112 protein-coding genes, 3 pseudogenes, 1 riboswitch and 1 other annotated feature (1 of these 117 running past the window's edge) are annotated in these 115,343 nt (G+C 35.0%); of the genes and pseudogenes, 82 read left to right on the top strand and 33 right to left on the bottom strand.

Translation table 11 applies throughout. From position 1 onward, the window contains the following. Positions 1 to 1,558: the 5' portion of an S-layer homology domain-containing protein gene (locus tag AC2CGR_RS10440; RefSeq protein ID WP_087964572.1), read on the bottom strand. Its footprint begins 257 nt before the window's first position; the window shows 1,558 of its 1,815 coding nt (coding positions 1–1,558); it begins with the start codon at positions 1,556 to 1,558; the stop codon falls past the left edge of the window. Positions 1,559 to 1,800: 242 nt separating this feature from the next. Between AC2CGR_RS10440 and AC2CGR_RS10435 the strand changes: the two genes are divergently transcribed. From AC2CGR_RS10435 to AC2CGR_RS10360, 16 genes are all read left to right on the top strand, one after another. Continuing rightward, complete coding sequence (locus AC2CGR_RS10435; RefSeq protein ID WP_087964571.1) at positions 1,801 to 3,129, top strand: YjiH family protein; 1,329 nt, start codon at positions 1,801 to 1,803, stop codon at positions 3,127 to 3,129. A 648-nt stretch (positions 3,130 to 3,777) separates the two neighbouring features. Beyond that, the gene (locus AC2CGR_RS10430; RefSeq protein WP_017561739.1) at positions 3,778 to 4,365 is read left to right on the top strand and encodes a GNAT family N-acetyltransferase; all 588 of its coding nucleotides are present in this window, start codon (positions 3,778 to 3,780) and stop codon (positions 4,363 to 4,365) included. Between the two features lie 331 nt (positions 4,366 to 4,696). Next, positions 4,697 to 5,329 (top strand): YdcF family protein, encoded by a 633-nt coding sequence (locus AC2CGR_RS10425; protein ID WP_000662223.1) that lies wholly within the window; start codon positions 4,697 to 4,699, stop codon positions 5,327 to 5,329. A gap of 152 nt (positions 5,330 to 5,481) precedes the next feature. Next, a complete protein-coding gene (locus tag AC2CGR_RS10420) occupies positions 5,482 to 6,630 on the top strand; it encodes an acyl-CoA dehydrogenase family protein (protein WP_017561740.1) in 1,149 nt (382 codons plus the stop codon). Positions 6,631 to 6,762: 132 nt separating this feature from the next. After that, a complete protein-coding gene (gene spoIIP / locus AC2CGR_RS10415; protein WP_074563047.1) occupies positions 6,763 to 7,893 on the top strand; it encodes a stage II sporulation protein P in 1,131 nt (376 codons plus the stop codon). A gap of 234 nt (positions 7,894 to 8,127) precedes the next feature. Then, positions 8,128 to 8,805 carry a copper homeostasis protein CutC gene (locus tag AC2CGR_RS10410; RefSeq protein WP_087964567.1) on the top strand — a complete coding sequence of 226 codons (678 nt, stop codon included), beginning with the start codon at positions 8,128 to 8,130 and terminating at the stop codon, positions 8,803 to 8,805. Between the two features lie 172 nt (positions 8,806 to 8,977). Continuing rightward, positions 8,978 to 9,529, top strand: coding sequence for a signal peptidase I (gene lepB / locus AC2CGR_RS10405; protein ID WP_000662493.1), 552 nt, complete (start codon positions 8,978 to 8,980; stop codon positions 9,527 to 9,529). Between the two features lie 257 nt (positions 9,530 to 9,786). Next, positions 9,787 to 10,539 carry an IclR family transcriptional regulator gene (locus AC2CGR_RS10400; protein WP_000026387.1) on the top strand — a complete coding sequence of 251 codons (753 nt, stop codon included), beginning with the start codon at positions 9,787 to 9,789 and terminating at the stop codon, positions 10,537 to 10,539. A gap of 14 nt (positions 10,540 to 10,553) precedes the next feature. After that, a complete protein-coding gene (gene pxpB / locus AC2CGR_RS10395; protein WP_131102501.1) occupies positions 10,554 to 11,267 on the top strand; it encodes a 5-oxoprolinase subunit PxpB in 714 nt (237 codons plus the stop codon). Next, a complete protein-coding gene (locus AC2CGR_RS10390) occupies positions 11,258 to 12,247 on the top strand; it encodes a 5-oxoprolinase subunit C family protein (RefSeq protein WP_270185009.1) in 990 nt (329 codons plus the stop codon). Before pxpB ends, AC2CGR_RS10390 begins: the two co-directional genes overlap by 10 nt. Before the next feature lie 18 nt (positions 12,248 to 12,265). Next, the gene (gene pxpA / locus AC2CGR_RS10385) at positions 12,266 to 13,027 is read left to right on the top strand and encodes a 5-oxoprolinase subunit PxpA (RefSeq protein WP_270185010.1); all 762 of its coding nucleotides are present in this window, start codon (positions 12,266 to 12,268) and stop codon (positions 13,025 to 13,027) included. A gap of 23 nt (positions 13,028 to 13,050) precedes the next feature. Next, positions 13,051 to 13,746, top strand: a complete 696-nt coding sequence (locus AC2CGR_RS10380) for a DUF969 domain-containing protein (protein ID WP_131102753.1) — start codon at positions 13,051 to 13,053, stop codon at positions 13,744 to 13,746. A gap of 1 nt (position 13,747) precedes the next feature. Further along, the gene (locus tag AC2CGR_RS10375) at positions 13,748 to 14,710 is read left to right on the top strand and encodes a DUF979 domain-containing protein (RefSeq protein ID WP_087964563.1); all 963 of its coding nucleotides are present in this window, start codon (positions 13,748 to 13,750) and stop codon (positions 14,708 to 14,710) included. Positions 14,711 to 14,726: 16 nt separating this feature from the next. Then, the gene (gene pcp, locus AC2CGR_RS10370) at positions 14,727 to 15,374 is read left to right on the top strand and encodes a pyroglutamyl-peptidase I (protein ID WP_087964562.1); all 648 of its coding nucleotides are present in this window, start codon (positions 14,727 to 14,729) and stop codon (positions 15,372 to 15,374) included. 168 nt (positions 15,375 to 15,542) lie between these two features. Next, a complete protein-coding gene (locus tag AC2CGR_RS10365) occupies positions 15,543 to 15,737 on the top strand; it encodes a hypothetical protein (RefSeq protein WP_087964561.1) in 195 nt (64 codons plus the stop codon). Positions 15,738 to 15,826: 89 nt separating this feature from the next. After that, positions 15,827 to 16,555, top strand: coding sequence for an NAD-dependent protein deacylase (locus AC2CGR_RS10360; protein ID WP_131102495.1), 729 nt, complete (start codon positions 15,827 to 15,829; stop codon positions 16,553 to 16,555). 55 nt (positions 16,556 to 16,610) lie between these two features. On the opposite strand, the gene AC2CGR_RS10355 is transcribed toward AC2CGR_RS10360, so the two are convergent. Beyond that, positions 16,611 to 17,192: a hypothetical protein gene (locus AC2CGR_RS10355; RefSeq protein ID WP_087964559.1), complete on the bottom strand. Its 582-nt coding sequence runs from the start codon at positions 17,190 to 17,192 to the stop codon at positions 16,611 to 16,613. Between the two features lie 279 nt (positions 17,193 to 17,471). On the opposite strand from AC2CGR_RS10355, the gene AC2CGR_RS10350 reads away from it, so the two are divergent. Both AC2CGR_RS10350 and lepB (AC2CGR_RS10345) read left to right on the top strand, forming a co-directional pair. Then, the gene (locus AC2CGR_RS10350) at positions 17,472 to 19,625 is read left to right on the top strand and encodes a peptidoglycan D,D-transpeptidase FtsI family protein (protein WP_131102493.1); all 2,154 of its coding nucleotides are present in this window, start codon (positions 17,472 to 17,474) and stop codon (positions 19,623 to 19,625) included. Between the two features lie 82 nt (positions 19,626 to 19,707). Next, complete coding sequence (gene lepB, locus AC2CGR_RS10345; protein WP_087964557.1) at positions 19,708 to 20,229, top strand: signal peptidase I; 522 nt, start codon at positions 19,708 to 19,710, stop codon at positions 20,227 to 20,229. A 33-nt stretch (positions 20,230 to 20,262) separates the two neighbouring features. On the opposite strand, the gene AC2CGR_RS10340 is transcribed toward lepB (AC2CGR_RS10345), so the two are convergent. Continuing rightward, on the bottom strand, positions 20,263 to 20,895 hold the full coding sequence (locus tag AC2CGR_RS10340; RefSeq protein WP_087964556.1) for a cephalosporin hydroxylase family protein: 633 nt from the start codon (positions 20,893 to 20,895) through the stop codon (positions 20,263 to 20,265). A 194-nt stretch (positions 20,896 to 21,089) separates the two neighbouring features. On the opposite strand from AC2CGR_RS10340, the gene AC2CGR_RS10335 reads away from it, so the two are divergent. Together AC2CGR_RS10335 and AC2CGR_RS10330 are read left to right on the top strand one after the other, a co-directional pair. Further along, on the top strand, positions 21,090 to 21,620 hold the full coding sequence (locus AC2CGR_RS10335) for an NUDIX hydrolase (protein WP_074571055.1): 531 nt from the start codon (positions 21,090 to 21,092) through the stop codon (positions 21,618 to 21,620). Between the two features lie 68 nt (positions 21,621 to 21,688). Then, positions 21,689 to 22,816 (top strand): hypothetical protein, encoded by a 1,128-nt coding sequence (locus AC2CGR_RS10330; RefSeq protein WP_484480796.1) that lies wholly within the window; start codon positions 21,689 to 21,691, stop codon positions 22,814 to 22,816. Between the two features lie 53 nt (positions 22,817 to 22,869). Here AC2CGR_RS10330 and AC2CGR_RS10325 read toward each other — a convergent pair whose 3' ends face one another. Continuing rightward, positions 22,870 to 23,631: a class I SAM-dependent methyltransferase gene (locus AC2CGR_RS10325; RefSeq protein ID WP_270185013.1), complete on the bottom strand. Its 762-nt coding sequence runs from the start codon at positions 23,629 to 23,631 to the stop codon at positions 22,870 to 22,872. Between the two features lie 196 nt (positions 23,632 to 23,827). Between AC2CGR_RS10325 and AC2CGR_RS10320 the strand changes: the two genes are divergently transcribed. Further along, positions 23,828 to 24,319 (top strand): DUF2716 domain-containing protein, encoded by a 492-nt coding sequence (locus AC2CGR_RS10320; protein ID WP_270185014.1) that lies wholly within the window; start codon positions 23,828 to 23,830, stop codon positions 24,317 to 24,319. A gap of 64 nt (positions 24,320 to 24,383) precedes the next feature. Here the strand turns inward: AC2CGR_RS10320 and AC2CGR_RS10315 are convergent, their stop codons facing one another. The 3 genes from AC2CGR_RS10315 to AC2CGR_RS10305 all read right to left on the bottom strand — a co-directional run bounded on the left by AC2CGR_RS10315 (position 24,384) and on the right by AC2CGR_RS10305 (position 27,073). Continuing rightward, the gene (locus tag AC2CGR_RS10315; RefSeq protein WP_484480795.1) at positions 24,384 to 25,154 is read right to left on the bottom strand and encodes a DNA alkylation repair protein; all 771 of its coding nucleotides are present in this window, start codon (positions 25,152 to 25,154) and stop codon (positions 24,384 to 24,386) included. Positions 25,155 to 25,187: 33 nt separating this feature from the next. Further along, positions 25,188 to 25,493 (bottom strand): iron-sulfur cluster biosynthesis family protein, encoded by a 306-nt coding sequence (locus AC2CGR_RS10310; protein WP_484480794.1) that lies wholly within the window; start codon positions 25,491 to 25,493, stop codon positions 25,188 to 25,190. Between the two features lie 113 nt (positions 25,494 to 25,606). Continuing rightward, positions 25,607 to 27,073 (bottom strand): amino acid permease, encoded by a 1,467-nt coding sequence (locus tag AC2CGR_RS10305; RefSeq protein WP_139865997.1) that lies wholly within the window; start codon positions 27,071 to 27,073, stop codon positions 25,607 to 25,609. A 112-nt stretch (positions 27,074 to 27,185) separates the two neighbouring features. Further along, positions 27,186 to 27,378: riboswitch (Lysine riboswitch) on the bottom strand. Positions 27,379 to 27,702: 324 nt separating this feature from the next. On the opposite strand from AC2CGR_RS10305, the gene AC2CGR_RS10300 reads away from it, so the two are divergent. Next, positions 27,703 to 28,152: a GNAT family N-acetyltransferase gene (locus AC2CGR_RS10300; protein ID WP_088309415.1), complete on the top strand. Its 450-nt coding sequence runs from the start codon at positions 27,703 to 27,705 to the stop codon at positions 28,150 to 28,152. Positions 28,153 to 28,191: 39 nt separating this feature from the next. On the opposite strand, the gene AC2CGR_RS10295 is transcribed toward AC2CGR_RS10300, so the two are convergent. After that, positions 28,192 to 29,202, bottom strand: coding sequence for a sulfite exporter TauE/SafE family protein (locus tag AC2CGR_RS10295; protein WP_131102487.1), 1,011 nt, complete (start codon positions 29,200 to 29,202; stop codon positions 28,192 to 28,194). 98 nt (positions 29,203 to 29,300) lie between these two features. Here AC2CGR_RS10295 and AC2CGR_RS10290 point away from each other — a divergent pair, with 98 nt between their 5' ends. From AC2CGR_RS10290 to AC2CGR_RS10265, 6 genes are all read left to right on the top strand, one after another. Then, positions 29,301 to 30,098, top strand: coding sequence for a VOC family protein (locus tag AC2CGR_RS10290; RefSeq protein WP_270185017.1), 798 nt, complete (start codon positions 29,301 to 29,303; stop codon positions 30,096 to 30,098). A gap of 14 nt (positions 30,099 to 30,112) precedes the next feature. After that, positions 30,113 to 31,039 carry an aminoglycoside phosphotransferase family protein gene (locus tag AC2CGR_RS10285; protein WP_087964546.1) on the top strand — a complete coding sequence of 309 codons (927 nt, stop codon included), beginning with the start codon at positions 30,113 to 30,115 and terminating at the stop codon, positions 31,037 to 31,039. A gap of 13 nt (positions 31,040 to 31,052) precedes the next feature. Continuing rightward, the gene (locus AC2CGR_RS10280; protein ID WP_087964545.1) at positions 31,053 to 31,796 is read left to right on the top strand and encodes a metallophosphoesterase family protein; all 744 of its coding nucleotides are present in this window, start codon (positions 31,053 to 31,055) and stop codon (positions 31,794 to 31,796) included. 174 nt (positions 31,797 to 31,970) lie between these two features. Beyond that, positions 31,971 to 32,642: a nucleoside/nucleotide kinase family protein gene (locus AC2CGR_RS10275; protein WP_029438803.1), complete on the top strand. Its 672-nt coding sequence runs from the start codon at positions 31,971 to 31,973 to the stop codon at positions 32,640 to 32,642. Between the two features lie 128 nt (positions 32,643 to 32,770). After that, positions 32,771 to 33,595 carry a DUF2785 domain-containing protein gene (locus AC2CGR_RS10270; protein ID WP_087964543.1) on the top strand — a complete coding sequence of 275 codons (825 nt, stop codon included), beginning with the start codon at positions 32,771 to 32,773 and terminating at the stop codon, positions 33,593 to 33,595. An 80-nt stretch (positions 33,596 to 33,675) separates the two neighbouring features. Further along, positions 33,676 to 33,990, top strand: coding sequence for a DUF3892 domain-containing protein (locus AC2CGR_RS10265; RefSeq protein WP_087964542.1), 315 nt, complete (start codon positions 33,676 to 33,678; stop codon positions 33,988 to 33,990). Between the two features lie 86 nt (positions 33,991 to 34,076). Here the strand turns inward: AC2CGR_RS10265 and AC2CGR_RS10260 are convergent, their stop codons facing one another. Further along, positions 34,077 to 34,517: a YaiI/YqxD family protein gene (locus AC2CGR_RS10260; protein ID WP_087964541.1), complete on the bottom strand. Its 441-nt coding sequence runs from the start codon at positions 34,515 to 34,517 to the stop codon at positions 34,077 to 34,079. An 80-nt stretch (positions 34,518 to 34,597) separates the two neighbouring features. After that, the gene (pdxR, locus tag AC2CGR_RS10255; protein ID WP_087964540.1) at positions 34,598 to 36,040 is read right to left on the bottom strand and encodes a MocR-like pyridoxine biosynthesis transcription factor PdxR; all 1,443 of its coding nucleotides are present in this window, start codon (positions 36,038 to 36,040) and stop codon (positions 34,598 to 34,600) included. A 125-nt stretch (positions 36,041 to 36,165) separates the two neighbouring features. Here pdxR and AC2CGR_RS10250 point away from each other — a divergent pair, with 125 nt between their 5' ends. Next, the gene (locus AC2CGR_RS10250) at positions 36,166 to 37,077 is read left to right on the top strand and encodes a DMT family transporter (protein ID WP_087964539.1); all 912 of its coding nucleotides are present in this window, start codon (positions 36,166 to 36,168) and stop codon (positions 37,075 to 37,077) included. 18 nt (positions 37,078 to 37,095) lie between these two features. Here AC2CGR_RS10250 and AC2CGR_RS10245 read toward each other — a convergent pair whose 3' ends face one another. After that, positions 37,096 to 37,563 carry an NUDIX hydrolase gene (locus AC2CGR_RS10245; protein WP_087964538.1) on the bottom strand — a complete coding sequence of 156 codons (468 nt, stop codon included), beginning with the start codon at positions 37,561 to 37,563 and terminating at the stop codon, positions 37,096 to 37,098. A 96-nt stretch (positions 37,564 to 37,659) separates the two neighbouring features. Here AC2CGR_RS10245 and AC2CGR_RS10240 point away from each other — a divergent pair, with 96 nt between their 5' ends. Genes AC2CGR_RS10240 through AC2CGR_RS10225 form a run of 4 tightly spaced genes read left to right on the top strand, consistent with a single transcriptional unit; the run spans position 37,660 to position 40,460 of the window. After that, entirely contained in the window at positions 37,660 to 38,067 is a 408-nt protein-coding gene (locus AC2CGR_RS10240; protein ID WP_131102480.1) for a DUF3980 domain-containing protein, read from the top strand. Positions 38,068 to 38,084: 17 nt separating this feature from the next. Continuing rightward, positions 38,085 to 38,555 (top strand): GNAT family N-acetyltransferase, encoded by a 471-nt coding sequence (locus tag AC2CGR_RS10235; RefSeq protein ID WP_131102478.1) that lies wholly within the window; start codon positions 38,085 to 38,087, stop codon positions 38,553 to 38,555. A 48-nt stretch (positions 38,556 to 38,603) separates the two neighbouring features. Continuing rightward, positions 38,604 to 39,494, top strand: coding sequence for an AraC family transcriptional regulator (locus tag AC2CGR_RS10230; protein WP_270185020.1), 891 nt, complete (start codon positions 38,604 to 38,606; stop codon positions 39,492 to 39,494). Between the two features lie 24 nt (positions 39,495 to 39,518). Next, positions 39,519 to 40,460: a serine hydrolase domain-containing protein gene (locus tag AC2CGR_RS10225; protein ID WP_087964533.1), complete on the top strand. Its 942-nt coding sequence runs from the start codon at positions 39,519 to 39,521 to the stop codon at positions 40,458 to 40,460. 219 nt (positions 40,461 to 40,679) lie between these two features. Here AC2CGR_RS10225 and AC2CGR_RS10220 read toward each other — a convergent pair whose 3' ends face one another. After that, positions 40,680 to 41,435: a CPBP family intramembrane glutamic endopeptidase gene (locus AC2CGR_RS10220; protein ID WP_081102024.1), complete on the bottom strand. Its 756-nt coding sequence runs from the start codon at positions 41,433 to 41,435 to the stop codon at positions 40,680 to 40,682. 227 nt (positions 41,436 to 41,662) lie between these two features. Here AC2CGR_RS10220 and AC2CGR_RS10215 point away from each other — a divergent pair, with 227 nt between their 5' ends. Then, on the top strand, positions 41,663 to 42,700 hold the full coding sequence (locus AC2CGR_RS10215) for an SDR family oxidoreductase (protein ID WP_270185021.1): 1,038 nt from the start codon (positions 41,663 to 41,665) through the stop codon (positions 42,698 to 42,700). Between the two features lie 59 nt (positions 42,701 to 42,759). Here AC2CGR_RS10215 and AC2CGR_RS10210 read toward each other — a convergent pair whose 3' ends face one another. Continuing rightward, positions 42,760 to 43,551, bottom strand: a complete 792-nt coding sequence (locus tag AC2CGR_RS10210) for a DUF4240 domain-containing protein (protein WP_046199299.1) — start codon at positions 43,549 to 43,551, stop codon at positions 42,760 to 42,762. 194 nt (positions 43,552 to 43,745) lie between these two features. On the opposite strand from AC2CGR_RS10210, the gene AC2CGR_RS10205 reads away from it, so the two are divergent. Continuing rightward, positions 43,746 to 44,213 (top strand): NUDIX hydrolase, encoded by a 468-nt coding sequence (locus tag AC2CGR_RS10205; protein ID WP_484480793.1) that lies wholly within the window; start codon positions 43,746 to 43,748, stop codon positions 44,211 to 44,213. A 21-nt stretch (positions 44,214 to 44,234) separates the two neighbouring features. Next, the gene (locus AC2CGR_RS10200) at positions 44,235 to 44,879 is read left to right on the top strand and encodes an alpha/beta hydrolase (protein WP_270185023.1); all 645 of its coding nucleotides are present in this window, start codon (positions 44,235 to 44,237) and stop codon (positions 44,877 to 44,879) included. Positions 44,880 to 44,925: 46 nt separating this feature from the next. On the opposite strand, the gene tet is transcribed toward AC2CGR_RS10200, so the two are convergent. Then, a complete protein-coding gene (gene tet, locus AC2CGR_RS10195; protein ID WP_484480792.1) occupies positions 44,926 to 46,869 on the bottom strand; it encodes a tetracycline resistance ribosomal protection protein in 1,944 nt (647 codons plus the stop codon). Positions 46,870 to 47,133: 264 nt separating this feature from the next. Between tet and AC2CGR_RS10190 the strand changes: the two genes are divergently transcribed. The 11 genes from AC2CGR_RS10190 (at position 47,134) to colA (ending at position 59,559) form a co-directional block, all read left to right on the top strand. Further along, on the top strand, positions 47,134 to 47,562 hold the full coding sequence (locus AC2CGR_RS10190) for a MarR family winged helix-turn-helix transcriptional regulator (protein ID WP_000204172.1): 429 nt from the start codon (positions 47,134 to 47,136) through the stop codon (positions 47,560 to 47,562). Positions 47,563 to 47,579: 17 nt separating this feature from the next. Continuing rightward, positions 47,580 to 48,218: a nitroreductase family protein gene (locus AC2CGR_RS10185; RefSeq protein WP_029438787.1), complete on the top strand. Its 639-nt coding sequence runs from the start codon at positions 47,580 to 47,582 to the stop codon at positions 48,216 to 48,218. A 38-nt stretch (positions 48,219 to 48,256) separates the two neighbouring features. Beyond that, entirely contained in the window at positions 48,257 to 48,550 is a 294-nt protein-coding gene (locus AC2CGR_RS10180) for a putative quinol monooxygenase (protein ID WP_087964528.1), read from the top strand. A gap of 148 nt (positions 48,551 to 48,698) precedes the next feature. After that, complete coding sequence (locus AC2CGR_RS10175; RefSeq protein WP_087964527.1) at positions 48,699 to 49,631, top strand: AAA family ATPase; 933 nt, start codon at positions 48,699 to 48,701, stop codon at positions 49,629 to 49,631. Further along, positions 49,628 to 50,737, top strand: a complete 1,110-nt coding sequence (locus AC2CGR_RS10170; protein ID WP_087964526.1) for a DUF58 domain-containing protein — start codon at positions 49,628 to 49,630, stop codon at positions 50,735 to 50,737. Before AC2CGR_RS10175 ends, AC2CGR_RS10170 begins: the two co-directional genes overlap by 4 nt. A 15-nt stretch (positions 50,738 to 50,752) precedes the next feature. Further along, positions 50,753 to 51,484 carry a signal peptidase II gene (locus tag AC2CGR_RS10165; protein ID WP_484480791.1) on the top strand — a complete coding sequence of 244 codons (732 nt, stop codon included), beginning with the start codon at positions 50,753 to 50,755 and terminating at the stop codon, positions 51,482 to 51,484. Between the two features lie 184 nt (positions 51,485 to 51,668). Further along, on the top strand, positions 51,669 to 52,175 hold the full coding sequence (locus AC2CGR_RS10160; protein ID WP_484480790.1) for a DUF3902 family protein: 507 nt from the start codon (positions 51,669 to 51,671) through the stop codon (positions 52,173 to 52,175). 327 nt (positions 52,176 to 52,502) lie between these two features. Beyond that, entirely contained in the window at positions 52,503 to 53,669 is a 1,167-nt protein-coding gene (locus AC2CGR_RS10155; RefSeq protein ID WP_270185025.1) for a serine hydrolase domain-containing protein, read from the top strand. A 369-nt stretch (positions 53,670 to 54,038) separates the two neighbouring features. Continuing rightward, positions 54,039 to 55,793: an adenine deaminase C-terminal domain-containing protein gene (locus tag AC2CGR_RS10150; RefSeq protein ID WP_000531413.1), complete on the top strand. Its 1,755-nt coding sequence runs from the start codon at positions 54,039 to 54,041 to the stop codon at positions 55,791 to 55,793. A gap of 113 nt (positions 55,794 to 55,906) precedes the next feature. Then, positions 55,907 to 56,419, top strand: a complete 513-nt coding sequence (locus tag AC2CGR_RS10145; RefSeq protein WP_484480789.1) for a hypothetical protein — start codon at positions 55,907 to 55,909, stop codon at positions 56,417 to 56,419. Positions 56,420 to 56,922: 503 nt separating this feature from the next. Beyond that, entirely contained in the window at positions 56,923 to 59,559 is a 2,637-nt protein-coding gene (gene colA, locus AC2CGR_RS10140) for a collagenase ColA (RefSeq protein ID WP_061403011.1), read from the top strand. Between the two features lie 218 nt (positions 59,560 to 59,777). Here the strand turns inward: colA and AC2CGR_RS10135 are convergent, their stop codons facing one another. Beyond that, entirely contained in the window at positions 59,778 to 61,169 is a 1,392-nt protein-coding gene (locus tag AC2CGR_RS10135; RefSeq protein ID WP_484480788.1) for a catalase, read from the bottom strand. Between the two features lie 272 nt (positions 61,170 to 61,441). Here AC2CGR_RS10135 and AC2CGR_RS10130 point away from each other — a divergent pair, with 272 nt between their 5' ends. Both AC2CGR_RS10130 and AC2CGR_RS10125 read left to right on the top strand, forming a co-directional pair. After that, positions 61,442 to 62,659 (top strand): aspartate aminotransferase family protein, encoded by a 1,218-nt coding sequence (locus tag AC2CGR_RS10130; RefSeq protein ID WP_484480787.1) that lies wholly within the window; start codon positions 61,442 to 61,444, stop codon positions 62,657 to 62,659. Between the two features lie 228 nt (positions 62,660 to 62,887). Continuing rightward, the gene (locus AC2CGR_RS10125) at positions 62,888 to 64,345 is read left to right on the top strand and encodes an MFS transporter (RefSeq protein WP_001977358.1); all 1,458 of its coding nucleotides are present in this window, start codon (positions 62,888 to 62,890) and stop codon (positions 64,343 to 64,345) included. Positions 64,346 to 64,401: 56 nt separating this feature from the next. Here AC2CGR_RS10125 and AC2CGR_RS10120 read toward each other — a convergent pair whose 3' ends face one another. From AC2CGR_RS10120 to AC2CGR_RS10110, 3 genes are read right to left on the bottom strand one after another with little or no spacing between them, the layout of a single operon-like run. Then, on the bottom strand, positions 64,402 to 65,511 hold the full coding sequence (locus AC2CGR_RS10120; protein WP_484480786.1) for a DUF4018 domain-containing protein: 1,110 nt from the start codon (positions 65,509 to 65,511) through the stop codon (positions 64,402 to 64,404). Further along, positions 65,486 to 66,649: a DUF58 domain-containing protein gene (locus AC2CGR_RS10115; protein WP_087964518.1), complete on the bottom strand. Its 1,164-nt coding sequence runs from the start codon at positions 66,647 to 66,649 to the stop codon at positions 65,486 to 65,488. The genes AC2CGR_RS10120 and AC2CGR_RS10115 overlap by 26 nt, the downstream gene beginning before the upstream one ends. Continuing rightward, complete coding sequence (locus AC2CGR_RS10110) at positions 66,646 to 67,575, bottom strand: AAA family ATPase (RefSeq protein WP_131102460.1); 930 nt, start codon at positions 67,573 to 67,575, stop codon at positions 66,646 to 66,648. Before AC2CGR_RS10110 ends, AC2CGR_RS10115 begins: the two co-directional genes overlap by 4 nt. Positions 67,576 to 67,781: 206 nt before the next feature. Here AC2CGR_RS10110 and AC2CGR_RS10105 point away from each other — a divergent pair, with 206 nt between their 5' ends. Then, positions 67,782 to 68,099 carry a PadR family transcriptional regulator gene (locus tag AC2CGR_RS10105; RefSeq protein ID WP_087964515.1) on the top strand — a complete coding sequence of 106 codons (318 nt, stop codon included), beginning with the start codon at positions 67,782 to 67,784 and terminating at the stop codon, positions 68,097 to 68,099. A 7-nt stretch (positions 68,100 to 68,106) separates the two neighbouring features. Continuing rightward, entirely contained in the window at positions 68,107 to 68,643 is a 537-nt protein-coding gene (locus tag AC2CGR_RS10100) for a DUF2812 domain-containing protein (protein ID WP_270185030.1), read from the top strand. Positions 68,644 to 69,030: 387 nt separating this feature from the next. Here the strand turns inward: AC2CGR_RS10100 and AC2CGR_RS10095 are convergent, their stop codons facing one another. Then, the gene (locus tag AC2CGR_RS10095; protein WP_000433609.1) at positions 69,031 to 69,276 is read right to left on the bottom strand and encodes a hypothetical protein; all 246 of its coding nucleotides are present in this window, start codon (positions 69,274 to 69,276) and stop codon (positions 69,031 to 69,033) included. 283 nt (positions 69,277 to 69,559) lie between these two features. Between AC2CGR_RS10095 and AC2CGR_RS10090 the strand changes: the two genes are divergently transcribed. From AC2CGR_RS10090 to AC2CGR_RS10050, 9 genes are all read left to right on the top strand, one after another. Then, positions 69,560 to 69,943: a VOC family protein gene (locus AC2CGR_RS10090; protein WP_131102458.1), complete on the top strand. Its 384-nt coding sequence runs from the start codon at positions 69,560 to 69,562 to the stop codon at positions 69,941 to 69,943. A gap of 14 nt (positions 69,944 to 69,957) precedes the next feature. Beyond that, the gene (locus AC2CGR_RS10085; RefSeq protein WP_087964512.1) at positions 69,958 to 70,500 is read left to right on the top strand and encodes a GNAT family N-acetyltransferase; all 543 of its coding nucleotides are present in this window, start codon (positions 69,958 to 69,960) and stop codon (positions 70,498 to 70,500) included. Beyond that, entirely contained in the window at positions 70,500 to 71,081 is a 582-nt protein-coding gene (locus tag AC2CGR_RS10080) for a kinase (RefSeq protein WP_270185032.1), read from the top strand. The genes AC2CGR_RS10085 and AC2CGR_RS10080 overlap by 1 nt, the downstream gene beginning before the upstream one ends. Positions 71,082 to 71,104: 23 nt before the next feature. Then, a complete protein-coding gene (locus AC2CGR_RS10075) occupies positions 71,105 to 71,686 on the top strand; it encodes an HAD-IA family hydrolase (protein ID WP_087964510.1) in 582 nt (193 codons plus the stop codon). A 162-nt stretch (positions 71,687 to 71,848) separates the two neighbouring features. After that, entirely contained in the window at positions 71,849 to 72,583 is a 735-nt protein-coding gene (locus AC2CGR_RS10070) for a response regulator transcription factor (RefSeq protein ID WP_484480785.1), read from the top strand. Beyond that, positions 72,583 to 73,899 (top strand): GHKL domain-containing protein, encoded by a 1,317-nt coding sequence (locus AC2CGR_RS10065; protein WP_131102452.1) that lies wholly within the window; start codon positions 72,583 to 72,585, stop codon positions 73,897 to 73,899. Before AC2CGR_RS10070 ends, AC2CGR_RS10065 begins: the two co-directional genes overlap by 1 nt. 89 nt (positions 73,900 to 73,988) lie before the next feature. After that, positions 73,989 to 74,666, top strand: coding sequence for a YhfC family intramembrane metalloprotease (locus AC2CGR_RS10060; protein ID WP_087964507.1), 678 nt, complete (start codon positions 73,989 to 73,991; stop codon positions 74,664 to 74,666). Between the two features lie 2 nt (positions 74,667 to 74,668). Then, the gene (locus AC2CGR_RS10055; RefSeq protein ID WP_087964506.1) at positions 74,669 to 75,055 is read left to right on the top strand and encodes a DUF3887 domain-containing protein; all 387 of its coding nucleotides are present in this window, start codon (positions 74,669 to 74,671) and stop codon (positions 75,053 to 75,055) included. A 104-nt stretch (positions 75,056 to 75,159) separates the two neighbouring features. Continuing rightward, entirely contained in the window at positions 75,160 to 75,471 is a 312-nt protein-coding gene (locus tag AC2CGR_RS10050; protein WP_087964505.1) for a hypothetical protein, read from the top strand. Positions 75,472 to 75,511: 40 nt separating this feature from the next. On the opposite strand, the gene AC2CGR_RS10045 is transcribed toward AC2CGR_RS10050, so the two are convergent. Further along, the gene (locus AC2CGR_RS10045) at positions 75,512 to 75,727 is read right to left on the bottom strand and encodes a helix-turn-helix domain-containing protein (RefSeq protein WP_000974625.1); all 216 of its coding nucleotides are present in this window, start codon (positions 75,725 to 75,727) and stop codon (positions 75,512 to 75,514) included. 10 nt (positions 75,728 to 75,737) lie between these two features. Next, a complete protein-coding gene (locus AC2CGR_RS10040) occupies positions 75,738 to 76,220 on the bottom strand; it encodes a DUF2975 domain-containing protein (RefSeq protein ID WP_029438765.1) in 483 nt (160 codons plus the stop codon). Positions 76,221 to 76,538: 318 nt separating this feature from the next. Between AC2CGR_RS10040 and AC2CGR_RS10035 the strand changes: the two genes are divergently transcribed. The 4 genes from AC2CGR_RS10035 to AC2CGR_RS10020 all read left to right on the top strand — a co-directional run bounded on the left by AC2CGR_RS10035 (position 76,539) and on the right by AC2CGR_RS10020 (position 83,640). Beyond that, positions 76,539 to 78,212, top strand: coding sequence for an alkaline phosphatase (locus AC2CGR_RS10035; RefSeq protein ID WP_131102449.1), 1,674 nt, complete (start codon positions 76,539 to 76,541; stop codon positions 78,210 to 78,212). 259 nt (positions 78,213 to 78,471) lie between these two features. After that, entirely contained in the window at positions 78,472 to 80,856 is a 2,385-nt protein-coding gene (locus AC2CGR_RS10030) for an immune inhibitor A domain-containing protein (RefSeq protein WP_131102447.1), read from the top strand. A 282-nt stretch (positions 80,857 to 81,138) separates the two neighbouring features. Next, a complete protein-coding gene (gene desA / locus AC2CGR_RS10025; protein ID WP_131102445.1) occupies positions 81,139 to 82,170 on the top strand; it encodes a Delta(5) desaturase DesA in 1,032 nt (343 codons plus the stop codon). Between the two features lie 282 nt (positions 82,171 to 82,452). After that, complete coding sequence (locus tag AC2CGR_RS10020; protein WP_087964502.1) at positions 82,453 to 83,640, top strand: RtcB family protein; 1,188 nt, start codon at positions 82,453 to 82,455, stop codon at positions 83,638 to 83,640. Between the two features lie 58 nt (positions 83,641 to 83,698). Here AC2CGR_RS10020 and AC2CGR_RS10015 read toward each other — a convergent pair whose 3' ends face one another. After that, the gene (locus AC2CGR_RS10015) at positions 83,699 to 85,123 is read right to left on the bottom strand and encodes an amino acid permease (protein WP_087964501.1); all 1,425 of its coding nucleotides are present in this window, start codon (positions 85,121 to 85,123) and stop codon (positions 83,699 to 83,701) included. A gap of 267 nt (positions 85,124 to 85,390) precedes the next feature. Between AC2CGR_RS10015 and AC2CGR_RS10010 the strand changes: the two genes are divergently transcribed. Then, on the top strand, positions 85,391 to 86,140 hold the full coding sequence (locus AC2CGR_RS10010) for an IclR family transcriptional regulator (RefSeq protein WP_029438759.1): 750 nt from the start codon (positions 85,391 to 85,393) through the stop codon (positions 86,138 to 86,140). A gap of 75 nt (positions 86,141 to 86,215) precedes the next feature. Further along, positions 86,216 to 87,856, top strand: a complete 1,641-nt coding sequence (locus AC2CGR_RS10005; protein WP_484480784.1) for a M20/M25/M40 family metallo-hydrolase — start codon at positions 86,216 to 86,218, stop codon at positions 87,854 to 87,856. 137 nt (positions 87,857 to 87,993) lie between these two features. On the opposite strand, the gene proC is transcribed toward AC2CGR_RS10005, so the two are convergent. After that, positions 87,994 to 88,812 carry a pyrroline-5-carboxylate reductase gene (proC, locus tag AC2CGR_RS10000; protein WP_087964499.1) on the bottom strand — a complete coding sequence of 273 codons (819 nt, stop codon included), beginning with the start codon at positions 88,810 to 88,812 and terminating at the stop codon, positions 87,994 to 87,996. Positions 88,813 to 89,149: 337 nt separating this feature from the next. Beyond that, positions 89,150 to 89,360: a binding site (T-box leader), on the top strand. A 144-nt stretch (positions 89,361 to 89,504) separates the two neighbouring features. Between proC and proB the strand changes: the two genes are divergently transcribed. Further along, positions 89,505 to 90,608: a glutamate 5-kinase gene (proB, locus tag AC2CGR_RS09995; protein WP_087964498.1), complete on the top strand. Its 1,104-nt coding sequence runs from the start codon at positions 89,505 to 89,507 to the stop codon at positions 90,606 to 90,608. 39 nt (positions 90,609 to 90,647) lie between these two features. Beyond that, the gene (locus AC2CGR_RS09990; RefSeq protein WP_087964497.1) at positions 90,648 to 91,895 is read left to right on the top strand and encodes a glutamate-5-semialdehyde dehydrogenase; all 1,248 of its coding nucleotides are present in this window, start codon (positions 90,648 to 90,650) and stop codon (positions 91,893 to 91,895) included. Positions 91,896 to 91,946: 51 nt separating this feature from the next. Here AC2CGR_RS09990 and AC2CGR_RS09985 read toward each other — a convergent pair whose 3' ends face one another. Both AC2CGR_RS09985 and AC2CGR_RS09980 read right to left on the bottom strand, forming a co-directional pair. Continuing rightward, positions 91,947 to 93,140: a NupC/NupG family nucleoside CNT transporter gene (locus AC2CGR_RS09985; RefSeq protein ID WP_087964496.1), complete on the bottom strand. Its 1,194-nt coding sequence runs from the start codon at positions 93,138 to 93,140 to the stop codon at positions 91,947 to 91,949. Between the two features lie 213 nt (positions 93,141 to 93,353). Then, positions 93,354 to 93,845, bottom strand: a pseudogene (locus AC2CGR_RS09980) (DinB family protein). A 290-nt stretch (positions 93,846 to 94,135) separates the two neighbouring features. Here AC2CGR_RS09980 and AC2CGR_RS09975 point away from each other — a divergent pair. The 5 genes from AC2CGR_RS09975 (at position 94,136) to AC2CGR_RS09955 (ending at position 98,234) form a co-directional block, all read left to right on the top strand. Beyond that, on the top strand, positions 94,136 to 95,179 hold the full coding sequence (locus tag AC2CGR_RS09975; protein ID WP_484480783.1) for an ArsR/SmtB family transcription factor: 1,044 nt from the start codon (positions 94,136 to 94,138) through the stop codon (positions 95,177 to 95,179). A 51-nt stretch (positions 95,180 to 95,230) separates the two neighbouring features. After that, on the top strand, positions 95,231 to 96,451 hold the full coding sequence (locus AC2CGR_RS09970) for an MFS transporter (protein ID WP_087964494.1): 1,221 nt from the start codon (positions 95,231 to 95,233) through the stop codon (positions 96,449 to 96,451). 88 nt (positions 96,452 to 96,539) lie between these two features. After that, a complete protein-coding gene (gene hmoA / locus AC2CGR_RS09965; RefSeq protein WP_000469503.1) occupies positions 96,540 to 96,866 on the top strand; it encodes a heme-degrading monooxygenase HmoA in 327 nt (108 codons plus the stop codon). A gap of 69 nt (positions 96,867 to 96,935) precedes the next feature. Beyond that, positions 96,936 to 97,640, top strand: a complete 705-nt coding sequence (locus tag AC2CGR_RS09960; RefSeq protein WP_087964493.1) for a nucleotidyltransferase domain-containing protein — start codon at positions 96,936 to 96,938, stop codon at positions 97,638 to 97,640. Positions 97,641 to 97,838: 198 nt separating this feature from the next. Beyond that, entirely contained in the window at positions 97,839 to 98,234 is a 396-nt protein-coding gene (locus tag AC2CGR_RS09955) for a VOC family protein (protein WP_087964492.1), read from the top strand. A gap of 158 nt (positions 98,235 to 98,392) precedes the next feature. Here AC2CGR_RS09955 and AC2CGR_RS09950 read toward each other — a convergent pair whose 3' ends face one another. Continuing rightward, complete coding sequence (locus AC2CGR_RS09950; RefSeq protein ID WP_131102443.1) at positions 98,393 to 98,983, bottom strand: hypothetical protein; 591 nt, start codon at positions 98,981 to 98,983, stop codon at positions 98,393 to 98,395. Between the two features lie 278 nt (positions 98,984 to 99,261). Between AC2CGR_RS09950 and AC2CGR_RS09945 the strand changes: the two genes are divergently transcribed. Then, positions 99,262 to 99,765 (top strand): GNAT family N-acetyltransferase, encoded by a 504-nt coding sequence (locus tag AC2CGR_RS09945; RefSeq protein ID WP_029438749.1) that lies wholly within the window; start codon positions 99,262 to 99,264, stop codon positions 99,763 to 99,765. Positions 99,766 to 99,886: 121 nt separating this feature from the next. Here the strand turns inward: AC2CGR_RS09945 and lsrF are convergent, their stop codons facing one another. The 4 genes from lsrF to AC2CGR_RS09925 are packed head-to-tail and all read right to left on the bottom strand — an operon-like array spanning position 99,887 to position 103,558. Beyond that, entirely contained in the window at positions 99,887 to 100,669 is a 783-nt protein-coding gene (gene lsrF / locus AC2CGR_RS09940) for a 3-hydroxy-5-phosphonooxypentane-2,4-dione thiolase (protein ID WP_000219782.1), read from the bottom strand. A gap of 6 nt (positions 100,670 to 100,675) precedes the next feature. Then, entirely contained in the window at positions 100,676 to 101,038 is a 363-nt protein-coding gene (locus tag AC2CGR_RS09935; protein ID WP_087964490.1) for a cupin domain-containing protein, read from the bottom strand. Positions 101,039 to 101,063: 25 nt separating this feature from the next. Continuing rightward, a complete protein-coding gene (gene lsrK / locus AC2CGR_RS09930; RefSeq protein ID WP_131102441.1) occupies positions 101,064 to 102,626 on the bottom strand; it encodes an autoinducer-2 kinase in 1,563 nt (520 codons plus the stop codon). Continuing rightward, positions 102,626 to 103,558 (bottom strand): sugar-binding transcriptional regulator, encoded by a 933-nt coding sequence (locus AC2CGR_RS09925; protein ID WP_087964488.1) that lies wholly within the window; start codon positions 103,556 to 103,558, stop codon positions 102,626 to 102,628. Before AC2CGR_RS09925 ends, lsrK begins: the two co-directional genes overlap by 1 nt. A 197-nt stretch (positions 103,559 to 103,755) precedes the next feature. Between AC2CGR_RS09925 and AC2CGR_RS09920 the strand changes: the two genes are divergently transcribed. Genes AC2CGR_RS09920 through lsrB form a run of 4 tightly spaced genes read left to right on the top strand, consistent with a single transcriptional unit; the run spans position 103,756 to position 108,213 of the window. Next, positions 103,756 to 105,237, top strand: coding sequence for a sugar ABC transporter ATP-binding protein (locus AC2CGR_RS09920; RefSeq protein WP_102990381.1), 1,482 nt, complete (start codon positions 103,756 to 103,758; stop codon positions 105,235 to 105,237). After that, on the top strand, positions 105,234 to 106,187 hold the full coding sequence (locus AC2CGR_RS09915) for an ABC transporter permease subunit (RefSeq protein ID WP_484480782.1): 954 nt from the start codon (positions 105,234 to 105,236) through the stop codon (positions 106,185 to 106,187). Before AC2CGR_RS09920 ends, AC2CGR_RS09915 begins: the two co-directional genes overlap by 4 nt. Further along, positions 106,184 to 107,173 (top strand): ABC transporter permease, encoded by a 990-nt coding sequence (locus tag AC2CGR_RS09910; protein ID WP_087964486.1) that lies wholly within the window; start codon positions 106,184 to 106,186, stop codon positions 107,171 to 107,173. Before AC2CGR_RS09915 ends, AC2CGR_RS09910 begins: the two co-directional genes overlap by 4 nt. Continuing rightward, on the top strand, positions 107,170 to 108,213 hold the full coding sequence (lsrB, locus tag AC2CGR_RS09905; protein WP_131102436.1) for an autoinducer 2 ABC transporter substrate-binding protein LsrB: 1,044 nt from the start codon (positions 107,170 to 107,172) through the stop codon (positions 108,211 to 108,213). Before AC2CGR_RS09910 ends, lsrB begins: the two co-directional genes overlap by 4 nt. Positions 108,214 to 108,259: 46 nt before the next feature. Here the strand turns inward: lsrB and AC2CGR_RS09900 are convergent, their stop codons facing one another. Then, positions 108,260 to 109,762 (bottom strand): malate:quinone oxidoreductase, encoded by a 1,503-nt coding sequence (locus AC2CGR_RS09900; RefSeq protein WP_087964484.1) that lies wholly within the window; start codon positions 109,760 to 109,762, stop codon positions 108,260 to 108,262. 380 nt (positions 109,763 to 110,142) lie between these two features. Between AC2CGR_RS09900 and AC2CGR_RS09895 the strand changes: the two genes are divergently transcribed. Next, on the top strand, positions 110,143 to 111,189 hold the full coding sequence (locus AC2CGR_RS09895) for a DUF2332 domain-containing protein (protein WP_087964483.1): 1,047 nt from the start codon (positions 110,143 to 110,145) through the stop codon (positions 111,187 to 111,189). Positions 111,190 to 111,225: 36 nt separating this feature from the next. Next, positions 111,226 to 111,951, top strand: a pseudogene (locus tag AC2CGR_RS09890) (MFS transporter); the annotation flags it as partial. 97 nt (positions 111,952 to 112,048) lie between these two features. Here the strand turns inward: AC2CGR_RS09890 and AC2CGR_RS09885 are convergent. Then, positions 112,049 to 113,386 carry an FAD-binding oxidoreductase gene (locus tag AC2CGR_RS09885; RefSeq protein ID WP_131102434.1) on the bottom strand — a complete coding sequence of 446 codons (1,338 nt, stop codon included), beginning with the start codon at positions 113,384 to 113,386 and terminating at the stop codon, positions 112,049 to 112,051. A gap of 152 nt (positions 113,387 to 113,538) precedes the next feature. Beyond that, positions 113,539 to 113,703 (bottom strand): annotated as a pseudogene (locus AC2CGR_RS09880) (GNAT family N-acetyltransferase); the annotation flags it as partial. A gap of 85 nt (positions 113,704 to 113,788) precedes the next feature. Between AC2CGR_RS09880 and AC2CGR_RS09875 the strand changes: the two are divergent. Both AC2CGR_RS09875 and AC2CGR_RS09870 read left to right on the top strand, forming a co-directional pair. Further along, complete coding sequence (locus tag AC2CGR_RS09875; RefSeq protein WP_131102432.1) at positions 113,789 to 114,280, top strand: nitroreductase; 492 nt, start codon at positions 113,789 to 113,791, stop codon at positions 114,278 to 114,280. 214 nt (positions 114,281 to 114,494) lie between these two features. Beyond that, a partial coding sequence (locus tag AC2CGR_RS09870; protein ID WP_484480781.1) for an SH3 domain-containing protein occupies positions 114,495 to 115,343 on the top strand: 849 nt, incomplete at its 3' end.

Raw genomic sequence — 115,343 nt, 5'->3', positions numbered from 1 at the left:
CATAGCTTTCTAATACAGAGAAATCCTGTCCTGTTAAATCTGTACCTCTTGCATGTTTATCAAGTAATTGTTTCAATGGTGCCGGGTTAATAGAGTAACCATAATTTATTCCTCTTACATCACCAACGAATCCGATGTCTGGATCACCCCAAACTGAAATTTTTCCATCTCCTGTAGTCTGGCGTCGAGTTGTATCAAATGGCATTTGATTAGCAAAGTCTACTTTATTTAATGAACGTCCTGTATAGTATTCTAAAAGCATTTGGAGTGAAACAACTGCACTTCCTTTTTGTAGTTCCGGCAATTGATTAATGGCAGGAACATTTAAGAGGAGCTTTGGACGTAAGAGATAAGACATGTTTATCCATTTTGGTCCTTTATCTGTACGAATTTGTACCCATCCGTCATCTCCCATAGCTAATTCTTCGACACCGCCTTGTGGAGCATACTTTCCAGATATTTTAGAAGAAAAATTAGGGCTATCGTAAGCGAAAAATGTTCTTGGTATGTATGTTAGTTCTTTTCCTTCACCCTCTTTTAAATATGGATTCATCCATTGAAGCCCTTCGCTAGTGCGAATTTTTAACCAGATGCTATTTTCTTCAACGACTGTTACAGTTTGAGGGGGATATTTACCAACCACGTATCCTGTTCTTGACGGTCTATCAAAGGTAACAAAGTTTTTATCAATGTATACTTGTTTCTCTTTTAATGGTGTCCACTTTAACCCATGATCCGTCGCAATTTTAATCCATCCGTTTTCGGATTCATCGAATACAGTAACGGTTTGTGGTGCATATTCAGCAAGTATACCTGAATGAAGAGAGGTTTCAGGATAAATAAAATAATGTTGTTTCATAGTAACTTGCTTTAATTTAATTTCTTTATCTTTCGATTGGTCTGTGCGAGCAACTAAATTTGCAGCTTCTGCACGGGTAATCGTGTTATCTGGATACCAATGACTACCACCATAGCCCAGTGAAATACCAAGGGCAACAAGAAGATTAGCCGATTTTTCACTCCAATGTCCTTTTAAATCTCGGAATACAGTAGGTAGTTTTTCAGTGGCTTTTTTGTCTAAGTTATATGCATGAACAAGCATAGAGGCCATAGCAGCTCTTGTTAGCTTTCCAGAAGGTTCGAAATTTCCATTCCCGACGCCTTTAATAATCCCAGCTTTTTCAACTGCAGCAATATAAGGAGTAGCCCAATGTTCTTGAGAATCTTTAAATGATGGCTTTGCTGAAGCGTCTATTTGTAAGTTTAATATTTTTGCCATGATAATTGCGGCAGAAGCTCTATCAATTTCAAGATTAGGTCCAAATGTACCGTCTGGTAAGCCAGTTAAGACTTTTTTCTTTACTAAATAATCAACGGACGGCTTTGCCCAGCCAATAACATCAGGAAACTGATAGTAGTAATCGTCTTCGTCTTCGTAATTCCCCAATTGCGCATTATTTTTTTGTGTTACAGTTTCACTCACAGCGAAAGAACTAGATGGAGCGATGATAGCACCAAATAGCAACGCACTTGCCATAGTTATTTTTATTGTTTTCAAATTTCCATTCTCCTTCTATTTTTATGTAGGTTAATTTAAAGAGTAAATTGAAAAAACAAATAATTTAGTTACAAAATATATGTTTTAAATGAGTATATGTAACATATACGAAAGATATTATATGATAATTTTTGGAGACTGACAATAAAAATGTAAGATTATTGCTTGTGTCATTTTCAAATGAAAAGAAGGGATTTAATATAATTATACAGAATATTTAGATATATAGGAGGTGTCGAATTTTGAGTGAAATTGAATTAAAAAGGAATGTAATTAAGACAGGGAGTGAGAAGAGCATCATTCTTCGGTTTATACTCGCTAGTCTCGTTGGGGTGTTTATGTTTTTCGTACCGGTTACGATAAACGGTGCTTCTTCCATAATGATTGATCATATCGTGTCGTGGATTAGAGCTTCGGTTCCGAGCGTCGTACCTTATTACGCACTACTCGTTATGGTAATGGGTGCAATTTATCCGTTTTATACGAAAACATGGAATACATCTATCGTAGATATTTGCTTTTCGATTTTAAAAGTAGTTGGCGTCGTTTTCGGTGTATTATATTGTTTGAAAGTAGGGCCAGCTTGGTTCTTTGCGCCAGATGTAGGACCGTTTTTGTATGAGAAACTAGTCATATCGGTAAGTTTACTCGTTCCTATTGGTTCGGCTTTTTTAGCATTATTAGTCGGATATGGATTGCTTGAATTTATCGGTACGTTTTGCCGTCCAATTATGAGACCGTTATGGAAAACACCAGGACGATCAGCAATTGATGCGGTTGCTTCCTTTGTGGGGAGTTATTCTTTGGCTTTATTAATTACGAATCGCGTGTATAAAGAAGGAAAATATACGACAAAAGAAGCAGCCATTATCGCTACAGGCTTTTCTACAGTATCCGCAACATTTATGATCATCATCGCAAAAACATTAGACATTATGCATTTATGGAATGTTTATTTTTGGACGACTCTCGTTGTAACATTCATCGTAACTGCTATCACCGTAAGACTCCCGCCCCTTAGTAGAAAACCAGATACATATGTAACGGAAGAAGGGTTCCCAGAGCCTGTTTATAAAGAGAAAATGTTAGAACGCGCTTGGGAAGATGCATTAGAAGTATCAAAAACTGCACCGAGCGTTATGAAAAATATCGCAGTGAACTTAAAAGACGGTTTTATCATGACGATGGGAATTTTACCATCTATTATGTCTGTAGGGTTAATCGGTATTGTCTTAGCGAAGTTCACACCAATATTTGATTGGATCAGCTATATTTTTTATCCTTTTACATGGGCTTTACAACTGCCAGAAGCAGACTTAGCTGCTAAAGCGGCATCCGTCGGTATTGCGGAAATGTTTTTACCTTCTCTTTTAGTTGTAAGTGCACCACTTGTGACAAAGTTTGTCATTGCGGTTGTTTCGGTCTCATCTATATTGTTTTTCTCAGCATCCATCCCTTGTATTTTATCGACAGATATTCCGTTAAAAGTATCAGAACTTATTATTCTGTACGTACAAAGAACGATATTAACTTTGCTTATCATTACGCCGATTGCTTATTTGTTGCTTTAAAAAGGGGGAAAGTAAACAAAAGAATCCTTCTATAAAAGGAAGGATTCTTTTGTTTAGTGTTTTTATCAAGTAAATACCTTAAAATGTACACTGTTTTGATGTTTTATTTGTTTTTCGAATATGACGTAATACTTCTTAAGAAAATTCCTAATCCTGCAAAAAAGAATCCTAAACATAATAAGCTGCCTGGCGTTCCCCAAGTAATTTGATCTAGCATTTTTATATCCTCCCATTTACCCCATATTAATTAACTGTAAAACTTTCACTGATTAAAGTTTCAATTTATTATTATATAGTATTTTTTGGGTTTCATCCAGAATTATCCATGCAATCAAACTGAAAAATTGATTCATAAATGAAAAAATAATCTTTTTGTAGAAATAATAGCGTTTTTGTTGTGCGAATTTTTAAAGAACGTATATAGACCTTTAGAAAAAGAAAAGCCTTACATGAAATGAAACCAATATAAATGTAGCTTGATATAATGGGATGTACACGGTATTTATTAGAGGTTTTTTGCGGATTATTATGTAAGAAGGTATTGAAACTTGAATTTTAAGTACATTTAAAAGTTAGTCTTTACACTTTAACATCTATATAATTAAATGTTTATTTCTGTGATATAGTAAGAAAAAAGGGGGCTTACAAATGGAAATCATTCACGAAAGAGCAAAGCTACGGTTAATGGATGGTAATGATGTCGAAACTTTGTTTTCGATTGTAGAAGGAAATCGGGAAATTTGGGCGTATTTAATTTCTAAAATGGATAGTGTGCAAGATATGCAGCAATATGTGCAAAAAGCGATACAAGGTTATGGAAAGGGTGCACAAATCCCTTTCGTTGTAGTAGATCAACAGACGAATAAGATTGTAGGAAGTACACGTCTATATCATATTTCAGTAGAAGATAAAACAGTCGAGTTAGGACAAACGTGGTATCATCCAAGTGTCCAGCGTACGAGTATAAATACAGAGTGTAAGTATATGCTTCTCCAGTATGCTTTTGAAAAACTGCATATGCTCAGGGTACAAATTAAGACGGATGCAAGAAATGAAAAAGCACAACGAGCAATTGAAAGGTTAGGCGCAGTAAAAGAGGGCGTGCTTAGAAATGAAAGAAAATTACCGAATGGTTATGTGAGAGATGCAGTTGTGTACAGTATTATCTCGAGTGAATGGCCAGACGTGAAAGAACAATTGTTAGAAAAATTAGAGTTGTATAAAGAAAAGCTATAATTCGTGTTTTGAAAGGTATATTGTTTGTAATACATGAAAAATATACCTTTTTTCTTACAAAATGCTACTTTATTTTAATTCCTTTTGTTTCATCGTTCCCTTCTGAGAAAAAATTCGTTACAATGTAGTTGTATGGTAATAAACTTATGAATTTAAAACATGTAATGAAAACCGCAAATGAAAATGAATTGATAATCCTCAATTTTAAATGAAAACCCTTTTATACATAAATAACAAGTAAAGTTCCTTCTTTTAAATAAACTCAAACAAAACGATTTTGATATAAATGTTTTTTTATAGAAGTATGGATGATGTACGGAGGCAATTACAAATGAAAGAAAATAAGAAGAGTAAGAAAAGACGAATCTTTCAAGTGTTTTTACTAATGATTTGTTCTGCTATTTTATATGTAAGTTATGCAGCTTACGATATTTGGAGTTATCGTTTTAAAACAGATGATAGCGTGAAAACGGATGCTGGTATCGTACTAGGAGCAGCTTCTTGGAACGGAAAACCATCTCCTGTATTTAAAGAAAGAATTAATCATGCGATTTCTTTATATAAGAACGGAAATATTAAAAAGATTATTTTTACAGGTGGCACAAAGTTCGAGGCAGAGCTCGAGGAAGCACGTACTGCAAGAGTATATGCAATGAAACAAGGTGTAAAAGAGGAAGATATTTTAATTGAAACAAAATCCCTTTTCACTGAAGAAAATTTAAAGAATGCGAAGGAAGTTGGAATAGAGAACGGAATACGCACATACACGATTGTAAGTGATCCACTTCATATGAAACGCGCAATGAGAATCGCAAAACATATTAATATTGAAGCGTATGCTTCACCAACGCCAACATCAGCATATAAAACGTTAGATACAGAAATACCATTCTTCTTTAAAGAATTATTCTCGTATATTGGATATGTAACCTCGTTGCCATTAAAGGCATTGAAGGGAGACTAATAAGAAAAGAACCTATCTTTAAATAGGAACTTTTCTTATTAGTCAAAAACATTGTATTTTTATCGGAATAGTGAAACAATAGAGAGGTAGCTTCATATAATCATAATGACAAAATGAACGGTTCATGAATCGAACATAAAGGAGATTATAGTATGGCACTCTCATTTGTTGAAACAGAAAAACAATCTTTCATTATTGAACAAATAAATAAATTGATTCCGAAGTTCATGGAAAGGGAGCATCAACTAAGTGAATTAGGATCATTTCCGTATGAAAATATAAATGATTTAAAAGATATCGGATATACGAAATTAACGTTACCGAAGGAATTTGGTGGTAGTGCGATTTCTTTATATGACTTCGTTTTATTTCAAGAGAAAATTGCGGAAGGCTGCGGAGCTACTGCATTATCGATTGGCTGGCATCTTGGTATTGTGAAAGAGCTGGCGGAAAATCGTTCTTGGAATGATGAGATGTTCAAATGGTTTTGCGAAGAAGTTCGTAATGGGGCGCTCTTTAACAGGGCAGCAACAGAACCGAAAACAGGGAGCCCGACGCGTGGCGGTAAACCAGAAACAATAGCGGTTCAACAAGGCGAGAAGTGGGTTATAAATGGAAGGAAAACTTTTACAACGATGGCGCCAGTACTTGATTATTTTATTATTTCAGCAAGTATGGAAGGCCAAGAAGAAGTTGGTGAGTTTGTCATTCCAAGAAATACACGCGGTGTATCCATTGAAGAAACGTGGGATAGCGTTGCAATGCGAGGGACTGCTAGCCACGACCTTGTCTTACAAAATGTAGAGATAGACAACCGCTTTTTTACGGATGTAAAAGGCGGGAAAGTGAAACAAAAGGGTATTGGCTGGTTGCTACATATACCAGCATGTTATTTAGGAATTGCACAATCAGCAAGAAATTATGCAGTTCAGTTTGCGGGCTCATACAAACCAAATAGTTTAAACCATTCTATTAGTTTATTACCGAATGTTAGAAGATTAGTTGGAGAATTAGAACTCGAGCTTATGCAAGCTCGCGTCTTTTTATATCAAATTGCGAAAAAATACGATGAGGCAGAAGATAAACTGTCACTGCAAGCAGAATTAGCGGCAGTGAAATACGCCGTAACAAATGCGGCGATATCCATAGTGGATAAATCAATGCGCATCGTAGGAGCAAAAAGTTTATCAGAAAAAAATCCGCTTCATCGTTATTATTTAAACGTTAGGGCAGGACTACACAATCCGCCGATGGATGATGCAACACTATCTATGTTGGCGGATGCGGCGTTTCGGTCGTAGATAAAAAAAGAAGATCCTATTATAGGATCTTCTTTTTTTATAAAAATTAATAGAACGAGAACTCTATCAAATTATTAATCATATTACTTAAAAATGATGCGTAAGAATATAGTAAATGAAGGGAGATATAAAATGAATAAAGTGAAACTGAAAGTATTTAATATAAAGTATGTAATGATATGTATTTTATTCACGATTATATGTATTCTCACTTCATTCTTCATTTCTAGTAATTCAAACGTATTTAAATCTTATTATATTAATCAATTATTAGGAACGAATTCTACTAAAGGCCTTATGTATATGATAGGCAGTGAAAATCGTTATTTTGCAGAAGAATTTCATAAAGAAAAAGGACGAGCGTCTTTGGAATCTTTTTTACTTTCACTTTCTACAAATATTAATGTAAATGACCTCCGAAGCTTATTAACTCGAGAACTTCCAAATATGAATCAATTTTATTCGGAAATATTAATTGCTGGGGAAGGAACAGATTATACGAACATTCCTGAAGAATCTAGTATTCCTTTAGAGAATATTAAGAATGAAGGTACTGCTGTTAAACACCCAAAGAGTGAGAAGGAAAACAATTCAAATATACAAAATAACGGTGAAAATAAAGTTTTTATTTATCATACACATAGTTGGGAGTCGTTTATTCCTCTCATTCCAGGTGCTACTATACCTGATGATGCCTCTAGTACAAATAATGAAGTGAATATTACGTTTGTTGGAAATTATTTAAAACAAAAGTTAGAAGAAAAAGGGATAGGTGTTTCACATGATACGACAAATATGAGGGATTTTCTGCGAAATAAAAATTTAAACTGGGCCCAATCCTATAAAGGGTCCCGTCAAATATTACAAGATAAATTAGCACAAGATAAAAATATTATGTTTCCCATTGATCTTCATAGGGACGATGCCCGAAAAAATATTACAAAGAAAACGATTAATGGAAAGGATTATGCACGACTCTATTTTATTTTAGGCCGAGAAAATCCTAACTATGAAAAAAATAAAAAAATAGTAACGGCAATAAATTCATATTTAGACGAGAAGTATTACGGTTTAAGCCGAGGCATTTTTATTAAAGATCGTAAAAGCGGCAATGGAGTATATAATCAAGACCTGTCCCCAAATGCATTACTTATTGAAATGGGAGGCGTAGATAATACACCAGAAGAATTATATGCTTCCGTTGATGCATTAGTAGAAGCATTTAGCCATTATTATAATGAAGTAACAAAGAAAAATAACTAAATGTATAGGGAAAACTATTATTTTTGTAAAATAAAAAGGAGTGACACCTAGTCAGGCGTTCTAGGGGGTTACTCCTTTTTTGCAGAATATGAACAATATAAGATTACCAATAAACGTTATCAATTGAAAAAAATCTTTCTTTTCATTCTTCTTTTTATCGTTTTATAGGAGAATGCTATGCTTCTTATTTCACCTACGGTATAATAGGAAAAAAGCACGAAAAGAGGTCATCTCATGCTAGAGGTTATTGCAACATGTTTAGAAGATGTGAAACGAATTGAACGAGCTGGCGGGAAGCGAATTGAATTAATTTCATCTTATACAGAAGGCGGTTTAACGCCGAGTTATGCATTCATTAAAAAAGCGGTAGAAGCAGTACATATACCGATTCATGTTATGATTCGTCCGCATGCGAAGTCTTTTACATATACGGAAGAAGAAATTGAAATGATGAAAGAAGATATTGTAGTTGCACAGAAATTAGGAGTAGCTGGTGTTGTATTAGGTGTATTAAATGAAAAAAATGATGTGGATGAAGAGAAACTAGCGGATTTATTATCTGTGGTAGATGGGATAAATGTCACATATCACCGTGCCATAGACGACACAGAAAATCCAGTAGAAGCGATAAAAACTTTAAAGAAGTTTCATAAAGTAACTCACGTCTTAACTTCAGGTGGACAAGGAAATATAGTAGAGAATATTCCAGTGCTTACAGAAATGCAAAAGGTAAGCGATGGTCAAATTCAGCTTGTAGCTGGAGCTGGCGTGACGAAAGAGAATATAAAGCGATTGCTAGATGAAACAGGAATTTCGCAAGCTCATGTCGGTACAGCGGTGAGAGAAGGGAAATCATGTTTTGCTGAAATTGATCCTAATTTAGTAAAAGAATTAGTTCAAATCATAAAGTGAAACTTTAATCAGTGGGAGGGGGCTTCCCCCACTGATTATTAGCCTTCACCAATCGGGCTTTTATGGGCAGTTGATCCACATCTAGCTTCTTTGCTTTCGCTGAATTTTGAGGTTAGGGTCTTACTGCCCGTTAAAGCGGGATAAAATAAATGCGTAAGAAAGAGGAGAAACGATGAAGGAAAATACGAAGAAAGAATTATTCTCATGGGCTAAAACGATAGGATTTACCCTTGTATTAATCGCAATTATTCGCGGTGTTTTATTTACACCGTCATTAGTACAAGGCGAATCGATGATGCCGACTTTAGAAAATAACGAACGAGTTCTCGTGAATAAGATTGGTTATAGTATAAGTGGATTAGAACGTTTTGATATTATCGTCTTTCACGGAAAAGAAGGATACGATTTAGTAAAACGAGTAATTGGTTTACCAGGCGATACAGTTGAGTATAAAAATGATGTTTTATATGTAAACGGAAAAGCGATGGAAGAACCATATTTAAAAGAGTTTAAAGAAAAAGCAGCAGGTCGTGTACTAACTCCAGACTTTACGTTAGAACAAATCACAGGAAAAACGAAAGTGCCAGAAGGCCAAGTATTTGTTTTAGGGGATAATCGTGAAGTTTCTAAAGACGGTCGTATGTTTGGATTTATTTCAGAAGATGAAATTGTCGGAAAAGGACAAGCTGTTTTCTGGCCGTTGAAACAAGTAAGAGCGTTATAAAGAAAAAGTATGGGAGAAATATTCTTCCATACTTTTTTTATGCCTATTTATTTAAACGTTTGGTTTTGTTATAACTTGAGCTTTTGAAAGAGAACCATCATTATTTCTAAATCTTATTTTGTGTTCACCTTACATAAAGGTTAAGTAGCTGAAAAATATATTGATAGAATTGAAAGAATATTTTATAATTTTAAATTATATGTTTGTTTCGAAAAACGGAATTTAAGTTCCGAAATTCGGAACAAGAGGGAGATAGAATGAGTATAAATAAAACGGCAGTTAAGACAATGGATATTTTAGAGTTGTTTTATGAGCATGAAGAGCTAAGTTTAACAGAGATGGTTCAGCTTACAAGTATGCCGAAAACATCTGTTTATCGTTTAATTGGCTCGTTAGAAGAAATGGAGTTTTTACAAAAAAACGAAAAGGGGAAATATCGTCTAGGAGTCGTTTTTTTACGGTTCGGTCAACTTGTTTCGCAAAGATTATCAGTAAGAAATATTGCGATTCCATATATGAAAGAGCTTAGAGATAGTTTAGGGCAGGCAGTTAATTTAATTATTCAAGATGGTAACGACGCGATTTATGTGGAAAAAATGGAAGGCGTTCAGCCTGTACGCGTGTATACGGCGGTTGGAAGAAGAGCGCCACTTTATGCTGGCGCATGTCCGAGAATTTTACTATCGTATTTTTCTGAGGAAAAGAAACGGAAATACATAGAGGAAACGAATTTAAAACAGTTTGCAGATGGAACAATCGTAGATAAGAAACAATTGCTAGAAGTGTTACAAATGGCGAAAAAGGAAGGACACACCATTAGCTATTCTGAGTTAGAAAATCATACAGCGGCTATAGCAGCGCCCATTTTCGCAAATGATGGAACGGTTGTAGCAGGCATTAGTATTTCGGGATTAGCAATTGAGTACAGCGAAAGTAACATTTCATATTTTATTGCGAAGGTAAAAGAAACAGCGAATCGCATTTCGAAAGAACTCGGCTTTTTGGCATAGAAAGAGGGAGTAGGATGAAATTTTCTGCGTTAGGGGATCAAGCAATTATTGTTACATTCGGTGAAGAAATCGGGATGGATACATATGAAAAAGTACAACGATTATTTCAAGCGTTGCAGCAACATCCGTTTGTAGGGATGGTTGAATGTGTTCCGTCGTTTACTTCATTAGCCGTTTACTACAATTTGTATGAAGTATGGAAGGGAAATGATAGAAAGATAAGACCATATGATTACGTATGCCAATATATAACTGGAATGTTAGATACGTATAAGGAAGAGCTGAAACGAGATGTGAAACATATTTCTATACCTGTTTGTTACGGGGGAGAATATGGACCTGATTTGGAAGAGGTCGCACATTATCACGGTTTACAAGTAGAAGATGTCATTCGCATACATAGTGAAACAACGTACTTTGTGTATATGTTAGGTTTTACACCAGGATTCCCGTATTTAGGAGGACTATCAAAAGAACTAGAAACACCTAGAAAAAAAACACCACGGTTACAAATCTCTCCTGGTTCAGTAGGAATCGGCGGGAATCAGACAGGTATTTATCCACTTGAAACACCGGGTGGATGGAATATTATTGGACGAACACCAATCTCCTTATTTAATCCGGAAGAAGAAACACCAACCTTTATTCAAAGTGGCATGTATTTACGATTTATCCCAATAACGAAGGAAGAGTACGTATCACTTGAGGGGGCTAAAGAATGGATGTAGAGGTTTTGCATGCGGGAATGTTTACAACAGTCCAAGATTTAGGACGATCTCATTATCAACAATACGGTGTGCCAGTTGGCGGGGCGATGGATCAAAGTGCACTTCGGATGATCAATATGTTAGTTGGTAATGAAGAGAATGAAGCGGCACTTGAAATGACGATTATGGGACCGAAATTGTTAATAAAGAAAACGACGTTACTTGCGATTGGCGGTGCGGATATGGAACCGTTACTAAATGGGGAGCGTATACCATTATGGCGTCCCATTTTAGCGGAAGAAGGTAGTATGCTTTGCTTTGGAAAAGTGAAAAGTGGTTGCAGAGCGTATGTGACTTTTGCAGGTGGTATCCATATTGATCGTACGATGGGAAGCAAAAGTACTTACATACGTGCTGCGATTGGCGGTATAGAAGGAAGAATGTTGAAAAAGGGTGACTACTTCCAAATTGGTGTACAACCAGAAATGGCGAATCGTTTCATTCAAGACTTACAAAAAGATGAGAGAATAAAAACGAAATGGGCGATTAGCAGCAGCGTACGACCAAAGTATAAGAAACATCCTAAGCTTCGCATCATAACTGATTTTGAATATGATCAATTTACAGAAGAAAGCAAAAAGGCATTTTTTATGAAAGAGTATAAAGTATCTAATTATGCTGATCGTATGGGCTATAGGGTTGAAGGAGAAATTTTAAATAGAGCCGTTGAAAAAGAGATTTTATCGAGTCCAGTTACATATGGGACCATTCAAATTCCAAATGGTGGACAGCCAATTATATTAATGGCAGATAGGCAAACGACAGGTGGTTATCCGAGAATAGGAAATATTAGTTCAGTAGATTTACCTCTTCTTGCTCAGCTAAAACCAGGGGACTATGTATCATTTGAGAATATTACGCTTGAAGAAGCGGAACGATTGTACATAGAACAAGAAGTAAATATGAATCTATTAAAGAAATTCATTGCTTTACGAAGCTGAAATTAGGAGGAAAATAATGTGAAGGCAATCGATTTAAACTGTGATTTAGGAGAAAGTTTTGGCGCTTATAAAATGGGGAATGATGATGAAATTCTTCCATTCGTATCCTCTATAAATGTTGCTTGTGGTTTTCATGCAGGTGATCCGTCTGTTATGCGGCAAACGATTGAAAAGGCAATGCAGCATAACGTAGCGATAGGGGCACACCCAGGTTTTCCAGATTTAATTGGATTTGGTAGAAGGAACATGAACATTTCAGCAAGTGAAGTATACGATTATGTTCTATATCAAATTGGTGCATTAGACGGTTTTGTAAAAGCAGCTGGCGGGAAGATGCATCATGTGAAACCGCACGGTGCTCTATATAATATGGCGGCAACTAATCCGGAAATTGCAGATGCAATTGCAAAGGCAATATATCATATGAATCCAAGTCTATTACTTTATGGATTAGCAAATAGCGAGTCATTTATACAGGCTGCGGAAAAATACAATATAACTCTCGTACAAGAAGCTTTTGCAGATCGTACGTATAAGCAAGATGGAACATTAACGAGCCGTACGGAAGAAAATGCACTTATAGAAAATGAAGACGAAGCGATAAAGCAAGTGCTTCAAATGGTGAAAGAAGGCTACGTAAACGCGGTGAACGGAGAGAAAGTAGCAGTTGACGCGAAAACAATTTGTTTACACGGTGATGGAGAAAAAGCAGTACAATTTGCGGGAGTAATATACAGAACATTCGAACATAACGGTATTGCTATTTGTGCACCGGAATAAAAAAATGAGGGGAAGTGTTGGAATTGGTGAAATTAATCGGGATATTATTAGTTGCAGTGGGCTTTTTGTTTAGATTAAATACACTGTTAGTAGTTATGGTTGCAGGTATTGTTACGGGGATGGTTTCAGGATTAAGTTTTTATGATGTGATCAGCATGTTCGGTAAATTTTTCATAGAAAATAGATATATGTCTATGCCTATTATACTAACTTTACCGGTAATCGGAATTTTAGAGCGTTACGGTTTGAAAGAAAGAGCAGAAGCACTTATAACGAAATCAAAAGGTGCAACAACTGGAAGAGTATTAATGTCATATTTTACGATAAGAGAATCATCAGCAGCACTTGGACTGAATATTGGTGGTCATGCGCAAACGGTAAGACCACTCGTTGCACCGATGGCAGAAGGGGCTGCGCAAGGTAAATACGGTAAGCTCCCTGAAAAGTTAAGAGAAAAGATTAAAGCAAATGCAGCGGCTGCGGAAAATACAGCTTGGTTTTTCGGAGAAGATATTTTTATCGCAACTGGTGCGATTCTATTAATGAAAGGGTTCTTCGATTCAGTAGGTATGCATGTCGGAGTATGGGATATGGCGCTTTGGGGTATTCCAACTGCAATATCTGCACTTATCGTGAGCTGGATCAGATTTAGAAGGTTTGATAAATATATAGCAAAAACGATGGAATCAAAAGAAAAAGAAGAGAAGGAGGCAATATAAAATGAACATCATCACAATGGATACAATCTACTATGTATTAGGTATAATCGTTGCCTTTATCGCTGTTCGTATTGCGTTTGATCGTGAGCATCCAAACCGATTTGGTTCTAGTTTATTTTGGGCGTTGTTTGCAGTTACATTTTTATTTGGAAATGTAATCCCTTCATTTTACGTTGGCTGTATTGTACTCGCTATGGTTGTGTTAGCTTCGCTAAATAAAGTAACAAAATCAGAGGAGAAAGAAGTTCCAGTACAACAACGTGTAAAACATGCGGAGAAATTAAAAAATAAAATCTTTATGCCTGCACTATTAATTCCTATTTTTACAATTATCGGTACGTTAACGTTAGGAAAAATCAAATGGGAAAATGTCTCCCTTGTTGATCCGGATAAAGTAACGCTAGTAGCATTAGCGTTAGGAGCATTACTTGCATTCGTTGCGGCGATGCGTATTACAAAATCGAAGATAACAACTCCTGTGCAAGAAGGAAGTAGACTATTACAAGCTGTCGGCTGGGCTGTTATTTTACCACAAATGTTAGCGGCACTTGGCGGTATTTTCGCAAAATCTGGCGTTGGACAAGTCGTTTCTGATTTAGTCGGCCAAGTGTTACCGACAGAGTATCCGTTCGTTGCTGTTATGGCGTACTGTTTAGGAATGATGCTTTTCACAGTCGTAATGGGAAATGCCTTCGCAGCGTTTGCCGTTATTACTGGCGGAATTGGTTTACCTTTAATCGTGCAAATGCACGGCGGAAACCCAGCGATTATGGCAGCGCTCGGTATGTTTGCTGGATATTGCGGAACGCTGCTTACGCCAATGGCAGCAAACTTTAATATCGTTCCGGCAATGCTTTTAGAACTAAAAGATAAAAATGCCGTTATTAAAGCGCAGGTACCAATTGCTCTTTCCATTTTCATTATTAATATGTTTATTATGTACGGCCTTGTATATCGTTTCTAATTAGGAGGATAAAACTATGAAAACAGTATTGTTAACAGGATTCGATCCGTTCGGCGGAGAAAGCATCAATCCAGCTTGGGAAGTCGCAAAAAGTTTGCATGAAAAAACAATCGGAGAATACAAGATTATTAGTAAACAAGTCCCAACTGTATTTCATAAATCAATCAGCACATTAAAAGAGTATATAGAACAACTAAACCCTGAAATAATTATATGTATTGGACAAGCAGGGGGCAGACCAGACATTACGATAGAGCGTGTCGCAATTAATATTGATGATGCAAGAATAGCTGACAACGAAGGGAATCAGCCGGTAGATGTACCGGTTGTAGAAGAAGGACCTGCTGCCTATTGGTCTATGCTTCCGATGAAAGCAATCGTAAAAAGACTACAAGCAGAGGGCATACCGGCTTCCGTTTCACAATCAGCAGGTACATTCGTTTGTAATCATTTATTCTATGGTCTCATGCATGAACTAGAGAAACAGGATCAGAAAATAAAAGGCGGATTTGTTCATATACCGTTTTTACCAGAGCAAGCGAGCAATTATCCAGGGCAATCGAGTATGTCTCTTTCTACTATTCGTAAAGGCATAGAACTGGCAGTTGAGGTAACGACGACAGTTGAGGTGGATATTGTGGAAGTTGGGGGTACGACGCATTAAGTAAGATTCTGAAGTAGTACCGAATTGCGTATGTAGTTGTTATTTTTGTTTGGAAGAAGAGGATATCGTTAACTTGATAATGATAGGGTACATTGCATATTTTAAATTCGCCCATTTTCATGTATAATTATTGTAAAAATTGGAATTTTTTAAATTGGGGTGGATATCTTGAAAAGTTTTGGTATGTTAGTATTCTCTACTGTGCTTTCAGCAGGGCTATTCTATTATAATGCTCAATCCTTTTATAATAGATTTACTTCTGGAAATACATATTACTGGGTAAACGGTATCCTAGCAGTTATCTTCCTTGTATTCCTGTACAATAATGCAAAAGATATCATCAAGAAAAACTATATAAAATAAGGAAGTTTAAAGAGTTCTTTATACAAAGACAACACCTCCTGTAAACAACTGGTATAATAAGTATAGGAAAATACATAGAGGTGATTTTTGTGCAACAATTTGAAGAAGTACGTTCAATTTTAGAAAAAGCAAAGAAAATTACAGTATTAACAGGTGCTGGTGCAAGTACGGAAAGTGGTATCCCAGATTTTCGTTCAGCAAATGGATTGTATGCTGATGCGAATGTGGAGATGTATTTATCAAGAGGGTACTATAACCGAAGCCCGAAAGAATTTTGGAAGCATTATAAAGAAATATTTCAAATTAATACGTTTCATCAATATAAGCCAAATCGTGGCCATCGCTTTTTAGCTGAATTAGAAGAACAAGGGAAAGATATTACGATTTTAACGCAAAATATTGACGGTTTACATCAAGTAGGTGGTAGTAAACATGTCATTGATTTACACGGTACACTGCAAACAGCCCATTGCCCGAAGTGTAAAACGGGATATGATTTGCAGTACATGATTGATCAAGAAGTGCCGCGCTGCGAGAAGTGTAATTTCATTTTAAATCCAGACGTTGTTTTATACGGAGATACATTGCCGCAATATCAAAATGCGGTCAAACGTTTATATGAAACAGATGTGCTTATCGTTATGGGAACGTCACTAAAAGTACAGCCTGTCGCTTCATTCCCGCAAATTGCAAAGAGGGAAGTAGGAGCAACAACGATTTTAGTAAATGAAGAGTTAACAGGACAAGAATATAACTTTGACTTTGTTTTTCAAAATAAGATTGGTGAGTTTGTTGAAGGGTTATCTTCAATAAAATAAATTATCGAAAAAACTGAGGTATCCACCTCAGTTTTTTATTTGGGTAATCGCTGTATTAAGCAACATGAAAACAGGTCGATAATGTAGTAACCACATCCCTATAACTCATAAAAAAGTGTTTCGTAGGTAAAATGGCAGAGTAAGAAGTAATATTATCTTTAGTGAATACACAATCGTCATACAGTAAGCTAATATGTAGCTGTTGTAAAGGCTCTATTTGATTTTGTTTTAAGTATAAAACTAAATCGTTAAAAAGTTGTTGCCCATATTCATCTACAGAACGTTCTAATGAAAGTTGACCTGCTATGCTAGTCCACCAAACTTTAAAACTACATATTAATTTTTTAAAAGAGTCTTCATTACATAATTGGGTGTTAAAAAGCTTCTCATAGAAGATATGGTTTTCTTCATGAAAAATTTGTAAATCATATCGGTCGTTAGCAATTTGTTTGCGAAGTGAATGCCATAATTCTTTGAAATTTGTTTCAAAGTCACTTGAGAAATGTAATGTTTTTGCTATGTAAGGAAATCTTAAATTTTCTTTTTTCTCTTTTTGGTTGAGATACATATTTTGAATGTAAATCATAAAGTTTAAACAATGTGACGTATTAGTATGAATTGTGAATGCATCTGTCATTTCATGTTCTCCTTAGTAATGTCTTTTATTATTGGTATACAAATAAATGTAAATGAATGGTATGAAAAAACAAGGGAATACAATCTTTATTTTGGAATAACATTCATTTTATTCCTTAATAAGGGAATGGTAATAAATAGGATATAAAATTAAAAAACTGAAAATTAAATCTTTTATTTCTTTTGTAATTAATATAAAATTCTATATATATCATATAAATAAATTTGATACATAATGGTTTCATGTAGAAATGTTAATAGAATGAAGCGAGGGAGCGAAATGAGACAGAAAAAGGAGCAGAAGAAACAATCGAAAAAGAAAAAGACTCATATTCCTTTTCGGTTAAATGTACTATTTTTTATCGTCTTTCTTTTATTTTCAGCTATTATAATTCAATTAGGTAAAGTACAAATCATTGATGGAGAAACGTATAGAAATGAAGTAAACAAAAAGGAAGATGTAACGGTAAGTACACCTGTTCCTAGAGGGAAAATGTTTGATCGACAAGGTCAGGTGATTGTAAATAACAAACCACTACGAACCGTTACATATACGAAAATGAAAGGAGTAGATTCGAAAGAAGTTTTACAAGTAGCAAGACAATTAGCACAGTTAATTGAAATGTCGCCAGAGGATATAGACAAGTTAACAGAAACAGATAAAAAGGATTTTTGGATGCAGTTAAATGAAAAGCGGGCAGCAGAAAAAGTAACGAAAGAAGATGAGAGTAAATTTAGGAAGCAGGAGATAGAAGGGAAAGAATTAGATAAAAAAGTTGAAGAGTTACGTAGGGAAAGAATTACACAAGAAGAATTAAGCGAACTTTCAAAAGAAGACCTAGAAGTACTAGCTATTAAAAGCAAAATGAATGCGGGATATAAAATGACGCCGCAAATCGTTAAAAAAGATGTAAGTCAAAATGAATATGCAGTCGTAAGTGAAAGATTGGCAAGTTTGCCTGGAGTAGATACGACAGTAGACTGGGAACGTGAATACCCAAATGATAAAATACTTCGTTCTATCCTTGGTAGCGTTTCTACTGAAAATGAAGGATTGCCAAGGGAACAATTAGATTATTATTTAGTGCGTGATTATAACCGAAATGATCGTATTGGTAAGAGTTACATTGAAAAACAATACGAAGATGCACTTCATGGAACGAAAGAACAGATTAGAAATATTACAGATAAAACAGGAAATGTTATTCGAACTGAAAAAGTGACCGAAGGAAAAAGTGGAAATAATTTAATGTTAACAGTGGATATGGAGTTACAGAAAAAAGTAGAGGAAAGTCTTGAAAAGAATTTGCGAGCATTTCATTCTGCAGAGCCGATGATGGATCGTGCATTCGTTGTAATGATGAACCCGAAAAACGGTCAAATTTTATCGATGGCAGGAAAGAAAATTGTAAATAAAGATGGCGGGATGCAAATAGAAGACTACGCTTTAGGAACGATGACAAGTTCTTATGAGTTAGGGTCCACTGTGAAAGGGGCTACATTATTAGCTGGTTATCAAACTGACACAATTAAGCCGTATACGCATTTCTTTGATGCACCTATGTATTTTAAAGGAAGTTCTAAGCCAAAGAAATCGTGGAAAGACTTTGGTGATATTGATGATTTAAGAGCTTTACAAGTTTCATCGAATGTTTACATGTTTAATACAGCATTAAAAATGGCAGGTATAAATTATGTACCAAACAATCCATTAGACATTAAACGAGAGACATTTAATACAATGCGCTACTATTTTAGACAATTTGGCTTAGGTGTACCAACTGGTATTGACTTGCCGAATGAATCGATTGGTCAAATGGGTAGAACTGATAACATACCTGGTTTTTTACTTGATTATGCAATTGGACAGTACGATACATATACGCCGCTTCAACTCGCTCAATATATGTCAACCATTGCAAACGGCGGTTATCGAATGAAACCGCAAATTGTACAAGAAGTGAGAGAGCAACCACATAGACCAGAGGATGTTGGAAAAGTTATACGGTCTATTGAACCAGTTATTTTAAATCGAGTGGATATGAACACCTCATACATTAATCATGTAAAAGAAGGATTTAGAAGAGTTTTTCAAGAAAATGACGGAACAGGTACTGCAACGTTTAAAGGTTTACCATATAAACCAGCTGGAAAAACAGGAACAGCTGAAACCGTATATGGTGGAGAAAGTGATATTGGAAGAGATGAAAACAATAACCGAAAAAAATGTTATAATTTAACTCTTGCCGGTTATGCACCATATGATGCTGATCCGGAAGTAGCTTTTTCAGTTGTTGTACCATGGGTAAATGATGACAAATCAGGAATTAATTCCGCGATTGGTAAAGAGATTTTGGATGCGTATTTTGAATTGAAAACGAAAAGATCGGGTGGAAATCCAGTCCCAATAGAGCAGCCGAACAAGGGCCAGTAAAAATAATATCACTGCATTGAGACATATGGTGCAGTGATATATTTTTTGATTTAAAAAGCGTTTGAATAAGGTGGGAATGGATATGAAACAGGAGATTAAGAGAGGTTGGGGGAAATACATACTCTTCGTGTTTGTTTTGGTAATAGCCTATCATTCTTTTACTTTATGTAAAGTGGAAGGGAAATCGATGCAACCGACTTTATATGAAGAAGACTACGTATTTGTAAATAAAGTAGCTGTACACTTTTCCGATTTAGAGCATGGAGAAATTGTCATTATAAAGGAAGAGGATGAGTCAAAATATTATGTAAAACGAGTAATAGGACTTCCTGGTGACGTAATTAACATAACGAGTGGATCTGTATATGTGAATGATAAAAAACAAGAAGAACCGTATACAAATAAAGATTTATTCAATAATACACAAGTGTTTTATAACTTTCAAAAGACAAAAATCCCACCAAATAAGTTATTTGTAATGGGAGATAATCGTGAACTTAGTAGAGATAGTCGAAACGGTTTAGGATATATTGAAGAAGATAATATAATAGGCAAAGTGGAATTTGTATATTATCCTTTTTCAAAAATGAAGATCATCAAATAAGTGGGGAGTTAGAAAACCCCACTTATTAAAGTTTCACTTTATCTTCTTTAAAAAACCTTTTGGGTTAAATGATATGAAAAACTTATGTTTAGATTCATCGATTATGAAATTGTTGTTTGTAGCTAAAAACTCTTCAACAGCTTCCATTGGGCCAGGTCCCCAATCGGGAGAAACAGGATTTCCATTAATAGATGTATCCTCTACAATCATATAGCTACCAGTAGTTACTATAGATTTATAAAGCAACAGTTCTTTTGCTACATGCTCTTTACTATGATCTGAATCTAAAATAACTAAAATCACATCATCAGGTTTACGCATACTTAATATTGTTTGCACAGCGGTTACTGAAACAGAAGAAGCTGTTACATACGTAATGCGATCATGGGATGGACGATTTGGTTGTGGAAATATATCGATAGTCAGAACGTGTCCTTTTCCAATTAAATCTAATATAGAAGCTAAATACAGTGCACTACCACCGTAAAAGGTCCCACATTCAATAATTAAATCGGGTTTTAATTCGTGAATAATTTCTTGATACAAAAAAAGGTCAGAGGGAAGTTTGGAAATGGGAACCCCGAGCCAATGTGTATCATATAACCAGACTCGACTATCGTAATATTGTTTTAAAAATTCGCTGCTTATGTTATCGATTTTGAACACTCCTTTCTGAAACGAAAGTTGTACAGTATATTATGTGAAATATAACTATAAGGAGAATGTTTTTTAATAAAAATGAGCAAAATACCTCATTAAAAAAACAGTTGTTTGTATAATAAGTATTTTTTTATGCAGCAAGTCTAATCAAAATGCTGTTTAAATTTTTTGATGAGAGGAAAAAGAAAGGAAAGAAACGTATGTATAAGTACACAATTTGTTTCATTAGAAAAGGAAATAAAATACTCTTATTGAATAGAAATAAAAAGCCGAATATGGGAATGTGGAATGGTGTTGGCGGAAAAATTGAAGACAATGAAACGCCATATGAAGGAATAATTAGAGAAACACTTGAGGAAACAGGCATAGATCTTCCATGTGTAACGTATAAAGGGAATGTCGTTTTTAAAAGTAAGGACGAGCCTCGGGGTAGTGAAGGAATGTATGTATTCCTTGCTGACCTGCCAGATGGAGTACATATGGACACGCCATTAAGTACGGCGGAAGGATTATTAGAATGGAAAGAAATTGATTGGATATTAAATAAGGATAATAGAGGTGTAGTTAGCAATTTACCAAAATACTTACCAATAGTATTAACAGAAGAAAATAAGTTAGAGCATATATTCACATATGATAACGGGAATATTATTAATTACACAACTTCATGTTTGACAGAAGATGATGCGAACAAACGGCATGTAAAAAAAACTCTCTCATACTCAAGTTAATAAAATATTTCAAAGAGCAATCAGCATTTTTATGTTGATTGCTCTCATTATATATAAGGGGGAAAGATATGTTTCAGAAATACAATTCATTGACCATAATCGTCATATGTACGATGTTCCTTTTTGTAGCCTGTTCTAAAAGTGATACAGAACTTAAAGACATTCAAAAAGCAGATTACCTCGTATCCTATTCAAATGCCATGAAAGCCGGTAGTTACATATATGCATATGATAAGAAAGGAAATGAGGTTAGTAAAATAGAAGTGGATGGCCAAAGTATAATGAGTAATGCAAAAGATGAAAAGGGATACTACTTTTCATCAAATAGAAATAACAATCATTATGCAATTGATAAGACTGGTAAGATGCAAGAAATCAGTAGACCGAAACAATTACAAGATGTAAACGCAGGGGCATATTTTATACATGCAGAGCAAGGTTATAAATTTTATGATGTGAACATTGGGCTGGTAGACGAAAAGAAGGGATATACAAGTGAACTCATATATTGGAAAGAGAATGATAAAAGGCAAGAAAGTCTAGAACTAAAGGGAACGATTCAAGGTGCGCATATTATTGAGAATCATATATACGCATTTTCACAAACGCTAGACAAAGTATATATTTCAGAAATAGATTTGGTTACAAATAAAAAAACAAACGAATTTGAAATTTCTAATGAAAATGTGTATTTTGCACCAACTGCTCAAAAAATAATTTTTCAAAAGTATAAAGATAAATTATTGTTCGTACTAAGTGATAATGTAAATCAAAAGTTACCACCTAAATTAATTATGGTAAATACAAAGACTAGAGTAGTAGAAAAAGAAACAATATTAGACGAAAAGCAATTCATACCTGTTCTAGTGCAGGTGATTGATAATAAGGTGTATATTTTAAATAACGATGAAAAAGTGAAAGAGCTAGATGAGAACTTGAACATCGTACGTACATATTCATTACAAAGTGATAAAAATACAAAAATCACTAGAGAGAATAAAGGGATTTCGGATATACAAGTACATGGTAATAAGTTATACATTTTATACAAAGATATGAATCCAAAGAGTAAAACGAAACAATTGGTAGCTGAAATTGAAGGATATGATCTGTTAACAGGGGCTAGCGTTGACAAGACTACTTTACAATTAGATAGGAAATGGGATGATATAACTTTTCTTATGGTGAAAGAGTAGAGAATATATGTAAACGGAACAAAAAAGGAGGTGGCTTTGCCACCTCTTTTCCGTTAGTCACGAATCGCCTTAATGATAAACCGATGTTGCTTCACATCAAAATATCTTTTTTGCAAGATGATTTCATGTATACGATATAATTCCTCATAATACCTTTCGACAGTAAAATCAGAAATTTGCCACGGAATTGCTTTTAAATAATAGACAATAGCGCCAATATCATAAAAGCGTTGGAAAGGGAATTCTTCTTTTGCTTCTAAGATAGTAAATCCATTTTCCTGTAGTTCATTACATGCCGCTTCAAGCGACCAACTTGCAAATTCACTATTTAGTGGTGTGTCAAACTGTTCATTAAGTTCAGCGCAATCGAGACCACCAACTTGTTGTGTAAGGAACATTCCATTAGGAGAAAGAATTCTGTTTACCTCAGAAGCGGCATAGGATTCATGTTGATTCACAATTAAATCAAACTGTTCATCTTGAAATGGTAATACAGTATCGTCAGTCACCTCTACAACAGTAACCCCTAAAGGCTCTAATTTCTTTCGAGCAATTGGCACGTTTGGAGCGTAGCCCTCAGTAGCATAAATAGTTGACGGGAACGGTTGTAACATAGATAAAAACTCTCCGCCGCCAGTCCCCATATCGAGCATTGATTCTGCATGCTGCATAAGCTGGAAAGCAGTACTGCCGTACGACCATGATAAAGGCTCGCTCTTCATTCGGCCAGTTTCTGAAATAAAAGAAAAATCCCAGCCACTAAAGTTTGTATTTGCACTCTCTAATAAAGTTAATAATAATGGATCACGTTTCATACATTTGTCCTCCTATTTCGTAAATGAATGATATGATGAGAAAGGAAAAAGGGAGGACCTCTTATGAAAGAGAAGCGGTTTTACGTTTCGTGTTCGAATAGATTCATATAGATTCGCTCCTTGTGAGAATGGTTATTTATATATTCGGCATTATAGAGTGAAAATCCTTTGAACTTACATGGGAAGGTGTTGTTTAATGAAGAACTGGATGGAGTTTACAGACAAAGAGGATGATCGAATTTGGAACAAGTTATATAGTGAACTTGAGTTTTCGCCAAGTGTTTCTACATTTCCATCATTTAAGGTGCCAAGTCCTTTTATTACATATAATATTTCTCATTACTTTGGAGAATCGGTAGATTTAGATGTGTATGACGATTTGGAAGATAAAGCGTTACAAGTGTTTAAGGAAAATACAGCATCGAATGAATATATAATGGCACTAGATTGGCAACATGAGTGTTATTGGGTGAATCCTCACTTAGAGTTTGAAAGAAATGAATTTGATGAGTGGATTATACCAATATTTCCGAATGGAGATTACTACTTTTTTATTCAGAAGGACTTTAAGTGGGGGTATTTAGGTCATCCTTGGGAGAAGAGTATAACGATATTTGGAAAAGGATTAATAGAAAGTTTTGAAAGAAATAAGCCGAAAATGTTTCAAAATATTTTAAGGCAAGGATAATGTTTGAGAGAGAAAAAGTCCTTATACTTCATTTTTGAAGTATAAGGACTTTTGTTTAAAATACTCAAAAACAAAAATCTTTTGGTAAAGTACCATTTTTAATAACTGTTCTTAACCCATGTTTTATAATCCAAGGATTAACTGGATGCTGTTTATCACGCAATTGCTGCAACCATTGAAAAACAAGTTCTTTATCTTCTTTCGTAATATCATTAATATGATTGGCTATAGATTTTTGAACATATTTAGAAGGATCATTCATTAAAGGTTCAAGAAGCTGTAAATTGTACTTAAAGTCACCTTTTAGAGCACCTATTTTTTTAGCCCAAGGAAGTCTTGGTCTTGTACCTTCAGAAACTAATCTTCTAATGTGGCTGTTTTCGTCATGAATCCACTGTTGCAATATGTTTAGTGTGTCTTCTTGGTATGTTTGAAGAAAAGGCCGAATGGCATATTCAGCAGTATTCCTTTTCGTTATTTCATACATGGCGTTGAATGAGGTTTCAAAATCGTTAAGCCCATATTTTTCAACGTATTTTGCAATAGGCATGTACATATATCCATTTGTAAATGTGCCTACTTCTGTTGTATTTTCTGGTCCTAATGTTTTCAGTAATATATGTATAGCTGCATTAAAATCTTTTTGTAAAGCATTGTGTAATTCATCTGCCATTACTTCAATACGATGCTTTAACTCTAAGTTTTCAACTTTACATGTTACGGAAGATACAAAGTTTCTTTTAGAGAAAGTAGGATCGTGTTTACAAATGGAATCAGCTATTTTTTCTGCTAATTCTTCGTTAAATAAAAATTTTAATGGAACATAATTACCCATTTTTTCACCTCGGTGGTCAAATAAAAACAATTTTTATTTTTTAATCGACAATCCATAAACTAAAGTTTCATTCGGAGTCGTAATACTAAAACCAGTCGTTTTATAATCAAGTTTCACCGTATCACCAGTGTAGTCTTTCGTGAATGAATCCATTTGTACAATAAAATCAGCATCTTCATATACAACATCATCTGCAACATATGTATCCCAAATTAAATCGACATCAACGAATATACTACAAGAGTTTGTCATTGTCCCTCTAATGCGAATGATCTTTTTGTCTTCACGTTCTAATCTATGTATAGCTGCTTTTGCTTCATCAGTAATGCGAATGTTCATGGTATCCCAACCTTTATTTATATTTTCTTTATTATTGCAAAAACAGAAGAAATAGGGAAGCAAAGAGGTTTGTAATAAAAAACGAGCAAACAAATTTGTTTGCTCGTTTCACTTTATTTTAGTTCACATTTATCAAGCGGAATCACTTTCGTTTTTTTCGTAAATTTATATCCTAACCATAGTACTAAGAAGAGTGGTAAACCGATGTAAGAAACGAGTACGCCGTTCCAATCGATTGATTCACCCATAAATGCGCCGTAGTTTTGTCCTAAAATTACGATAATACAAAGTGTAAATGCGAAGATTGGTCCGAACGGGAACCATTTTGCTCTATAAGGTAAGTCATTTAAATCTTTTCCTTGTGCAATATATGCTTTACGGAAACGGTAATGACTAATTGCGATTCCAACCCAAGCGATAAAGCCAGACATTCCAGATGCGTTTAATAACCAAATGTATACAACACCGTCACCGAATAAAGAAGCAATGAAAGCAATACTACCAACAATTGACGTTACGATTAACGCGTTAACAGGTACACCGCGGCTATCTAATTTACCAAGAAACTTTGGTGCTTTACCTTGGCGAGCTAAATCCCAAAGCATACGAGTTGATGCATACATACCAGAGTTACCAGCAGATAGTACAGCAGTTAAAATAACAGCGTTCATAACAGAAGCAGCAAAGGCAACGCCCGCTTTTTCAAAAATAAGTGTAAATGGACTTACAGTAACATCACTTGCGGCAAGGCTTTCAGTTGTATAAGGAATTAATAAACCGATAACGAGAATCGCAAGGATATAGAATAAAAGAATACGCCAAAAGATAGAACGAATCGCTTTCGGAATATTACGCTCTGGATCAGACGTTTCACCAGCAGCTACCCCAAGTAATTCAGTTCCTTGGAAGGAGAAACCAGCAGCCATAAATACACCGATAATTGCCATGATACCACCGTTAAATGGTGCATCAGCAACAGTGAAGTTTTTGAAGCCAACCGTTTCGCCACCCATAATTCCGAAAATCATCATAAAGCCGACAATTAAAAAGATAATAATGGTAACTACTTTAATAAGTGCGAACCAATATTCAGATTCACCAAACCCTTTAACAGATAAGTAGTTTAAAAGGAAAATAATAGCTAAACATAATCCGCTCCAAATAAGAGAAGGGGTATCTGGGAACCAGAATTTCATAATTAATGTTACAGCTGCGAGTTCAGCAGCAATTGTAATGGCCCAGTTATACCAATAGTTCCAGCCAAGTGCAAAGCCAAGTGATGGATCAACAAATTTTGTTGCGTACGTGCTAAAAGAGCCAGTAACAGGCATGTAAGCTGCGAGTTCAGCTAAGCTTGTCATTAAGAAGTAAACCATAATTCCGATTGCGGCGTATGCAATTAATGCACCGCCAGGTCCAGCTGAATGGATGACACCACCGCTGGCAAGAAATAGTCCGGTACCAATTGTACCGCCGAGAGAAATCATCGTAAGGTGCCTTGATTTTAGACCGCGTCTTAATTCACCTTTTCCTTTTGTAGTTTCTGTTTTAGAGGTAGCTTGATTCGTTGCGCTATTCATGTTCAACACTCCTTTTCTTGTAAGATAGGAAGGAGCGGGGGAGAAAAATACAAAAAACCGCCAAAGGAATTTGGCGGAACGTTTCACAAATAACCACCCCATCATACCCTTCCGTTAAGATAGCACCCCACGTTTACACGGTAATTTTGTAAACGTGACAGTTCTGTTCCTTTCGGAGACAGCCCCAGCTCATATTTCTAGAGAAGAAATATAAACTTCGGCAACTTTTCCTTTCAAACGGAGTCAGTGACATTCTCTGTGTCTCGTCCGTTGTACTCTTAAAAGTCGCAACCTCTACCTCATCGGATTGATGAGGATTTGATATATTGCTAAGATTTTTAATATATGGCAATTGTAATGAGTTTCTAAATATATTGCAAGATATTTTGTTAGGAAAAGTCAAAAAATATCGGTTATTGTATAGGAAACGCTTGCAAAACTCCACCCGAACCTACTATTATGTAACAATAAGTAAAGAAAAAAATTGTTATACAAATGTTTCGCAAAAAATATTGAAAAACCCTTCAAAAATTAAAAGAAAATTCAGAAAATATAATTCGACATTCATAATAAGGTCATATTTTTTGTTATAATTAGAGTAACGTTTAAGCAAAAAAGGGGAAATCAAAATGAAATTAGAAACAGAAAGGCTTTATATAGTGCCTTGTACAGAAGAGAGTATACACGTTGCTAATGAGCAAGGATATAATAGTGGCCCGCATATTGTAGGACATGTAGAAAATGTAAAACAGGATAAGGATTTATTACCTTGGGGCGCCTGGTATGTCATTCGAAAAGAAGATGACATCGTTCTAGGTGATATAGGGTTTAAAGGGAAACCAAATGAGGAGCATACAGTAGAAATTGGTTACGGATTTATTGAGAAATATTGGAATAAAGGGTATGCGACAGAAGCTGTAAGAAAATTAATAAATTGGGCTTTTCAAACAGGAGAGGTAGAAACGATTATTGCAGAGACACTTCTTGAAAATAATAGCTCGATTCGTGTATTAGAGAAATTACATATGAAGAGAATGGGCACCACAGAAACGATGATTAATTGGAAAATAGAAAAATAAAAAATACCGCTCGAAGTATATCGGGCGGTATTTTTATCGTTATGGTAGCATTTGTTTTTGATCATTCGGATATCCGGCTGTCGGTGTGTTAGAATGCTTGGAATGATTACGAACAGCAATGAAAATAGAAATAATAACGACAAGACCAATTGCCACGTAAGAAAGTGAAATAATAGTTGGATCCACTTTAAATGTAGTAAGCAGTGTACGAATGTTTGTAAAGATTATAAGGCCACCAACTAATACGCCAAGTAAATGAGAAGGAACGATGCGTACTAACCATGCAGCAATTGGAGCCGCAACGATACCACCAAGCATGAGAGAAAATACCCAAACCCAACTTACTTGTTCCCAGCCGAGTGAGATGAAGAAACCAATTGTTGCAGCGAGTGAAACAGGAAACTCACTCGTATCTACAGATCCGATAACTTTTCTAGCTTCATTTCCTCTTGCTAAAAGTACAGGTGTCGTAATCGGCCCCCAGCCACCACCACCAGTTGAATCAACGAATCCAGCGAATAAGCCAAGCGGAACAAGTTGTTTAGCAGACATACGTTTCTTTGAAGTAACAACTTGTTTTTGAATAATGAATCGTAATAAAATATAAACCCCTAAAGTAAATAAAAATACAGAAATGTACGGTTTAATTACATCTCCAGGTAAATTGCTTAAAAAACATGCTCCAATAAATGCGCCAATTGCGCCTGGTAATGTAAGCCTGGAAACGGTATATTTATCAACGTTTCCAAATTTGATGTGAGATGCACCAGAAGCGGCGGTTGTAACGACTTCGGCTAAATGAACAGAAGCGGAAGCGACTGCTGGTGCGATACCGAACATTAGTAATAGTGAGGTAGATGTTACCCCGTACGCCATTCCAAGTGCTCCATCGATCAATTGAGCGAAAAATCCAATAATAGCAAAGACAATTAATTTCTGCATAAATAATCCCCCTGTAATAGTAAATGAAAAAGGCACTTTTCCCGTATGAGAAAAGTGCCTTTGGTTTTTCCAATCAGCAATAATTAAATTTGTTTCATTATAATACATATTAATCGTATAAATCAACTGGGTTTTGAAGTTTTTTGAATTGAACGAAAGAAAAATAAAATATACAATAAAAGGATGGAGAGAAAGGGGAGAAAGACATGTTATTATTTGATCACCTCGTACATGCAGTGAACTGTACACCGGAGGAAGCGGCAAAACAAATGCAGGCACTTGGATTTCATACTGCACTAGGCGGAGAGCATACTACTTGGGGTACTTGGAATAGTTTATGTTATTTTGATTTATCATATATAGAATTTTTAGCAGTTCAACATGAAGAAAAAGCGAAGAAAGCAGATAATCCATTAGTACAAGAAACGGTAGTGAAATTACAAGACGGAGAGGGTATGCTTCAAATCGCAATTCGAACAGATGAAATTGAAGAGCTAGCAGTAAAGTTTAGTAAGCACGGTTTACATACGATAGGACCGTTTGAAGGGAAACGTATGAGAAAAGATGGCCGCCTTTTAGAATGGAAAATGTTATTTGTAAAGCAAGAAGAGAACGGACCGAAATTACCTTTCTTTATACAGTGGAATGAAACGGACGAAGAAAGAAGAAATGATTTACGCAACGCTAGGACAATCGCGGAACATAAAAACAAAGTACAACAAATTGAAACGATTCATTACGCAGTGAAAAATGTTCGAGAAACAGTGCGAAAATGGAAAGAAGTAATGGAGCTAACTGCAAGCTCAGTCGTGAAAAATGATGAATGGAATGCTGATTGTCAAAGTGTATCATTTGGAGATATTCAAGTACAGTTTTGTGAACCGATTGGAGAAGGCCTAGTGCAAGAAAACATAAAGAATTATGGTGAATATCCATTTGCAGTGGAATGTAAAGGAGAAAATAAACGAGAGCATGAAGTATTAGGTAGTTTGTACATATATTAATAGAGGTGAACGTTGTGAATGAAATACTTAGAGAGATAGAGAGAAAACTAGAATGCCCTCGTATTGTAAAGTGTACAGCTATTTCAAAAGGTTTCTCACATGAAGAGAAACATAAAATAGAATTAGAAAACAAAGTAACATATTTTGTAAAAGTATGTGATGCAGTTCATTTTGAACGTAAACAAGAAGAATATACGTATATGAAACAATTAGAGTCATTACATATTCCAACGCCTAAGTTAATTCATTTCATAAAACTTGAGGAATTAAATAAATGTGTTCAAGTATTTGAATGGGCCCAAGGTGTAAATGGTGAAGAGGGCTTAAGTAAGCTATCGGCGGAAGAACAGTATCATGCAGGAAGAAAAGCTGGGGAAGTATTAAAGCGAATTCACTCAATTGAAAGAGAAAGTGCAAGTGATAAATGGGAAACATCTAGATGGAATAAATACGAAAAATACATAGAGGCATTAGCAGATTACGAAGTGGATTTTCTAGATTTGAAGCCAGTATTAACCTTTGTAGAAAATCATAAAGACTTATTAAAAAATCGTCCAATCACATTTTTACACGATGACTTCCATCCAGCAAATAGTATGATTCATAATAAGGAATTTATCGTTATCGATTTTGGTGGATATGATTTTGGTGATCCAATTCACGATTTTTATAATGTAGCGATTTTTACTACGAGAATAAGCAAACCATTTGCGGTTGGACAAGTCCATGGTTATTGCGGAGGCGAACCATCGCTTCATTTTTGGAAATTGTACTCCTTATATGCAGCAATGACATTCCCAGCGGATATCGTTTGGACAAATCGAAGCACGCCGCATTTAGTAGATGATATGAAGGAAAGGTTAAACGGAATTTTAGAAGATCATAATCAATTTTCATCCTATATTCCAAAATGGTACCAATCAAGTGAATGTAATAAATAGAGGAGGAATTCATATGGACAAAATAGCGGTAATTTCAGATATACATGGTAATATTCCAGCTTTAGAATCTGTACTACAAGATATTAAATTGAGAGGAGTCGAACGTATTATTTGTCTTGGAGATTTAGTAGGAAAAGGTCCCCATTCTAGCGAAGTGATTGAAATCATTCGTAAAGAATGTGAAGGAGTTGTAATGGGGAACTGGGATGATTTTATAACAAAACCGACTGAATTTGAAGCATTAAAATGGCATCAAAAACAATTATCGGAAGAACAAAATGATTATTTAAGAAGTTTACCATTTTCAATCGAATTTTTTATGAGCGGCAAACTCATTCGTATGTTCCACGCCTCACCGAGAAGTTTATATGAAAGAATTCAACCACACGCTACAAGAGAAGAGCGTATTAGTATGTTCGAAAATAGTGAACTCACAGAGAATATAGATGGGGAAAGAAAACCAGATGTCGTTTGTTACGGTGACGTTCACCAAGCATTCGTTCAAAATTTCAGAGGGAAAACGCTATGTAATGCTGGTAGCGTAGGAAATCCTCTTGAAATTACACAAGCTTCTTATTTAATATTCGAAGGAACTTACAATGAAAAAGAAGCAGCGAGCTTTTCCATCCAACTTGTACGTGTACCGTATGATATTGAACTTGCCATTCGATTAGCAGAAGAACTCGAAATGCCAGAAATTGAAGAGTATAAGCAAGAGTTACGGACTGCCTTATATCGGGGGTTTAAGGGAAAGTAAGCCAATCATAATATATCAACGATTTTTCAAATATATCTATCGTAACTTAAAATATATCAACGATTTTTTCGATATATCGACGATTCGACATAGGATATCGACTTACCGACAAATAGTGACATGAAAAAGTTAATTGTAATTTTGTTATGTAAACTAAGTGAAGGGAGAAATATCATGAATCGAAAACAACGTATGAAAGAAATAGTGGATCATATTTTAAAATTAAATTTAACCCATCCAACAAGAGTTGGAGTAAGCGGTATTACAGCTTCAGGAAAAACGACATTTGCAAACGAATTAGCGGAAGAAATAAAAAAACGAGGGTTACCAGTAATACGCGCTAGCATTGACGATTTTCATAACCCAAGAGTGATTCGTTATGCACAAGGTAAAGAATCTGCAAGAGGGTATTATGAAGATGCACACGATTATACAGCTTTCAAAGAAAGGTTATTAAAGCCTTTAGGACCTAATGGGAATTTACAGTATGAAACGATTTCTCATAACTTAATAACGGATATTCCTGTATATAATACGCCTATATTCGCTCAACCCAATATGGTACTCATAGTAGATGGAACATTTCTATTGAAAAAAGACGTTGCGCATTTATTTGATTACAAAATTTTTGTAGATACAGATTTTGAGATTGCGAGAAAACGTGGTGCAAGACGGGAAACTGAAGCTTTTGGAAGTTATGAAGAAGCTGAAAAAATGTTTTTAAACAGGTATCACGCGGCCTGTAAAATGTATATAGATGAGCATAATCCGAAAGAGTGTGCGGATGTTGTATTTCAGAATACTGATTTAGCAAAACCAGAACTTATATTTCATGAGCGAAAGTAATACACAATCAAAAGTATATGTATAGCCTTTTATTACTAGTTATAATTCTCGTATAATTATATTAGCTTTAGAAAGTGAAAAACGGGGGATAAGGCAATAAGAAACGCAAAAAGGGGAGAAAAAATATAATGAATGAAGTACTAGAATTAAAAGAAGAGCTACTACAAATTAAAAATAATAATTATGCTGTACCAGAGGACGTGGATGCATATCCATATGCGCAGTGGATGTTAGATTATATTGGATCACCTGATGCTGAATTACGTGATGATTTGATTTATAGTACGCTTCACACATGGATTACAAATGATGTGTTTAGACAAAAAGAATTACGAGGATTAATGCTACAAGCAATTAGTCCTGATTATTTATTTTATAAAATTGGTGAAAAGGGCACAGACTCTGTTTTTAAACGTGCATTCTCCGTATTAATTCCACCACTTATTTTATCTGTTCATGAAAGAGAACCGTTGTTATCCGAAGAACAACTGTACAGTGTAGCAGAACAAGTGCTGGAATATGTGTATTTAGAAGAAGACGTAAGAGGCTACGTAGAAGGAAAAGGATGGGCACACTCTACTGCACATGCAGCGGATGCGCTCGATGCATTAGCTCGTACCATACAAAATCGTGAGTTTTCATATGCGATTCTTGCAGCTGTTCGTCAGAAGGTTCGATTGAGTGATTACGTATATGTACACTTTGAGGATGAGAGATTAGTAAAGCCAATTATGTCTTTGCATAACCAAAATCTTTTAACGGAAGAAGAGTGGAGCAACTGGCTACATAGTATAGCAACTGTTGAAGATATCCGACATCCGCAGCATGCTATTTTAGTACAAAATATTAGATCTTTCCTAAGAAGTTTATATTTCAGAGTTTTAGAGACAGAGGGTAGTACAGCCTTTACAGATGATATATTAGAGACTTTGAAGGGGCTGCGTAGGTATTAGAAATACATTTTGTTAAGAGAAAAGCACATAAAACCAATACCTCCCAACCATACTAATAAAATGTGTTGGAGGTGAGTTTTATGGACAAAAAAGACTTTGAAAAAATTTATAATGATTATTTACATCAAGGAGAAGAGCAAGCTCAATTTGAAGTAGGCCATGAAGTCAATTCAGGAGCAGAACAAATTGTTGCCGTTCGTAAAAATGATGACGGGGATTTAATTGCTTTTAAAACAAGTAGCGGGAGAGAGTTAGATTATATGACTGCTCTTAGTGAAGCAAAATCAGGGAAGTTAGCTCATGTGGACGTATTTCATAAGTATGGAAGAGATATTATACGTAGTGAACCTGATGGAATAAAAGAAAATAACTTAGATAATTTACCTTCATTTTAAACGGGTAAACCCCAAGAAGAGAATGTTCATTTGGATATTCTCTTCTTTGTTTTGCGAAGTTTTTCTTGCAAATAGACGGTTCATTTTTAACGTGCGATCAAACTTTTAAAGAGCGCTCTAAATTTTTCTTTATCTTCTGCTGTAAATGGTTTCGGTCCCTTTGTACGTTTACCACTTTTTCGAACCATTGCACTTAAATATCGTGTTTGTAACAATTGTTCAATGTTATCATTCGTATACTTATAGCCTTTATGGTGTAGTACGATACAGCCTTTTGCTAAAGCAAGCGAAGCAAGACCGTAATCTTGGGTTACGATTAAATCTTCTTTTTGGGCTAACTGCATAATTCGGTAATCCGCAGCATCTGCTCCAGAATCAACATAAATTGTTTCTACGCCTTTTGGCTGCTCTGCATTAGAATAATGAGAAAAGCTTGTAACGAGGGTAACAGGAATTTCTGCCTTCGTAGCTTCAAAAATAATTACATCTTTTACAGGGCAAGCATCTGCATCAACATAGATTTTCATTGGTATCACTCCTATAACTAGGTTCGTGTTGATGATAATGGTAGATTTAGGTTTTGTCAAACGAGGGTTTGTATCTAAAGTTACTTTTCACAAACTAAAATAGCCTCCCGCAAACGAGAAATACCTTCCTCAATTTGATCAATATTCACTTTTCCATAAGATAAACGAATATAACCATCTTTCGCCCCGAAAATACTACCTGGCATAAAAGCAATTTCTTGTTTTAAGCTTTGCATAATGAGCTGTTTTTCGTTTATCGGTGCTTTTAATTTCCCCCATATGTATATACCGCCAGTAGGGTTTGAAAAAGAGATTTTATCGTGAAGTTGCTCGTTTAGAGCGCGGACGATAACGTCTCTTTTTTCTGCTAGTTGTTTTCGTAACGGTACGATATGAGACTGAAATGGTACAGTTTCGAAAAACTGCTGCATAAGCCACTGCGGGAAAATGCTCATACCTAATTCCATTTGGTGCCGTGCGTCAGATAACCTTTCTACGACAGACTGCGGAGCGACAAGCCAACCAACTCGTAAACCTGGTGCAATCATTTTTGATAAAGAATGTACATAAATGACAGTTCCATTTTCATCAATTGATTTTAAAGTAGGACAAGGTTGTTTCTTATCTAGCGTAAGTAAACTAGACGGATCATCTTCAACAATCGCAATTCGTAAGTCTGCACAAAGTGATAATAGTTTTTTTCTACGGTTTGGATGCAGCATTGTGCCCGTAGGATTTTGGAAGTTTGGATTTAAAAAGATCATTTTAATACGATGCTTCCGATATAGCTCTTGCACATCATCCGGATTAATACCATGTTCATCAACAGGTAATGGGAAAATACGAATACCTGCTGATTGGAATAACGGTAAGGAATAACAGTGTGAAGGACTTTCAAAAGCAACAGCATCACCTGGATTTAATAAACATTGTACGATAAGGTGCAAGGCTTGCTGTGCGCCAGATGTAATCATAATCGATTGTTCAGTCGCTTCAACTTTTAAATATTCCTTCATATATTTTACGACCGCTTGTCTTAGCGGGAGATAGCCTTGCGGATGATCGTAACTTAATGAATGCGTTAACGGTTGTTCACGTAAAATCGTTTGTAGTTGATCGTGAGGATAAAGATTACAACCGAGTTCTCCATTAGCGAAATCAATCATATTTTCATTTTGTTGTACTTCTGCCCGAATATGACGAAGTAACGGTAGGTTCGGTAAAAAAGTACCACCTTCTACGAAATTTCTCCAGTTCGGCGTTAATGTTGGAGAAACGCCCCACATATGTGTACTCACACGTGTACCTTTACCAGTCGTACTTTCTACAATTCCCATAGCACGAAGTTCATTATAAGCAGTTGTTACTGTACTACGGTTTACATTTAACTGCGTAGCTAATTTCCGCTCGGAAGGTAGGAAGCTACCTGGAGGAAGTTCTCCATATGTAATACGTTTTTCAATAAAGTCAACAACTTGCTGATAAATAGGGATTTTACTGTCACTATCTAGTTTCCATTCCATAAAAAACGCCTCCGTATCTCTTATATAAATCCAGTATAGCAAATTGGCTGGGTAAAAAAACAGCCAATTGGACGGTGTTATATCCAGCCAATTTTACTATGCTAAATATGGAAGGGGAGATTTGGATGAAAAGATGGCAAATGGAATGGCTCCTAGTATCAGTTGCATTAGTATGGGGAGCAAATTATACAATAGGAAAGTATGGCGTGGCATTTATGTCATCCATTCAATTTAATAGTTTACGATTTTTAGTAGCATCACCGGTATTATTACTTATTACTTTTATGATGGAACGCTCATTACGTATTGAAAGAAAAGATTGGTTACGATTAGTAGCAGTCGGCATCGTTGGAACGGCAATGTATCAAACGATGTTTATGCTATCTGTGAAATATACTTCAGCAACGAACGCCTCATTATTAATTGCGATGTCACCTATATTTACAGGGATATTAGCAGTATTACACAAGCAAGAACGTTTTTCGATGAAAGTACAAATTGGTTCAATCGTAGCGTTTATTGGTGCAGCATTCGTTTTATTAACAGGACATACAGGAGGAGCTACTTACGAGTATGCGTGGCTCGGAAATATAATTGGATTAGTCGCAGCAATTGCGTGGGGATGGTATCCAATTTTAGCGCAGCCTCTCATTACAAAATACTCCGCAATGAGAGTCACATCATGGTCAACTTTAATTGGAATTGTACCTCTCGTTGTATATTGTTTATTCAACGTAAATACATTAACGTGGCCAGTAGACATGCCAAGCTGGGGGTCTCTAGCATATTCAATCGTCTTCGCGACAATCTTCGGACTTGCAATGTGGTATGTCGGTATTAGTAAAATCGGCTCAACGAAAGTAATGGTTTATATGTATCTTGTACCATTGTTCGCAGTTATCTTTGCGGCAGTAACTATTGGAGAGCAAATCAATATGATGCAACTCGTTGGCGGACTTATTATCTTTGTGGGTCTATATGTTGTAAAAAAAGGTGGAATCAAAAAGCCAGCTCTCAATTTGAAAAAAGTAAGTTAACAGTAAAAAAGATCTCTTTCATATAGAAGGAGATCCTTTTTGTTTTCGTAATAAAAGCGCTTGTTCAACAGCCCATTTTTGATGATCATGAAGTAAATATTCTATAGCATGTAATGGAGACATCCACCTTAGAACATGATCCTCCTCGCAGCTTTCAGTTTGTTTCTGCACCATGTTCGCAATATAAAAGAAACCATCATTTAAATAATATGTATCTTCCTTTTCCGCATAAAAATATCGAGCTGCATTACCGATATATTGATCAATTTCAATTGCCCATCCTAATTCCTCTAGTATTTCACGATGCACACATTCTTCTTTTGTTTCATTACCTTCCATACCGCCACCAGGTAAAAAGTAGCCTTCTCCTTTTTGGATAATAGCAATCTTTGAAGAAGTAGAGTTAAAAATAATTACATAACAACTAGGTCGTAATACATATTGCTCCGTAGGCTTTTTATAGCCAAAAGTAAGTTTAGATATCATAAAACACGTCACCTCTCTATAAAATGCATAAAAGGGATAATAAGGTAAAAATGGAATTGTATAAGTATAATCTTACGAGATTGGAGTGATAACAAAATGATAAATCGAAAGTGTTCGCGCTGTAAAGAAATTACAGGTGCATTGCATGGTGGTAAAAAAATTAAGGAAGAATTTTTATGTGAAGACTGTTTGCAAAAAGGAATTGCGAGTGGAGAAATCGAATTATCACAAGTGGAGCAAGAACAAACTTCGTATCTTTCTATAAAGATATTAAAAATAATGAGTGTGATTTATTTAATAGAATCTATTTTAATGGCTTTTTCAACTGGTCCATTTATACATAATCTTGGGTTTGATGAAATATCCATTTCAGGATCCGAATTAGGTTTAATAAGTATTGTTATGCTAGGTTCTATATTCCAGTCTGTTCTTGTATTTTGCGGGATATGGGTATTCATCCTTTTAGTAGAAACGGTCATTAAAATTTATGAAAAAATGAAGTGAGTGAGAGGGAGAAACATATGCGAGTAAGAAACATTCAAGGGGAAGATTATGTAAAGATTCATTCTATTTTAAATGATTGGTGGGGCGGTAGAGATATGGCTGACATGTTGCCAAAATTGTTTTTCGTTCATTTTCAAGAAACAAGTTTTATCATTGAAGAAGATGGCGAAACGTTAGGTTTCTTATGCGGATTCTTTTCGCAAACGCATAAAGAGGAAGCGTACGTTCATTTTATCGGGGTAAATCCGAAGTATAGAAGAAGAGGAATCGCATCGACATTGTATTCTTATTTCTTTGATGTCGCTCGTGCAAATAACCGTAAAGTTGTAAAAGCAATCACATCACCAGTTAATAAAAAATCGATACAGTTTCATAGGGAGATTGGCTTTCAAATTGAGGCTGGGGATGATGAAGTAGAGGGTGTATCGGTACATACAAATTACGATGGGAACGGCGGTAGTAGAGTTTTATTTTTGAAACATGTGTAAAAGTAGGCTAGCGAAAAGTTAGCCTTTTTGTTGTGAGGAGCTAGAAGTATGGAGAGTAAACAAAGTAGAAATGAGTATTTACAGTGCATATACAAAGTACAAAATTATATAGAATTACACATAAATGATTCACTTTCAATTGAAGAGTTAGCGGATATAGCAGGATTTTCAAAGTATCATTTTCATAGAATTTTTAAAGGGATAGTAGATGAACCATTATCTCGGTATGTAAACCGATTGAAACTGGAAAGGGCAACAAACCTTCTTACATACCGTTCGGATATGACGATTACTGACATCGCTTACCATTTTGGTTTCACAGATTCAGCAGTTTTCTCCCGTACATTTAAAAATTATTACGGAGTAAGTCCGTCTCAATATCGAAACGACAATAGCAAGAATTGCAAAGACGTAAGAAGAACTTCTCAATACAATGAATGTAAGAAGGTTCGAGGGAATGTTGAAATTGTAACTGTGGATGATATAAACGTCGCATACATAAGACATACAGGTACATATAAAGAGTTAACTATAGCTTTTCCAGAAATGATAGAGAAACTATTTCATTACGCAGTTGAGCAAAACTATCATGTATTTGAGGATACGAAAGTATTAACCATTTACCACGATCATCATGAATTTACTGAGGACTATCATTTAAGAACAAGTTTATGTATAACAATTCCGGATGCGTCCACAGTAGAAATGAGTGATATTGGAATAATGATAATACCTTCAGGCAAGTATGCAGTAGGACATTTTGAAATATTCCAAGATGAATATAAGGGAGCGTGGGACTTTATATATGGTGAGTGGCTGCCAAATAGCGGATATAAACCGAGAGACTCGTATCCTTTTGAAGTATATAGAAATGACCCAAAGCAGCATCCAAAGCATAAACATATAGTTGACATATATGTACCTATCGAACCTTTTTAATTATAGGTTAAAGGGGAAAGAATAATGAAAACTGCTGAAAAGTTAGATCAGATTATAAAAGAAGAATATGAAAATATGAATGGTATGTTAGTAGTGCAGAAAGGTAATGTTATTTTTGAAAAATATTATAACGGTTACGGTCCAGATGATGCATTTCACATAGCGTCAGTCACAAAAACGATAATCTCTGCGCTAATTGGGATATGTATAGATAAGGGCTATATAAAAAGCGTTGATCAAAGAGTAATAGAATTTTTCCCGGAATATAACGTTAATTCATCTGAAGTAACAGTAAGCCATCTTCTAACGATGACAGCTCCACATCCATTCGTAGACTGGCAGGAACCGTTAGAAGAACTATGTACACAACAAGATTGGATACAATATACGTTAAATAGGATAGGAAACGGCGGAGAAATTGGATCTTTTAAATATTCATCTGCAGGAGCTCATTTATTATCAGCAATTATTACGAGCGTAACAGGAAAAAGTGCGCGTGAATTTGCGAATGAACAGCTATTTCAGCCACTCGGCATGAGAGAAATTCCAAACTACAATATGAAAGCGTTTGGATTTGATGACTTATTCGGAAAAGATGTAAAAGGATGGGTTCATGATCCAAATGGTATTTCGACAGGCGGCTGGGGACTAGCGTTAACAGTTAAAGATATGGTTAAGTTTGGACAGCTGTATTTGAATGAAGGTAATCATAATGGAAAACAAATACTATCAAAATCATGGATAAAAGAATCGACAGAAATGAACCAAAATCAATATGGTTACTTATGGTGGTTACGAGAAGAAGATGGAATCTTTTCATACTGTGCAATGGGTGATGGTGGGAATGTGATTTGTTGTATTCCGAAGCAGGATTTGGTTGTAGTAATTGCTTCTGAAGCTATGCCGAATGCACGGGATAGATGGGAATTAATTAAAGGGTGCATACTTCCTTATTTAAAAGATTAATATGGTTATTTTTATAAAAATAAGAATGAAGGTTTAGTTAAACTTGTTTTGTTCTTCATGATAGAAAAAAGTGTGGTGTTAACAAAATTATGTAACTAAGATTATAAAACTTCAACACCTATACGATTATTAAATAATTGCAAGGTGTTGAAGTACTTTATAATCTATTAAAGCTGCTTTCAACTAAAAGAAGAAACATCTTTTTTCTTAGCTGTTTAACTATTTTTTAACTTTGTGAAGTATAAGATACATCGTGCCCAGCACAATTGCTAGTAAGGTAAATTTAATTAATTCTATTAGGCTGGTATCCCACTTGTTTTGTACGACATCTGTTAAATAAAATACATTAAACATACCATGTAAAATTGCGGGTGATATTACAGAACCGCCATATTCTCTCGTGTACGTTAAAATTATAGATAATATAAATAATAAAGAGAGATAACTTAATATTCCTACAAGCTGAAACTCATAATTTTTATAAAAGATTGCTATTGGTAAATGCCATGAAGACCAAAGCAAAGCTATAATAATAGCTGTTTGCATGAATGAATATTTTTTTCGTAAATAGTAATGAAAATTCCCTCGCCATATAATCTCTTCTAATAATGCAGATAAAGATCCAATTGTAAGACCAACGAGCAAGAGAAATCCTAATTCATTCCAATGATGATATAAGAACTTTATATCATAATTATAAAAATAGAAATGGAGACATAGTCCTAGAAGTAGTGGCAATAATATAGAGAAAATTAGTGTTTTTATTTTTGGACGTGAAATTCCAAATGTATGAACTATTTTTTGTTTCTTATATAATGTTTGAAATAAAATAACAGCTAAAAGTGGAACAACCATTGTAAACCCCAAATAATTACGACCATTTTCTATGTTCAGCAAGATGATATATACAAGTGATGTGAGAAAATAAATACATAATGTTGAATGATAAACTATGTGTTTATTCATATTCTTCACCTGCCTAAGTATGTATAAGTGGTTAATCGAATATCCGATATTTTAATTATATATGAAATGGAAATCGACAGAATGAATATTTCCATATTATTGTTTTTAACATAGAAAAAGTGTCGAAATTACATATATTGAACTTGTAGAAAAAATTTAATTATCCCCCGTAACTTTTTACAACAAAAAATCGTTAAACAAAAGAATAGATTTTTTATCACGAATGGGGGAGAACCATGAGAATTCTAATACTAGGCGGTACACGATTTTTAGGCAGAGCTTTCGTAGAAGAGGCTTTACAGAGGGGGCATGAAGTTACATTATTTAACCGCGGAACAAACAAAGAAATTTTTCCTGAAGTGGAGCAGCTTATTGGGGACAGAAATGGTGATGTATTAAGTTTAGAAAATCGAAAATGGGATGTTGTCGTGGATACATGTGGATTTTCTCCGCATCACATTAGAAATGTTGGGGAAGTACTTAAAGATAATATTGAACACTATCTCTTCATCTCAAGCCTTTCCGTATATAAAGATTGGATTCCGTATGACATAAAAGAAGACTATATATTACAACCTGAACCGACGGAAGAGCAAATAAAGGCTGTAGAGAATGGTGAAATATCTCCTTATGAGCATTATGGTACGCTGAAAGTATTATGTGAAAAAGAAGCAGAGAAGTATTGGCCGGGGCGTGTTTTACTCGTAAGAGCAGGACTGCTTTCAGGAATGTTTGATTATACAGATCGACTTCCATACTGGATTCAGCGTGTAGCAAAGGGAGGAGAAGTGTTAGTTCCAGGAAGAAAAGAGCGTCCAGTGCAGATAGTTGATATAAAAGACGTCGCAAACTGGGGACTCAACATGGCAGAAAACAATAAAGCAGGTATATTCAATGTTACAGGTCCGAATGATGAATTGACGATGGAAGAGCTATTAAATACGTGTAAAAAGGTTACGAATAGTGATGCTGAATTCATTTGGGTAGATGAGTCATTTATGAAGGAACAAAAAATAGAGCCTTGGACAGAGATGCCTTTATGGATTCCGGAAACTTTTCCATTAGAAGGGGAAACGAAGCCGTGGAAAGGTGGATTTTCAATTAGTATTGAAAGTGCTGTTAAAGAAGGACTTACTTTTAGAAGGTTAGAACATACAGTTACAGATGTGTATAAGTGGATGAAGAGTGTGGACGAATGGGAATCAAAAGCAGGTATTTCAAGGGAAAGGGAAAAGATGTTATTGGATAAGCGGTATGAAAAAAAGAGAGTTTAAATAAGAATCTTGTGAAAAAAGGACTCTGTTTATTGATTAAACAGAGTCCTAATATGAATCTACCACTCAATCGGTTCTTCTCCGTACATCTCCCATAGTTTAGGAAACATCTTTTTTAAACCTTCTTCATCGTCTTCATCCCAGTCAAATTCAAAATCTACATCGTCGAATTCTTCATTAGATAAGACATGGTAAAGTGTAAAGTAAGTATCATCTTCGTCACCAGTTTTTTCTGCATATACAGTGAAACCGAAATATAAAGAAAGTTCTTCTATTTCTGGAACGTCATACTCACTCAAATTTTCTAATACAGGAATTAATCGTTCTGGATCTTCAATACAAGCTTCGTATGTCTCTTTTCCTTGATATAATAACCATCCACGGAAGTAATCAAAAGTATCATCTGAACAGCCACCCATAATAATATAAGTGGCTGCCCATAAACGGGAGGTATAGGAATCTTTCAAAATACGATGCATATGCGTATCAAAAGCAACAATTTCATGTACTGTACGTTTAGCAAGGTGGGAAGTAAGCCATTCTATTTGTTCTTCTTGGTCCTCACCTTTCGTTTTTGCACGATGAAGTAGTTCCCAAAATTCTTCTTCGGTTATCGTCTTTTCTTTTATGTAATCTTCCCCTTGAATAGGGTCTATATATCCTTTTTTACGTTTGGAAGCAACTAGTTTATTAGCTTCTTTCATACATTCTTCTTCTGTTTCAAACTCTTTCGCTTTCACACTGCCAGCTGTGCCAATTTTTCCGTAAAACACAACATAGTCCTTTTCTTTCACAACGATTTTCCAAAACTTATTTGATTTCTCAGTTTGCTGGATTAATAACGTTTCCATCCGTACCCCCATCATGTTTTTCTAGTGTGCAATGTGATTGTAACATATGTATATGCACTTGTAATGATGAAAAATAAGAGTTTAGAAAATTCGAAAATGATTGAATAAAGTAAATGGATTTAGTAACCTTATTTGTACAGTAATTACATAATTGTTTTGTGATAATTCGATATTTATATAAAGGGGCGTTACGGATGGATCTTACATTTAAAGTAGAGAAAACATGTTTTAACTACCGCGTCGGAGCAATTTGTAAACAGGATAATAAAATACTTATTCTGCAAGGGGACGGTGAAGATTTTTGGTACGTACCGGGCGGTCGAGTGAAAATGCTAGAAAATAGTGAAGACGCGTTAAAACGAGAACTTGCAGAAGAACTAGGCGTTCCTATTAAAGGGAAGAGACTAATATGGTCAGTAGAAAATTTCTTTACACTTTCTGAGCGAAAGTTTCATGAGATTAGTTTTTATTATGAAGTAGAGCTAGATGAATTGCCTGCAAATGGAGCGGATCAATATATTTTGGAAGAAGAGGGTAGAACGTATTTGTTTAAGTGGGTGCCGGTAGAAAAGTTACATGCATATAATTTACAGCCTGCATTTATAAAAGAGAAAGTAAAGGCTGTATCAGTTCATACAGAACATATCGTTTTACAAAAATAAACGTATTCGGAGGGAAAAAGGGTGAAGGGGACTAAAAAAGAGGTACATATAAATGACAAAGTAATTCGTTACACACATATCGAAAAAGGTTCTAGTACGGTTTGCTTTATGTTTTCAGGTTCAGGATACAATTACGATAAGCCGTTATTTTATTACGCGACGATGCTTATGCTTGAACATAAAATTGATGTTGTACATATTCATTACTCTTACGACGAACAGGTAATGAATAAACCAATAGAAGAACTAACGAAAGTAATGATGGATGATATTTATCCTATAATGAATGAAGTATTAAAAGGTGAGCAATACAACGAGACTTTGTTTTTAGGGAAGTCACTCGGAACGATTCCGATTGCAAATGATGTAATGAAGAGAGAAGAGTTTTTACAGTCAAAAATGATACTACTTACACCTTTACTAACATTTGAATCTATTTTCGACTCCATTTTACATAGTCAACACGAAGGGCTTTTAGTTATTGGGGATAAAGATCATCAATATAATGCAGATCAAGTTAAGCAGTTATATAAAACGAATTTAACGATCGATGTTATCAAAAATGCAAATCATTCTGTAAATGTGGGGGAATATGAAACAGAGAATTCAATTGAAGCGATAGCAAATATAATAGAAAAGCTTCAAGAAGTTGTTAGGAAAAAATAACTTATCAATACATGCAAAAAGAGGTGCAATTTGCACCTCTTTTACTTTAATAAGCCTTCAACACATGAAGCAAATAATCTTTCCGGTTCAGCGGATTATAATCAACACGTTTTCGAGTAGGGAAGGGAGCCGAAATTTTTGTGAAACCAGCTGGCTTCGTTGTAAATATTCCTTCTCCTTCAGTGAATGAATGAAGCATTCGCTTAAAATTCTCTGTTTTCGTAACAGGTAATGAGCCTGTTAATTGATAAGAATCATTATTGAATATAGGCTCTGCAAAAGTCGCTGGAATGGCAGCGAGCTTATACATTGCAGTACTAATTGCATGCTCTGGTACAGTTAATTCAAACTTATTTACTGGTTCATATACATATGTTTCAGCTTGCTTTAAAGCATCCATTAAAACGAGCGGCGTTAAGTTTCTAAAGTCACTCGCTGTTGTAACAGGACTAGCATAACCTGTATGCGTTAACGTGACAGAAATGTCCGTAACTTCCCAACCGTATAAACCTTGTTTTAACGTTTGAAATACAGTATCTTCAATCGCTTTATGAAATGCTAAAGGTAGTGAGCCAAGTTCAACGCCTAATGTATATGTTATGCCAGAATTAAGTTCACCACGTTCAACTTTGAATCCGACTGTTGCGTAAAATGGATTCGCTTTTTCATCCATTACTTCGACGGAATTTCCAATGCCAATTGGTTTTTCAATACATACAACTCGCGTATTTGAAAAAGTAACCTGCAAATTATATTTCTCAAAAAGAGTCGTTTCAATTACTTCTTTTTGTACTTCACCGAAAAGGCGAATATATAGTTCATTATGAACATCGTCTTTCCATACTTGAATGAGTGGATCTTCTTCACATAGTTCCATAAGTGCAGCGTATAAATCATGAATTCGTTCTTTAGGTACTGCATCAATGGCTGCTTCCATTTGTGGTTCGGCAAAGTGAATGTCTTTTATATAATCAGTTCGTTCACCGATAATATCACCAATTTTAATATCATTTAGTCCCCACACCTTGCAAAATTCTCCACTAGGAACGGTAGAAATTTGAATGGCATCTCCATTATGAAATAGGCACATTTTTTTAATCTTTTCCTTATGTGGTAGAGACTCATTTCGCTGAATATCCACATATTTTCTAATGTGTAAACTACCTGAAAAAAGTCTTACATAAGCAATCTTTTCTCCAGAAGGTTCACGTTCAATTTTAAAAACAACACCAGATAATTCTTCATCTGGAGACGAATTATTAGCTGGAAGTAAGGCTGAAATATTTTCAAGGAGTTCAGTTACTCCTATACCTGTCATTGCTGAACCGAAAAAGATTGGATACACATTTGCTTGCTGTATTTTTTTCTCTAGTTCTTTTTTTAAAAGTGCGTCTGGTACGATTTCGTTATTTACATATGAGGTGAGTAATGATTCATTATATGGTGCTAACAATTCTACGCAATCGTCATATGATTTATATTCAATAATACGAGCTTCCTTTGTTCCTTCGTTTTGGACAGAGTAGAAGGGGAATGCTTCATTTGACAGAATCTCTTTTATTTGCTTTACAACTTTTTCACTATTTGCGCCACTACGGTCTATTTTATTAACAAATAGTATAGTCGGTATGTTTAGTTTCTGTAATGTCCGCATTAAAATCTTCGTTTGTGCTTGCACACCTTCAACGGCAGAAATAACTAAAATCGCACCGTCTAAAACGCGAAATGATCGCTCCACTTCAGCGATAAAATCGGCGTGTCCAGGTGTATCAATGACATTTACTTTTATATCATCAATAAAGAAAGACACGACAGATGCTTTAATCGTAATGCCACGCTGTCTTTCTAATTCCATTGAGTCAGTTTGCGTGCTTCCACTATCAACTCGACCAACTTCTTTAATCACATTCGTTTCATAAAGAATACGCTCAGTCAAACTCGTCTTGCCAGCGTCTACGTGCGCGACAATCCCTATATTTAATGTTGTCATATATCAATATCCTCATTTCATTTTCCATTTTCATTTCCTCATTTCTATTTGTGTATTGCCGCATTACAATCACTCTCCAGTCATTTAAATTATTACTATTATAATGTAATTTACATTTTTTGTAACGCGACAAAGCGCCTTGATTTGGAAAAATAAAAATGAAAACAAAAAGCTTGCAATCTAAATCGATATAGATTATATTAATTGACATATCAACTATTGATGCATCAAACATTTCCGTTTTGTATGTAAAGGAGGGATAGTTTGACAAGTTCATGCTCAAAAGAAGCGATTATTTTATATAAATTACACTTTCTAAATAAAGAAGTAAGTTCGAAATTTGAAGGGTGTACGGGTATGAGCCAGTCTCGATTAGAGCTTATACTTCAGTTATATGAAGTAGGTGAAATTAGTCAAAAAGCACTTCAACAAGAAGTGAATATTGATAATGCGGCGATTACGAGGCATTTAAAGCAGCTTGAGGCTAATGAAATGATTGTAAGACGTAAAAATCCAGATGATAACAGAATTACGTTAGTTTCTCTAACTGAAGAGGGACGAAATAAAATTCAAGCGTTTCAAGAGGAAAAAGAACGTTTTGCAGCATCTGCATTTAAAGGATTAAGTGAGGAAGAACGCGATAATCTTTTAAATATGTTAAATCACATTCAAGAAAATATAAAAGAATTATAAAAAGGGAGAATACAACTATGACTAACTCAGTAAAAACAAATGATTTTAATGAAATTTTAACAGGACGTCGTTCAATTCGTAAGTATGATTCTTCAGTGAAAATTAGTAAAGAAGAAATGACAGAAATTCTTACAGAAGCAACACTTGCACCATCATCAGTAAACATGCAACCATGGAGATTCCTTGTGATTGAAAGTGACGAAGCAAAAGCAACACTTGCACCACTTGCGAAATTCAATCAATCTCAAGTAGAAACATCTTCAGCAATGATCGCTGTATTCGGTGACTTAAACAACTTTGATAACGCAGAAGAAATTTATGGTACAGCAGTAGAGCGCGGACTTATGCCAGCTGAAGTAAAAGAAGATCAAATGAAAAAACTTTCAGCTTATTTCTCAATGGTTACACCAGAAGTAATGAAAGACACAGTACTAATTGACGGTGGTCTTGTAGCAATGCAATTTATGTTAGCAGCTCGTGCTCACGGCTATGACACTTGTCCAATTGGTGGTTTTGAGAAAGATCAAATCGCAGAAGCTTTCGGACTAGATAAAGACCGTCACGTACCAGTTATGTTAATTTCAATCGGAAAAGCTGCTGACAGTGGTTACCAATCAGTACGTCTTCCAATTGAAAAAGTTGCAGAGTGGAAGTAATTTTAAAGAAATAAGTGGAATATGAAAGGGGAAACACCATGATTATTATTCACGCAATATTTCAAGTAGATCCAGCGAAAGAACAATCATTTTTAGAAGAAATTCAGCCACTACTTCATGGTTCAAGAGAAGAAAGTGGAAATGTATCTTATGATCTTTATAAAGATACGGAAAAAGAAAATGTATATACGATGGTAGAAGTATGGAAAGATGAAGCATCCGTTGCGAGTCATAATAAGAGTGAACACTTCACATCTTTCGTTAGTAAAGCAGCACAGTTTTTAACTGCTCCTCTTGATATAAAAGCTTATAATGGAGAGTTAGTAAAATAATGAGATAAAAAAAGATGACTTTAGCTTATAGTGCTAAGGTCATCTTTTTTATTTTGATAGGAATATATTTACTTTTATCGGTATGTGTTATAATTTGGAAAATTATAATTCTTAATTTTCTCAATAAATGAAGACGGGGGATAAATATATGAATATATTAAAGAAAATCACTAATAATATTTCGAAAGTTATTATAGGAAAAGATGAATCCATAGAACTTGCAGCCATTGCTCTAATAGCAAAAGGACATATTTTATTAGAAGATGTACCGGGGACAGGAAAAACAACACTAGCGAAAAGTTTGGCTAAAAGCGTGGACGCAAAATTTCAAAGAATACAATTTACAGCGGATACTTTGCCCGGAGATGTTATTGGTCTTGAATATTTTAATGTGAAGGAATCGGATTTTAAAACGAGGTTAGGACCTATTTTTGCAAATATAGTATTAGTGGATGAAATTAATCGGGCTGTACCGAGGACGCAATCTTCGTTACTCGAAGTGATGGAAGAGCGTACTGTTACGATTGCGAAACAGACACATTCATTACCGGAACCTTTTTTAGTAATTGCAACGCAAAATCCGCTTGAATCTGCTGGCACATTTCCTTTACCGGATGCTCAATTAGACCGATTTTTACTTACGATTCGCCAAGGTTATCCTACGAGAGAAGCTGAAAAGGAAATGATGAATCGGTTTCAAATGAATGATCCGTTAGAAACATTACACTCTATTATTTCAAGTGAAGAAATTATTATGATGCAAAAACGTGCAAGAGAAGTGTTAGTAGGAAATGATGTGCAAGATTATCTTCTTGAAATTATTGAGGCAACGCGTAAGCATGAGCTAATTGAAATTGGTGTAAGTCCGCGGGGGACGTTGGCACTTATGAGAGCAATTCAAGCACGGGCTATATTAAATGAAAGAGATTACTGTACGCCAGATGATATAAAGATACTTGCTGCATCTATATGCGCTCATCGTTTAACGTTAACGATTGAGGGAGAGATGAAAACGACGAAAGAACAAATCATGAAAGAAATTCTTCATACGATTAGTGTGCCAGTGGAGAATGTACGATGAATCAACAACTTGTGTATACACTTTTAGCGGAGCCTTTCGTAATGGGAGTTATGTCAGTTGTAGCCGTTATTTTATGTGTATTTTCAAGTAATCTACTCATATTATCTCTCGTATTTTTATATGTAATTTTAATAGGTGCTATGCATGTTTATATACGTAAAGTATCTCGTGTTAACTGGGAATACGATCAAGGAAATTCGAATGTTTTTATCGGTGAAACGAACAGGTGCAAAATAAAAATTTCAAACAAATCAATTTTCCCTATTTTTAATGTTGTATTCCGATTTAAATGTGAAAATAAGATAACTTGGAATCATGATGAAATAAATAAAAATCATAGTACAGGTTCAAATTATTATATGAATTTTAATTTAAAAGGAAGAGAGTCAGTTTCATTTGATTTACAAGCTGTGGCATTAAAAAGAGGCATTGTGAAATGGGAAGAGGTTGAAATTGTTATTACTGATCTCTTTGGATTTATAACGAACCATATCACATATAAACAAGTTGATACGCCCTCCTATTTAGTCTTACCAGCTGTTCCAAAAATACAAGTTCCTGAATTACAAGAATGGTCACGAGGATTTCGAAAAGCGATGTCTTCACCGCTATATGATGAAACGAAAGTAGTGGGAGTGAAGTCGTATGAAAACGAAGATTTTCGTTCCATCCACTGGAGTGCAACAGCGAAAACAGGGACGATAACCGCGAAAAAATATGAGCGAACGCAATCAGATAAATACGCAATTTATCTCAACTTACAAAATAAAAGTGGTATTTCTTTGCGAAATGATACAGAAGAACTAATCGAATTAACGGCGGGTATATGTAAACAACTTCTTATGCAAAACTGTTCATTTGAAGTATGGATCAATAGTGTAAAAGATAACGGGTTATTGCATATAAAAAATGGGGATAATCGGAAACATTTGCAAAATGTATTAAAAGTACTTGCCTCAATATCGGATCAGGATACGCCTATATCCTCTTCTTATTTTTACACAGCGGGCTTTCGGCGAAAGGAATTGGATGCGGTTCCTTTAATCCTTGGTACTTCTCCAAAGAAATATAGTAGAACAAACAAATGGATTGTAATGAAAGAATAAGAAGGGGCTTATGTCATGGTGAATAAAGCGCGGCATATGAAAGTGAAGTTGTGGAGTGTAAGAGCTTTAATCATACTTTTCTTTGCGATTGGTGCAATAACGTTATCACAAGGTGTTGTGTATGTGCAAGATATAGTAAAAGAACGTTTTTTTACTGAAAAGAAATCTGAAAAAGTTTATAAGGAAACTATAAACTACGGTGATACTGAAGATTATGGAACACCTATAGAAAAGAAAAAAGTAGGAGATAATGGTGAGAGAACGACAACGGGTAAAAAATTTAAAGATTTTGAAAAGGGGAGTTCATGGGGAGACATATTTTCTATGCTTTCAAATTCATGGATTAGTATAGTTTTTTATGTAATGATTGCAGGGATAATTATATATTTTCTTTATAAATCTGTTAGGGAAAAGCTAACGAAATCTCAAATAGGACAGGATAAACAATCGATAACAAAAGAAAATATGGTAAAAACCGAAAATAACAAGAAAGTCATTCATCAGTTTGAACAGCCGTTACCACCAGATACGATAAGGAAAACGTTAGTTGAATGGGAAAGAACATTACCATTTCATGAACAGAGAAGGTCCTATGAAACGATGCAACAGTGGTTAAAAAGAATTTGTAGAACAAGGGATATTATCCCGTTATATGAGTCTGTTCGTTATGGGGAAAAGACGTATACGGATTTAGATGTGAAAGAAATAATGAAGTGGATAGAGGGAGATGGGAAGGTGGATACATAAATATCCACCTTTTCTTTTTTTATACGGAAATTTGATTAACATGAATTATTTTCTTATATGAAACCGTATTTAAATAGGTAAACAAAATTAACATTATTTACTTATACTTCATTACATGTTAATCTATACTTAATTTTTGTAAATTATAATTAATTTTTAAATTTTTTAAGGGTGTGAAAATGTAATGAAATCAGTATTAAAAAGCATACTTATTTCCTTTGTTTTTTCTGCAGTAAGTATGTGTTGGTTGCTGTTCTTATTATTCAAAGGGGACGGAGACTGGTTATTGTCTTGGATAGGCGTATTAATGGCATATTTATCTTTATTCACTTTAATAGATTTATATTGTAAAACTACATACGACAAAAAAATAAATAAATGGCTTATAAAAACATCGGTGACTAGCTTTAGTTTTGCTGTGTTAGGAATTTCATTTTGTATCATACACGAGCTGTTAACACCATGGAGTCTCAGTTTAATGGTGTGGTATTGGTTGGTAATGTTAGTGTTATTTTTAACGACCATACTATCATTAGTCAGCCTTGTATTTATTAATCGTAAAAATCATAATTTCACCGGTGTATATAGAATACTTATACTTCTAAATCTACTTCTTACGTTAGGACCAGTATTATGGCCACTATTACTTTCTATTATCGGAAATGGTATGAACGCTAGTGCAGGATGGTAAAGGTGAATATAGATTAGTTGTTTAAATAAAAGAGAACGTGTTTACATAAAAAATGAAAACACGTTCTTTTTTATTCATTTTAATACGAACACAATGAATCATCTTAAAATAATTAAGATAAGGTGAAATAAAAACGGGGGAGGTTAAGGGACTTTCCTTATTTTTTATGCCCTTTTTATTTTCATACATAATTCTTTCTCAGCAGATTGTATCAAACTTTAAACGTAAGTATTTCGTAAGGAATGGATAAGAAAAAAGAGAGTTTTATCATATAGGATAAAAGTATAGCTTGAATCAATACGATATGAATAGGGGAGAGAAAACCTTATGAAAAAATGTAATTCAATGAAGTTAGCGAGTTTGACAGTTTTATTAGCGGGTACTACTCTATTTACATCTGGTTTTACTGTGAAAGCAGAGTCTACTCAAAATATTTCTAATTCGTCACAAGAACCTAATCAAAAGAATCGGAATGGATGGAAACAAGTAATGCAGGAAACAATACAAATTGGGGCGCCAGGGGTATTAGCTAAGACGTCTAATAAAGGGAAAGTTAATAGTTATACTGCTGGCGTGGCGGATTTAATTACAAAGAAACCGGTGAAATCAGATTTTCGCTTTCGGATTGGTAGTGTGACGAAAACTTTTACTGCTACGACTGTTCTTCAATTAGTAGGAGAAAATCGCGTACAACTTGACGATCCAATTGAAAAGTGGCTGCCGGGTCTCGTGCAAGGAAATGGGTATGATGGAAATCAAATTACGATACGACAACTTTTGAATCATACGAGTGGTATCGCTGAATATTTAAAGTCAAAAGACGCGGACGTAATGAATTCGAAAAAAACGTATACAGCAGAAGAAATAGTGAAAATAGGCCTTTCTCTGCCTCCAGATTTCTCGCCGGGCAAAGACTGGTTGTATTCAAACACAGGATATGTAATATTGGGAATGCTAATTGAAAAAATAACTGGTAATAGTTATGCGGAAGAAATTGAAAAGCGAATTATTGAACCTCTGGACTTGCCAAATACGTTTTTACCAGGAAATTCACCAGTCATCCCAGGAAAGAATCATGCTCGTGGATATGTGAAAATGGAAGAAACAGGCGAGTTGAAAGACATTACGTATTATAATCCGAGTTTAGCTAATGCAGCTGGAGATATGATTTCTAATGCGGATGATTTAAACAAGTTCTTTTCATCTTTACTCGGTGGTAAGTTACTGAAGGAACGCGAGCTAAAAGAAATGCTTACTACAGTTCCTGTAGAAGGAAAAGGGGTTGGGGATGGATATGGTCTTGGAATCTATGAGACTAAACTTCCAAATGGTGTCTCAGTATGGGGGCACGGAGGATCAATTCCTGGGTTTATGACTTTTGCTGGTGGAGTAATTGGAGGCAAGCATACATTTGCTGTCAATGCTAATTCTTTAGGTCCGATTGAAATTCTTACACAGTTTGATAAAATGATGCAAGTTGAATTTAATAAATAGATGAAGAAAAAGCGAATAGGTTTCTGTAATAGTTGTAAATAAAAGAGATGCTTTTTAAATTTCACAAATAAGGACAGTATTAACATTCATGATATGGTATTAAGTATATGTAGAACATAAATATGATACAAGTGTATTTCAAAGTGCAATTCAATCTTATAGTTTAGTATAAAAAGGATGTCAGTTGCATGACATCCTTTTTGTTGTGGGACAAAGATGTATTGTTTGTTTTGAAAATTGTTATTTTTGAGAGTATTCCATATAATGAGAGGTATAGGGGCTATACAGGGGAGTTATGAATGGATAATACTTTAGTTTGTTAATTATTTTGTTTTAATAGAAAAGTAAATTGATTTGGAGTGAAATACATTGGGACAAAATCAGTTTAGATGGAGTAACAAGCAATTACGAGAACATGTTGAAATAATAGACGGTACAAGAAGTCCACACAAATTATTAAAGAATGCAACATACTTAAATTCCTATATACGTGAATGGATGCAAGCAAATATTTGGATTTATGATGACCGTATTATATATGTAGGAGAAAAGTTGCCAGAGCAACTATATGAATGTGAAGTCATTGATTGTGATGGAAAGTATGTCGTTCCTAGTTACATAGAACCGCATGCACATCCATATCAATTATATAATCCAGAGACGTTAGCGAATCATGCGATGCAATCCGGGACAACAACTTTTATTAATGATAATTTAACTCTATTTTTCACATTAAAGCGTGAAGAATCATTTCATTTATTAGATGAATTTAAAAAGCTTCCAGTTAGTATGTATTGGTGGTGCCGTTTTGATGGACAAACTGAATTGCAAAATGGGGAATCTTTATTTAATAGTGAAGAAATGATAGAGTGGCTACAGCATGAAGCAGTTCTTCAAGGAGGAGAGCTAACAGCATGGCCAAAATTATTACATGGCGATGATGAAATGCTAACTTGGGTGCAGGAAACAAAGCGATTACAGAAAAAAGTAGAAGGACATTTCCCAGGAGCATCTGAAGCAACGTTAGTAAAATTAAAACTGTTAGGTACAGACTGTGATCATGAAGCAATGACGGGTCAAGAAGCGTTAACTCGTCTTATGCAAGGTTACACTGTTTCTCTTAGAAACTCTTCCATCCGACCAGATTTAGAAGTTTTATTAAAAGAATTACTGGAATTAGGTGTGAAGCAATTTGATAGATTCTTTTTCACAACAGATGGTTCTCATCCGTCCTTTTACGAAAACGGAATGACGAATGTAATGATTACTACTGCTATAAAGCAAGGTGTTCCAGTAATAGATGCGTATCATATGGCAAGTTATAATATTGCTCGTTATTATAATATGGAGCATATACATGGTTCGATTGGGACAGGTAGAATTGCAAATATCAATATTTTAGAAAGTAAAGAAAACCCAGTACCAGCGAGCGTTATTGCAAAGGGGAAATGGGTGAAGCGTGACGGTGTAAATACGCATGAAGGATTACATATAGACTGGGGTAAATGTAAAGTAACTCCATTATCATTAGATTGGTTCATAGAAAAAGAGGATATGATTTTCTCTAATAAAACGGGTATACACTTATTAAATAACGTTATTACAAAACCATATATTAGTGAAATCAACATAGAATGTGATGAATTGTCAACAGATCATGATGAATGTTTCCTTATGATGATTGCTCGTAATGGCAGTTGGCGAGTTAATACAGTTGTGAAAGGTTTTGCGAAAGAACTAGGTGGGCTTGCTAGCTCTTATTCTGGTACGGGTGACATCATTCTTATTGGAAAGAGTAAAGGAGATATGCTTACAGCTTTTCATAGGATAAAAGAGCTTGGCGGGGGAATGGTAATAGCTGAAAAGAATGAAGTATTACACGAAATAGCATTGCCATTACTCGGGATTATGTCTAATTTAAAAATGAGTGAATTAATACAGGAAGAGAAACAGATGGTGAAATTACTACAAGAGCGTGGCTACGCGTATGATGATCCAGCATTTACAATTTTATTCTTTTCTGCGACGCACTTGCCATTTATACGGGTAACACCTATAGGGCTATATGACGTAAAAAGTGGAAAGATAATTGCTTCACCGGTAAATTTGATAAAGCAATATTAGACGGAAAGATCCTATAAAAGATTTATTTTATAGGATCTTTCTCATTTCCAGCATAAGAATATTGTAAGCCTCAAATGATACAGTATATAAATCATTTGAGGTGATATGTAAATATGAAAAAAACATTATACATTTTAAGCGTATTTATGTTGTGTGTATCAATACAACACGTTGTACATTCCCAATCAGATGCACCAAGGTTATCTTCGGATTGTCTTGAAGAAAGGAAAATTCGAGATGAAAAGTATGTGAAGAATATAATACAGGACATTAAATCCACATTTAATTTAAATATTGATGAGCATAGTTTTTGGGAAGTAAGTAGAAGAGATCTGGAGGCTGCCCATTTGATGTATGGTGGAAAGGAAAATGATTCTTATTATAATTCGCTAACTAAAATTTATGATAGTGGTGGATTTAGCGAGGAGCCTAGCTTATTTGTGAGAGCGCAAGAAGCATTTTTACTTTATAAAGAAAAAGATAATATTAATGTAATGAAACGCCTAAAACTAGACGTTGAAAAAGGGGAATGGCTCGTTATAAAAACGAAAAAGAAGAAAGGGAAAAAAGTGAAATTTAAGCCGTTACAATGTGAAAAAGATTATATGAAAAAGAGAAATGAATAACAAAATACTTATTCATGCTGTTTTTATTCAACGATATTTTGTTGTTGACATGAAATAACAAAGGTAAACGAACGTATTAGCTTTATGGAATATGTTTGTTTACCTTTTTTTGAGAGATTTAAAAATTTGAGATGTTGTTAGTTGAAAATTATTTACTGGCTAATGAACTTATAACATTTAATGAATTTGTTCTTCATAAACATTAGATTTTGTGTCAAATGATTTATACATTGCTGAACCACCTATGTATATTTTATTCTACAGTATTTATAAAAGAATGTTGGCTATTCATAAGAAATATGATTGGCACAGTTTTTGCTTGTATTAAATGTAAGGGAGGGAGATTGTATGTAAGAAATCTGTACTCGTAATAGTATAAAACAAGCTACTATTGCATTATTGATCATAGTTGTATTTATAGCGGAAATGTAAATACATACAAATAAGAGTTTTTTGATTTTAAAATTCAGAATTTTCTTTTAAATTATTAAGGGGGAAATGGCATGGTTAAATATTCGAAAATTTCTAAGTGGATTCTTGGTGTTGGACTAGTGACAATAACATGTAATGGTTTGCAAATTCAAGCAGAGACAAAAGAGAAAAATGTGAAGAACGTATTACAAATGGAGCCGGTAGGAATACAGAAATCTGTTGATGAATTGGCGCACCCTTCAAAATTACAAGAAAATGCATCTTTTACAAAACGGTTAAAATTAGCGGATTTATCGCAGCGTCCACTAGCACCAACCGATAATATTAAACCGTTAGCTGAAGAAAAAAAGTATTCAATGGCTGAGTTAAATCAATTAAATAATAAACAATTAACTGATCTTCTTGTGACAATTAAATGGTATCAAATTCCGGAATTATTTCAGTTTAATAGTGATAGTCTTAAATTCTATCAAGATGATAGTCGAATGCAAGCAATTATTAATAAACTAGCAGAACAAGGACAAGCTTATACGAAAGATGATTCAAAAGGGATTGAAACATTAGTAGAAGCTCTACGTGCAGCATTTTATTTAGGTTTTTACCATGATGAATTAAGCAAACTAAATGAGCGTAGCTACCATGATAAATGTTTACCAGCTTTAAAAACAATTGCAAAAAATCCAAATTTCAAACTTGGTACATCAGAACAAAATAAAGTAATTGCATCATATGGAAAATTAATTGGAAATGCATCAGCAGATGTTGAAACGGTTTTATATGCAGGTGAAATTTTTAAACAATATAACGATAATCTTGCAACTTTCATTGAAGACCGAACAAAAGGAGACGCTATATATGAGTTGATGAAGGGAATTGACTTTGATATTCAGACGGATATGTACACGACTGGAAAAGAGCCAAAAGATACGATGTGGTATCGAAATATTGATAACTTTATTAATGAAGTAAATCGTTTTGCACTACTTGGTACAGTAACAAATAAAAATGGATGGTTAATTAATAATGGAATTTACTATGCTGGCCGATTGGGCAAGCTTCATAGCACGCCGACAAAAGGACAACAAGTTGTTACAGATGCAATGCGAATTTATCCATATTTAGGAGAGCAATACTTTGTTGCGGCAGAACAAATTACTACAAATTATGGAGGAATAGATGCGAACGGAAAAACTGTAAATTTAGATCAAATTCGAGAAGAGGGTAAAAAGAAATATTTACCGAAAACGTATACGTTTGATGATGGAGCAATTGTCTTTAAAGCTGGGGATAAAGTTAGCGAAGAGAAAATTAAACGTCTATACTGGGCGGCAAAAGAAGTACGCTCTCAATTTTATCGTACAGTTGGTAGCGATAAACCACTTGAAAGTGGACATGCTGATGATGTGTTAACGATGGTTATTTATAATAGCCCAGATGAGTATCAATTTAATCGTCAACTGTACGGATATGAAACGAATAATGGTGGGATTTATATTGAAGGGACAGGGACTTTCTTTACATATGAACGTACACCAGAGCAAAGCATTTATAGTTTGGAAGAATTGTTCCGCCATGAATTTACGCACTACTTACAGGGAAGGTACGAAGTTCAGGGATTATGGGGACAAGGAGAAATGTATCAAAATGAACGTTTAACATGGTTTGAAGAAGGAAACGCAGAGTTCTTTGCAGGTGCAACGCGATTAGATAGTGTAGTACCGCGAAAAAGTATAATTGGTGGGTTATCTAATGATCCTGCAAAACGTTATACAGCATCACAAACATTAAATGCGAAATATGGAACGTGGGATTTTTATAATTATTCGTTTGCACTGCAATCATATATGTATAATAAGCGTCCAGAAATGTTCGATAAAGTACATGATTTAATTCGCGCAAATGATGTTTCAAGTTACGATGCATACCGTGCTACATTAAGCAAAGATAATAAGTTAAATGAAGAATATCAATCTTATATGCAAATGCTTATTGATAATCGCGATAAGTATACAATTCCACAAGTATCAGATGAGTATTTAACTCAGCATGATCCAAAATCGCTTTCGGACGTTACTTCAGATATTACGAATGAAGCGAAATTAAAAGATGTGAAAGTAACAAAGAATAAATCACAATTCTTTAATACATTTACACTACAGGGGACATATACAGGAAGTGCGGCTAAAGGAGAAGTTGAGGACTGGAAAGTGATGAATGAAGCAACAAATGATATGTTGAAACGTCTTTCAGGAAAAGAGTGGACTGGATATAAAACATTGACTGCTTATTTTGTAAATTACCGTGTAAATAATGCTGGACAATATGAATATGATGTTGTGTTTAGCGGAGTGAATACGGAAGAAGGTACGGCGGTAGAAAAAGAACCAAATAATTCATTTGAAACAGCAAACCCACTATCTTTGAATATTTTGTTAAGAGGAACCTTGAGCGATCAAGATCAGGGGGATAAATTTGTTATTGATGTAAAGGATCAAAAAGATTTACAAATTTCTGTTACGAACGAACAAAATCTTGGACTGAACTGGGTATTATATTCTGAATCGGATCTAAATAATTATGTAGCTTATGCAACAATACGTGACGGAAACAAATTGCTTGGAAATTATAATGCAAAGCCAGGGAAATATTACTTAAGTGTATATAAGTATGGTGGTGGAACAGGGAATTATACGGTACAAGTAAAATAGCTTACTAGAATTTGTTTTGAAAGGAAACTTATTGTATTTTTTAGCGAAATAAAGTATGTAATGTTAAAAATTAAACTAAGCCAATATATCCCTGTTCTAATTATAGAACAGGGATATATTGGCTTTATATTTTTAAATTAAATAACTTCATTGGGTTTTGACAAGAACAAAATTAATATAGATTTGAATTCTCATTCGTAAAGCATGTTTTAATCTTCTTAATGCTCTTTCATTTTTGTCTCAATGCTTGTTTTTAAATCAGTTGATACTTGATTGAAATACTCCAAAACTATTTTCCTAATATCATCGGATATAACTTTCAAATCACTAGCTAAGTTTTCAGCAAGATGTTCTTTTTCTATCGGTTTTAACTTCGTATAAAATTCACCAGCCTGCGTAAAGTCATCTTGTTTCGTTATTGAAGTTCTTTCAATTTTACCTTCAACGTATCTTCCGTCACCGCTCGTTATTTGATTAGCAGGTGTCCAATTTTGTTGCTTGTTAATCGTTAATTTCCGAAATTCGGGACCAATTCTTCTTCTTTGAGAATCACTATAAATATTCGCACGTCCTTGCAACATTTTATCATCTGATAATTCAGCACCGTCTAGTAAATTAGAAGGGGAGAAAGCGACTTTTTCTATTTGTTCCATATAATTTTCAGGGTTTTTATTTAATACCATTTTGCCTACTGGTATAAGAGGATACACCTTTTCATCCCATACTTTTGTATCATCTAGAGGGTCATAAGAAAGATGCGCTTCATCTTTCGGGTCCATGAGCTGGACATATAAACCATATTCCACAGGTTTACCATTTGCAATTGCATCATATAAATCTTTCCCGCTATAATCTGGGTTTTCAGCAGCCAGTTTATTTGCTTCCTCACTAGTAATGAATTGTACACCTTCAAATGGGTACCAATGATACTTTACATACTTTCGATTGCCTTCTGCATTTTTCCAAACATATGTATTTACACTATGTCCTGGGATGTGGCGAAGGCTTTTGACCGTACCATTATCAGAGTACAAACGCACAACGAAATGTATGGATTCAGGTGCTCTAGCGACAAAACTCCAAAATCTATTAGGGTCTATTAAATTATTTTTAGGTGAAGGTGACAACGCTTGAATTGTTTCAGGGAAACGCATCGGATCGCGAACAGAAAAGACAGGAATGTGATTACATAATAGATCGAAAATACCTTCTTTTGTATAAAATTTTGTAGAAAAACCGCGTACATTTCTAGCAGTATCAGGAGTTCCTTTCGTGCTAACAGCTAATGAAAATCGCACCATAACGGGAACTTTCTCATTAGCATTTTGTAGGAAATTTAGTTTAGTATGTTCGGGCATTGGATAGATTGTTTGAAAATAACCGAACGCACCAAATCCTTTTACATGAACAGGTCTTTCTAAAATTTTTTCGTGAATAAATTCTTGTAACGTCTCGTGAAGCACACTATCTTGCTCTAGAACAGGTCCACGTGAACCAACTGTTTGAGAGTGAAGTATAGCTTGTTCATTACGTTCTCCATTACGTTCTCCATTATCATTAAAGTCTTTCCCTAGTAAAGATTGCCTCTGTTTATCATAGTTTTCATTCATCAATATAGCCTCCAAATCTTTTTCGTCCATTGTTACTAAATATGATTTTATAGCCTTGATTATGTATAACACGCTAAGTTCAAACTAGTTACAGACCGCTAGATGAGAAAAACGCGTATGTAGTGGACCTGTTGAAATAGAAGAAATTATGGAAAAATGAATATCGGGAAGAACATTACTATTAAAATTTCAATCTTAAAAATGAATTTATACATGACTTTATAGAAAATGAACATAAATAAAACAGGGAAAATAACTAGGAGGAATGTAACATGTCGGATTGGTTTCAATTAGATAAAGAGTATATGATGTCAACGTACTGTCGTACAAAGCTTGCGATAGAAAGAGGAGAAGGGTGTAAGCTGTATGATGTGGATGGTAAAGAGTATATAGATTTATTTTCTGGTGTCGGAGTAAATGTATTAGGATACAATCACCCGAAAATCGTACAAACAACAATGGATCAAGTTACGAAGTCGTTGCATCTACCGTTTCATTTTTTAAATCCAGTTGCGATTGAATATGCAAAGAAATTAGTTGATTGCTCTTTAAAAAACGGAAAGGTCTTTTTTACAAACTCTGGTACGGAAGCGACAGAAACAACGTTGAAATTAATTGATAAATATAGAGCTATTACGCATGAAGAACGTGAAGGAATCGTAGTGCTGAAAAACAGTTTCCACGGGCGTACGTTAGGAGCACTTCATTTTACGAGACAAGAAAGTGTGTATCAAAATTTTCCTAAAACATCGATTCCGGTATATGAAGTTGAGCGCGAGAATATAGAGCGATTAGAAGAAACAATTATTCATGAAAATCCAATTGCAATTATGTTAGAACCTGTATTAGGAAGCGGGGGAATTTATCCATTATCGGGTGAATATTTACATGGTGTTCAAAACTTATGTGAGAAATATAATGTACTACTTATCGTTGATGAAGTTCAAAGTGGTATGGGGAGGACAGGAAAACTATTCGCTTATCAAAATTTCAATATTACACCAGATATTATTCAAATTGGTAAAGGAGCAGGAGGCGGGATACCACTTGGCGGAATTATTGTAGGTGAAAGGTTATGTGGTGTATTTGCGCCAGGAGATCACGGCACAACATTTGCTCATTCATCAATGGGGACGGCTTTAGGATTAACGGTATTAAATACATTACTTGATGATGGGTTAATGCAAGAAGCTTATGAAACGTCACTATATTTGAATGACAAACTGCAAGACATTCAGAAAGAAAATTCTTATTATATTCAGGAAGTGCGTCATGCGGGGATGATGTTTGGGATAAGTGTGAATGACACGAATGAAAATGTGAAGAAATTACAGATTGAGTTAATGAATAAAGGAATGTTAGTCGATGTAACACAAGGGAATATTATTCGATTACTTCCGCCGTATATTATTACGAAAGAGGAAATTGACGCATTCACTTATGAGTTTATTTCTTGTATTCATAACATAGCTGCTACAGCAAGTATTTAAAAAAATATAAAAAGCTGAAGAAGGCGCTATTTTAGCGGCTTCCTCAGCTTTTTAAAATAGTAAATTACTTAACCTGGAGAGCATCTCATTGGACAAATAATTAATTATGTGAAACAATAATAACAGATAAGGAGACGTTAATTTTCCTTAAGTGCTTCGAATTAATTTTATTCAATAAGAGAAGGTGTGCTTAAAGAAGTTAAATTAAATAAGGAGCTGTTTTATTATATGCAACAAAATAATGATTTAAATTTTGAACCTCAAGACGTTAATATTGTCAATCCTAAACAAGCCAGGAAAGCAGTAGTTGCTACTGGTATAGGGAATGCAATGGAGTGGTTTGACTTCGGATTATACGCGTATTTAGCGGTAATTTTAAGTCAATTATTCTTCTCAGGTGTTGATAATAGTGGATTGCAACTTGTACTTACATTCGGTACATTTGCAGCAGCCTTTCTCGTTCGACCAATCGGAGGTGTATTCTTTGGTAGAATAGGAGATAAGTACGGCCGAAAAATCGTGTTAAGTACTACTATTATTTTAATGGCACTTTCTACATTATTCATCGCATTACTACCAACCTATGAACAAATTGGTGTATGGGCACCAATACTACTTTTAGTTGCTCGAATGATTCAAGGCTTCTCTACAGGCGGAGAATATTCAGGAGCAATGGTTTATATCGCAGAATCTTCTCCAGATAAAAAGCGTGGTATACTCGGTAGTGGTCTTGAAATTGGAACACTCTCAGGTTACATTGCTGCTTCGGTAATTGTTACCATTTTGACGTTATTGTTAACAGATGAGCAAATGCTCAGCTGGGGATGGCGTATTCCATTCTTAATAGCTGCACCAATTGGTTTGGTCGGTTTATATTTACGCCGTCATTTAGATGAATCTCCCATTTTTGAAGAGATGGAAAAAGCACAAGAGGAATCTGAAGACAATGAACAATTTTCATTTATGGATATTATGAAATATCACAAAAAAGACTTCTTATTAAGCACAGTAATTGTCGCCTTCTTTAATATCACGAATTATATGATTCTTTCGTATATTCCTTCTTATCTAACTCAAGTACTTAAAGTCAAAGAAACAACTGGCTTATTAATTATTTCGATTACGATGGCACTTATGATTCCGCTAGCACTTTATTTCGGTAAATTAAGTGATAAAATTGGTAATAAACGAGTTGTGCAAATCGGCTTACTTGGTTTAACTGTATTTGCAATTCCAGCATTTTTACTAATAGGTAACGGACATATTGCCGCTATATTTGCAGGTATTTTCGTATTAGGTTTCTTCCTAAGTGTGTATGAAGGAACATTACCGTCATTATTACCATCACTCTTTTTCACCGATGTACGTTATCGAGCACTTTCGATCTCATTTAATATTTCTGTATCAATATTCGGTGGAACAACACCACTTGTATGTTCATACTTAGTTCATGCGACTGGTAACCCGCTCGCACCGGCATTTTATTTAACAGGTGTAAGTATTATTGGATTAGTCGTATTTAGTGTACTATTCGTTACAACATCAGGACGTGCGCTAAAAGGTTCATATCCTACAGTAGAATCGAAAAAAGAAGCACACCAAATTGCTAAAGAAGATCCTGAAGAAACACTTTGGTGGCATGAAGAGTCATTAGAGATTGAAGCAGGGAAAAACGCCTCAATTTAAAAAGTAACGTAGAAGTATAAAAAGACTCCTATGAAAATAGGAGTCTTTTTGTTGTGTTATTTCTTTCTTTTCTTTAAACTCTTCTGATATGCATAGAGTTTATGGATTTCTTCCTTAAATTCATACAAAAGTACGGTGTTTTCCTCATTTGAATAACGCACTGTATTATAAGCATTAATAATAATATGACTCTGAATATTTACATCTTCTTCACTATTTATTCTATCTAACCATGCCTCAATAGTTTCTCCTCGATTTCTATTTAAAGGGGGAGTTAACTTACTTTCAAGCTTAAAAATATCTTTTCGAATTTCGTTATGTGGCGGTTTGTTTCGTTTCAAACGTTTTTGGTTCATTCCTTCTTTATCAGTGATGATAGTAGATTCGAAGATAGGTATATTTGGTAAAATTAATTGTTTTCGCTTTTTAACTATTTTCCAAACAACGTAAATAGCAATGGCTACACAGGCTATTATGGTTATGCTATTTATAAGAGTTGGATCAAAATCAGGAGGTGTTTTTCCATCTTCAATTTGTGGTTTTAAGAGATGACCTTTACTCGCCCAAACTCCTTCAGTATCTTTCAATTCAGCTGCTATGAGAAACGGATTTATAATATAACCGACCCCTAATGCGACTATTTCTATGATAAAACTAAAAATAACTCGAATAAAAGGAAAAACTTGAACAATTAATATACTCATTACACCAATCGTAATAATAGAAGCGAAACGTAATAACTGTTGATTACGATTTGCTCCAGTTAACCAAAATGTAATCATAATGTGTATAACTAATAGTAATAGTTTCCCGAGTGGTGGAAAAGGCGCATAAAATATAGCTGAAACACCAAACCAAACAATACCACCTAACGATTTTTGAACTGGGTATCCTGGTCCAACTACATGTACGATAAAGAAGAAAAGCGGTAACATAATTGTGCCAAATAGAGAGAAAGGGAGAAAAATAGAACAACCGATTATTTGAGTCATTAACAGTATGACAAATCCTGTTGTTTTTTTCTTCATTAATTTATGAATAAGAAATACGGCAATATAGCTCGTTGCTAAAAATATAGTAATAGCTATAAGTTCGTCCCTTTCTGTTAATAACGAAAGGAGGAGCAGCAGAATAAAGTCATTAACGTGATAGAGCCAAGTTTTCAAGCTTTTCCACCATCCCTTCGTTATTTATGAGAAACGTAGGTTGCGATAGAAGAGAGAGGTCATTCTTCTGCAAGCCAATGTAAATCATTGTAGACGATCGTTCTCCTTTTCTATTTGTATAATGGAGAAATCCTTGTTTCGGAATTAGTGTGCTATCGTCTGAAATACGTGCCAATTCCTCTAAAGCTTTTGCGTAATGTGTTTGTCCTTCATTTAATGGTAAGTGCAGAGGGCCACCTTCAGCTAATACACTAATAAATAATTCAAACGGTATTTGATGCTTCGTAGCATATTGACAAATGTATGTTGCAAATGAAATAAGGTCTTCTATATTATCTTTCCAACCAAACCCGCGATCAGCAGCTAATGAAAGACAAATTGTCCAACTATAATTTTTAACAGGTTCATATTGCTTTGCTTGTAATTCCTGCATTTTGGCAGATGCTTTCCAATGAATGGAACGGAAAGACTCACGTTCGTACCGTTTCACACCGATAATAGATGTTTCATCATTGTAAAAAGAAAAATTCGTTCGATAAGATCCATTTAAAAGTTGCTGAAGTTCTTGCAAACCTGCTACTTCTTTAGGTGATGGATACACAATAATTTCAGTTCTTAATTTATCAAATACAGGTAAATGTACAGATAATAAATGAAAAGGATCTTTCAAAGCACATTCGAACTGTTCAATTTGAAACACGCCACGCTTCGTTGCGGTTAATGTTAAATCCCATTTTTGCATGGAATGAGCAGGTTGTGAAAAAGGAAAAGAGAATAACGTTTTCGATATTTGATCAATTCCTTGATCTTTATGCGGCAGTAGGGACGGGTCTAAATGAAAATAACAAATACCATTAACAAGTGGTATGTTTGCTCCATTTTTTAAATGAATGAAAAGCTGTCCAGATTCATCAGGGAAAAGACGAGTTGTTTGTTTCTCGTTTATCACTTGAAACTTTTTCTCTATGTAAGCGACATATTTATAAAGGAAAATCGCAAATAAATAGTAGAAGAAAAAGAAAAACATAATGATTCGTTGCGGCATAAAAAATGTAAATAGTATCGCGCCTGGAACAGATAATTGAATAATATGAAGTTGAAAAAATAAAGGTACAGTTACAACGCGCTGTCCATTCATGCTTGCTCAATCTCCACTGGTACGTCAACCTCTTTTAAAATCTTTTGCATAATTTCATTTTTTGTCGTACGTAATGCGCCTTCCATTGATAAGACGATACGGTGATTCCAAACAGAAGGAACTAACAATTGTATATCTTCTGGTGTGCAATATTTTCTTCCACGTAAAAAGGCTAGTGCTTGAACTGCACGTACTAATGCAAGTGAGGCACGTGGACTTACACCGTTTGCGATATAATCATGATTTCTCGTAGCATGAGCAAGTTTAATAATGTAATGTTCTAACGGTTCTGATACGAAAATCTCTTTTACTCGTTTCTGTGCCTCTAAAATATTATCTAAAGTAATAATAGATGTGACATTTTCTAGTGGTGCATCGTTACGAAAACGTCGCATCATTTGTAGTTCATCTTCAGGATTCGGATAACCTATAGAAATTGTCATTAAAAAGCGATCAAGCTGTGCATCTGGAAGGGGGAACGTTCCTTGTGATTCAATTGGATTTTGCGTCGCAATAACAAAGAACGGTTTTGGAAGAGGAGTTGACTGCTTTTCAAGCGTCACTTGTCGTTCTTCCATCGCTTCTAATAAACTAGACTGTGTTCTCGGCATTGCACGGTTAATTTCATCTGCCAGTAAAATGTTTGCCACGACTGGTCCAAGTCTTAACTCGAATTCGCTCGTTTTCGGATTGAAATATTCAATACCTGTCACATCACTCGGAAGTACATCCGGTGTGAATTGTACGCGAGAAAAATTACCACCAATACTTTTTGAAAGTGTTTTCGCAAGTAACGTTTTCCCTGTACCAGGCACATCCTCAAGAAGCACATGTCCATCAGCAAGCAAGGAAACGATTAATAGATCGATAACATTTTCTTTACCTACAAAAACTGATCCTATATTTTCTTTCAATTTATTTATCATATGTATCATTCCTTTCAAAATATAAACGGATATTTCTATATTTTAACAAATTATTCAGAAAATTTATATGGTTTTTCAATTCAAAGAAATAAATATTCAATTATTAAATTATACTCTTGCATATTTTGGAATGTGAATATATAATATCGTTATACGATATATCGCGAGTCGATATATCAGAAAGCGATGTATCGGAGGTGATTATAATGAATACGAAAGCGAGAAAATATATTCCGTTAACTGAGGCAACATATTACATATTGTTATCACTAGTGAAACCAATGCACGGATATGGAATTATGCAATTGGTAGAAGAGATGACAAATGGAGAAGTAAAGCTCGGTCCTGGAACTTTATACGGGAATACGACGAAGTTATTAAAAGAGAAATTAATTGTTGAAGTTGCCTCAACAGATAGAAAGAAGTGCTATGAGTTAACGCTACTTGGTAAAGAAGTATTAGAGCTAGAGTATAACAGGTTGCAGAGATCTGTAAGGAATGGGAATAGTATATTAGGGGAGTGAATGGAAGATGGAGACAAAAAGGGTATTTAAGTTTTTTACGGCATGGAATTTAGAAAAAGAAGAAGCTTTTTTACGAAAGATGCATCAGCAAGGTTGGGGGTTACAAAAATATAATTTAATGTATACGTTTCAGAAAACGGAGCCAAAAGATGTAATATACAAAGCTGATTTTAGATTGGTTTATAAAGATTCGAAAGAACAACAACAAGAGTATTTCGAAATATACGAAATGTCAGGTTGGAAACGCGTAACAAGTTTCACAAGATGGAATTATTTTTGTAAAGAGGTAGAAGAGGTAAATGAATTACCTGATATATACTCAGAAAAGGAGACGAGGGTACAAAAGCTAAATGAGTTATTGCTATTCCTTGTTATTATATCAGCAAGTATATTACCATCAATGTATAACCTATTTTTAAGCCCGATGGAATCAAGGGTGCCAATGTGGGCGAAAGTTATGACAGGTCTTTCAGGTTGTATGTGGATGTACTTCTTTATAAGACTCTCTTGGAAAATCAAGAAATTAAAAGGTGAAATATTATAATAAAGAGCGGAGTTTAAAAGAAGTTGATGAGAGCAATAAGAAATATTAAAATCAACTTCTTTTGTCTCTATATAAACGTAATTTGTTCACTCTTTTTTATATAATAAAAACTAAACAATAAAGATGTAGAACTACCAGTTAACTATATAATCTAAAGAAAAATCATAAATGAATAAGAAAGGATTATTAATAATAAACAGCTAGTTAAAATAATTCAGAATCCTATATATTAACATTGCTTGATGCATTACTCTTCTATGAAAATTAACAAAAGAGTACGAAGTTTAACATATAATAATAAAGAAGAAATACGTTTTTTATTACCGTATATAACGAAAAAATCCCTTATAGAAAAATCTATTTCTAAAAGGGATAGTAATGACATTATTAGAAAGACTGATTTTGAGCAGGTTTAATAAATTGTTCAGGATTTTCAACAAGTCCACATACAGCACATTGGACTCTGTATGTAGGTCCTTGATAAGCCATATGAAAAGCATTCATCGTTTCATTTGTGTATTCTTCTTCTACTTGACCAGTTTGTGGATTTAACTTGACTGGTTTTACTTGTTGCTCAAGAATATTAAAGCGAGTACGGTTCGTTTTACAACTTGGACATAGCATTGGTTCCATATGTATACACCTCCATTTGTAGCATTTCTTAAACTCATTAATTTTATGCAAGCAAAAAAACTTTCTCAATATAAATAGGTGTTTAATGTATTTAAAATTCAGAAAAAATAAAATATAATAAGAGTACGAACTGGTTATGTCCAAACCAAATCTCCTGTTTTATGCCAATAAGCTGGGAGGCCGAGAAATCGGCCTCATTTTTTTGTGCTCGTTACTATAGGAAACAAGGTTTTTATGAGACTTTTGTCGAAATTTTAGGGATGGATATAAAGGGGGATGTAAAATGAATTTAAAAATGAAGTACATCATTTTATATGTAGAAGAGTTTGAGGAATGTTTAAGATTCTATAAAGATGTATTACAGTTACCGATAAAAGCAGAGCATGGTACATATATTGAATTTAATACGGGGACTACCATATTAGCGATGAATACGCGGCAAGACGTAAAAGAATTAACAGGATTACCACTTACAGAAGGCGAGTTACAATCTTTTCATTTTGAATTGGGATTCGTTGTTGAAAATGTACAAGAAACGATTGAGCAATTCAGAGGGCAAGGTATTAAGATTTTAGTTGAACCAATTGTAAAACCGTGGGGACAAACAATTGCATACATTGCAGATCCGGATGGGAATTATATTGAAATTTGCAGTTCATTAGAATAGAAGGAGAAAAAGAGATGGGGTTTCCAAAACTAGAAACAGAACGTTTAAGATTAAGAGAACTTACACTGTTAGATGCAGAAACGATGTTCCATTATTTTTCAAAAGAATCTGTAATACGTTATTTCGGAATGGATTCTTTCGAAAATATTGATCAAGCGAAAACAACGATTCAAACGTTTAAAAATCGTTATGAAGAGGGAACTGTATTTCGCTGGGGAATTGAGAAAAAGGGCACGGGCCAATTAATCGGAACGTGCGGATTTCATCTAATAAACAATCATCATAAACGAGCTGAAATTGGTTATGAATTAGATGATACATATTGGGGACAGGGGTATGCATCCGAAGCATTACAAGCAATTTTAGCTTACGGGTTTGAAACGTTGCAACTTATAAGAATCGCAGCTGTTGTATATGTAGAAAATAAAGCTTCTAAAAAGTTGTTAACAAAAGCAGGCTTTCAAGAAGAAGGATTACTTCGAAAACATATGATTCAAAATGGTGTCGCTCATGATACCATTTTATACTCGTTATTAAAAGAAGAGTGGAAGAAGTAATGAGTATGAGTGAAATAATAAATGTTATGAAGAAGCATAAAGAAAATAGGTTCATTTTAGGTATAGATGGCTTAAGTCGATCAGGAAAAACAACATTTGTAACAAACTTAAAAGAAAATATGAAACAAGAAAGTATTCCGTTTCATATTTTTCATATTGATGATCTTATAGTAGAGCGTAATAAACGATATCACACTGAATATGAAGAATGGTATGAGTACTATTATTTACAATGGGATATTGAATGGCTTCGGCAGCATTTTTTTCAAAAGTTGCAAAACGAAACAAAACTGAAATTACCGTTCTATAATGATAAGACAGATTCATGCGAAATGAAAAAAGTACAGATCCCCATAGTAGGTGTAATAGTAATTGAAGGTGTTTTTCTACAGCGAAAAGAATGGAGAGATTTCTTTCATTATATGGTGTATTTGGATTGTCCAAGAGAGACAAGGTTTCTGCGCGAGAGTAAGGAAACGCAGAAAAAACTTTCAAAGTTTGAGAATAGGTATTGGAAGGCAGAGGATTATTATTTAGAAACGGAATCGCCGAAGGATAGGGCGGATTTAATCATCAAATGATTTGAAAATAGAAGGTGAATAGAATGAATATTTTATGGGATTTTGATGGTACGTTATTTGATACGTATCCAGTTTATACAAAGGTTCTTTCTCAAGTTTTAGGAGAAGAAATAAGTGAAGAAGAAATCTATACAAATTTAAAAGTTTCATTTTCTCACGCAATTGATTACTATAAAATATCTAAAAAACAATTAAGTGAAATTGATGTATTAGAGAGTCGAATTACTATAGAAGATATAAAGCCATTTGAAAAGGTGGAAGAGGTTTTAAAGTTTGCCGATAAAAATGTAATTATGACTCATAAAGATAGAGCGGGTGTATTATCTATATTAAACCATTACGGCTGGGATAAATACTTCGTAGACATGGTAACAATTGACGATGGCTTCCCCCGAAAACCGAATTCTTTATCTTATGATCATCTACATAAAAAGCACAATATTGATTTAGCTATTGGGGATAGGGAGTTAGATTTAATACCTGCAAAAGAATTAGGTATTTCAACTTGTATGTTTCAAGGGAATTGTGATGTAGCAGATTATTCTTTAGCGCATTACTCGGAATTTTTTAAGGTAGTGAATGATGGGAAATTTCTTTATAAGTAGTTTGAAGAAAACCTCAACTTTTTGCTTAAAAAGTTGAGGTTTTCCAATGTAACAGCAAATTAATTATTTCAATTCTTTAGAAGGAGATTAGTATAACGATTTGAATTATATATCCATAGATAAATCTATAGATGAAAAGATTCCAATAAAGCGAGTGATCACATGAGTATTTTTATTTTAGAAGATGATGTCATACAAGCGCAGCAAATGAAGCGGTTAGTTGAAGAGATTTGTGAGAAATATAGGTTGCCTTTTGATTTTATTGAGGTAACTAGTAAGAGTGAAAACATTATTACTAACATTCCAAAGGCGAAGTATGTCCCAATCTATTTTTTAGATATAGAGATAAAAAGAGAAGAGCGAAAAGGGTTACACGTGGCGCAAGAAATACGAAAGTATGATACGCAAGGAATTATTGTGTTTGTAACGACGCACTCTGAATTTGCACCTATTTCGTATCAATACATGGTAGCAGCTTTAACTTTCATTGATAAAGGGTTGCCATACGAGGAGAGATATAAAGTTTTTGAACAATGTTTACTTCAATATGAAGCAAGAAATAAGCATAGTATACCGTCTGATGACTTTATCGTTGAAAATAGTAATGCCACTGTGCGGGTTCCTTTTCATGAAGTTGAATATGTTATGACTGATGAACCGCACCGGTTAGCATTAGTGACGTTAGATCGAATCGTTTATTTTTATGGAACTTTAAAGGAAATTGAAATAATCGATGAATGTTTATTGCGTTGTCATCAATCATATATCGTGAATACGAAGCAAATGTCTTCTTACGATGCGCAGCAAAAAATGTTAGTTTTAAACAGCGGGAAACGTATTCCGGTATCACGTCGTTTAGTGAGTAAAGTACGTAACATATTAAAGGGTGAGATGTAATGTATATTTATGATTTATTTGCAATACTGCTTACTAGTATGTGTCACACGTTTTTATACATACAATTAATCCGGTACAATAGATTGTCAGTTAAAATGTTAATAGCTTTAAGTGCGGTATTCATTATTTTACTTGCTATTGTCGTAACAGTAACGAGATATCCAGAGTTGAATAGTACGATTGTGTTATTTTTAATAAGTTTAGGATTGATGCAAAATGAATTGAAATTTAAGCATAATGTATATTTTGCACTAGTGAGTATGGTGATTATAACGTTAGTGAAAATGTTGCTTTTCGATTTAGGAATGAAAATTTTTATGTTAACGCCATTCAATTTATATTTATGGACAGGTAGCATGATTCATCTTATCGTATCAATCCTTACTCTTATCGGTATTTTAGTAGCGCGTAAAAGAATTCAAAAAATTGCTCAATATATAGTAGGTAGTCCGTTATATTATATAACTTATATATTATTAATGATCGGGTTTATTATTGAACTAATTTTAACTCAGCCGTCAACTGAGTTTTTAGCAAAAATAAATCAACAATACAGTGAAGTAAGTTATAATTCAGCGATTATTATTTTTTTATTATTACTAATCATTGTACTAATAAGCTCACATTTATCGAAAGAAAAGTTACGAGAAGAGCATGAAAAACGTTTAGATAAAGAGTTATTAGATTATGTGGAGAAATTAGAGGATATGCACGATGAGCTTGCTAGTTTCCGTCATGATTATATGAATGTATTACTATCGTTAGAAGAGGGAATACGTACAAAAAATGTGAAAGAAATCGAGCAAGTGTATTATGATGTTGTCGCACCTACATTAAAATCAATAAATGATCATGAACTTGATATTGCGAAATTATCTCGCATACATATTCCTGAAGTAAGAAGTGTATTAAGAGCGAAAGTCGGCACTGCCCAGCAGCAACAAATAAAAGTAATGCTTGATATACCAGAGAACATTGAACGTGTTTCAATGACGATTATTTCATTTATTCGCATCATTTCAGTTTTAGTAGATAATGCAATTGAAGAAGCAGTACAAAGTGAGGAGAAGATATTGCAAATCGCGTTCTTTGAAATGAATGCAAGGCAATATTTTATCGTGCGTAATAGTTCGAAGGGTGAAGCGATTGATTTGCAAAAAATTTATGAGAAAAATCATTCAAGTAAAGAAGGGGCTAGAGGGTACGGGCTATTTTCGTTAAAACGGATCATAAATAAAACAAATAATGCGACGTTAGAAACAACTTATGTAAGTCCTTATTTCACGCAAACATTTATATTAAAAGAGATGAAATGACCATCTATGATGAAAATGAAACCGAATAAGAAATAACTACATACTTTCTTCGCTCGATTTTATACACTTCAAGTAAGAGGTGAAGCGAGATGAATGGTCTTATTTTTACAACAATGATTAGCTTTGGTTTACCGCTTATTGCACTTTTATATGCTTTTTGGAAGAAACGCTATATTCCATATATGTTAGGGGTATTGGCTTTTGTTGTATCACAAATATTGATTCGCATACCAATACTAAATTATTTAAATGGAACTAGCACAGATTTTCAAATGTTTTCCGTTATGCAGCCTATACTATTTGCAGTTTTACTTAGTATATCAGCTGGAATTTTTGAAGAGACAGCTCGTTTTATCGCAATGCGTTATTTTATGAAGCAACGAGATTGGCAGTCTGGTTTTTTATTTGGAGCAGGGCATGGTGGTATTGAAGCGGTGCTGATAGTTGGTGTCCCGGTCTTGTCCTTATTATTGTCTCAAACAGTCATTCAAAACGGTGACAGCTATTATCTTGGTGGTATTGAGCGAATCTTTGCGATGGTATTGCATATTGGGCTTTCCTTCATTATATTGCAAGCTGTCGTCCAAAAGAAATTTCGTTATGTAGTATATGCAATCCTCATCCATGGGGCTGTAAATGCATTGGCAGGCATTATTTCTCTATATGTACCAGGGAAAAGCGGGATCATTACGTCGGAAGTTTCAATAGCAATTTGTGCTTTACTCACTTTTAGTTATAGTTTCATTTTAAAAAGAAAGGGTGTATGAAAATGAGAAAAATGTTACTTATTATTATAAGTGCTATCGCGGTATTCGCACTTGCAGCATGTACCGGTAATAAAGTAGATGAAAGTACGTCTAAAAAATTTATTCCGAAAGCGGAAGAAATTGTATCATTATTAAATGAGGCAAAGTATAAAGAAGTGCATGAGAAATTTGATAGTAAAATGACAGCTGCATTGCCAGAAGAAAAGATGAAAGATCTCACCCCTATAATCGAGAAAGCTGGTACGTTCGAAAAAATTGAAAAACAATCGATTGAAGAAAACGATGGTTTATATACGGTTATTCTTGTGGCGAAATATAGTAAAGAACAACGTACCTTTATCATAACTTATAATGATAAAGAAGAAATAGCAGGTTTAGTTATTAAATAAAAAGCAGATACAGCGGGAGTTTCCGCTGTATCTGCTTTTTTTAACTAAATTATGGTTATTTGTGCTAATATGAACTCATAGCTATATAGAAGGGATGGGTTAGTATGAAAACTGAACTAGTTCCTAAAAAGAAGTACAGTAAAATAAGCTATATATCTTTACTCATTGGCATTTTATGCTTTCTGTTCGTTTTTATAACACCGACAAGGATAGCAAATGTAGGTAATATAGTGGGAGATTATATTACAGTTGCTCTCACAGTTGTAGGTATCATACTTTCTATCATTACAATGACGAAAAAAACAGAGAAGAAGGGGATTGCTATTCTTTCATTACTACTGTCCTCATCATTCTTTATATTTTGGATCATCGCAATTATCTTATTGTTTACTGGTCAAATTAGTTTTGCGCCGTAATACCAAATAAAAAGAGTCCTTCTCGTATGAAGGACTCTTTTTATTCGGTATCTTCAGGGCGATATTCTAAAATATCTCCAGGTTGGCATTCTAATGCTTTACAAATAGCTTCTAAAGTTGAAAACCGAACTGCTTTTGCTTTTCCGTTTTTCAAAATAGAAAGGTTAGCCATTGTAATTCCAACCTTCTCCGAAAGCTCTGTTACACTCATTTTTCTTTTCGCTAACATTACATCAATATTAATAATAATTGCCATATTATTCACCTCAGACCGTTAAATCATTTTCTGATTTTATATCTATCGCATCTTTTAATAGTCTTTGGAGAACGGCAGCAAAGACCGCGATTACCATTGAAGCAAAGATTAGGATCATGCCAATTATAATAATACCAGGTGCGTCATCTCTCTCTGCTACAAGATAGAAGAGTGGCATGCCTACTATATATAATATACAAATTGTAACAGCGCATTGCTTGATCTTTTTTAAAGCGCTAACAGATAATTTCGAGAAGGCATTACCTTTGTCAATGTAGCTTACAAGTTTAAAGGCTTCGTATAGAGCGAAATAAAAAGGTATCACCGTTGCATATAGATTGATTAAAACAAGATATTTTATATATGCAATATCGGGATACAATTCCGCTGCATAATTCCCGATGTTAGGAATTAAAAATATACAAAAAGCGAAAACAGGAATACCGATAAGGATAATAGCTATCTTTAAAAAGAGTGTTGATCCTTGTTTCATAAAAAGCACCTCATTTTTAAATTATCCTTTTAATTTAACATAAAATTTATTGTTTAACAATAAAACTTTATTTATTTCAATCGGATTTTTATTGATAAATATATGTTAGTGAAGAGAATGATAAGACATTTTTATAAAAGAGGTTTGGCTTCTAATTATTTGAAAATAAAAAGCTATGATATGTACCGTTGCTTTTTAAATAAAAGAAAGTGAAGGTAATGATTGTTAGCTTCATGGAAATTGGGGACTAATAAAACATATATAAGTTGTGGAATGTAAAAGAAAATTATCTTTTTGTATATTTACGGAGGAAGAACAATGTCGAATTTAAGTTTACTTATGAAGAGGTTACTGTTAGTAGGAACAATCACACTAAGTATGTTCTGTACTGTAAGCATGATGAATGATCATTCGGTGGAAGCTAAAGTGAAAAAAGTAGAACGTCAACCGAAAAATGTAATCATAATGGTTATGGACGGAACGAGTTCTTCAGCAACCACATTAGCTCGCTTGTATAAAGGGAAACCACTTGCATTAGATGAAATTGTAACAGGAGGAGTTCGTACATATTCGGCGGAATCAGCTATAACAGACTCAGCCCCAGCAGCTACAGCTTTAGCGACTGGGAATAAATCGAATTCAGGATATGTAGGTGTATTACCTTCTACTGTAAGTACACCTGGTTTAAAACCAATAAAAGAAGAGGACAAGTTACGGCCAGTTGCCAATGTTTTAGAAGGTGCCAAACGTACAGGTCGCGCAACTGGAATTGTTGCTACAGCTGAAATTCAGCATGCTACTCCGGCCGGGTTCTCTGCTCATCATGTCAACCGCAAGCATTTTGACATAATTGCAGAGCAACAAGTGTATCAAAATATAGATATCGTATTAGGCGGGGGAAAAGCGGTGCTTCTACCCGAGACAGATAGTGGGATTCGAAAAGATGGTGAAGATTTAGTAAAAGTGATTCAAAATAAAGGGTACGACTTTGTTGAAACGAAAGAAGCATTATTAGGCTCTAAATCTAATAAAATTTGGGGCTCTTTCTCACATAATGCCTTAGCGTTTGATATGGATCGTGAAGCAACAAATCCAAAGCAACCAACACTTTCTCAAATGACGGAAAAAGCAATTCAAGTGTTATCAAAAGATAAAAATGGTTTCTTTTTGTTTGTAGAGGGAAGTAAGCCAGACTGGGCAGCTCATGTCAATGATCCAATTGGGATAATTAGTGATGTGTTAGCATTTGATAATGCAGTTGCAGAAGCATTAAAATTTGCAAAAAAAGATGGTAATACGATGCTAATCGCCGTAGCTGACCATGGTAACAGCGGTATTTCTATAGGGAATATGAATACGACAAAAGGTTATAATATTACGCCGGTCTCTGCATACATTGATCCATTGAAAAAAGCGAAAATGACTCTTGAAGGGACTATAAATAATTTGAAATCTGATTTATCAAATGTAGAAGATGTAGCTAAGTTATATGGCTTGGATCATTTAACTTATGATGAAAAAGAAAGGTTACAAGCGGCTAAAAAGAAAATAGATGTAGGTCCAATTTTTACTACATTGTTGGCTAACCGTGCGAACATAGGCTTTACAACAGGAGGGCATACAGGTGAGGATGTATTTTTATATTCATATGGTCCTCAAAATCCATCTGGATTAATTCACAACACGGACGTTGCAAAGACGATGGCGAAAGCGATGGGCTTTAACTTAGAAGAAGTAACAAAAAAATTGTTTGTAGAGAGTAAATTAGCTTTTAAGCAGAATGGTGCAACTGTAACAATAGATAAAACTGATGTAGCGAACCCTGTACTCGTAGTAAAACATAATAATGTAACAGCTCAATTATTTGTTAACAAAAATATAATTCGTATTAAGAATAAAGATTATGAATTAGGAAGTGTTGTTGTAGAAAGCAATGGTAAGTTCTATGTACCAGAAGAAGCAAGCCGTTTATTCATAAAGCATTCTCTTTAAAAAAATGCCAATTCCTTAGCTACTACTTAGGAATTGGCATTTTTTGTGTAGATGAGATTTTACTCGAAAAAAAGAGGAAAGAGAATCACAAATTCTAGAGTGAACGTCCTGTAAATTTACCTATTTTATGTTTTTCACCCTAGAAAAAATATTTCTCAACATTTTACCCTTTTAAAAAGATTGAATATTCGTATTATAACGAATATTATGTTGCTATCGGCAAAAAACGATAATTTGCAGACACTGGGGAGGAAATACATTGAAAAAGAAAAAGAAATTAAAACCTTTAGCGGTATTAACAACAGCAGCCGTGCTAAGTAGTACATTTGCTTTTGGAAGTCATGCAGCGTATGCTGATGCGCCACCATCTCTACCAATTGATGAGCATTTAATACCAGAGGAGCGATTGGCAGAAGCGCTGAAGCAAAGGGGAGTAATTGATCAATCTGCATCACAAGCTGAGACATCAAAGGCTGTCGAAAATTATGTTGAGAAAAAGAAAGGGGAAAACCCTGGGAAAGAAATCTTGACAGGAGATAACCTTACGCAAGAAGCTTCAGATTTTATGAAAAAAGTAAAAGATGCAAAAATGAAGGAAAATGAACAAGCGCAGCAGCCCGAAGTAGGACCAGTAGCTGGGCAAGGTGCAGGATTGAACCCAGGAAAATTAAATGGAAAAGTACCGACTACACCAGCGAAGCAAGCTGAGTACAATGGGGCTGTTCGAAAAGATAAAGTACTTGTGTTACTCGTAGAATTTAGCGATTTTAAGCATAATAATATTGATCAAGAACCGGGTTATATGTATTCTAAGGACTTTAATCGTGAACATTATCAAAAAATGTTATTTGGTGATGAACCATTTACATTATTTGATGGATCGAAAATTAATACATTTAAACAGTATTATGAAGAACAATCTGGCGGAAGTTACACAGTTGATGGAACTGTAACGGAATGGCTTACTGTTCCAGGAAAAGCGTCAGATTATGGTGCTGATGCGGGAACTGGTCATGACAATAAAGGTCCTTTAGGCCCAAAAGATTTTGTGAAAGAAGCATTGAAAGCAGCGGTAGCAAAAGGTATTAATTTAGCTGATTATGATCAATTTGATCAATATGATCAAGATGGTGATGGAAATAAAAATGAGCCAGATGGAATCATTGATCATTTAATGGTAGTACATGCAGGCGTGGGTCAAGAAGCTGGCGGTGGTAAATTGAAAGATGATGCGATTTGGTCTCATCGTTCAAAACTAGGATCGAAGCCATATGCGATTGATGGTACAAAATCTTCTGTTTCGAACTGGGGCGGAAAGATGGCTGCATACGATTATACAATTGAGCCTGAAGACGGAGCGGTTGGTGTATTTGCACATGAATATGGTCATGATTTAGGCTTACCAGATGAATATGATACAAAGTATTCAGGACAAGGTGAACCAGTTGAATCATGGTCCCTAATGAGCGGCGGTAGCTGGGCTGGAAAAATTGCAGGTACAGAGCCAACAAGTTTCTCACCGCAAAATAAAGAGTTTTTCCAAAAAAATATGAAGGGGAACTGGGCGAATATTGTTGAGGTAGATTATGATAAACTTCGCACGGGAATCGGTACTGCAACGTATTTAGATCAAAGTGTGACAAAATCAAAACGACCAGGAATCATTCGTGTTAACTTGCCAGACAAAGATATAAAAAATATTGAGTCCGCATTTGGTAAGAAGTTTTATTACAGCACGAAAGGAAATGACATTCATACAACACTTGAGACACCAGTATTTGACTTAACGACTGCAACAGATGCTAAGTTTGATTATAAGGCATTTTATGAACTGGAAGCGAAGTATGACTTCCTTGACGTATATGCGATTGCAGAAGATGGAACGAAGACACGCATTGATAGAATGGGCGAAAAAGATGTAAAAGGCGGCGCGGATACAACTGATGGTAAGTGGGTTGATAAATCATATGATTTAAGCCAATTCAAAGGAAAAAAAGTAAAACTGCAATTTGAGTATGTAACAGATATTGCAGTAGCTTATAAAGGATTTGCGTTAGACAATGCAGCATTAACTGTAGATGGAAAAGTTGTTTTCTCTGATGACGCAGAAGGCCAGCCAGCAATGACACTAAAAGGATTTACTGTGTCTAACGGATTTGAACAGAAAAAACATAATTACTATGTAGAGTGGAGAAATTACGCTGGTTCTGACACTGCATTACAATATGCACGTGGTCCAGTATTTAATACAGGAATGGTTGTATGGTATGCGGATCAAAGCTTTACAGATAACTGGGTAGGCGTTCATCCAGGTGAAGGGTTCCTTGGAGTAGTAGATTCTCATCCAGAGGCAATCGTAGGAACATTAAACGGACAACCTACTGTGAAGAGCAGTACGCGTTATCAAATTGCCGATGCGGCATTCTCATTTGATCAAACGCCAGCATGGAAAGTAAATTCACCAACTCGCGGTATCTTTGACTATAAAGGATTACCAGGCGTTGCAAAATTTGATGATTCTAAGCAATACATCAACAGCGTTATTCCAGATGCCGGACGTAAGTTGCCGAAACTAGGATTGAAGTTTGAAGTAGTAGGTCAAGCTGAAGACAAGTCTGCAGGTGCAGTTTGGATCCATCGATAAAATAAAATAAAATGAAATGAAGAGGAGCTGCTATACATCGGTGAAACCGACGTATAGCAGCTCTTTTCTGCTTATGAAAAAGTTTGTAGCAGTTCATTTGATAAATAAAATGTTCAATCTGTCCAATTATAGCGCTATTTTGAACGTAAGTAATTTGTAAGTATTGAGTAAGAAAAAAGAGATTTTTATAGTATATAATATTTATTACATCTACTTTTAACACCTGCTACTAATAGTATGCTATAATATGAATTAGCAACAAAAAGGAAGGGAATTAGAAAAATGACATTAGAAAAAACTAAAAATTTAAAAAAACAAGTTGCCCCTTATGAAAAATCAACAATTAAAAAAAGTGTGTGGCAACTTATTAACACAGTCGTGCCGTTTATTATTTTATGGTACCTTGCTTATAAAAGTTTGTCCGTTTCTTATCTGTTAGCATTAGTTCCATCTCTGTTAGCTGCTGGTTTTATGACACGAATTTTCATTATTTTTCATGATTGTACCCATTATTCATTCTTTAAAAGTCGACGTGCAAATAGAATAGTAGGGACATGTATGGGTGTGTTAACGTTATTCCCATTTGATCAATGGGGGCATGATCATGCAATTCATCACGCTACAAGTGGTAATTTAGATAAGAGAGGTACAGGAGATATTTGGACGCTTACAGTCGATGAATATGTAGCTGCACCATTTAGACTTCGTTTAGCATATCGTTTATATCGCAATCCATTCGTTATGTTTGGATTAGGTCCGATTTATGTTTTCTTGCTTAAAAATAGATTTAATCGAAAAGGTGCAAGACAGAAAGAACGTATGAATACGTATTTGACGAATATTATAATTGTTGCTGTAGTAGCGATACTTTGCTGGGCAATTGGGTGGCAATCGTTTCTGTTCGTACATGGTACGATATTCTTAATAGCAGGTTCAGTAGGGATTTGGCTGTTTTACGTACAGCACACATTCGAGGACTCTTATTTTGAAGAAGATAAAGATTGGGAATATGTGAAAGCGGCAGTGGAAGGAAGTTCATTTTATAAACTTCCAAAAATATTGCAATTCCTAACGGGTAATATTGGATTCCATCATGTCCATCATTTAAGTCCAAGAGTACCTAACTATAAACTAGAAGAGGCACACAATAACACGCTTCCGTTAAAAAATGTACCAACAATTACACTTGCTACAAGCTTACGATCACTCCGTTTCCGTCTTTGGGATGAGAAAAGTAACAATTTTGTTAGCTTTAAAGAATTTAAAAATATAATTAAAAACAATGTTTCTGTTCGGGTGAAATCTGAACTATAATTTTATCTTATATAAAACTCCCCTTAATCATTTTCGATTTAAGGGGAGTTTTTGTTTTAAAAATAGATGACCGATATTAAGGGTAAATTGAAATAATCATGTGTCGGTACAAATGATAAGAGACGATAAATATGTTATGTAAACGAATTAGACCGTTATAATTTTTTATTATTGTAACGCTATAATACATATATAATGTAAAGTAACAGATGGATGATAGTAATCATAAGAACACATACAACGTAATAAAAAAATTCTTTCAAAAGGAAGGGGACATGAAAGATGTTGAAATTACAAGGGAAGTACAATGAAGCGAAAGTGTTTACTACTAACGTTGATGAAACTGCAACTGGGCAGATTATTGATCTTTGTAACCAAGAATTCGTAAAGGATAGTCAAATTCGTATTATGCCAGATACACATGCAGGAGCAGGTTGTACGATTGGGACAACGATGACAATACAAGATAAAATCGTTCCTAATCTTGTGGGGGTAGACATTGGCTGTGGTATGGAAGTTGTTGTGATTGATAAGAAAAAAGAAGAAATTAATTTTGATTACTTAGACGAAACAATTCGTAAATTTGTTCCAAGCGGTTTTCGTATACGAGATAAAGAACATCGATTCTCAAAAATGATTGATTTTGATGGTGTGAAGGCCCCATATACATTACAACGAGCTCAAAAAAGTATAGGTACTCTTGGAGGAGGAAATCATTTCATTGAATTAAATGAAGATGATAAAGGAAATGTATATATTGTCATTCATAGTGGTTCTCGTAATTTAGGTAAACAAATAGCAGAGTATTATCAGAACTTCGCGTATGAACAACTAATTCATGTTACATCAATGAAGGATGAGATTATAAAGAGATTAACTAAAGAGGGGAGAGAAAAAGAAATACAAGAAACTTTACGTGGAATTAAGAAGCCACAGATTCGTAAAGAACTAGCTTATTTAGAAGGAGAAGGATTCAAAGATTATATGAATGACATGAATATAGCCCAAAAGTATGCTGAGTTTAATCGTAAAGCAATGATTGATGAAATTGTCACTAAAATGGATTGGAAAGTAACTGATCAATTTACTACAATACATAACTATATTGACATGGAAAATATGATTCTACGAAAAGGTGCTATTTCAGCTCAGAAAGATGAACGAGTCATTATTCCAATTAATATGAGAGATGGTTCAATTATTGCATTTGGAAAAGGTAATCCAGACTGGAACTTTTCTGGTCCGCATGGGGCAGGACGTATCATGAGTCGTAAGAAGGCTAAAGAATTATTGAGTCTAGAGGACTTCCAAAATACGATGAAAGAGGTTTGGACTACATCGGTAGTAGAGAGCACAATTGATGAGGCACCAATGGTATATAAGCCAATGGATGAAATTATTGAAAATACGAAAGAAACAATAGATATAAAGCACATTATTAAGCCATTATATAATTTTAAAGCGAATTAGTATGATAAAAGACCGCACATGAAGTGAAAGCCATGTGCGGTCTTTTATATAAAAAGTATTACATAGTCTCGCTAATTTTAGTTTCACTATGAGTGTTAGTAGCAATTCTTTTTTTCACTTTAAAGTGATAGTATGTGTAGCAAAAGATGATAAATGGTACAGTGCAATAGATTCCTAGTCGTTGTTCAGGGATAAAAATAAGACTGATTAATATGATGCCATACAATCCAAAACCAAGAATTGGTACGAGTGGATAAAGTGGAGTTTTAAATTTTAAGTCTTCTAATTTTCCACCGTCTGCTACATAATGTTTACGGAAAAAGAATTGAGAGACACAAATTGACATCCAAACAATGATTGTGATAACTCCAGAAATGGAAATTAGCCATAAGTAAACCGTTTCAGCAGCTACTACGCTTGTCAAAAGAGAAAAAGCAGAAATAGCAATTGTCATAATTAAAGCGTTGAGAGGTATTCCTCGTGATGATAATTTCTTTAAAAAGGCTGGAGCCATTTCATTTTTGGATAATGACCAAAGCATGCGAGTTGCCGCGTACAGTCCTGAGTTTGCGACAGAAAGAACAGCAGTAAGAATAACAAAGTTCATAATATCAGCCGCATATGGAATGCCGATATTATCAAAAACAGCAACGAACGGGCTTTTTGTTAATCCTGCTTCTTCCCAAGGAATTAAAGCAACAAGAACAAAGATTGCTAAGACGAAGAAAAACATCGTACGCCATATAATATTTCTAATAGAACGAGGTAAAGTTTTTGCTGGATCTTCACTTTCACCTGCTGCGATTCCGACAAGTTCTGTGCCTTGGAAGGAATAATTGACAGTAACCATTGTTAAAAGAATAGCGGCAAGTCCATTTGGGAATAAACCACCATGATTTACGAAATTTGAAAATAGTGGAGCTGGTTCGTCGCCTTTTAAATCAATAAAACCGAACATAGCGGCGCCGCCAAGAATAATAAAAGCGATAATGGCAGATACTTTTATACTTGAAAACCAAAATTCTGTTTCTGCATAACTACGAGCAGATAGTGCGTTAATCGTGAAGATTGTAACGCCAAATATTAAACACCAAACCCAAACAGGAATATCAGGAAACCAGCGCTGCATTGTAATGCCGGCAGTTGTAAATTCAAGGCCGGTCGTATTCGCCCAGCTTAACCAATACAACCATCCGATTGTAAAGCCAGTTGCAGGATTGATAAACTTAGTGGCATATTCCTGGAAAGACCCCGAAACGGGCATGGCTACAGCGAGTTCACCAAGACATAGCATAACGAAATACATTAATAATCCACCGGCCATAAAGGCAAGTACGGATCCACCAGGCCCAGCTTGACTTATAATAAAGCCAGATCCGTTAAATAACCCCGTTCCAATCACACCACCGAGTGCAATCATGAATAAGTGTCTACTTTTCATCGTACGTTTTAATTCATTGTTTGTATTATTTACTTGCGCCATTGTTTTCCTCACTTTCGTAGTTGATAGAATAAAGTTTGATGTTTTTCCGTATTATGGAATGTATTCCGTGATGTGAAATCTTGTTATAATTTTCAGATAATTAAAAAGAAAAGTCAATATTTTTTTGTTTACGCTTTCAAATTATTGTTCGCAGCATATTTTTGTTTTTAGAAAATTGAATAAATGGATTGATTTCATTTCGAATTTTTGTTAAATTGATAGGTAATTGAGCGTACTAACATATTACAAGTGAAGTAGAGGTGAGTTATGGTACAGTCCATTGATCGAGCGATAAGTATTATAAAGTTATTAAATTCTACTAATGAAAAAGAGTATTGGGCCATTTCTGATATAGCGGACAGAACACATCTCCCAGTTAGTACAGTACATAGATTACTTAACTCTCTAATCGAGCATGGGCTAGTTACGCAAATTTCAGAGACGAAACAGTACAAAATTGGACCAATGTGGATGGAAATAGGATTACGACAATTGGAGAAGGTAGACTACAGATCAGTCGCAAGAGAAGTAATGAAGCGATTGGCTTCTGAAGTAGAAGAAAGTGTCTATTTGAACATTCCAAATGGAACACATTCTATTATCATTGAAAGAATGGATAGTCCTTTAAAAATTCGAGTTATCGATAACCTAGGGGAACAAATTCCACTTTCAATTGGTGCCGCAAATAAAACGATGCTTGCCAATATGAAACAGAATGAAATGGAATATATTGTTGAGCAGCTACTTTCTGCTTTACCAGAACAAAAGCAAATTCTTCTTGATCAAATAAAGCAAATAAGAAACGAAGGATATGCTGTCAGTTATGGAGAAAAAACAGAAGGGACAGCTTCAGTAGCTGCACCTATTATCGGATTTAATCATAAAGTAGTAGGAGCATTAAGTGTTGGGTTAATTAGTCATCGCATTAATGATGATCGACTTTCTTTTCTTATTAGTAAGGTGAAACAAGCAGCTCATGAAATATCAATAAAAATCGGCAGTACATCAGAACTATAAATTTGATAACTGTCGTCATTTTTTATTCATATACTGGAATTCATTTTCATAATGCGGAAAAATAGGGGGATTTATATGTCAAAGTGGCAATCAAAAGAACAATTGATTCAATTATTAAGCAGTCTTGTTGAAATTCCTAGTATTACAGGTACAGAAGCTGAAGTGATATTGCCAGACTTCGTTGTGGAACAATTATCTGATTTACAGTACTTCAAAGAAAATCCACGCCATTTGCAAAAAAATCCGACAGGGGACGGACGATATTTTGTTACAGCACTAGTAAAGAAAAGCGATAGTACAAAAAATACCGTAATTCTAGTAAGTCACTTTGATGTTGTAGATGTACAAGATTACGGAGTGTGGAAAGAAGATGCATTCAATCCTAAAAAGCTAACATCTATGTTTTATTCTCATAAAGATGAACTTCCAGACTATGTACGTGAAGATATAGAACATGGAGATTGGCTGTTTGGTAGAGGAACAATGGATATGAAATGCGGCCTCACGTTACAAATGGCAATGATTGAGCAAGCTTGTGAAGGAAGATTTGATGGGAATGTTCTTTTATTGGCTGTACCAGATGAAGAAGTAAACTCTGTAGGAATGAGAGCTGCTGTCCCAAGATTACTAGAGTTAGTAAGAGAACATGATTTAGAGTATAAAACGGTACTAAATTCAGAGCCTATGTTTTCAAGGCACCCTGGTGATCAAAAGAAATATATTTATACTGGTTCTATTGGTAAGGTGCTACCTGGTTTTCTTTGCTACGGAAAAGAGACACATGTAGGTGAACCTTTTGCAGGCTTAAATGGGAGTTATATGGCTTCATTAATAACAGCAGAATTAGAGTTAAATACAGATCTTTGTGATATTGTAGAAGGGGAAGCGAGTCCTCCGCCAACTAACTTACTTCAAAGGGACTTAAAGGAGGATTATTCTGTACAAATTCCGCATCGTGCAGTCACTTTATTTAATTTGTTTTTATTAGAAAAATCAATGACAGATGTCGTTTCATTGTTACGTCAAAAAGTAACGAAAGTAGCAGAGAAAATAGAAGAGTCGTATGAAAAACATGCATATCGTTTTTCTAAATATAATCCATTCATACCACCTAACCTCAAAGTAAATGTATTAACGTATGAAGAGCTTATCGCATATGCAATTGAACAACATGGGCAAGAGAAAATAAATGAAATTCAATCTAGCATTATAAAAAATAGAGAAGATAAAGATGATCGTGCGGTAACGATTGATTTAGTTGATAAATTAGCCATCTTATGTAAAGAAAAGGCGCCGATGATTGTACTTTTCTTTGCTCCGCCATATTATCCAGCTGTAAGTTCACGCAACAACCAGTTAATTAAAGAAGTAGTTGGAGAAATGGAAAAGTATGCACACTTCAATCATAATATTACATTTGAAAACCAAAACTATTTTGGAGGAATTTCAGATTTGAGCTATGTGGGCTTACAGAATCCATTAGATTCAATGAGTTCACTTGTAGACAATATGCCATTATGGGATAAAGGTTACTCAATTCCACTTCAGGAACTAGAAGAATTTGATGTTCCAGTTTTAAATATGGGACCGGTAGGAAAAGATGCACATCAATGGACAGAACGTCTAGATGTAAATTACGCATTTGAAACGCTATTAGACATGTTACCGATTTGCATTGAAAAATTACTTGTTTCTAATAAAATTACACAAGTATAGTAGGGAAGGGAAAAGTGAAATTATTTTAATATAATTAACAACTAAAACGGCCAAACTCAAGTAAATTCGAGTTTGGCCGTTTATCATGTAGTGCATTTCTAATTAAATTCATAACTAACGTGATCTCTTTTATAGTTTTACTTTTTCGTTTGACCAGATAGTTCGACAGACTTTTGTGTACAACGTTGCATAGCTGAAATGATCGCTGTTCGTAAGCCTTTTTCCTCTAAAGTTGCTACAGCTTCTATCGTTGTTCCGCCAGGAGAACAAACCATATCTTTCAATTCACCTGGATGTATTCCTGTTTCTAGTACCATTTTTGCAGAGCCTAATACTGCTTGAGCAGCGAATTTATATGCTTGATTTCTTGGCATGCCATCTAGTACAGCAGCATCTGCCATCGCTTCTATAATCATATATACGTATGCTGGTGAAGAACCACTTACAGATGTTACAACATCCATTAACTTTTCACTTACAATCTCTGATTGACCAAAACTATTGAAAATGTTTAGCACATCTTCTAAATCTTTTTCTGTCACCATTTCATTCGGGCATAATGCAGACATTCCTTCTCCAACAAGAGCAGGAGTATTAGGCATTACTCTTACAACTTTTAATTTTTTATTAAAGGCATTTTCAGTACTTTCAATACTTTTACCAGCAGCGATCGTAATGATGATAGCATCGTTTTTTATCACTTCTTTAATTTCGTTAATTACTAAGGGGTATAAGTCTGGTTTAATTGATAAAATTAAAATATCAGCCTTTTTAGCGACTTCATTGTTGTTAGTAGTTGTAGTTATTCCGTACTTTTCACTAGCATTTTCTAAATTTGTCGTGTTTAAATCTGAACAAATGATATGATTTGAAGATACTATATGTTTATTTAGCATCCCGCCAATTATAGCCATCCCCATATTTCCGCATCCGATGAATCCAATTTGTTTATCCATAATAACTCAATCTTGCTCCTTTTTTAATAAATTATATCATTTTGAAATTGTTATCTTGATATAACAATAACATCTCTGTGCAATATAAAGAAACATTCTAAGAGAATATATTCCTTTTTGCAACATGAAAAGATAAAAAATTTATATTCGACATTATGTAAATATATACACTATAATGTAAGGGTTATGTTTATAAATATGAGTTGAACTTTTATCAATTTGTATTTTCATTCAGTAGGGCAATAACTTCATACAAGTAACTCGCAGCTCTATTTATTTTTAAAAATACCTCTTGACACCAAATCGAACTATATCGCATAATATAAAAAAATTAAACCGAAAATCGTTGAAGGGAAATAGTACATATGTCTTCTTGCGAAAGAGAGTGGAATTCACCGGCTGAAAGATTCCTCGTATAGAATATATCGAACCTATCCCTGAGTCTTAAATGAAAGTTTAGGCGTTCGCCTGCGTTATAGGCGCCAAGTGGATATCTATGTATATCAATTAAGGTGGTACCGCGGAACAATGACCGTTTCGTCCTTTTTATTTTATGAAGGGCGAAGCGGTCATTTTTATTTTGCTCTTAAATAGGCTAGGTGCAGCACTCATAAGAATAGAAATCGCTGCAAACTGTATGAATAAAAGTGTAATGTAAAAAAACTTTGATTTTAGACTTGGGGGATATAAAAGTGAAAAAACAACGAATTGTTGTAAAGATTGGGAGCAGTTCTTTGGCGGATAGTCATGGAGGCATTTCTAAAGAACAACTTTCAGATCATGTTGCCGCATTAGCTCGATTGAAAGAGGAAGGGCATGAAGTTTTGTTAATTACATCTGGGGCCGTTGCTGCAGGTTTTTCTGCTCTAGGATATCCTAGCAGACCTGTAACAATTAAAGGAAAACAGGCTGCTGCGGCTGTCGGACAAAGTTTGTTAATGCAGGCGTACACGGAGGAATTCCGTAAATATGGCATCGTTACTGCGCAAATTTTGCTGACGAGAAGTGATTTTTCTAGAAAAGAACAATATAGTAATGCTTACGCTACTTTAGGAGAGTTACTAAACCGTTCTGCTCTTCCGATTATTAATGAAAATGATTCCATCTCTTTAGAGGAGCTAACGTTCGGTGATAATGATATGCTGTCAGCTTTAGTAAGCGGACTTGTCTCGGCGGATATGCTTATGATTTTTACAGATGTGAACGGTTTATATGACAAAAATCCTCAAAAAAATGAGGATGCGAAAAAATATTATTTCCTGCCGGAAGTTACAGAAGAAATCGCTTCTCTTGCTGGAGATGCTGGTTCAAAACTTGGGACTGGCGGTATGAAATCAAAAATTGATGCTGCAAAGACGGCGCTCTCTCTTGGAGTAAGTGTATTTATCGGAACAGGACGTGGACAAGAGAAATTTGTAGATGTTTTGAAGGGGAAAGGTGACGGAACGTATGTCGGAAATGCCCCTCAAAAAGAAATGAAGATGAACAAGCAATGGATCGCCTTGCATTCGCTTGTTAGCGGACAAATTGAAATAGACGCCGGAGCAGCTACAGCTATCATTCAGCATGGCAAGAGTCTTCTTCCTGCTGGCGTTACGAATGTGTCAGGATTTTTCAAAGTTGGCGATGTCGTAGAAGTAATGACGCAACAAGGGCATGTAATTGGAAAAGGGCAATGCACATATAGTGCTGAGGAACTAAAAGATGTAAAAGGTATGCAAAGCCAAGATATTCAAGCAAGAGGCGAAAGGCATAATTATGAAGTCATCCATAGGGATCATTGGGTTTCACTTTAAGAATATAGTTTTTTTAACCTTAAAAAGGAGGAAATAAAAATGAATGAAGTGCTGGCAAAGGGGAAAAGAGCGAAAGAGGTTGCTAGGGAACTTGTACTAAAATCTACAAATCAAAAAAACGAAGCACTTGCTATGGTTGCAAATCAATTAATAAGTGAAACAGCTTATATTTTAGAGGAAAACAAACGGGATATAGAAGAAGGTAAGGCAAAAGGATTTTCTGATTCACTCCTTGATCGTCTTATGTTAACTGAAAATCGCATTATTGATATGACAGAGGGGATTAAGCAGCTAATTGAATTACGTGATCCTGTAGGAGAACGTGTAAGTGCATGGGAAAGGCCAAATGGATTATCTATTCAGGAGATGCGTGTACCACTTGGTGTTGTTGGCATGATTTATGAGGCAAGACCGAATGTGACGGTGGATGCTGCTACAATTTGTTTGAAAACAGGAAACGCAGTCATATTACGTGGTAGTTCTTCTGCTATTCATTCTAATAAAGCGATCGTTGCCGTTATTCACAGAGCGCTCAAACAGACAAGTTTACCTCAAGAAAGTGTACAGCTTATAGAAGATACAACGCGAGATAGCGCAAAGCAGTTGTTTACAATGAATGATTATCTAGACGTTCTTATTCCAAGAGGCGGTAAACAATTAATTGATACAGTAGTGAGAGAAGCATCTGTTCCAGTACTTGAAACAGGTGCGGGAAATTGTCATATTTTCATTGATGAAACAGCGGATAAGCAGATGGCAATTGATATTATTATAAATGCAAAAACGCAGCGACCATCTGTATGTAATGCGATTGAGACGATTGTACTTCATGAGAAGTGGGCACAGCAATATGGTAGCGAGTTGTTTTCTTCTTTGAAGGAAAGAGGCGTGGAGCTACGTGGTGATCAAAAAGCATTGGCATTGGATTCTTCAATTGTACTTGCTTCAGAAGAAGACTGGGGGACAGAATTTTTATCTCTCACGCTAGCAGTTAAAGTAGTTTCTTCTATAGAAGAAGCGATTCATCACATAAATACGCATGGATCTATGCATTCTGAAGCGATTATTTCAGAAAACGAGGAAAACGTCAGCAAATTTTTCGTATCTGTTGATGCGGCGGCACTTTATCATAATGCATCAACTCGTTTTACTGACGGATCTGAATTCGGATTTGGAGCAGAAATTGGCATTAGTACACAAAAGCTACACGTAAGAGGACCAATGGGGCTTCCAGCATTAACTTCTACAAAATATGTGATTCGTGGTAATGGACAAATTCGAAAATAAAAATAAAAGACACTCAATTTTCGTTTGGGTGTCTTTTATTTTTAAAATTATTTACCATACAAAAAGCCCAACGAGCATAGCGCTTAATAAGGAAACAGCCATTCCGCTAACTAGAAGCTTCCAAACATTTTTACCGATGACTGATGATTTTTCTCCGCCAAATAATGAATTGTAAGTTCCGTAAATCATACCTACTGTACTAAAGTTAGCAAAAGAAGCAAGAAAGGTTGTTGCAACCGCGACCGTATGCGGTTGTAACGACTTTAAGTTTGATTTTAAATCCATCATGGCAACAAATTCATTCGTCGTTATTTTGATCCCCATTAGTTCAGCTACATACATAGCATCACTACCCGATAAACCGAGTAAAAAAGCGAAAGGACTAAAGATAATGGAGAAGATTTTTTGAATTGTTAAACCTGTTACAAAAAATCCTAAAATCCCATTTAAACATGCAGTTAAAGCTACATATCCAATTACCATAGCCAAAATAACGATAACCATATTCATCCCGACTAACATACTGTTTGAAATAGTAGAAAAGAAATCCTTTTTTTCATGTTTGGAAGGTGTGTAAACAACATCTTCTTCTTTCGAAACTTCCACAGGATTTAATACATTGGCTAAGATTAATGCGTTAATACAGTTTAATGGGATTGCGCTGAAAATATAAGTTGCTGGAACCATTGATAGGTAGGCACCAAGAATGGATCCGCTGACGCTACTCATACTCATAATTCCAAAAGTCAGCAGACGATTTTCTTTTAAAACAGATAATTGATCACGAACAACCGCAAGTGCTTCCGTGTTTCCTAAAAACATCATTTGAATCGAAAAGAAACTTTCTAACTTTGGTAAACGAGAAATCTTTGAAATAACTGCACCCACTTTATCAATAATCCAAGTTAAGATTCCGAAATAAGAAAGAATATCGAAAAAAGTAATAACGAAAATGATAGGAAGTAATGCGCTAAAGAAGAAATCAATGTGTGGACTGTCCATAGCTGAAGGGAATGCAAATCGAATACCTTCATTCGCACATGCCAGTAGCCAACTGAAAAATGATGCTATTTTATTAATGATAATACTGCCTAGCTTCGTGCCTAACATAAACCACGTAATAAAAAGCTCCAATAGGATGAGAATTATAATTGGTCTCCATTTTATATGTTTTTTATTAGGCGAACATAAGTAAACGATTAATATGACAACGAAAATCCCTAACATATTTAATATGAAATACATGTCAACAACTCCTTGAGGCTTATTATTTGTATATAAAAAAGCCTCTATTCTTCCAAATTTGGATTATGATCAGAAGTTATGAAGAAGGTAAATGATGTTTGGGATTCCTGTATTTTAATTTGCTTTATTTTGAGCAATCGCAGTAATTACAAAACAAGTAGCTATTTTCAATTGTTTTGTTTCATGTTAAACGTAAGCAAATGTAAACATCGCTTATAAATAAGAACGATGAGTTGGCCATGAACCTTGAAGTTTCCGAAGTTGTATAATTTGTCCTGTATGATAAGCATCATGCAAAAAGATATTCATATATTGTTGCCAAATTGGTAGAGAAGGCTTTGGTTGATCTAGTTCTGCTTCTTGAAGGGAGGTTAATGAAGATTGTAAGGCATCATGTACTTGAAGCGTTCATTTCACTGTTTGCTGCCAAGCGTCATCATCATTAGGTCCACCTTGGATAAACGTCTCATCATTATTTTGTGGAGCAACAAATGTGTCATCTTCATGTAAGCGGGAAAGTAGGCGCTCTTTAAAGACTAATAAATGGTTCACATTTTCCCAAATCGTATTACTGGCAGCACCTTCTGGTTGCCAACATGCTTGTTCAGCCGTAAGATTCTTTAACGCTTCTGATATTGGTGGGTACCATTCTTCTTTATAGAAAACTTGTTGGACTCCATTTTGCAACATTTCTTTTCTTCCCATTCGTATAGCCTCCTGTTCATTTTTCTTCATAAAATCAATTCTCTTTTCTCTTCAATAAACCTTCTCAATAGCTGAACAAGAGAAGGAAATGCAACGTATAACAGAGCCATGAAAAAACTTCATTTTTAATAATCAAGGTTTTCATTGAGTCAGAATGAAAAAGAGTATAAACCTTTTCTATTTGCTCATTGATTAAAGTATTTTTAAAATTGTAATGTAATTCTAGAAATATAGAAGGTAAAATTCGATAAAAATAGAATTTAATATATAGCAAACAAGGAGGGATAAAAATGGAGGTCTATCACATAACAAGTAGAAAAAGGGAAACTTATAACGTTCAAGTGAAATATTCGATACTTTTCGAATGTGCGCTTGGCATTGCAGCAATTACTCATAAGAGGTTAATTGATACACTGGAAAAGAGTCAAAATGAATGGGAAGAAATTAAGAAATCATTAACAGAAGAAATGAGAGAGCACTTACAATTTGTCGAAGAACATAATACGTGGAAAGCATTACTTCAAGTGTTGTATGAAGAAGACATGCAGGATGTATCGCAGTTTCATGCTACAATCGATTCACTTTCAGAAGAAGGTTTGAAGTATACATGTTTACCGTTTTTAGGGGAGAAATATGAAACGAAAAGACGTTTAGCCGCAAGTAGAGATGCAACTGCAATACATGAACTAAAGGAATTAACGCAGGATCATGCGTTTTTCTCTACTTATATTCGTTTTATATGTGATGTTGATGTACAAGTGCTGAAATCTCATTTAATTGCTGTTATGACAGGGTGGTATGAGAGCGTGATTCAGAAAGAGGAAGAAGAAATACGTTCTATATTAAAACGAGATTATGAAGCAAAGATTGAAATGAAGAAAAAGATGAAACTAGAAGAGTTTGTCGAGTGGGCTACAGGTGGCGTTATTTATATGCCAGAGCCAAGTGTTCATCACGTACTTCTTATTCCGCAAATGACGTACAGACCGTGGAATATTGAGGCGGATATTGAAGATACGAAAGTATTTCATTATCCAGTTGCAAACGAAAGTATCCATCCTGAAGATCCATATGAACCGAATTATTTTTTAGTTCAAAAACATAAAGCTCTTGGAGATGAAGCGAGGTTACGCATTGTAAAAATGTTGTTCGAAAAAGAACGAACATTGCAGGAAATTACAGAAAGATTGCAACTTGGTAAATCGACTGTACACCACCATTTGAAATTGTTACGTGCAGCGAAGTTAGTGGATATACACGATGGAAAATATGTATTAAGAAAGAAAGCAGTACAGTCTTTAGCGAAAGAGTTAGATATGTTTTTGAATAGATAATTAACAACGAGAATGTACATAAAGGGAGGAATATAAAAGAAAAGTTGGTGTATGAAATTGAAAAATGTATTGAAAAATCGTTCGTTTTTTTTTATGTGGATTGGTAGTGCAATCTCAGAATTAGGAGGGGCTTTCGGAACGTTATGTAATTCAATTCTAGTATATGAGTTAACAGGATCAGAAATGGCTTTAAGTAGTATGTGGTTATTATATTTCATCCCATCACTCATACTGCAATTAATCAGCGGCCCATTTATTGATAAATGGAGCCGGAAGTGGATTATGATATTTTCACAATGGATACGAGCGTCCGTATTTTTATTACCTTTAGTGATGCTAGTTTCAGGTAGTATAGAAGTTTGGCACATTTATGTTGTTCAAATTGTAGTGGGACTTATTACACCACTTTATACACCTGCAAGTCAAGCCATTACACCGAGCATTGTAAGGAAAGAACAACTTCAAGATGCGAATGCGTACATTGATGGAATGACTCGCCTTATGATGTTTCTTGCGCCAGTATTAGGTGGAGTAGTCATTCATTTCATTGGAACAGAATTTACATTATCTTTCGTATGCATTTGTTTATTTGTTAGTGGTGCTTTCTTACTTTATATAAAAGAAAATAGAACGTCGCAACCTATTCGGAAAACGTGGCTTGGACAGTTTCTTCACGGTTTTACATATTTTTTTACAAAACCAATCATCGTTTGGCTCGGTATATTTCTTACTTTCGTGCAATTTGGAGTTGGGGTAACGATGGTTACAAATCTTCCTTATATAAAAGACGAGCTGTCAGCGGGATATGCGGAATTTGGTTATTTTATGGCCGGATTCCCACTTGGCTATGTAGTTGGATCTATACTAGTCGGAAAAGTAACATATAAAAGCAGGCGTATACTTATGCTTGGAGGATTGTTTATCGGGGGACTCACATACATTTCGCTAGGTTTTAACCACAGTATTGTAATGGCGATAATAATTGAAATAGTTGCAGGTGTTTGTATTGCCTTTTTCAATGTTTATAACACAACGATATGCCAACAGTCAGTTCCGAACAATATGATAGGACAAATATTTTCAGTGCGATTATTTTTCATACGATCCGCTATGCCGTTAGGTGTGTTAGTAGGGGGCATATTGAGTGAAATGTGGGGAGTAAGAGCACTATACTTTATTATCGGCTCAATTATATGTGTCACTTCTTTAATCGGAATCTTACTCCCATATTTCAAATTTTTAGATGAGGCGATAGAAGAGAAAACAGCATAATTCGAAAAATTTAAATTTTATAATTGAAAATAATTATCATAATCAACTATAATGGTAGTATTCGTATTACAATGAAGGAGTGGGATATATGTTTATCGAAACGAAAACATTTACAGTAAAAGAAGGTACATCAAATATAGTTGTAGAACGTTTTACTGGAGAAGGTATTATTGAAAAATTTGAAGGCTTTATTGACTTAAGTGTTCTTGTGAAAAAAGTAAGACGCGGCGACGAAGAAGTAGTCGTTATGATTCGCTGGGAATCTGAAGAAGCATGGAAAAACTGGGAAACAAGTGAAGAACACTTAGCGGGACATAGAGCGAGCCGCGGTAAACCAAAACCAGATCATATTATTAACGTTGATCATGCAGTTTATTATGTGAAATCATCAAAAGCGGCTTATCAGCAGTCGTAATATATAAGTAGAGGATACATGTTGTAGATGCTAACATGTATCCTCTTTTTGTAGTAATGGGGGATGGAAATGATGGAGAGTTTTTCATTCATTACAAATGAAAAACATAAAAAATTGGTACAAACAATTTTAAATGAATATTTATTTAGAGATAAAGTAAATGGATTCATGCTAATTGGATCTGTCGCAAGAGGCGATGCATATCCTGAATCTGATTTAGACTTCTATATTCTTTTGGAAGAAGGACAAAAGAAGAAATTTCATTCTGAAACGAGAGAAGATATTTTAGTTGAATATAAGAGTGCGGATTTTAATCAAATTCAAGTAAACTTTAAAAACAATCCGATGGAACTATACTCATTTCTAGAAGGGAAAATTTTGTTTGATAAAAGCGGTGAGCTAAAAAAGTTAAAGGAAATAGCTACATATGAATTTGAAAACTATCGTGTTTCTAGCGACAAAATGAAGGGCATTTCTCATTGGTTGCATAGTTCGTTAATTAAAATTCAATCTGCTTTAAAAGCAAATGATGAGTTAAAAGCTTCATACATAGTTCAAACTTCAACTTGGACATTGTTAGAAGGGATATGGACTATTAATAATAAGCCAGTACCGCCAGCTGGGTCTGTTTTAAGATATATTCAAACACTGCCGAATAAACCAATTCATTTAGACGAGTTACTTAATAAGCTATTTTTAGGAGATACAACAGAGCGAATCCCTTCAGCAATTGTCTTAATTGAGTGGGTTCTACACAATCTGGAAAATAAATAATGAGGCTATTTTATATAGGTAAATTAATATTTCACGTCGAACAGTATATGTAATTACAGTCATAAAAAAACGTTCTAGGCTATGGAGAAAAGTATTAGACTATAAAGCATAGTCTTAGATGGAACGCTTGAATATCTTACATATTTAAGTGTTATGAAAATATGTCTACATACCTTCTGCTTAAAAGGAGATGAGTGAATGAAGTTAAATCATTTGAATTTATGTGTGGATGATTTATCAGAAGCGAGACACTTTTTTGAAACATTTTTTGATTTTCAATTTTTGGAGCAAAAGGGAAAGGCACTAGTAGTGCTGAGTGATGAAAGTGGATTTATACTTGTGCTGAGCGATCCAAAAGCATTTAAGGGGAATAAGGAAGTTATGTATCCTGAAGCGTTTCATATTGGTTTTTTAGTGGATACATCAAATGAAGTTGATCAAGCATATAATCGTTTAGTAGCTGGCGGCATTGAAATAGAAAAGGCACCGTATTCTATGAGAGGTAGTAGTTACGGTTTTTATTTTACAATGTTTAACGGATTGTTAATTGAAGTGTCCTGCCTTGACTATAAAGATGGTAAGAAAATTCAATAGCAATTAACAAGAGTAATTGTTTGAAGATGTAATATAGCCCCTTATCCAGTTTGGAAAGGGGCTTAATTATTTTGTTTGTTTGTTTTTTTAAGGTGTATAAAAGGTGAAAAATAAGCGGGGTTTAGTTAGGAATATGACTTGTGAGATAGCTTCTTTATTTAATCTATCTGAATTTCAAATTCAAGCATAGCTTGATTTTTCTTAAACGGCATATCGAGTTCTTTAAATCGTAAACTTATTCCAGACAGATTATCAGGAAGGGCAGGAGATACAACGAAATGATGACTCATATGTCCATCAGTGCCGCCACCACCTTCTGACCAGCAGTCATATGTATCATCTATTGATAATTGGAAGAAACTATGAGGCTTAACTTCATTCGTGGAATCCCAATCGCTATATAAATAAATTACACTAGCATTTGCATATTGCCGAATAAAAGTTACGGTATACATGATACCTTTATCTTCATACGTTTTAAAAACAGGTATATGTTTTTTGAATGTAGTTGGTTCGACACGAGGTTTAAATTCATCTTCGTCCATCATGGAAGAGAATAGTGAATGTAGATAGTCTGGATAAAATTCGTATTGCTTTGCCCAATTATAAATCGCTTCATCATGAGGAAAACCTGGGTTACCATCTGAAAGTTCTTTTCGTTCTTTTAATAGTGCACAAATTTTTTCATCGATAGTATATAATCTTTCATTGTAATAATCAGTAGGACGTTCAAAATTCATTCTTCGCATAATTATTCCTCCTTTTCTTTATTTTAACAAAAAAGAAATAATGATACATTTTTAAATGTAAAAATTCAGTGAAAACCTAAAATCATTTATAAATCAAATATTGTAGATTTAAAATGAAGTTTCATAACAAGGTCTATTTTGCAAAGAAATTACTTATGCATAAAATAACAATAATGTATCTTAATGCAAAAAAATCTAGAGAATCTAGCAGGTTTCCCATATGGTACAGTACGAAACTATTATAAGTAGTACAGTGATATAAATAGGAGGTTACCGCTATGACATCCGTATTTAAAGATATGGCGTTCCAGCTGAAAACGGAACGACTCGATCTGAATATGTGGGAGGAATCTGATGCAGTTTGGCTGAGGAAATTAATTGGTGAACGTGGTGTGGACATGCCAACCATTGAATCTGTTCGTAGTTCTCTTATCGAAATGCGCAAGAAAGCAGCTGAAAATGGCATTTCTCTTCTCACGATTCGTAGACGAGACGAAGGCGATTTCATCGGATACTGTGGCTTAATTATCGGTCGTTCTACGCTTGAAGAGCCAGAGATTGCATACGAGTTGTTCCGAAGTGCTCATCGCATGGGTTATGCGACAGAGGCAGCATCAGCAGTACTTGAGGCTGCGATTGCTACGGGGCGCCATAGACTTTGGTCAACAGTAGGCGCTTGGAATACTGCGTCTTTCCGGGTATTAGAAAAGATAGGATTTAAGCGGCATCACAGTACGTTTGGCGAACGCGGTGAAATTGTTTGGAACGTACGCGATCTGTAGAAATCTAATTAGATTCGAACAATTAAAAATGTAAAAGAAAGCCCATATGTTACATATGGGCTTTTCCTTATAGTAAATATTGATTTTGTATTTATTTAAGTGTAATAGTCTATCTATTATCTTAGTTTTTTACATCATCATATAATTCTAGCGCCTCTTTCACATTCAATCCATTCTTCACAATACCATGTATTGCTTGAATCATCGCAGCTGGATGTTCAGATTGCCATATATTTCGGCCCATATCTACTCCGATTGCACCTTCTTGCAGTGCGTTGTACGTAATGTTTAATGCATCTTCAATTGAATCTAGTTTTGGTCCACCAGCAATTACGACTGGGGCAGGGCATGTGCTTGTAATTTTTTCGAATCCTTCGCAATAATACGTTTTAATAATGTCAGCACCCATTTCGACGCATACACGGGAAGCAAGTGCTAGAAAGCGAGCTTCCCGTTTTTGTAGTTCTTTGGCAACTGCGGTAATGCCGAGTACTGGCAGACCATAATCGTGAGCTTCCGAAACTACATTTGCGAGATTTGTAACTGTTTGTGTTTCATAGTCTGATCCGACGAAAACAGATACACCTACGCCAATTGCGTTTTGTTTTACCGCTTCTTTTACAGGTGTAACAATTGTTTCATTTGCTAAGTCTTTTCCGACGACAGTAGCTCCGCCAGATACACGCATAACCATCGGTGTGCTGCAGTTTTCAGGAATGCAGGAGCTAAGTACACCACGCGTTAAAAAGAGAGAATCCGTATAAGGAAGTAAGTTTTTAACTGTTTCAAGTGGCTGTTCAAGCCCATGAATTGGTCCTAAAAAGTAGCCGTGATCTATTGCTAACATAACCGCTCTGCCATCAGGTAAAATTGTATTTAATCGATTTTTAAATCCCCAAGTCATTCGAAATCACTCCTTCGTTAATGTTGGATTTTCCGTTTGTACCGTATCTTTACTTGCTAAATGTGGTGACTTAATAAAAACTGCTTTAAAAGGTTTGTCAGAATGGTTAATAAGATAGTGAGATTCATGAGGACGAACTTGCAGGACATCACCTTGTTTAATTGGAACTCTTTCGTTATTCACATAGAAATCTATTTCACCTTCTAATGCATAAAAGACCTCTTCGCACGTCGTATGATAATGGTTTTGAAACTCTTGCCCAGGCTGAATGACAACAAGGCCAAGGTCAATATTCGGCCCTTGTATTAAATATTTCGGCCCGTTATCACCGAAGCGATAGGAGAAGTCATTTTCATTCGCTTTTAACATACAGTTCACTCCTTTATGTAATGTGTTACAGTGCACCAGGCGCAATCCACATATGTGAGGTGAGCCCTTTATCAGCTAAAGCGAGCTGACTGTCATACACAGTTTTCCATGTTTCATAGAACTCTTTATATAGTTCGTGATTTTCAGTAACTGGTTCGAATGTTTGCTCCCACTGTACAAACTGTTCGGCAGTTTCTTCCATAGATGAATATATGCCAGCGCCAACTCCAGCAGCAATTGCAGTTCCTAAAGCAGCTGCTTCTTTCACAACAGGTACTTTTACAGGAATACCAAGGACATCTGATAAAATTTGTGGCCATAGTTTTCCTTTAGCGGCACCGCCAGCAAAAACGACTTCAGAAGGGAATGTCCCTGTGAGATTTTCTATTAATTTTAAGTTGCCTAGTGTTACGAAGGCTGCATTTTCTTCAATAGCACGGAACAGTTCTTTTTTTCCACATTTGTCAGCGTCTAAACTTAAATTTAAAAAAGAAGGTGCGGCATGACGCCAAGAAATGTAGTTCATAACGTTTGAAAAAGTAGGGATAATGCCATGTGAACCGACAGGTACGTCTTTCGCTTGTTCTTCTAGTAATTCATAAGCATCTACACCGAGTTTGTCAGCAAGTTTCTTTTCCTCTTGGCAAAAAGCGTCTCGAAACCAGCGCATAACGAGGCCTGGGAAAAAGGCAATCGTTTCATATTGCCATAGGTTACGTACGACGTGACAATTTATACGAATCGCAGCATATGGATCCGCTATTGGCTCAGTAACATTCACTTCTTGTTGCCAAAAGCTACCTCCGCATATTAATGTTTGATTCGGTTTCACAACTCCAGTTCCGAGCGATGCCATTTGAGCATCTCCGCCCCCGGATACGACAGGAATTCCTTCTCGTAATCCAGTTAATGCTGAACACTCTTTTGTAACAGTACCAATCACAGTGCCAGCTTCATTTACTTTTGGTGAAAATGGCAAAGTTATACCACACTCTTTAGCTACATCGTTATCCCAATTTCTATTTTGTAAATCAAAGATTCCAGACGTACAACCGTTTGAAGGATCAATTTGCAGCACGCCGCTTAGTTTATATAAAATCCAATCGTTTAACATTGTAAAAGAGTGAATAGTATTATAGACGTCGGGTTCATGTTTTTTAATCCAAAGTAGGCGGGGTAAAGCACCTAATGAAAAAGTTTGACCAGACTTTGTATATAAATCTTTTTCAAGATGTGACCGAATTTCTTTTAGTTCACTAACCTCGGCGGATGCGCGCCCATCAACATTTGCACATGCCCATATTTCTTGCCCATCTTGATCATATAAAACAAATCCTTCCCGCATACTTGTAGCGCTAATAGCAAGAATAGAAGAGGCAGGGGGATTGCTTTTTTGAAGAACCTCTTTCGTGCATTCTTGTACTAGCTTCCAATTTTCTATTACATCAAAGTTCATAGAGCCTGGATAACGAGGGTCAGATTTGTGAATCCATTCTTTTTGACTTACTGCAGTTTGATTACCATGTAAATCAAAAAGAACTGCTCGAATGCTTCCTGTACCAGCATCGAAAGCTAATAAATGGGACATTAACAATCACCATCCTTTCGTAATAAGGAGAGGGCAGTTTCCTCATCGGTAATTAATGTATGAATAAACTTTCCTTTTAAGGCACCATAAATTGCATCTATCTTTTCTGTACCTCCAGCAACACCGACGACATGATTCATATTGCGCAAAATAGAGAGAGGCGTGCCAATTAGACGATTGTGATGCGAGAGCTCTAATAAATCGCCATTTGTATTATAAAACTGTCCTAAAATATCGCCAGCACCGTTTTGACTACGAATATATGTCATCTCACGTAGTGTTAATTTTTCTTCTTTTACAATCGTAGCGTCTTGAGATAATCCTCCAATACCGACAACAGCCGTATGAGCAAGTGAAGCGACATGAAGCATATCTTTTACACTCGGTTCTGATAGAATACTTTGTGCCATTTCGGTTGTAGACGCTAGAAACGGCGTAGGAATAATGTGAAGATTGCCTTGCATGTAGTGTAAATAGTTTTGTTTTCTCGGGAGATAGTGATTTACTCCGCCTGTTAGCGTTACGATTGAAAGGTTGATAGAACTTTCAAAATGAATGTTTTCTAGCATTTTGCTAATTGTTTCTCCCCAGCCAATACCGAGTAAACCTCCTTGCTGGAGCTGAGTTTCTAAATATTGTGCAGCAGCTTTTCCGAGAGAAGCGTGATAATTGTTTACTGGGGTAGGGATAATAAAAGCATCTTTTAAGTGGAATTTTTTCATTAAGTCACGCTCAATACTTAAACAGTGCAAACCAGTCCCTTTTACGTGAAATGTAACGATACCTTCACTCCGTGCCTTATCTAATAACCGGACGACTTTATTTCTTGAAATATGAAGAAGTGAAGCGATCTCCTGTTGTGTTAATTGGTCTTTATAATAGTACCAAGCTACTTTCGTTAATAAATTCTCTTCAAAGTTCAGCTGAGTCATACTCTTCATCCCTTTCAACAATTGACCACTGCTTAAACATATGTGCCATATATTTTGTTTATTCCAGTTGAAACGATTAATAGTACGTAGAAAAAAGTGTTCTAGATATAAAAAAAGGAATATACAATGCTACAAAACAAGTAGAACAAATAATCATTTTCTCAAAAAATGTTCTGGATAAAGGCAGGTGACATTATGTGGAGAACGTACCTTTATTACAAGTAAAGAAAATGAGTAAGGCGTTTTTAAATCAACTTGTATTAAAAGAAGTGAACTTACAAGTAGAGCGTGGAGATATATATGCTTTAGTTGGGGGAAATGGTGCCGGAAAATCAACATTAATGAAAATATTAACGGGGTTATATTCGTATGATGATGGAGAAATGTATGTAAAAGGAACGAAGCAACAGTTTTCAAATCCGTCAGAAGCACACCGAAACGGTATTTATTTAATACCGCAAGAACCACTTATTTTTCCGCATATGACTATTGAAGAAAATATATGTATCGGGTTAAAAGAAAAGAAAAAGAAATTAAGAGTACAGATTCAGCAATTGATTAGCAGCCTAGGATGGGGTATTGACCTTAATGAACTAGGAGGATCATTATCGATTGCGCAACAACAGTTAGTAGAAATTGTTAGAGGATTAATACGAGAAGCCGAGATTCTTATTCTCGATGAGCCAACTTCGACATTAACAACTCACGAAATTAAGAGTCTTTTTGTGTTGATGAAAAGTTTACAAGAAAAAGGAATTGGGATGATTTATATTACGCATCGCTTTCCAGAAATCTTTGAAATTGCCAATAAAGTAGCAATACTACGTGATGGAATGATTGTAAGCCAAGGTGATGTATGTGACTATACATATGACATGCTGATGGAGGGACTATTGCCAAAAGGGTCTAAACAGAAAGAGAAAATAGAAGTAGTTCAAGAGACAGCAAGGACGAAAAAAATATTAGAAGTGATCGATATAACGAGCCACGCATTCGAAAATATATCATTCACTGTACATGCGGGTGAGATTGTAGGTGTTGCTGGCATAATAGGATCTGGCAGAACGGAATTAGCAGAAGCGATATTTGGATTGAAAACTATAAAATCAGGGTCTATCTTATTAGATGGAAAATCAATTGATACGTGTTCTTTGCATAAAAGGCTAGATGAAGGACTAGTTTATGTGCCAGAGGATAGGGCGAGGAATGGAATTTTCTCAATTGCTTCTGTTAAAGAAAATATTGCAGCAGCAAGTTTACAGCAAAATAATCGCTTTTTTATAAATCAAGAAAAAGAAAGCGCTTTAGTTAATTCGTTTATAGAACAGTTCCGAATTGTTGTGCAGAATATGAATGAAGAACTGGCATCTTTATCAGGAGGTAATCAGCAGAAGGTCGTGCTTGCGAAGTATCTCGCATGTGATCCTAAAATTATTATTCTTGATGAGCCGACTCGCGGAATTGATGCGAAAGCAAGGCTTGAAGTGTATGAGACGATAGAAAAAATGAAAAGGGAAGGACTCGCAATTTTATTAATCTCCTCAGATGTTGAAGAAATTGTTCAATTAGTAAATCGTGTATATGTAATGAGAAATGGGCGATTTGTTTCTCATATGGAAAAAGAACAATTGAGTGTGAATGAAGTTACACGCCTTGCATACGGAGGTGTAGCGGAATGAAACACATGTTAAAGATGCACGAAACGTCTATCATACTGTTACTACTAATTTATATAGCTATTGTAGGAATGATAAACCCTAGTTTTATTCAATTTAACTCGTTATCTTTAATGGTGAAATCTAGCGTTATTTTAGTCGTGCTAGCAATCGGCCAATCGTTCGTCTTATTTACAAAAAATATAGATGTATCAGTTGGTTCAAGCATGGGGTTAAGTGCAGCAGTTTGTGGGATGTTGTTAACGAATGAATATAATACATTCTTGTCAATTCTTGCTGCTATTATACTTGGGGGCATTATCGGTTTTATAAATGGTATTGGGGTTGCGAAGTTTCGGGTACCAGCCATTATTATGACATTAGGCATGTTAGGAATTGTTAGAGGTGCGATGTTAATTTTCACAGGCGGGAAGTGGATTGAAGATATTCCAAACAATTTTAAGCAGCTGTCATCTATCGTCATTCTTGCTTTACCTATAACTGTATGGTTCGTTCTTATTCTTTTACTACTACTATACTTCTTTTTAAGGAAAGTGCCATTTGGAAGATACTTTTATGCGGTAGGTGATAATGAAGATGGAGCGAGACTTATTGGTATACCTGTTAATAAAGTGAAGATATATGCGTTTATGATTTCAGGCATAAGCGCTGCGCTCGCTGGTTGCATATTTGTTATGAATATCGGGTTCGTTCCGAATCAAACAGGAACCGGGATAGAACTACAGGTTATTGCAGCTGCTGTACTAGGAGGAATTCATTTAAAAGGAGGAACAGGATCTTTATTTGGAGCCGCATTAGGAGCATTATTTTTAGAAACAATAAGCAGTTCACTCGTCTTTTTAAAAATACCAGCATTTTGGAATAATGCTATTTCAGGTTTTTTATTATTACTTATTATCATATTGGATAGTGTTATGAAAAAGCGGAAGGCAGAAAGGAGGATGAATCTATGAAGTATTTATACAGATGGGAAGGTGTTCTAATTGTATTACTTCTAATAGAATTCATTCTCTTTAGTTTTATAAATAGTGATTTCTTAAATATTAGTAATCTCCTTTATAGTACAAATGATTTCCTATTTATCGCAATTGCGGCGATACCAATGACTTTCGTTATTGTAACAGGAGGAATTGATGTATCGGTCGGCTCAATAATGGGGCTCACTTCGATCTTGATTGGTGTACTTTGGATGAGCGGAATATCTATTTTGTTTGCTCTCATAATATCCCTAGTAATTAGTTGCCTAGCAGGCGCTTTAAACGGACTCATTATAAAAATGACAGATGTCGAACCACTCGTCGTTACACTCGGAGCGATGTTTTTATACGGAGGAATTGCACTCGTCATTTCAGGAGGGGCAGGTGCTTCTGGGTATGAAGGAATAAGCGGTTTACCTGACACATTTGTACAACTGGCAAACGGTAGTTTTATAGGAATACCGAATCTATTATGGTTACTAATTATATTAACGATTTTATGCACGATATTGTTTCATCGCACCATATATGGGCGCCACGTAAAATTAACAGGTGCGAACGAAAATGCAGCAAAATACACCGGGATTAAAACGAAAAAAGTAGTCATCATAGCTTACATACTTTCCGGGTTAGGAGGTGGATTAGGAGGTGCTTTCTTAACCGCGTATTTTGGTTCCGCACGTGCTGATATGGGAAGTGAAACAATTTTACCAATCATTACAGCAGTTGTATTAGGCGGGACACTTATTACAGGGGGAAAAGGAAGCATTATCGGTACTGTACTGGCAAGTATTTTTATTGGGCTCATGCAGTATGGCTTGCAAATGACGGGTTTAACAAATGAACAATCCAACGTAGTAATTGGTATTATTCTTATTCTTTCAGTTATTATGAGACATTTCAAATTACATCAATTCACACTGGGGAAAAGAAAGAATTTGCATAAGGGGGAAATGTCATGAAGAGAAAACTAGGGATTGTATTCATTGTATGTATTTGTTTAATCGGTTTAATCGCTTGTTCTAGTCAAACCGCAGATAAGAAAAAAGCTGATGATGTGAAATTTGCATTTATCCCAAAATTAACTGGAGTTGGCTTCTTTACATCAGGTGGTGAAGGAGCAAAAGAGATGGGAGATAAGTTAGGCGTGCAAGTGAAGTATGATGGACCGTCTGAAGCGAGCGTATCAGGGCAAGTAAAGTATATAAATAATTTTATTAACCAAAACTATGATGCACTTATGGTTTCCTCTACATCAGTTGATGGTTTATCGCAATCACTACAACGTGCTAAGAAAAAAGGAATGACTGTCTTAACGTGGGATTCTGATGTGAATCCGAAAGACCGTTCCTTTTATATCAGCCAAGGAACACCAGACCAACTTGCTAATTTATTAATAGAAATGACCTCAAAGCAAATTGGAGATAAAGGAAAAGTAGCATTCTTTTATTCTAGCCCGACAGTAACGGATCAAAACCAATGGGTAACGAAAGCGAAAGAAATTATTAAAAAGAAATATCCGAACTGGGAAATTGTAACGACGCAGTACGGTGAAAATAATGCGCAAAAGTCTTTGTCAGTAGGAGAGAATATTTTAAAAACGTATCCTGATATTAATGCAGTCATTTGTCCAGATGCAACGGCACTTCCGGCAATGGCACAAGCAACTGAAAATTTAAAAATGGATAAAAAGGTTGTCGTAACTGGCTTCTCTACACCAAACGTTATGCGTGATTACGTAAAACGAGGAACAGTAGCACAATTTGGTTTATGGGATGTAAAACAACAAGGTGCACTCGCAACGTATGTTGCAAATGAAATTGTTGTAAAAGGGAAGAAGTTAAAAGTAGGGGATAGCTTCGAAGTAAAAGGAATCGGAAAAGTGAAAGTAGAGCCAAACTCCATTCAAGGATATGATTATGAGGCAGAAGGAAATGGAATTATCGTGTTACCAGAGAGAGTTGTATTTACGAAGGATAATATTGATAAATATAATTTCTAGTAACGAAAAAACGTCCGAATGTATCGGACGTTTTTTAATGTCTTCATTAGTTATGAACTGTTTCTTTTTCATTTAATCCAAGTGTACGACCAGTCGAAGTGTGAAGGTCTTGGAACAATCTTGGATTTTCAGTTAGTGAAATGCCGTAAGAAGGGATCATTTCTTTTATTTTTCCTTCCCATTCTACCATTCGGCTTGGGAAACATTTTTCTAATACTTCAAGCATAACATGAACGGCAGTAGAAGCACCCGGTGATGCACCTAGTAATGCGGCGATTGATCCATCAGCAGCACTAACAACTTCAGTACCGAATTGAAGTGTACCTTTACCGCCAGCATCAGTATCTTTAATTACTTGTACACGTTGCCCAGCAACTACAATATCCCAATCTTCACTTTTCGCGTTCGGAATGAACTCGCGTAATTCTTCCATACGTTTTTCATGTGATAACATAACTTGTTGAATTAAGTATTTTGTTAGTCCCATTTCTTTTACACCAGCAGCTAACATCGTTAAGACGTTATTCGGTTTTACAGAACCAATTAAGTCAAGGTTTGAGCCAGTTTTTAAGAATTTAGGTGAGAACCCTGCGAACGGTCCGAATAATAAAGCTTTTTTATTGTCTATATATCTTGTATCAAGGTGAGGTACAGACATTGGCGGAGCGCCAACTTTAGCTTTACCGTATACTTTCGCATGATGTTGCTCTACAACTTTTTGGTTTTTACATACCATAAATAGTCCACTTACTGGGAATCCACCGATATGTTTTGATTCAGGGATACCAGTCTTTTGAAGTAGAGGTAGGCTACCGCCACCGCCGCCGATAAAGACGAATTTAGCAGTGTGATGCTCAATTTTACCACTATTCATATCGTGTACTTTTACTTCCCACAAACCATTCTTCGTGCGTTTAATATTTTCGACACTATGTTTGTAGTTTAGCTCGACATTTTTCGTTTGTAAGTAATCAAACAACATACGTGTTAATGCACCGAAGTTCACATCTGTTCCAGAGTCAATCTTCGTTGCAGCCATAGGCTCATTAGATGTACGACCTTCCATAATGAGTGGAAGCCATTTTTTTAATGTTTCAGGAGCATCGGAAAATTCCATGCCTTGAAACAGTGGATTTTTTGAAAGCGCTTCAAAACGGTTTTTTAGAAACTCAACATTTTTTTCACCTTGTACTAAACTCATATGAGGTAGAGGCATAATGAAATCTTGTGGATTACGAATTAATTTGCTTTTTACAAGATATGCCCAAAATTGTCTTGAAAGCTGGAATTGTTCATTCACTTTTACAGCCTTACCAATATCTATAGATCCGTCAGATTTTTCGGAAGTATAGTTCAGTTCGCATAGCGCAGAATGCCCTGTACCTGCATTATTCCATTCGTTAGAGCTTTCTTCCCCGGCACTTGCGAGTTTTTCAAAAACTTTAATTTCCCATTCAGGTGCTAATTCTTTTAATAATGAGCCTAACGTTGCACTCATAATTCCTGCACCAATTAAGATAACGTCTGTTTTTTGCTGCATGTTGCTCATGATAATCTCTCCATCCCCTATATTGGCAAAAAAGAGTAGGTGTTTTCTATGTCTAAGCCGTAAAAGAGAAACACCGCCTAGGCCCCACCTAGGTGTATACCTTTTTTGTCTCAATTATATAACCATCTCATACTCTATTATAATAATTAATAGACTAAAATATCTAGTGTTATCTGATAATTTTAAAATATTTAACGCTTTATTTGCCAAAATTCTTATTTAACAAGCACTTTTCAGTTAATGAATAGAAAAAAATTACAGTTTGAAATTATCTCGAAAAAGCTTACGTATCCAAAAGTGAGTAGAAAGGATACCTTTTTATGGGACTTTTCGGTCTGTTTATTATATGATTATTCTGAACAATTAAAGGAGGGATACACATGCGTACACAAGAACAAATCGCAAACTTATTTCGAAATTTTTCAATAAAAGAATGTAAAGGGTCAAGTGACTTATATGAATACTTAGCAATAAAAATAGCTGAAGATGAGGAAGTACTTACACTATCTTCCTACGCTCAAGCAGGTCAACCAGTCCCAAACTTATTATTAGGTGCAGTACATTATTTATTACTAGCAGGGAAAGAACATCATTTAAAAACGTATTATAGTAGCTTAGTTGAACATGCCAATACGAATTTAGATCAAGCTTTTGATCATTTTAAAGATTTCTGTAAAATGTACAGAGAAGAAATTATTAATTTATTACAAACGAAACTCGTTCAAACGAACGAAGTAAGACGATGTGCGTACTTATATCCAAGTTTCAGTTACATATTTAACAAAGTGAATAAACCGTTATCGTTAATAGAAATTGGTACAAGTTCTGGATTACAACTATTTTGGGACCAATATAGCTATTCGTACGGAACAGATGAAACATACGGAAATATAAACTCGAATGTACATGTCACTTCTGAAATAAGAGGGGAGAATGTGCCTCAACTTTTAAAAGAAAGTCCACCTGTCGTAGGAAGAATCGGACTAGATTTACATGTAAATGATTTACAAAGTGACGAAGATTATTTATGGCTACGTGCACTCATTTGGCCAGAACATAAAGAAAGACTTGAAATGTTTGACGAAGCGGCATCTTTAGTAAAAAATAAATCTGTTCAATTAATAGAAGGAGACGGTGTAGAGTTATTACCATCTATTATTGAACGAATAAGTGAAGATGCGGTTATCTGCATTTTCCATACACACGTCGCAAATCAAATACCTGAACAAGTAAAACGTAAGCTAGAAAAACAAATCCAAGAAATCGGTGCAAAGCGTGATGTATTCCATCTTTATAACAACATGTGGGACCGGGACTTTCATATTGATTATTATATTAACGGAAACGAATATCGTGAAACGGTTGGAGAAACGGAAGGGCATGGGAGATGGTTTAGCTGGAAGCTTGGGAATGAGACGCTTTGTTAATATTTGAGGAATTTTTATTTTCAAGAAATTAAATAAATGAACTTTTTGTTTATACTTGCTTTTTATTTCGTTCAAGTAGAAGGTATGTCTGAGTTACAGTCAGGTTTAATCATTAGCACGCTAGCGATTGTTTCAATGCTTGTTACAGCAATAGTAACACCACTTGCAGCAAAGCGGGGAAGTTCATTAATAGATAGTATAGGGCTATTAACATTTATCGTAGCGTCATATTTGTTTAGTCAAATAGATTCAAACTTTACTACATGGGATTATATTTGGAGGCTAATAATCGTTGGGATTGGAGCAGGTTGCACATTAGCGCCATATACAACAACAGCAGTTTTAAGTGTGCCTATTGAAAAGTCAGGTGTTGCTGCAAGTATTTGTAATATTTCAAGAACAGTTGGAAGTATTGTTGGGGTTGCGATACTGGTGATTTTTCTGAATCATCAGTTGTTAGTTGAAAAAGAGAAGGTAAATAGGGAAGTAGTAACTGTGATTAAAAAAAGTGATTTGTCAAATTTAGAAAGGGAACAGGTATTGCAAGCCATAAATAAAAAACAACGGATATTATTAAAAACAGATGAGGAGGGTAAGATTTACAAGCAACTAAAGGAAAAATATAAGCAAGGAATTATTCGTAGTTATAATGTAGTATTTTTAATGGGGAGTATTATATTTTTTATCGCTTTTGCTTTTAATATAGGAAGAGTCATTATAAATAAAAAGAGAAGTAAAAGAGCAATGTCTTATATATCATAATGTTGTTATGTAAACAAAATAATATTTATACTAAACTGCTAAATAAACAATATAATATGCATGTTTATTTAGCAGTTTGAAAATAGTATTTAAATAATTAAAAAGGCGGAATACTTTGCGGGAAGTTAAAAACATTTTTTGGATCATATTTTGCTTTTACTTCCATTAATCGGTCAAAGTTGCAACTGAAGTATGCATCTGGCCAATTTTTAATGGATAGGTCAGGAGTATTAACGTAGACACCTTTTGTAAATGGAAGCATCGCTAAGCGGAAGTCTTCAACCCATCGAATACTTCCAGCGGCACCTTCTGGTTGCTCCCAAGTAGCGAATATGGACATGTTTGATAGTGCTTTTCGGTAAAAGTAAGCAGTTGCCTCGTTTGGCACCTCGGCAACAGCACCGCCTAATCCGTGGAAAAATACGGAGGTGGTGGAAAAGGGAGGTGTATTATTAATAAAGTGATCGATAATGGATAGTCCTTCTTCTGGTAATAGTTCATATACATACGGACCAACACTTTTAAATGGTAAAGGTGTTGCGGGTTGCTTCTCAGCTATTTTCGCAGCTGCTTCTGCCCAAGGTATTTCTTCTATAGTTACTTGCATTGGTGAGCCTGCTTTTAATAATGGCTGTAATAGTGTCTGTAATTCTTGAACAGAACCGAGAAAAACTCCTTGCATTAATAGAGATGGTTCTAATCCTGCAGACATGAATAGTGTAGTTGTAAGTCGTTTATCAGCGCAAGGTAGTGTGTATTCTTGCCAAGAGTTTAATACGGGTTTTAAATCTGATATCCCCCAGCTTATTTCTGCGAAGCCTACTGTATTGATTTTATGCGTTCGAAATTTGAATGAAGTACATATTCCAAAGTTTCCACCACCAGCACCTCGTGAAGCCCAAAAGAGATCAGAGTTACACTTTTTGTTCGCACGTATTACACAGCCGTTTGCGTCTACCATTTCTAATTCAAGTAAATGATCAAGGGTTAATCCAAACGGACGAGAGAGTATGCTATGTCCGCCCCCTAAAGTAACACCTGCAATACCAGGAGTAGGACAAACTCCGCTTGGCACAACTAATCCTTCAGCTGCAAGTGTTTCAGTTAAAGAAAGGTTCCTCCATCCAGTTCCGATTGTTACAGTTCCACTACCATGATCAATTTCTAATTGCTTCATTTCACTTACATCAATTACAAGACCAGCATTGCTAATGGATAATGCCTCATAATTATGACGTCCAGAGCGCATGCGCATAGGGACGTTATGTAATTTTGACCAGCGAACGGCATTCACTACATCTTGCGTATTTTGGGCAAAGACAATGATTAACGGGAATTTGTTGAAGAATGTGTTGAACTCCTCGCGAGCTGAATTATAATCAGGACTAGTAGGTGTAACGATACGACCAGTAAGTTCAATTTGTTGATTATTCATTTCAGCTATCTCTCCTTGACGTGAAATATATAATGTGGAAATACAGAAAATAAAAAAGAACTGACAATACTTTATAAGTAAATGAATAAGGGAAGAGGATTATGCCAATAAAGAAAAGGCAGTGCTTCATATGTAGCACTGCCTTTTTGTAATTATATGTATATACTCAAAATCTCCCCAGGTAATCCATCAATCTCACAAACTTTCTCCGATGTAAAACCTACGCTTAGTAAAATTTTGCGAGAAGGGATATTATTCGGATCGAAAATTGCTTTTAGTACGTTTACATCTGTTTGCTTCGCTATTAAAGATAGTTGTTAATTTTTGATTATGTATGTACATACAATATGTAATTAAATAAATGACCAACATAGTAATTACAGAAAAGGGAGAATGAAGCATATGAATCAATTTGAGCAAATGATGTACGTTGGTGTCATGATGTCTATTGTACTATCCGTATTGATTTTGGGTTCTTTATATTATAATCCCCGACTTTCGTTAACGGATTATCCGAAAGATATTCAAAAAGTAGTTTTTCCGAAATCGATTCATGAAAAAAAGCAAACGATTTACTTTAATATTGCATATAACGCTATTCTTTTCGGTACGCCTTTCGTTTCTACATATATACTACATAAACATGAAAAATTATTATATATTGATGCCTATTTACATACTTTTGGTATTTTAATGATTTTCAATTTAGTAGATTTATTCATAATTGATTGGCTAATTTTTTGCTGGATTACCCCGAAATTTCTAGTTATTCCTACCACGGAAGGGATGAAAGGGTATAAAGATTTTAAATTTCATTTAAGAGGGGCTATAGTCGCTACTCAATTTTTAGCAATCGTAAGTATATTTTTGGCGGGAATTGCGACGACTATATAGTATGAAGAGGGACATGAAACGTGTATAGAAGATAAGGAGATTTATAAAATATAGAATTAAGAATAAGAATTTGATAGTATTGAAGTAAGGAGTTTTAATAACAGTATATTAAGTCGTATTAATATACCTGTTGCAAATGTTTTCGTATGATATTAAATTTTATTATTTTTACGAAAGCATTTGATAGAATTCAAAAAATATAATGGAGGCTCATATGAAAAAAGTAATTGGCGCAGCAACAGCAACAGTTTTTGGATTGGGAGCATTTACTACAACTGCTACCGCAGAAACAATCGTAACAGCAGATGTACTCAACGTACGTGAAAAACCGACTACGGAATCAAAAGTTGTCGAAAAAGTAAAAAACGGGGAAGAATTAAAAGTCATACATACTGAAGATGGCTGGTCAAAAATTGAGTTGAATGGTAAAGAAGTATTTGTAAGCTCGGAGTTTACAAAAGATATTTACCATGTAACAGCAGATTTATTAAATGTACGTACTGAAGCAAACACGGATTCAGAAATTCTTGGCAGACTAAAAAAAGATGATGTAATTGAATCAACGCATCAAGTAAAAGACGGATGGCTGCAATTTGAGTATAAAGGAAAAACTGCTTATGCAAACGTTTCTTTCCTATCAAGTACAGCACCAACTGAAAAGAAAACTGAAGTGAAAACGAAGCAAGTAGCGAAAGTACAAAAATCAGTTAAAGAAAAGAAAGAAGTAAAGACGCAGAAAGTAGCAAAAACGAAAGAAACAACGAAAGCACAAGAAATAGTAAAGCCTAAAGAAGAGGAAAAAATCAAAGAAGAAGTAAAAGTTAAAGAAGAAGAGAAAGTGCAAGAAATAGTAAAGCCTAAAGAAGGAGCAAAAGTCAAAGAAGAAGTAAAAGTTAAAGAAGAAGTAAAACCTAAAGAAGAAGAGAAAGCGCAAGAAATAGTAAAACCTAAAGAAGAAGTAAAAGTTAAAGAAGAAGAGAAAGCGCAAGAAATAGTAAAACCTAAAGAAGAAGTAAAAGTTAAAGAAGAAGAGAAAGTGCAAGAAATAGCAAAGGCTAAAGAA

Source organism: Bacillus sp. LSHTCR4, assembly GCF_057197025.1.
This window is presented reverse-complemented; position numbering and strand designations above follow the sequence as displayed.

Coding starts and splice junctions, on each gene's coding strand:
- AC2CGR_RS10430 (WP_017561739.1), top strand. CDS start 3,778: ATGGAAATCATTCACGAAAGAGCAAAGCTACGGTTAATGGATGGTAAT.
- AC2CGR_RS10425 (WP_000662223.1), top strand. CDS start 4,697: ATGAAAGAAAATAAGAAGAGTAAGAAAAGACGAATCTTTCAAGTGTTT.
- AC2CGR_RS10420 (WP_017561740.1), top strand. CDS start 5,482: ATGGCACTCTCATTTGTTGAAACAGAAAAACAATCTTTCATTATTGAA.
- spoIIP (WP_074563047.1), top strand. CDS start 6,763: ATGAATAAAGTGAAACTGAAAGTATTTAATATAAAGTATGTAATGATA.
- AC2CGR_RS10410 (WP_087964567.1), top strand. CDS start 8,128: ATGCTAGAGGTTATTGCAACATGTTTAGAAGATGTGAAACGAATTGAA.
- lepB (WP_000662493.1), top strand. CDS start 8,978: ATGAAGGAAAATACGAAGAAAGAATTATTCTCATGGGCTAAAACGATA.
- AC2CGR_RS10400 (WP_000026387.1), top strand. CDS start 9,787: ATGAGTATAAATAAAACGGCAGTTAAGACAATGGATATTTTAGAGTTG.
- pxpB (WP_131102501.1), top strand. CDS start 10,554: ATGAAATTTTCTGCGTTAGGGGATCAAGCAATTATTGTTACATTCGGT.
- AC2CGR_RS10390 (WP_270185009.1), top strand. CDS start 11,258: ATGGATGTAGAGGTTTTGCATGCGGGAATGTTTACAACAGTCCAAGAT.
- AC2CGR_RS10375 (WP_087964563.1), top strand. CDS start 13,748: ATGAACATCATCACAATGGATACAATCTACTATGTATTAGGTATAATC.
- pcp (WP_087964562.1), top strand. CDS start 14,727: ATGAAAACAGTATTGTTAACAGGATTCGATCCGTTCGGCGGAGAAAGC.
- AC2CGR_RS10355 (WP_087964559.1), bottom strand. CDS start 17,192: ATGACAGATGCATTCACAATTCATACTAATACGTCACATTGTTTAAAC.
- AC2CGR_RS10350 (WP_131102493.1), top strand. CDS start 17,472: ATGAGACAGAAAAAGGAGCAGAAGAAACAATCGAAAAAGAAAAAGACT.
- lepB (WP_087964557.1), top strand. CDS start 19,708: ATGAAACAGGAGATTAAGAGAGGTTGGGGGAAATACATACTCTTCGTG.
- AC2CGR_RS10335 (WP_074571055.1), top strand. CDS start 21,090: ATGTATAAGTACACAATTTGTTTCATTAGAAAAGGAAATAAAATACTC.
- AC2CGR_RS10330 (WP_484480796.1), top strand. CDS start 21,689: ATGTTTCAGAAATACAATTCATTGACCATAATCGTCATATGTACGATG.
- AC2CGR_RS10325 (WP_270185013.1), bottom strand. CDS start 23,631: ATGAAACGTGATCCATTATTATTAACTTTATTAGAGAGTGCAAATACA.
- AC2CGR_RS10320 (WP_270185014.1), top strand. CDS start 23,828: ATGAAGAACTGGATGGAGTTTACAGACAAAGAGGATGATCGAATTTGG.
- AC2CGR_RS10315 (WP_484480795.1), bottom strand. CDS start 25,154: ATGGGTAATTATGTTCCATTAAAATTTTTATTTAACGAAGAATTAGCA.
- AC2CGR_RS10310 (WP_484480794.1), bottom strand. CDS start 25,493: ATGAACATTCGCATTACTGATGAAGCAAAAGCAGCTATACATAGATTA.
- AC2CGR_RS10305 (WP_139865997.1), bottom strand. CDS start 27,073: ATGAATAGCGCAACGAATCAAGCTACCTCTAAAACAGAAACTACAAAA.
- AC2CGR_RS10300 (WP_088309415.1), top strand. CDS start 27,703: ATGAAATTAGAAACAGAAAGGCTTTATATAGTGCCTTGTACAGAAGAG.
- AC2CGR_RS10295 (WP_131102487.1), bottom strand. CDS start 29,202: ATGTATTATAATGAAACAAATTTAATTATTGCTGATTGGAAAAACCAA.
- AC2CGR_RS10290 (WP_270185017.1), top strand. CDS start 29,301: ATGTTATTATTTGATCACCTCGTACATGCAGTGAACTGTACACCGGAG.
- AC2CGR_RS10280 (WP_087964545.1), top strand. CDS start 31,053: ATGGACAAAATAGCGGTAATTTCAGATATACATGGTAATATTCCAGCT.
- AC2CGR_RS10275 (WP_029438803.1), top strand. CDS start 31,971: ATGAATCGAAAACAACGTATGAAAGAAATAGTGGATCATATTTTAAAA.
- AC2CGR_RS10270 (WP_087964543.1), top strand. CDS start 32,771: ATGAATGAAGTACTAGAATTAAAAGAAGAGCTACTACAAATTAAAAAT.
- AC2CGR_RS10265 (WP_087964542.1), top strand. CDS start 33,676: ATGGACAAAAAAGACTTTGAAAAAATTTATAATGATTATTTACATCAA.
- AC2CGR_RS10260 (WP_087964541.1), bottom strand. CDS start 34,517: ATGAAAATCTATGTTGATGCAGATGCTTGCCCTGTAAAAGATGTAATT.
- pdxR (WP_087964540.1), bottom strand. CDS start 36,040: ATGGAATGGAAACTAGATAGTGACAGTAAAATCCCTATTTATCAGCAA.
- AC2CGR_RS10250 (WP_087964539.1), top strand. CDS start 36,166: ATGAAAAGATGGCAAATGGAATGGCTCCTAGTATCAGTTGCATTAGTA.
- AC2CGR_RS10245 (WP_087964538.1), bottom strand. CDS start 37,563: ATGATATCTAAACTTACTTTTGGCTATAAAAAGCCTACGGAGCAATAT.
- AC2CGR_RS10240 (WP_131102480.1), top strand. CDS start 37,660: ATGATAAATCGAAAGTGTTCGCGCTGTAAAGAAATTACAGGTGCATTG.
- AC2CGR_RS10235 (WP_131102478.1), top strand. CDS start 38,085: ATGCGAGTAAGAAACATTCAAGGGGAAGATTATGTAAAGATTCATTCT.
- AC2CGR_RS10230 (WP_270185020.1), top strand. CDS start 38,604: ATGGAGAGTAAACAAAGTAGAAATGAGTATTTACAGTGCATATACAAA.
- AC2CGR_RS10225 (WP_087964533.1), top strand. CDS start 39,519: ATGAAAACTGCTGAAAAGTTAGATCAGATTATAAAAGAAGAATATGAA.
- AC2CGR_RS10215 (WP_270185021.1), top strand. CDS start 41,663: ATGAGAATTCTAATACTAGGCGGTACACGATTTTTAGGCAGAGCTTTC.
- AC2CGR_RS10210 (WP_046199299.1), bottom strand. CDS start 43,551: ATGGAAACGTTATTAATCCAGCAAACTGAGAAATCAAATAAGTTTTGG.
- AC2CGR_RS10205 (WP_484480793.1), top strand. CDS start 43,746: ATGGATCTTACATTTAAAGTAGAGAAAACATGTTTTAACTACCGCGTC.
- tet (WP_484480792.1), bottom strand. CDS start 46,869: ATGACAACATTAAATATAGGGATTGTCGCGCACGTAGACGCTGGCAAG.
- AC2CGR_RS10185 (WP_029438787.1), top strand. CDS start 47,580: ATGACTAACTCAGTAAAAACAAATGATTTTAATGAAATTTTAACAGGA.
- AC2CGR_RS10180 (WP_087964528.1), top strand. CDS start 48,257: ATGATTATTATTCACGCAATATTTCAAGTAGATCCAGCGAAAGAACAA.
- AC2CGR_RS10175 (WP_087964527.1), top strand. CDS start 48,699: ATGAATATATTAAAGAAAATCACTAATAATATTTCGAAAGTTATTATA.
- AC2CGR_RS10170 (WP_087964526.1), top strand. CDS start 49,628: ATGAATCAACAACTTGTGTATACACTTTTAGCGGAGCCTTTCGTAATG.
- AC2CGR_RS10165 (WP_484480791.1), top strand. CDS start 50,753: ATGGTGAATAAAGCGCGGCATATGAAAGTGAAGTTGTGGAGTGTAAGA.
- AC2CGR_RS10160 (WP_484480790.1), top strand. CDS start 51,669: ATGAAATCAGTATTAAAAAGCATACTTATTTCCTTTGTTTTTTCTGCA.
- AC2CGR_RS10155 (WP_270185025.1), top strand. CDS start 52,503: ATGAAAAAATGTAATTCAATGAAGTTAGCGAGTTTGACAGTTTTATTA.
- AC2CGR_RS10145 (WP_484480789.1), top strand. CDS start 55,907: ATGAAAAAAACATTATACATTTTAAGCGTATTTATGTTGTGTGTATCA.
- colA (WP_061403011.1), top strand. CDS start 56,923: ATGGTTAAATATTCGAAAATTTCTAAGTGGATTCTTGGTGTTGGACTA.
- AC2CGR_RS10135 (WP_484480788.1), bottom strand. CDS start 61,169: ATGAATGAAAACTATGATAAACAGAGGCAATCTTTACTAGGGAAAGAC.
- AC2CGR_RS10130 (WP_484480787.1), top strand. CDS start 61,442: ATGTCGGATTGGTTTCAATTAGATAAAGAGTATATGATGTCAACGTAC.
- AC2CGR_RS10125 (WP_001977358.1), top strand. CDS start 62,888: ATGCAACAAAATAATGATTTAAATTTTGAACCTCAAGACGTTAATATT.
- AC2CGR_RS10115 (WP_087964518.1), bottom strand. CDS start 66,649: ATGAATGGACAGCGCGTTGTAACTGTACCTTTATTTTTTCAACTTCAT.
- AC2CGR_RS10110 (WP_131102460.1), bottom strand. CDS start 67,575: ATGATAAATAAATTGAAAGAAAATATAGGATCAGTTTTTGTAGGTAAA.
- AC2CGR_RS10105 (WP_087964515.1), top strand. CDS start 67,782: ATGAATACGAAAGCGAGAAAATATATTCCGTTAACTGAGGCAACATAT.
- AC2CGR_RS10100 (WP_270185030.1), top strand. CDS start 68,107: ATGGAGACAAAAAGGGTATTTAAGTTTTTTACGGCATGGAATTTAGAA.
- AC2CGR_RS10095 (WP_000433609.1), bottom strand. CDS start 69,276: ATGGAACCAATGCTATGTCCAAGTTGTAAAACGAACCGTACTCGCTTT.
- AC2CGR_RS10090 (WP_131102458.1), top strand. CDS start 69,560: ATGAATTTAAAAATGAAGTACATCATTTTATATGTAGAAGAGTTTGAG.
- AC2CGR_RS10085 (WP_087964512.1), top strand. CDS start 69,958: ATGGGGTTTCCAAAACTAGAAACAGAACGTTTAAGATTAAGAGAACTT.
- AC2CGR_RS10080 (WP_270185032.1), top strand. CDS start 70,500: ATGAGTATGAGTGAAATAATAAATGTTATGAAGAAGCATAAAGAAAAT.
- AC2CGR_RS10075 (WP_087964510.1), top strand. CDS start 71,105: ATGAATATTTTATGGGATTTTGATGGTACGTTATTTGATACGTATCCA.
- AC2CGR_RS10070 (WP_484480785.1), top strand. CDS start 71,849: ATGAGTATTTTTATTTTAGAAGATGATGTCATACAAGCGCAGCAAATG.
- AC2CGR_RS10065 (WP_131102452.1), top strand. CDS start 72,583: ATGTATATTTATGATTTATTTGCAATACTGCTTACTAGTATGTGTCAC.
- AC2CGR_RS10060 (WP_087964507.1), top strand. CDS start 73,989: ATGAATGGTCTTATTTTTACAACAATGATTAGCTTTGGTTTACCGCTT.
- AC2CGR_RS10055 (WP_087964506.1), top strand. CDS start 74,669: ATGAGAAAAATGTTACTTATTATTATAAGTGCTATCGCGGTATTCGCA.
- AC2CGR_RS10050 (WP_087964505.1), top strand. CDS start 75,160: ATGAAAACTGAACTAGTTCCTAAAAAGAAGTACAGTAAAATAAGCTAT.
- AC2CGR_RS10045 (WP_000974625.1), bottom strand. CDS start 75,727: ATGGCAATTATTATTAATATTGATGTAATGTTAGCGAAAAGAAAAATG.
- AC2CGR_RS10040 (WP_029438765.1), bottom strand. CDS start 76,220: ATGAAACAAGGATCAACACTCTTTTTAAAGATAGCTATTATCCTTATC.
- AC2CGR_RS10035 (WP_131102449.1), top strand. CDS start 76,539: ATGTCGAATTTAAGTTTACTTATGAAGAGGTTACTGTTAGTAGGAACA.
- desA (WP_131102445.1), top strand. CDS start 81,139: ATGACATTAGAAAAAACTAAAAATTTAAAAAAACAAGTTGCCCCTTAT.
- AC2CGR_RS10020 (WP_087964502.1), top strand. CDS start 82,453: ATGTTGAAATTACAAGGGAAGTACAATGAAGCGAAAGTGTTTACTACT.
- AC2CGR_RS10015 (WP_087964501.1), bottom strand. CDS start 85,123: ATGGCGCAAGTAAATAATACAAACAATGAATTAAAACGTACGATGAAA.
- AC2CGR_RS10010 (WP_029438759.1), top strand. CDS start 85,391: ATGGTACAGTCCATTGATCGAGCGATAAGTATTATAAAGTTATTAAAT.
- AC2CGR_RS10005 (WP_484480784.1), top strand. CDS start 86,216: ATGTCAAAGTGGCAATCAAAAGAACAATTGATTCAATTATTAAGCAGT.
- proC (WP_087964499.1), bottom strand. CDS start 88,812: ATGGATAAACAAATTGGATTCATCGGATGCGGAAATATGGGGATGGCT.
- AC2CGR_RS09990 (WP_087964497.1), top strand. CDS start 90,648: ATGAATGAAGTGCTGGCAAAGGGGAAAAGAGCGAAAGAGGTTGCTAGG.
- AC2CGR_RS09985 (WP_087964496.1), bottom strand. CDS start 93,140: ATGTATTTCATATTAAATATGTTAGGGATTTTCGTTGTCATATTAATC.
- AC2CGR_RS09975 (WP_484480783.1), top strand. CDS start 94,136: ATGGAGGTCTATCACATAACAAGTAGAAAAAGGGAAACTTATAACGTT.
- AC2CGR_RS09970 (WP_087964494.1), top strand. CDS start 95,231: ATGAAATTGAAAAATGTATTGAAAAATCGTTCGTTTTTTTTTATGTGG.
- hmoA (WP_000469503.1), top strand. CDS start 96,540: ATGTTTATCGAAACGAAAACATTTACAGTAAAAGAAGGTACATCAAAT.
- AC2CGR_RS09960 (WP_087964493.1), top strand. CDS start 96,936: ATGATGGAGAGTTTTTCATTCATTACAAATGAAAAACATAAAAAATTG.
- AC2CGR_RS09955 (WP_087964492.1), top strand. CDS start 97,839: ATGAAGTTAAATCATTTGAATTTATGTGTGGATGATTTATCAGAAGCG.
- AC2CGR_RS09950 (WP_131102443.1), bottom strand. CDS start 98,983: ATGCGAAGAATGAATTTTGAACGTCCTACTGATTATTACAATGAAAGA.
- AC2CGR_RS09945 (WP_029438749.1), top strand. CDS start 99,262: ATGACATCCGTATTTAAAGATATGGCGTTCCAGCTGAAAACGGAACGA.
- lsrF (WP_000219782.1), bottom strand. CDS start 100,669: ATGACTTGGGGATTTAAAAATCGATTAAATACAATTTTACCTGATGGC.
- AC2CGR_RS09935 (WP_087964490.1), bottom strand. CDS start 101,038: ATGTTAAAAGCGAATGAAAATGACTTCTCCTATCGCTTCGGTGATAAC.
- lsrK (WP_131102441.1), bottom strand. CDS start 102,626: ATGTCCCATTTATTAGCTTTCGATGCTGGTACAGGAAGCATTCGAGCA.
- AC2CGR_RS09925 (WP_087964488.1), bottom strand. CDS start 103,558: ATGACTCAGCTGAACTTTGAAGAGAATTTATTAACGAAAGTAGCTTGG.
- AC2CGR_RS09915 (WP_484480782.1), top strand. CDS start 105,234: ATGAAACACATGTTAAAGATGCACGAAACGTCTATCATACTGTTACTA.
- AC2CGR_RS09910 (WP_087964486.1), top strand. CDS start 106,184: ATGAAGTATTTATACAGATGGGAAGGTGTTCTAATTGTATTACTTCTA.
- lsrB (WP_131102436.1), top strand. CDS start 107,170: ATGAAGAGAAAACTAGGGATTGTATTCATTGTATGTATTTGTTTAATC.
- AC2CGR_RS09900 (WP_087964484.1), bottom strand. CDS start 109,762: ATGAGCAACATGCAGCAAAAAACAGACGTTATCTTAATTGGTGCAGGA.
- AC2CGR_RS09895 (WP_087964483.1), top strand. CDS start 110,143: ATGCGTACACAAGAACAAATCGCAAACTTATTTCGAAATTTTTCAATA.
- AC2CGR_RS09885 (WP_131102434.1), bottom strand. CDS start 113,386: ATGAATAATCAACAAATTGAACTTACTGGTCGTATCGTTACACCTACT.
- AC2CGR_RS09875 (WP_131102432.1), top strand. CDS start 113,789: ATGAATCAATTTGAGCAAATGATGTACGTTGGTGTCATGATGTCTATT.